Source organism: Agrobacterium sp. 33MFTa1.1 (assembly GCF_004328495.1).
Lineage (GTDB): Bacteria > Pseudomonadota > Alphaproteobacteria > Rhizobiales > Rhizobiaceae > Agrobacterium > Agrobacterium pusense.
This window is the reverse complement of the sequence record NZ_CP036358.1, coordinates 115,343-227,968: the sequence shown is the minus strand read 5'-3', so window position 1 is coordinate 227,968 and position 112,626 is coordinate 115,343. Positions and strand designations below refer to the sequence as shown.

Here is a 112,626-nt window from a genome sequence, read left to right as displayed (position 1 = left end):
ACGTCGGTTATGCCTTTGCTTTCGGCCTTCCGAAGCGCATCCTTGTATGCCTGCTCTGCAATGCCGACACCGCCATTTCTGGAGATCGTGTCGGCAAACTGTTCGGCCATCATGCTCTTCCAGATTTCGCCGGCATTACCTTTGCCGTAAACTTCCTCGCTGTCTTTCGGCAGCATGTTGGCTACGAAGGTCTGGAGGACAGAGGCCTCATATTTGCGATATGTTTCAGGAATTTCGGTGCGAGCCGCGCGAATATTCGTATTGCCAAGGCCCGCCTTCGAGGAGGCGCCATCCAGCATATCCACCGCGGCGCCAAAGCCCTTGCCGGCATCTGCAAGGCTGGTTGCGGCAAAAGCCGCCTTATTGGCCTTGAGTTTCTCCTGGGCAACCTGGACTTCCTGGGGGTCCGCAGCACGCACCACATCCATCACCAGATCACTTATAACCGATATCGCCACGTCCCGATCTCCCGAGCTGACGAACGCGCGGCACGAACCGGCACGTTCACCCAATCAAGAAACATCGCTTTAGGCGTCCTCAAAAAAACGCCCGCGATGCAACAATGGAGCAGACTATGAATCGCCAACCTTGCTGGAGGCTGGTGTCCGGGAAGCATTCGTAATTTCTAACAAATCATAGATTGCATTGTCGTCGGCCTCACGATCCTCGAGATCACGGGCCAGGTGCATCCTGTCCTCCAGCCTGTCGGCCTTGGTTTTTTCTTTGAGCACCCTATTTTCCTGCAATTGCTGCACGCCGGAGAGCTGACGGTCCTTGACGACCAGACGGCCGTAACGATCCGAATAGTGCCTCGAGAATGTCTGATGCACCGGCTCCATCGAACTCATGGCTTCCAGCACGCTGTCCATCGATTGCGCCACTTCGCTTCGCGTGCGGGTGGTGTCGGCCAGTTCGACCTCGGCCATTTTTTCCATGTGGCGCTGGACCGTGACCAGACGCTTGAGTTTCTCCGACCGCTTGTCTGAGGCCACCGCGTTTCTCCCGATCAAAAGCCGATGAAGACCGGGCCGAAGCCATCCACGAACTGGCGGATGAGGGCCGCGACCGACAGATAGAGCATGAAGATGCCACCGGCGAGAACAAAGGGCGTCGATATGAAGTAGACGGGGATTTGCGGTGCAAGCTTGTTGATGAGGCCGACTGCGACGTTGAACATCAGACCGTAGATCACGAAAGGGCTAGCAAGCCGAAGCATGATCGAAAACGACGCCCTCAGCGTGTCAGTCAGTGTAATCAGCATCTTCTGGCCGCTGATGAGCGCGCCGACCGGCGTGGCGGTATAGGAATCCACAAGGGCCTTGAGGACGATGTGGTGAAAATCCAGCATGAACAGTACCAGCAGTCCGCCGAAGGTGATGAAGTTGGATATCTGGTTTTCCTGGGCGTCTTCGATGACATCGGCGCCGCCGGGCGCACTGAGGCCGACCGATGCGCCGATAAGGGCGCCGGTGAACTGAAAACCAAGCGTGTAAAAGCGCGCGATCAGCCCGTACATCGCACCGATCGCGATCTCCGTCGCGATGAGGCCGACGACAGTGCCCTGATTCGCGCCGGAAATTTTCGGATAGATCGTATCCCACAACACCGGCAACAGGGCCATGGACACAGCCACACACAGCAACATGCGAATCTGCGGCGAAATGCGCGAGCTGGAAAAGCCCGGCATGGTCATGAAACAGGCGCCGATACGGCAGATGGCAAGGAACAACGCGATAATGGTTCCCTGCGGGTCGGTTATCATGAAATGGCGCCCAGGATCTTGATCTCCAGCCCCTTGGCAAGTTCCACATGCGAGAGAACCGGCAGGGTTGCGAAGAGTCGCTCGATAATCATGCGCACATAGGACCGCGTTTCCGGTGAGGTTACAAGCACAAAGGGCAGGCCGCGATCCATGAATTCACGGATAACTTTCGACGCCTGTTCGGAAAACTCCTCAAGATGGCGGGGATCGATATCGAATTCGACGATTTCGCCCTTCTGGTCGCGCTTCAGCGCCTGATGGAAGACCATGTCCCACTTGTTACCGAGACGCAGGACGCGAAGCACGCCATTATCGGCCAGATCACCGCAGAGCTGCTGCGACATGCGCACCCGCACATGTTCGACGATCTGTTCCGTCTTGCGCACATGCGGCGCAAGTTCGGCGACGGCTTCGAGAATGAGATGCAGGTTGCGGATCGACACACGTTCGGCAAGCAGCAATTTCAGCACGGCCTGCAGGCCGGAATAGGACATGTGCGACGAACAAATCTCGTCGGCGAGCTTCTTGTATTCGGGATCCAGCCTGTCGATGAGTATCTTGACGTCCTTGTAGGACAGAAGCTGCGGCAGATTGTTGCGAATGACTTCGCTCAGATGCGTCAGTACAACGGAGACGTTATCGATCGGATGGAAGCCTTCGCGCTTGAGATCCTCGGTGAAGGTTTCGAGGATCGATACCGCCGGCATGCCGAAAGCGGGTTCGCGGATTTCGTCGCCCGGGATGCTCGGCTTGCGCCCTGCCCCTGTCACGACGAGAACATCTCCGACGCGCAGATTGCTCGATGCGATGGTCGTGCCGTGAACGCGGATCTGATAGGCCTTCTCCGGGATCATGATGTCGTCGGAAACCTTGATCTCCGGCACGACGAAACCATATTGCGTTGCGAATTTCTTGCGCATCTTGCCGACGCGGAAAGCCAGTTCCTGATGCGCGCCGAGAAGGCGGGTCGAAACCTGTTTGCCGAGCGCCAGTTCGATCTCGGCGGTTTTCAGAACCTGCTTGACCGAGTCTTTTTCCGCCTCTGTCGTCTGGAGAATCTTGCTCTCCTCCTCCTGGCGACGAAGCGCGCTTTCGGCTTCAGCCTGGCGCGGAATATACCAGCTGCCGAACGCCATGATGCCACCGAGGAACATGAAAGGCAGGAAGGGCAGGCCCGGAATAATGGCAAGCAGGCCCATCAACATGGCAGAAACCATCAATGCGCGCGGATAACCGCTGAGCTGATTGACGACCGCCTGATCCGTGGACCCCGCCGTGCCGCCACGCGACACGAGGAGGCCGGCTGCCAGCGATACGATGAGGGCCGGAATCTGCGAGACGATACCGTCACCGACGGAAAGCTTGACGAAAACATCGGCCGCTTCGCCGATCGGCATGCCGTGCCGGAAATAACCGATGATGATGCCGCCGAAAATGTTGATGGCGGTGATGATGAGGCCCGCAATCGCATCGCCGCGGACGAATTTCGAGGCGCCGTCCATCGAGCCGAAGAAAGAGCTTTCCTCTTCCAGCTCGCGGCGGCGGCGCTGCGCCTCCTTCTCATCGATGATGCCGGCGGACAAGTCCGCATCGATCGACATCTGCTTGCCGGGAATGGCGTCGAGGGTAAAGCGTGCGCCGACTTCAGCGATACGCGTCGCACCCTTGGTGATGACAATGAAGTTGACGGTGATCAGGATCAGGAAGACGATCAGACCGATAACGAAATCGCCTGACATGACGAGACTGGAGAAGCCGGCGATTACACCGCCTGCCGCCGTCGGACCCTCATTGCCGTGTGAGAGGATGACGCGCGTCGTCGCAATGTTCAGCGACAGGCGGATCATGGTCGCGATCAGCAGCACCGTCGGGAATGACGAGAAATCCAGCGGCCGTTGTATCCAGAGCGCCACCATGAGAATGAGGACCGAAAGCGCGATGGAAAACGCCAGGCCGATATCCACCAGAACGACCGGAATGGGCAGGAACAGAACGCAGAGGATCGCCACGATGCCCAGTGCGAAGCCGATGTCACGCGTGCTCGGACTGACCTTGGGCAAGGAAATGACTGGTGGTTGCGCCATAAAATTCGTCCTGTCTCTTCATGAGAAGGGCGACGGAAAAGCCGCCGCACGGTTCCGCGGCATCGTTTCGCGAAATCGCTCACGCAATTCGGCCCGATGCTTCAACCTATCCCTAGCCGCCGAAGCTTGCGCGAGGATGGCATCCTGGCCGGATCGATATCAGAAGCCCGATTGCACGCGTGAAAAGACGAGATTGGAAAAAAGCGCTATCTGCGCGCCCACAAAGGGGGCGGCGACGCCGAGGACAATCATGATCGTGACGATCTTGGGAACAAATGTCAGCGTCATTTCCTGAACCTGCGTCAGGGCCTGAATGAAGGCGATGGCGACACCGACGATCATGGCGGCGAGAACCGCAGGACCGGCCGCGACGAGAACCGTCCACACTGCCGCCTGCATGATATCAAGCGCATCGGCCTCGTTCATCGTCGCATCCCTCGTTCCAGAAAGGCGGCATTATACCGCCTTATCAATATCAGGAACCAGCTGGCGTATCCGAATCGGTTCCGCTATCAGATTTATCCGTGATCGGACCGTTGGAGAAGGTCACACCGGCCTGCAGCAGCACCTTGTCACCAGCTTCGGTGATGGCAACGACGCCGTCTGAATAGACTTCGACTTCCTTCACCACGCCCGTGACGGTATCGTCGGCGCTCTTTACCGTCTTGCCGACCAGATCCGACGCACGGGTCAGTGCTTCGGCCTGCAGCATGCTCTTCAGATGGGTGTTCGTCTTGATGGTCTGCTCGACCTGCGAAAAGCTTGCAAGCTGCGACATCTGCTGACCAGCATCCATCGGGCTGGTCGGATCCTGGTTCTTCATCTGGGCGATGAGGAGCTTCAGGAAGCTGTCATAGTTCAGCGAGGCCGCGTTCTTGTCGTTGCTGCTCGCCCCGGCATTCGCCCAGGGGTTTGCCGCCGCCGCATTGACTGCATCTACCGCCATGGTGCGATCTCCTTGCGAATCTGTTCGATCGTTGCAGGGGTCATTTCCTGATTGTTGAGGATTTTCTCCTCGATCGGGTAAAGGCCGCGGATGGCCTTCAGCGCTTCGAAAGCCTTGCCGGAGGCAACCAGCCCGTCGATGCGCTTGAGCTCCGCCAGGACCTCGTCATGCTGGAAGCAATTCAAGAGCATGCTCACGGACTTGCGGAACATGTTGGTGGACTGTTCGCGCCCCTCCGGATTGATGAGAATCATCTGCGCGATGAAATAAAGCTGTCTCAGCGGGGTGGTAGCCTGGTCGGGCTGCAATACGTGGTTCTCGAGCAGGAACGTGACATCGTTCAGGAATTCCAGCGCCACCTTGCGATCCACACGCAGAACTGCGCCGTTGATGAAAATCTTTTCGCCCGACTTCAGCGAAATTCGAAGTGTACTTTTCATTTCAGTCCATCCCTGATGATGGTTGTCACGTCAATTATGCCCTGGAAATTCGTCGACTGACGTTTCCGGATCAGTTCGCACTCTTTCAGTATCCAGATCGCGATCGAAATCAGATTGGCCCTCAGTTCCATGGCCAGTTGATTATCCGGCTGCTTGAGATCCTCAATGAAGCGGATCCAGACCCGTCGAGTGTAAAAAAGCGCTTCGATCGTGTGCCGCTGAGAAGAGGAGTCCTTCGCCTCCGCAAGCAATTCGATCGATTTGGTCAACGCCTGTCGCTCGCGGTCTTTCGCGTTGGCGACACCATCCTCCATGATTTCGGCGTAGGAAAACTGGTACATTCATGTATCCTTTATCTGCCGCCACCCCTGTTCATCAGAGGTAGTTCACCAGACTCATTTTTTGCAGACGCGACGTGAGGCTGTATGCGATCTCAATCTGCTGCTGCAGCAGATCGAGACGGGTCTTCGCCTCGTAGGTATCGATCCCCTCGATATCCAACAGATGTGTTTCGATGATCTTCTTCTGGGCAGCCAGAGAGTCATTCGACTTTTTGACGCGCTCCTGCGAAAGGCCAAGACTGCTTGCCTGCTGGTTCAGCCCACTGATCGCCTTGCCGATAGTCGTCACCGACTGGGTGGCGACCGCCTCGCGGACCGTGCTCGAAACATTGTCCTTGAGGAAGGTCATCGCCGTGATTGCCGTCATCGCGAAGTAACGCATGCCCTGCGAATTACTGTTGGTTGACGTTTCGACCACCTCGTTCTGGCTGATCCGGCTCGTCATGTTGGTATCGCTGGCGTTGGAACCGAACCTCGTCCAGAAATCGACATTCTGTCCCACAGCGAGACTGCTGTGCGGCGGGTTGGTTACAGTCGTCGTACCGTTGAATACGCCTTCCATATGCGTCATGAAGGCGTTGACCTGATCTTTGGACAGGTCCGAGATACTCCCCACGGCCGGCGTCTGTGTCGCCATGAAATGGTTCAGTTCGGCGTCATAGGCGGCTTTCAACGGCGAACCGTCGGCGGAATAGTCCTGGACCGGCTTCACATCCGTATTCGTACCGGAAAACAGATACTCACCATCCACGGCCGTGTTGGCAAAGCTGGTGAAATTGTTGAAGGCGATCGTGATTTTCTGGTTGACGGTGGCAAGCGTGGGCTGCTCGCTGCTCGTATTCGGCACCAGAACATTGAGGATTTCCTGGGCGGCCTTTGCCATGCCGTCCAACGCGGTCTGCGACGATTCAAGACGCTGTGTGGCAAAGGAGTTGACCGTGACGAGCGAGGAAATCCGCTCCACGTCCCTGTTGAGATCGAGGCTGCGGGCCGTATTGGCACCCAGCGTCACACCAATATCCGCGTGCTTGCCCGTGGTCAGCTCGGTATTGAGATTCGTCATCTCAAGCTGAGCCTTGAGGATGGTGCTGCGCATGCTGTTCTGCATCGCCAGCGATGAAATGAATGACGTTTTCATCCTTTACCTCACCATGTCCATCAAGGACTTGAGCATTTCATCAACGGTCGTCACCAGTTTCGTGGCCGCCTTGTAAGACTGCTCGATATCCATGAGCAGCGACAGCTCCTCGTCCAGGCTAACCGCCGTATTGTTCGAATAGGATGTCGCAGAGCGCTCATAAAGCGCGCTTTTCGCTTCGTTTGCCGAAGTCGCACCGGACCGTTCCTGTTCGAGCCAACCCATCGAGTTGGTGCCGTATTTCAGGATGCTGGTATTCGTATCGATACGTGTCGACGCGGCGAAATTCATGGGCGCGTCGAATGCGGTCACATAGCTGTCGATCAGAGCGGAAAACCCGGTTCCGCCCGTAGCTGCGGGATTGACTATATAAGCGGTACCGTTGATGCCGCCGTCGCGCAACAATTCCGGATTGCCACCTTGCGAAATAATTAACGCGGAGTTGACGGTAATGGTCGCAGCGAGCCCCGGGACGACGACGCCGGCGGGAGGAATCTCGCTCGTTGCGGTTGCCGTCGACCAGGTGAAAAGGCCGGGTTTCGCCGTCAGGGGCGTCGCAGGCGGCGCCGGCTGGGTAATCGGCTTTTCCGCAAACATCGTGATCAGGCCGCGCGCGATTTCGTCGAGCTGGCTCTGCATGGTCGGCGCAAGTTCATCGCGAATCTGCATCAAACCCTGAAGCGATCCTTCCGCCGTCGTGTTGCTGCCGCTGCCGGCCTTGAGCGCCACACCGTCCACATAAATCGCGTTGCCGGTGGTCGTCGCGTCGTAGCCCGGCTGCGCCTTGAAGGTTACCGGACGCGGTACGATCTCGAACAGCGTGGCGCCGTCGGTCGTGTAAAGCGCGACGTCATTATTCGGGCGGTTGACGACATTGATGCCGATGATGGACGAGATGTCCTTCAGCAAGGTCTCGCGCTGATCGAGTGCGTCACTCGGATCGCCGCCGATCGCCGTCTGCGCCTTGACCTCGTTATTGGCTTCCTCGAATTTCGCGAGCAGGCCGTTCAGCTTGTCGACCTGAAGGGAGATTTCTTTGTCGGCACGCAGACGCATCGCCTGCAATTCGGCAGACGCCTTGTTCAATGAGCTGGCGACATCCGCGGCGGAAGTCACGGCCGTCGCGGCAAGAGCAGCATTGCTCGGCTTGGCGGCATAGCCGCTAAGGCTCTTGAGCAGTTCCTTCATGTAGGTGGACGGCGCGCTCTCGTAGTCGTTGCCGCCGAAAATGCTCTTCATCTCCTCGAGACCGGTCAGAACAGTGTTCTGCCCGGTGGCCAGCGAGGCGCTGGAAATCGTCTGCCTGAGAAGACTTTCATTCTGGGCACGGCCATTGGAGACGATACTCGCTCCGGCCATGGTCGTGCCGAGAATGGCGGTTCGCTTGACGTAGTTCGCATTGCCGACATTGGCAATGTTTTTCGAGGTAACGTCCGTCTGCTTACCTGTATTATTGAAAATCGACTGCGCAGTATTCATTGCTGACGTGAGCGACATTCATCTGTCCCCGTAGGAATTACTATCTCTTCAGATTGATCAGGACGTCCATCAAATCCGATCCAGTCTGGAAGACCTTCGAATTCGCGGTATAGATGCGCTGGGATTCAATCATGTCGGTGAGTTCGCTGGCGATATCGACGTTCGAGCCTTCCAGCGCGCCCTTCTGGACGTAACCAAAGCTGCCCGATTGCGGGAAGCCGATGGTAACGACACCGGACTCGTTGCTCGGAAGATAAACGTTGCCGTTCTGCGGGCTCAGGTTGTCGACGCTCGGCACGGTGGCCAGCGCCAGCTGGTAAATGTTGCGGCGGCCGCCATCCTGGTAAACTGCCGTCACTACGCCATCCTTGCCGATTTCGACATCCTTGATCTGGCTCGGACCGTTACCGTTCAGGATCGCCGTGCCGGGCGTGAACTTCGACGAAAACTGGGTCATGTCGGACAGGTCGATGTTGATCGCCTGCGCCACGCCGCTGTTGTTGTCGTCGATGGTGATGGATTTGGGAGACGTAGTCGTCAGCTTGTTGGTCGCAGGATCGAAGGTCAGCGTGACGCTTTCCTGCACAAGGGATGCCGGCGCAGTCGCCGTATAGGGGAAGCCACCATTGGTCGACTGATCCTGACGGTAGACCGCCACTTCCCAGGTGTTGTCACCGGTCTTGGTGTAATAGAAGTCGTAGAGTACCTTCGCGCCGCCGCTATCGAATGCGGTCAGCGAAGTCTTGTTGCCGAACTTCGCCGTTGCGGAGTTGGTGCTGGGGAGCGACGCCGCCGCTACGGCCGTATCGTCACGATTGAGGTTGGCCGGGAAGCTGCCCTGCGTGGAGGGCGATGCCGTCAGGCCGAAATTGTTGACGTTAATGGCTTCAAGACCTGTGAAGCCGTTAACGACGGCAGCCGGCGGGTTGGAACCGTAGGGGTAACCCATCAGCTGGAAGCCAGCGGCGTTTTCCAGATAGCCTTCCGAGTTTTTCACGAAAGAGCCGGCACGGGTGAGATAAGGCGTGCCTGCACCATCCTGGACAACGAAGAAACCGTTGCCCTGAATGGCAAGGTCAGTACCCGAGGTGGTGTAGGAGAGGTTGCCCTGCTCCGAAATGCTGTAGCGAACGTTGGACTGCACACCGCCGGAAGCGTAGCTGCCCGACGAGGAGGGCAGAACGAGCGACGAGAACGACGTCGATGCACGCTTGTAACCGGTGGTGCTTGCGTTGGCGATGTTGTCGCCAACGGTGCCCAGCTTGTTCGCCTGTGCATTCATGCCGGACACGCCGGTTCGCATAGTGCCGAAAATACTCATTCAAAAACCCTCGTGGTCATCTTTCAAGGAGAAGGTAAAGCGTTTGGCTTGCGTGAAGCTGTCTGAAATACCGCGTTTGAAAAAGACCACGCGGGTCAATGAAAATCATTGCCAATCAATGCTGTAGCCGAGGAACCGCTTGGAATCGACCGGGTCGTAGCCAAGTTTCTTGCGCAGCTTCTTGCGCAGCTTGCTGATGTGGCTTTCGACGACGTTTTCTTCGACGTCATCATCGAAGATGCCGTAGATGGCATTGAAAATCTGCGCCTTGGAAACGCGGCGTCCGCGATTGGCGATCAAATATTCAAGAATGCGGCGCTCGCGGCGCGGCAGGGGAAATACCTCGCCGCCCACTTCCGGGTCGCGTCCATCGGAGAAGACCCGGATCGGACCGGCGTCGGTGAAATTCGAAATGACCTGCAGCCGGCGGCGAATAGCCGCCGCACGTGCGAGGATTTCCCGAGGGTGAACGGGCTTGCGCACGACATCATCGACGCCGCTGTCGAACAGCGCGAGTGTCGCTTCCAGCGAGGGCTGGTCGCTCACCGCGATGACAGGCGCCGTCGTGCGATCCCTGATCGCCTTTGGCAAGGAGAAGCTCCGGTCGCCCTGGCCGATCAGGAAGGCTTCCACAGCCGCAAGATCGCTTTCCGCCGCCGTCGAGACCCATTCCCCGAATTCGACCGGATCGAACCCGGTCGAGGGAATGCCCTCACGCCCAAATAGAGATGTATAGCCGTCTTTAACGAGCTCGCGCTCATCAACCACTACGATCATTCGTCCGCCTCCGAATCAGTGTGGTGTTTTCCAATGAGGCATTGGTACGAATCGGGGGATTCAGCGACAACTGTAGGAAATCATCGATAGTTATTAATAATTGATTAACCATTTTGTGCCGATTTGATCTATATATAGTGGGTATTAACCATATATGGCACAAAATTTTTGTGTAAAGATTTCCGAAATCGCTAAAAAACGCTTGAAACGCCTTTTTTCGGGCTTTGTCTCGCCACATTTCCGATAACGAGTCCCAACCCCTGATAAAGCAATTTCAGGTTGTTATCCTTCGCAGAAATTTTTAGCGTTGGGCGTCCATTTCCCGTAGCCCGTCGCCACCAGATTGGCGATGACCCGGCAGACATATTTCTTCTGGGCCGGGTCATTATTGGGCCCTGCGTGATAGCGGGCAACCGCCATCGTCCAAGTCTCGTGTCTGTTGTGGAGGTTACGCAGGAACATGGCGGCATATTCGACATTGCGACGCGGATCGAACATTTCGCGCGCAGATGTGAAATTTTCGCCGTGGAAATAATGATTTATCTGCATGCATCCAAGGTCGATCAGCTTGGCGCCATTGCGTTTGGCAGCCTCAAAAGTCATCAAGGCCTCTTCGGTAGAGGCCGCAAATACCGGTTTTCCTTCGATATTCATGGCGTTGGGGTCGAGCCGCCCCTTGCGGCCAGTCTCCGTCAGGCCCACTGAATAGAGAATTCCCTCCGGCACGCCGTATTTGCGCGCCGCAGACTGGATCTCTCTTTCACACACGCCTGACGTTGCCGAGGCCGATGCGTTTTCAGAGATAGACGCCATTGTCAGCAGAAGTGCGGGCAGAGCCAAGAGCGCCGTCCATGCCTTCATTATGCACCCCCAAATTATCGCCATTGCCTTGCCGGCCGCCTCGTGCACCGGACTCGTCACGGTTGCGGCCCGCAGCCGCCTGCTGGCCCTGCTGCTGCGCCTGCTGATTTTGCTGATTGTTGGCTTGTGTGCCCGTTTGGTCACTCTTATCGGAAGATGCGATGCTGATCGTGATGTTATCGACCGTCAGACCCTGCGCCTTGAGGCCATCAAGGATGCTCTTGCTGTCCTCCTGGAGCTTTTTATAGGCCGCGACGCTCTCCACAGTCATGTGCACGGCGAGTTCGTCACCGGCAAGACGCAGTGACATCGTCACCGATCCAAGCTCGATCGGCGTCATATGCAGCTTCAGCGTATGCACGACCTTGCCGGTGCTGCTCTGGGCGGCTGCGTTGGACAGCGCCGAACCGGGCTGCATGGCGCTGACCCATTCCGGATCATTGGCGATCAGGCCGGTCAGAGCCGAGGCATTGGAGGAGGGCGCCAGACCGATGAAGCGCCGGGAATCGAGAACCGTTACGGTATCGGCCGCCTTGCCGCTGCTTTCCCGCGTGTCGAACTCCACGCGGCCTTCGCGCTGAACCGTGCTCATATCGAGAGCGCGGGCTGCACCCGAACGCGGAGACGCGAAGCGGAATGATGAGGCATCGCCTTCGTTTTCCGAAGCCGAACCCGCCGCATCATTGGCAGCTGCAACCCCAGTCGGCATGTCCTTGGCCGGATGTTCAGCCTTGCTGCGGACAGGTTCAGCCCTGTCGGACTTGACCGTGTCGGTCTTGCCGGCAATTGCCTGCGCAATTTCTTCCAGCGGCGTCTTGGCCGTGGCCATTGCCCCGGCGCTGGCCGTAACCAGCTGCAGTTCGGCGAGCTTCGGATCGAGAGTATCCGTTATCCCCTCGGCATCCTTATCCGCCTCATCTTTGAGCTTCTTGCCAGGCTTGCCGTCCCCCAATTGTGCCCGCGAGGATTTGACCGCGTTCTGGAACTCGGCAGCTGTGTCGTGAACTCGACCGTCCCCGGCATGCTCGTTGACGATGACATTCAGGAAGGCTGCAGGCCGTTTGACCGGAACGTCCATCTTTTCCCCCTCGCCGTCGGCCTGTCCGTGCTGTTGCCCGGCTGAACCAGAATCGTCTGACCGCGAATGCGGCGCCTGCGGCGGTCGCTCGTCACGAACAGTGGAAAGGGCATCGCCAAAGCTGCCGCCTCTCGCCTCGTCACGTGCGGCAGCACTGCCTGCGCGCGGATCGGACGGTGGCGCATTCGTTAGCGCATTGATGGTTGCGTCGATCATGGTGCCCCCTCGCCTTTCTTCAACAGGCTGTCGATTTCATCGAGCTTGCTGCGGCCGCTTGTCACGAGCTGCCGGACATTCTCACCGCCATCGTCGGCCTTGTGGGTTTCAACCCGCCATATGCTTTTTTCCCCGCCAGCCACCGCATCATTTTTGGCTGCGTTCTGTCTAGCGCCCTGCGCCGCCGCGTCGACATCAGCACCTGATAGCGAGGGAGGACGAACCACCTGTTCGGCGATCGCCCTTGCGGCATCTCTGAGGGCCCTGTCCCGGTCCGAAAGCTGCGTTTCGGGAATTTGTCCGATCGTCTCGATCGCGCTCACCACATCGGGTGTTCCAATGTTGGAAAGGCTTTCGTAGAGATTGGCCTGCGCTTCCGGTTGATCAGGCGCGGCGGACGACAGCGTCTTCGCTTTAAGCGCCGCCATGCGGGCCAGCGAATCCTTGCCGCTGATCGCCGCAAGACGCGAAAGACGCAGATAGGCTTCCTTCTGCCTTTCCGCATCCATCATCGCGAAGGTCTCCACTATCGCGTCTTCGCCGAGGGAATCAGAGCGTTTGACCACCAGCGAGACCAGAAGATCCGCAAACTGACTTGCATAGGGCGAATGCAGGAACCGCCGCGCGTAACGCTGTGCGTATTCGACGCCGCGTTTTGCATCGCCGTCTTCAACCGCAATGGCGAGCGAGCGGCGCAATGCCGCCTCCTCAACGATTGTCCCGGGCGCTTCAAGCCGGGCAATGTCGTAAAAGCCGAGCGCGGCCAGAGGATCGCGCGGGATCGTCACATTGCCACCGATCAGAGCGAGATAGGCGCCTATCCGGGTGCCGCGATATTCAGGCACCATTGCCGCGATGCTCTGCGCCACCAGCGTCCCTTTGCCCGACAGATACTTGCGCAGGATATCGGCGACGCGGCTGTCGAAATTGCCGTCCACATCGCGCGCGACCAGCAATTCAAGCGTGGCGGGATTGCCGCCGCTCATCGCATAAATCAGCGCCGCATCGACATTGCGTGGATCCTTGAAGATCGCCGAAGGCGCGCTTTTCAGCCGCTCATCTATGGTCTGGAGCAGGAACCGCTGCATTTCCGTTGCCGAATGGTCTCCCTTGGCAACCGAATCCTGCACGAATTGCAGGGAGCGCAGCATGGAATAGGGCATGAGATTGTCTTGCGACTGCGAAAACGCCTTGAATGGTCCGGCACCGAGACCACAAAGCGTCGCCGCAAGAAGAAGCCAGCGTTTCGAGGTTTTCGTCACACTCACCCCCGATCAGCCTCAAGCAGGATTTCGATACGGCGGTTGGCATCCGCCAGGGGATCTGCCGGGACCTGCAATCTGCGGTCCGCAAACCCAGAAACCTGCTTCACCCGCTCTTCCGACAGGCCGCCGCGCACCAGCATGTAATAGGCACTGTGCGCGCGGTCCATGGAGAGCCGCCAATTGTCGTTGGCCTCGCCCTTGAACTGCCGCCCATCCGTATGGCCGCGGATTACCACGCTGCCACCGCGCTCCTGAAGCAGTTTGCCGATCTTTTCCATGGCGAGAACCATTTCGCGCCGGGGAACGGCCGATCCGATATTGAACATCGGTGTTTCCGTCTGGTCGGAAATGGTCAGCAGCAATCCGCCTTCCGCAGGCGTCACGACCAGCCCTTCCGAGAGCCTGCCGGTTATGCCGGATATCTGTTTCTCGATTTCTTCGCGCAGCGTATCGGCCTTTTCCCATTCAGCATCGCTCGCTTTTTGCTGAACATCCTTCGCCTCTTGCTGCTGCTCGGGCCTGGGCCGTACAAGCGCTGCCTGCTCGGCGGCATCCGGCCGTTGCTGCGGTACAACCGCGGCGACGTCCATGGGCCTGCCGTCTTGCGCCTTGTCTTCCGGCGCCTGAGACGATTTAACCGCAACGGCCTGAGCGCTGTCGGCAGCATTCTCCTGCTTGTTTTCGGCGGCCTGCTGCTCAACCGGTTTTTGTTGCTGATCGGCGCGGGTGATTTTCACCTGTTGCGTCCAGAAATCAGGATCGAAGGGATCGCGATAGGCCTCGCCGCCGCTTGCGCCGGTTGCAGGGCCGGAATCGGCAGCACCGCCCTCGCCCTTGGCGCTGACATTGGCCTGCTGACCGACCTGCTGGGCGATTTCCGCCAGCACGGAATAGGGATTTTCGAAAAAGTCCGCTTCGGAGAAATTCGACTGTTCACCTGTCTGGGACGTCAGGTCTTCGCCCGTCGCCGCGGCGGATCCCTTGGTCACTTTCTCTGCCTGAATGTTGGACTGGTCCTTTTTCTGGACGCCCTCTTCCTTGTCCACGGGCTTTTCCAGCCCCTTGGACGAGGGTTTCTCATCGGACAGTTTTATCGGATTGAAATAGCTCGCGACCGAGGCCTTGGTTTCCTCATTGGCGGCATTGACCAGCCACATGACGAGGAAGAACGCCATCATCGCCGTCATGAAGTCGGCATAGGCGATCTTCCACGCACCACCATGCGCACCATCGTGGCCACCTTTATGGCGCTTGACGATGATGATCTCGTTTTTGCCGTGGTGATGGTTTTCGCCTTCACTCATTTCATCACCTTGCGAAGACTGGAGGCCCAGGCGGACATGCGCGTCACGAAGACGCTCTCACCCAGCTCGACTGAAAGATCGATATCGGCGGTCTCGGTAAACTTCATCGTCTCTTCTTCAAAGCCGGGCTGGGTCTTCAACCGCTCGAACAAATCCTTCGGACCTTTCACGACAAGCGTGACGGCGTCACCATCCGGCATGGAAGCGCGCACCACATCCGCCAGCGCCGAGACTGCTTTAAGCGACAGTTCTTCCGTCAAAACCGGAGCAAGGATTGCGGCGGTCTGTTCGCTGAGGGTGGCGGCAATCGCATCAATGCCCTCTCGCAGCCCGCGCGACAGAAAGACCGCGATTTCCTCGAGATAGGCGGATCGCAGCGCCTCCAGCTCAGCCGAATGGGCGGCCAGCAGCTCGTCGCGTTCCGCCTGCATCTTTTCGGTGATTTCGCGTGTCGCATCCTCATGGCCACGGGCGTAAGCGGCCTGCCTTTCACTCTCCACGTCGACGGATTCGAATTCATCGAAACCGGATGCAGCGTCGGCAAATGGCGAAACGCCATCGGTATCCGCCAGGGGATCGCCGAAGGCCAGTCCTGCCGGCTGAGCGTCACCGAAGTCCTTCAGATATCTTGCGATGGAGGTGGTCATGCACGCCCCCGGCAAAACAGGGGACGAGACATGTTTCGCTGCCTGCGATCTGGAACGTTCTGTCGCATTTCCGGGCGGAAAACCGGAGTCCGCTTTTCCTGGAAATGCTCTAAGCCGTTTGGCGGCACCACCGTCATCCTTGCTACCCTGCCCGTCTCTTCCATGATTGCCGGAGGACCGCGCCATGCGATCCGCCCCATATTGCCCCGACGTTAGGTGTTCAAACTTGTGCGAGGATGAAGGCGGAACTGTTCAGCACGTCTGCGCCACGTTTCCGCGCATGCCCATGCGAGGAAGCTCCATTACTTGAAGAGCTGGAGAATATTTTCCGCGTTGGCGTTGGCGATGGAGAGTGACTGGATACCGAGCTGCTGCTGTGTCTGGAGCGCCTTCAGCTTGGTCGATTCCTCGTTCATGTCAGCATCGACAAGACGACCGATGCCCTTATCGATCACGTCCATCAGGCTCGACACGAAGTTCTCCTGCATGTCGATACGGCTCTGCAGCGAGCCCAGGCTGGACGCCGCGCTGGTCATCGCTTCGAGCTGACCGTCGACAAAGGACATCATCGCATCCAGCGCGTCGGCTTCGGTATATTGCTCTCCCGTCATCGTTCCCATTTTCTGGGCGAGATCGGTGAGCTTGTTGATGTCGAGCGTGGAGACGGAGATTCCGAGTTTACGAGTGTCAGGGTCAATTGCCGCAGTGACATCGTAATACCAGTTGGTGCTCGGCGATGTCGTGGTCGCGACGGGGGTCGTGCTGTCGGTCGCCGGAGCGCCCGCCGCTGCCGGGTCGGTGGAGGTGAGCTTTACCCACACACCATCACCGATCTTCAAATAACCCTCCGTATTGGCGGCATTGGTATAGATGCCGGTCGCCTTGACGGAAAAACCTGCCAGTGCCGCCACTTCGCTATCTTTCAGCGTCGGAACGACATAATCCTTGTCGGTGACGGTGGGAGCGGCGGGTGCCGAGGGCGTATCGGTCGTGCGCATCGTCACGATCGTCTCGTTCTTGCGCAGGAATCGCGCTTCGGTGTCGAGAATGCCGAACTTGCCGCCGCTCAGATCGAAAAGCACCGTGCTCGAATCGAGTGAATAATCGACCGTCGTCACCCCGACTGCGCCTGCGGCGGTGCGGGTAAATGAAGCGACGATCTTCTTGATGACCGGCTCTTCCGCGGGCGGCGTCTTGCCGTCGCCGATCTTCGCCTGGAGCCAGTTTTCGCCGGAGAAAGACGCCGATTCGGAGATGCTCTTCAGCTGATCCTGAAGCTGCTTGATTTCTTCCTGGATCTTCGTGCGGTTGCTGCCCACACCATAAGCGGCAACCAGCTTCGCCTTCAGCGATTTGACCGTCTCAATAGCACTTTCCACGGCTTCGAAGGCGGTGTCGACCTTGGCGGCGCCGAGACCAAGTGCGTCCTGAACGGCCGAAAGCGCCGCATTGTCCGAGCGCATGGTCGTGGAGATAGACCAATAGGCCGCGTTATCCGCTGCCGTCTCGACGCGGTAACCGGAGGAGACGCGCGCCTGCGTGGTCTCGAGGTTCTTGTCGATCATGCGCAAGGTTTGCAGCGCGGCCATTGCCGCCGCATTGGTCATAATGCTGGTCATGGGTTCCACCCAATTCAAAATGTAAGAAATAATCCGGCGCTGCGCCGGAAACGAGCAGAGGCATCATGCGCATCGGCGGTGGTTGAAATGATCCACCGCGACCTGCCGTTCGTTAACAAATCGTTAATTCGATAGGTACCAAACAACAACGCTGATTTGCAAGGCGTTCCTCGCTTTCCCATAACGGTTTTGCGCGCGGTGGCAGGCTTCGGGCAAGGTCGGGTGAAAAAGCGATCAGGCAAAACCGTCGCGACCGCCGTTTCGGCAGTCGCAACCGGTCATCGGCTGGATATTCGGCGGATGGTTCAGGCCGCTTCGCCCTGGTGGGTCGAAACGAATCGGGCGGCCATCAGGCTATGGCGGAGGAACTCGGTGTTTTCGTCCGGATTTTCCGAAGGGTTCTGAAACGACACATGATTGATTTCGACCGCCGCATGTTCATTGGCCAAGATCAATTGTGCATAGACCGTGGCGCCGATCGGTTTGATTTCGAGATCGAGAACGATCTCCGGCGCGCCTTCCCATTCGAGTTTATATTCACCGCCGGCGCCGAAATTGATCGTACCGGGATGATAATAAAGCTCCGCAGCCGATGACACGAGATCGGCAATGCTGCCGTAGCACTCGAATCTGAGCAGCGAAATCAGGTCGGCCGGGTCTAGCAATCGTAGTTCTGTAGCGATCGGGTTGATCGCCTCTGCGACGATCATTTCCCGCTGTTCAGAATAGGCGGATTTTTTCATTGGTCTTATTGAACCCGTATTTTCGATGACTTCATGGCGTAAACCCGATGAACAAGCTCAGCCACAGCCTTGTAAAAGGCTGGTGGAATCACACTATCGATCGAGACTTGCGCAAACATGGAGCGCGCAAGCGGCGGGTCCTCAAAAACGGGGATATTATTTTCTTCCGCAATCTCGCGGATTTTCAATGCGATAAGGTCCTGGCCCTTGGCAACGACAACAGGCGCGTCGCTTTCTTCACGCACGTAACGCAACGCCACCGCAAAGTGTGTCGGGTTGGCAATGACGAGGGTCGCGCGAGGCACGTTGTTGATCATACGGCGGCGGGCACGGTCGCGGGCAATCGATCGCTGACGGGATTTGACAACCGGGTCGCCCTGCGACTGCTTGTACTCTTCCTTCACCTCATGCTTCGTCATTTTCAGCTGGGTGAACCAGTGATGGCGCGTCCATAAAACGTCCACGGCGGCGAGCAATGCGGTCGAAAGCAGGATTACGATCATCATCTTTTTGACGATCTCGACGACCCGGACAAAAATAACCTGCGGATCGGAAAACATCAGATCGATGAGGCTGTAGAACTCGCCGCGCAGAGCGAAGAACATGATGGTCGAGACGATCATGATCTTGAAAACGGACTTTCCGAATTCCACGAAACCCTGCTTGCTATAGATGCGCGTGAAACCCTTGGCGGGCGATACGCGGGACCATTGCGGGCGCACCCGTTCCAGCACCGGCGACGGCAGGTTCTGGAAAAACGAAGAGGCGAGGCCGAAGACGATGAACATGATCATGGCCGGCATGAGCAGATAGGCCATGGACGTGCCGAGGAAGTACAAAAGCGACAGGGCGTCTGGCCTGGTGCTCAGGTCCCATTGTTCGGGCTGGCCGAACAGGTCCTTCAGCGTCTCGCCGATGCGGCTGGCACCGTCGGGCAGAAAGAAAACGAGATAACAGTAAAAGGCCAGTGACGACGCGAAGATCGGCACTTCACGGGAAAAGGGCAGATTGCCCTTTTCCGCCGCATCACGGAGTTTTTTCTCCGTTGGGGCTTCTGTTTTACTGTCCTTGTCCTGATCGTCTGCCAAGGCACGTTCCCGGGATAAAAAAAGGCCCGCCGATCCCGGCAGGCCGTCGTCCCGAAACTAGCGCCGGGGGCTGGCCACCGCAATGGCCGCCTGCAGCAGATGGGCCGGTTATCAACCGGCTTCCACTCAGGCCGCAGCCGATTGTTCTTCCGCGGCAGCGTCCTTCAGCTGGATCTGGCCGGAATTGGCCAGCCGGATCGCCTCCTGCGCAACGGCACGGCGGGCAATCGCCACTTCGCGGGTGTTGATCGAGGCCTGCGGCACCGCAAGGTCCGATTCGATCATGCGGCGCTGGCGCGGGCTGATGCTGGAAAGCACACATTCCTTGATTTCCATCGTGGCGCCGCGCAGCGCCATCGTCAGAACATCGGCAGACACATCGTTCAGCAGCATGACGCGGCTGCGCTGCGGCATGAACATGAGGTCGTCGAAGAGGAAGATCTTCGGCTTGACCTTGTTTGCGGCTTCCTTGCTGAGCGTCTCGAGCGAGCTGAGCAACGTATCGACCTGCGGCTTGTCCAGTTCGTTCATCAGGTCGGCAACCTTCGTGGAACCGCCGGCATTGCGCTCGGCTTCGATTTCGTTGATGAGGTTGACCACACGCTTCTCGATGATCTGGGCAGCCGTCGGGCTCACCTCCTTCATGTTCACCGTGCGGTTCATGATATCGGCGCGCTGCTCTTCCGGAATGGTCAAAAGAACCTTGGCACCGAAGGACGAGGGCAGCATGGAGAGAATATAGGCGATGGTCTGCGGATGTTCGCGCAGCAGGAACTTGCCGACGAATTCCGGCTCTGCTTCCTGCAGGCGGTCCCAGATCGATGCTTCATAGGCCTGAAACGCTGCGCGGCGGCCGAGAAGGCTGTCCACTTCTTCAGGGGTCAGGCCTTCTTCGAGAATGCTCTCGATTGCCTTGGCATTGTCCATCAGACCCGTTCCTTCGGTGAACAGGTCCTCGAACTCGGCCACGATCTGCGCAAGTTCATCGGGAGGAATGACGCGAAGGGTCTGGGCCGAGGAAATGATCATCTGCAATTCGTGCTGCGTGAAAAACTTCAGCAGCTTGCCGGCGACGCCCTTGCCCATGGCAAGAAGCACCGCGGCCGCCTTGTCGGCCTGAGACAACGGCTTGCCCGCAATTGGGTTACCGAAATCTTCAAAGTCCATCATGGTCTTTCCTCTCCGTCCCCACAGGGATCAGGCTTTCTTCGTACTCAGTACTTCAATCAATTTTACGCCGAAGCGCGTATCGTCGTCTTCCAGAACCGTTATTTCACCGCGCGCAATACGGCGGCCATTCACCATGATCTCGACCGGCTCGCCGATCTTGCGGTCGAGTGCGATCGTCGCGCCCTCCTCCAGGCTCATCAGCCCCGAGACGAGCATTCGGCTGGTGCCGAGAACGATCTGGACATCGATCGGGATATCCATGATCAGGTCGATGTTTTCGGACAGGCCGCTGCCCAGCGGTGCCTTTACGCCCACAACCTGCGGGGCGGCGGCAAAATCGTCCATCGCAAAATCGGCCGCTCCGCCACCGAAGGCGGAAAGGTCGGTATCCGTAGAAACCTCGTCCGTATTTCCGAAATCGCCGAAGTCGCCAAAATCGGAGAGCGAGCCTTCCGCATCCGTCTTGAGGACGCCACGCAGATCGCCGATAGCCTGGTCGAGGTCGCCGCCGTCTTCAAACGACGGCAACGCCGCATCATCGGTCACAGGTGTTTTCTTCGTAGCCATGCGCTGATTATTCCCTTTGAAACTTGCGTCAGCCTGCCCAAACCCAAAAAGGTCGGGCAGGATTTTAACCCATCAAATGTCGTAAGATCTCGTCGTCCGTGCTGACATTGTTCTTGACCCGAACCATGTAGCGGTCGCCTGACTTGCCGAATTCGCAATTATAGAGCTTGGAACCGTTAGCACTGACCTCAACGCCGATATCGTCCTGGTTGAGGGCCTGAAACGGAATGACATCGCCGGCCACCAGCTTCGAAATCGTACGGAGTGTCAGCGTTTCGAGCTTGATGCGGGCCTCAAGCGTGACCTGCGATCTCTTCACCTGTTCCGAGATCATCTCCATCCACTCTTCCTGCTTCTTCAGCGCCTGCGCTGAAGCCTTGGGAGCGACGATGGATGTCTTGAGCAACGGACGCTGCGGTATGATCAGCGAGAATTCCGACGACACTTTGCCAATGTCGATTTTCATGCGGATGTTAACGCCGTAGAGGCCCGCAATCATCTCGTCGAAGGCACTTTTGCCATTGGAATTGAACGGCGGCTCGATAGCCGCTTCAAAACCGCCCGGCGCATTGACTCCGGAACGGAGCACGCCGCCGATACGTCCAAGGACCATGGCAGCCAGATCGAGCTCGATATGGGAAAGACTGCGCTCATCGGGTTCGCCGATGCTGTCCGGTGCTGCACCGAGCATGCGCTCCATGAGCGCGATGACGAAGCCATTGCCGACCGTCATCATGAAGTTCGGGCACCAGTTGCGCAGGGAACAATCGGCCACCGCGACATTCTGCCCGACATTGGCGATCAGGTCGGTCATGAGCCCCGATTCGGAGCCGATATATTCGACGTCTATCGCAATGCCGGTCTCGCTGTGAAAAATATCCGGCAGGAATTCGCTGTAGAGGTGGCCGATATCGGAACCGATCTTCGCGATCGTCCTGCGGTCGGAGAGCCCGCCGGTGAGTTTCGCGAGCAAGGCGGTGTCGATGGCGGGAGCTTTTTGCGCTGCAGCTTTTGCCATGGTCATGCCGCCTTGTTCTCGCCGCCGGGATTCATCATCTCCTGCTCGACGGCGTCGATGGACGGCCGCTCGTAGTTGGAGATGGTCTTGCGGCCATATTCAAGCGCGACCTGCGGCACCGAACCGTTCATGTAGGCGATCAGCGTCTGCTTGACGATGATGTAGAGGCGATGCTGCTTGGTGCGGACGATCTTGACCTGCGAGGCGAGCGGATTGCAGATCGAATAGGACAGGATGATACCGAGCATGGTGCCGACCAGCGCGGCGCCGATGAGGCCGCCCAGCACTTCAGGCGATTCATTGATCTTGCCCATCGCCTTGATGACGCCGAGAACCGCTGCGACGATACCGATGGCAGGGAAGGAATCGCCCATGGTAGTGATCGCGTGGTAAGGCTTCAGCTTGTCGTGGAGGATGGTCTCGATTTCTTCATCCATCAGCGCCTCGATTTCGTGGCTGCGGGCATTGCCGATGATGATGAGGCGGACATAGTCACAAATGAACGAGGTCAGTTCCTTGTTCTTCAGAACCGATGGCGCGCTCTGGAAGATCGAGGATTCCTCGGGATTGTCGATATGGGCCTCGATCTCGTTGCGCGATTTCGTGCGCAGGTCTCGCATCAGCGAATAAAGCACGCCGAGCACGTCGAGATAGTTGCGCTCCTTCGGAACCGAGTGCTTGAAGGCCTCGCCGAGCGCCTTGCCCGAATCCTTCACGACCTTCATCGGGTTCGCCATGATGAAGCCGCCGAGACCGGCGCCGCCGATGATCATCAATTCGAACGGCTGAATCAGCACGTCCAGATGACCGCCCATCGCCATGTAGCCGCCGATGATGCAGCCGAAGGTGATTATAAGTCCAATTACAATATTCATTGATCGACCACGCCCGAACAGTGTTCCATGCCGCCATGTCTAAAAAATGTGGCTTGCGTGAACCTGTCCGCAAAGCCTCTCCGCGCTTCAGCCTCCAGCCAGTTTCGCACAAGCAAGCCGCGGCACTATGCCGGCAAAGGCGGACGTGCGCCTTGAGATCGGGATCAAACGAGAGCGGCGGTTCAGTGACTTCCACCTACACCAGCTACAGACTGATCACTCAGGATATCGGCAAGTCGCTTGAGCGGGTGTCGAAGCAGCCGGACGTGGCGCGTGAGACCGAATATTACCGCGCAAAGATCGGCGACGTGAAATCCATAGACGATTTCATGGCGGATACCCGCCTTTACAATTACGCGCTCAAGGCGCACGGGCTCGAGGACATGGCCTATGCGAAAGCCTTCATCCGCAAGGTCCTGACAGAAGGCGCGACCGACAAGAATGCCTTCGCCAACAAGCTTTCTGACAGCCGTTATGCGGATTTCGCGAAATCGCTGAATTTCGCGGATCTGGGTGCGGCGGCGACTTCGGTCGATGCAGCCCAGTCGGGCGTCATTACCAAATACACCCGGCAGACGCTGGAACAGGAAGCGGGCGACGACAATAACGGTGTTCGTCTCGCCCTTTATTTCGAGCGCAAGGCGCCGACGATCAAATCCGGCCTCGACTTTCTGGCCGACGATGCGCTCGCGCAGGTGTTTCGCACGGCCTACAACCTGCCCGACGAATTCGCCGGGGCAGATGTCGAGAAACAGGCCGCCCTCATCGAAAAAACGATAGATGTCAAGGACCTGCAGGATCCTGAAAAGGTCGGCAAGCTGCTCGAGCGTTTCACCATCATGTGGGAAATGCAAAACCCCTCGACGACCTACGATCCCCTCGCCGTCTTCGGCTCCTCCAGCGGCTACGGTATCTCCGCCGACCTGCTGATATCCATCAACTCCCTGAAACTCGGAGGCAAATGATATGCAATCCGGACTATACGTCGCCCTGTCCTCGCAGATCGCGCTGGAGCGCCGTCTCACCACCATTTCCGACAATATGGCGAATGTGAACACCGTCGGCTTCCGCGGTTCCGAAGTGAAATTCGACGAAATGGTCGCCAAGAACCATAATGACATGAATGCCAAGATCGCCTTCGTGTCCCAGGGCAACGACTATCTCTCCACGCGCCAGGGCGCTTTCGAGCAGACCGGCAATTCCTTCGATTTCGCCATCAAGGGCGATGCCTGGTTCTCGCTGGATACGCCCGACGGTCAGATTCTGACCCGTGACGGCCGCTTCACCATGCGGCCTGACGGCGCGCTCATTTCCTCCAGCGGTTACCCGGTTCTCGACGCCGGCGGCGGCCCGATCCAGCTCAATCCGAATGGCGGCCCGATTACCGTGGGTCTTGACGGAGCCATCAGGCAGAACGAAAACATCGTCGCCACGCTTGGCATCTTCCAGGCGGATTTTTCGCAAGGTTTCCTGCGCCACCCCAATAGCGGCGTGAAGCCCGTGGCTCAGCCGGTCCCCGTCGTCAACAATCACGAGGTCGGCGTCGTTCAGGGTTATCTCGAACAGTCGAACGTCAACGGGATTTCCCAGATGACGCAGCTCATCCAGGTCAACCGTGCCTTCGAAAGCATCTCCTCTCTTATGCGCGATACCGAATCGACCTTCGGTGAGGGCATCAAGACGCTTGGTGGCGCGCGCTGAGGAACTGACCAATGACAATGCCGGTATCCATGCTTTCGGCTGAAGCCATTTCACCGAAGCTCGCCCAACTGGCCGGCCTTGCCGGACATTATGCCGATCCGGAATTTTCGGTGGCGCCGGGCGGCCACGTTCGCACCATCGCAGCCGGGCACTATACCGTGTCCGGCCTGTCCCGGCATGTGCGGCTCGGCGAGTTTGTTGCCCATCGCAGCCCGACCGGCATCCATCTCGGCGAAGTGGTGCGCGTTGAGCCGGATATCTGCTACGTGTGCCCTATCGAGCCGGGCGAACCGATCGGCATTCACGATACCGTCATCCGCAAGGGCGCCTTCCGTGTCGCGCCTGATGATAGCTGGTGCGGACGCACCATCAATGCGCTTGGTGAACCTATCGACGGCCAGGGACCGCTTGCCGCGGGCATTGAACGCCGTTCGATTTCCAACAATGCGCCACCCTCAATGACCCGCAAGAGGGTGGAGACCCCGTTCAAGACCGGGGTGCGGGCAATCGATATTTTTTCGCCGCTGTGTCTCGGCCAGCGCCTTGGCATTTTCGCCGGCTCGGGCGTCGGCAAATCCACGCTGCTGTCCATGCTTGCAAAGGCTGACGCCTTCGACAAGGTGGTGATTGCACTGGTCGGCGAGCGCGGACGTGAAGTGCGCGAATTCATCGAAGACACGATGGGCGAGAACATGAGCAAGTCCATCGCCGTTGTCGCGACGAGCGATGAAAGCCCGATGCTGCGCAAGATGGCGCCACTTTCCGCCGTCACCATTGCAGAGCATTTCCGGGATCAGGGCGACAATGTCCTCCTCATCATTGACAGCGTGACGCGATTTGCCCATGCGATCCGCGAAGTGGCCGTTGCTTCGGGTGAACCGCCGGTGGCACGCGGTTACCCCGCCTCCGTCTTCACCGAGCTGCCGCGTCTTCTCGAGCGGGCGGGACCGGGCGCCGAAGGCACCGGCACCATCACCGCCATCGTTTCCATTCTGGTGGATGGAGACAATCATAACGATCCGATCGCCGATTCGACCCGCGGTATTCTCGATGGTCACATTGTGCTCGACCGCAGCCTTGCAGAAGAAGGCCGCTACCCGCCGATCAATCCGCTCGCCTCGATCTCGCGTCTCGCCAAGAAAGCATGGACGCCGGATCAGGAAAAGCTGGTGTCACGCCTCAAGGCGCTGGTGCATCGCTTCGAGGAAACGCGGGATCTTCGCCTCATCGGCGGTTACCGGCCGGGCACCGACCCAGACCTCGACATGGCGGTGAAGCAGGTTCCGATCATCTATGAAACGCTGAAACAGCTGCCGAACGAACCGGCGGCACAGGATGCCTATGCTGACCTTGCGACCGCATTGCGCGGCGGCGCGCAGAACGGCCAGCCGCAGGTAACCCCGAGAATGAGAGGCTGACCGTGAAGAAAAAGCGGAATAACGATAGCTACGATGAAGGCGTGCTGCCCAAGCCCGTTTTCTTCACACCCGACCGTATTCTGGCATGGACAGGCATCACGCTTGCCGCTGCAGCGGCCTTCTTCCCCTGGTACGTGTTCTTCAACGAGGAAAAATTCGGCATGAAGGTGGCTGGCGGCGACCGCACCCGCGATCTGCCCCATACCGGCCCGCGGGAAGTCTTCAGTGTTTCTCCGATGGCGATGACCAATCGCAACAAGGAAGACACCCCACCGCCGGCCGAACTGCCCGACATGCTGACGACGGCGACCGTGAACGCAGGCGGCAAGGAAAAACAGAACAATCTCGCAGCCGGGGTCGAGGACCAGCCCTTTCCCGGCCAGACCGCCTTCCGTCTGCTGCATGTCTCCAACGGCCGCGCCCTGATCGAAGACGGTTCGGGCATGTATATGGTGAGGGTCGGCTCAACCCTGCCTGATAATGCGCTGCTGACGAAGATCGAGCAACGCAACGGCGAGTGGTTGATAGAGACATCCTCTGGAAAAACCTATCACCCCGAAAAATAAAAGAATTTTCTTCCGATCAAAAGGCGCGCGGCATCTGCTGGCGCGCCTTTTTTCTTTGTGCAGGCCGCGCATCCATGCGCCTTTTCCCGTCGTCGCACCCCTTCGTCTTCTCCGCAAGTCTGACGCAAGATTAGCCCCGTAGGTTCGGGGCATACGAGATGGAGAAGTCTATGCAACCGATTCAACTGTTCGAACTGGCATCCCGCCAAGCGGAATGGCTGAGCGTGCGGCAGGAAGTCGTGGCGACCAACATCGCCAACGCCAACACACCCAAGTTCCACGCCAAGGATGTCAGCCCATTCGAAGCGGTCATGCAGGCCACCAGCCAGCAGGTCGGCATGGCGAGGACCAACCCTGCCCACTTCGGCGAGAGCACACTCAGCGACAATATCGCGGTGCGCGACAACCCGGTCAACAACGAGATCGGCATGCAGGAATCGGGCAATTCGGTCGCGCTTGCGGAAGAAATGACCAAGACCGGCGAGATCAAGCGGCAGTACGAGCTGAATGCCAATCTCGTCAAATCCTTCCATCGCATGATGCTGATGACGGTTAAGAGGTAAGCCATGGATCCCTTGAGTGCGGCGAGCAAGATCGCCGGCAGCGGCCTGGAAGTGCAGTCCACCCGACTGCGCATCGTGTCTGAAAACATCGCCAATGCCAGATCGACGGGTGACACACCAGGCGCGGACCCCTATCGCCGCAAGACAGTCACCTTCGGTTCGGAACTCGACCGTGTCAGCGGCGTCGAGCGCGTGACGGTGAAAAAGCTCGGCGTCGATCGCGGCGACTTCATCAACGAATACGACCCCGGCAATCCGGCAGCCGACGCAAACGGCATGGTAAAGATGCCGAACGTCAACATCCTGATCGAAATGGCAGACATGCGCGAAGCAAACCGCAGCTACGACGCCAATCTTCAGGTCATCCGCCAGACACGCGACCTCGTCGCCTCCACCATCGACCTTCTGAAGGCATCGCAATGATCGACGGCATCAAACAACTCGGCTCTCTCTCGCTGACGCGCGGCGCCGGCAGTGTTTCCTCGCTCACCGACAATATTTTCGGCAGCGAGCAGACGACACCAGCGCAGCAGACCGGTCAGAGCTTCGCAAGCGTTCTCGGCAATGTTTCCGTTGACGCGATGAACAACCTCAAGAAAGCCGAAGTCGCTTCTTTTGAAGGCATTCAGGGCAAGGCGAATACGCGTGAAGTCGTCGATGCCATGCTTTCAGCCGAGCAGTCGCTGCAAACCGCCATCGCGCTCCGAGACAAGATCGTGTCGGCCTATCTCGACATTACCAAGATGCAGATCTAGCCCAGCAGGAATATTGACATGAGAGCTCTTGCCATCGCTGCCACCGGTATGGACGCCCAGCAGACCAATCTGGAAGTCATCGCCAACAACATCGCCAACATCAACACCACCGGTTACAAGCGCGCGCGGGCGGAGTTCACCGATCTTCTCTATCAGACTGAGCGCATGCAGGGTGTGCCAAACCGCGCCAACCAGGCGATCGTGCCCGAGGGCGCCAATATTGGCCTCGGCGTGCAGACCTCGGCCGTGCGCAACATCCACACCCAGGGCAATCTGATCGAGACCGGCAACAAGCTCGACGTCGCGATCATCGGTCAGGGTTGGTTCCAGATCGAGGCGGCCGATGGTTCGACGCTCTACAGCCGCGCCGGCGCCTTTAACAAGAACGCCGATGGTAATCTCGTGACGGTGGATGGCTATAACGTCATTCCGAATATCAATATCCCGACCGACGCGCAGGACATCACCGTTACCCGCACGGGTCAGGTGACGGCCCGTATCGGCAACGCCGCCGACTTCACCGAGCTTGGCCAGCTGACCATCGCCAACTTCGCCAACGAAGCTGGCCTGAAGCCGCTCGGCGACAACCTCTTCGCCCAGACACCGGCTTCCGGCGACGCCGTCATCGGCGTGCCCGACGATCCGAGCTACGGCTACATCAAGCAATCCTACCTCGAAGGCTCTAACGTCGACGCCGTCAAGGAAATCACCGACCTCATCACGGCGCAGCGCGCCTATGAGATGAATTCCAAGGTCATCACCACCGCTGACGAAATGGCTTCGATTGTCAGCAAGAACCTGAAGTAAGAACGGAAAGGCAGGCGAACATGAGGTTTGGCCGGAAAAATAACAGCTGCAAAAGGGCGCTCGCCCGTATGTGCCTGGCGTCTGCCTTTTCAATCGGCGCTTTCGCGCCTGCCTTCTCCCAGGCGCCAATGGCGCTGGTTCCCGTGCGTACCATCTATCCGGGCGAGACGATCACGTCCGAACAGGTGAAGCCGGTGGAGGTGACCAATCCCAATATTTCCGCGGGTTACGCGAGCGACATCAGCGAAGTGGAAGGCATGATCTCCAAGCAGACCCTGCTTCCCGGCCGCACGATCCCCGTTGCCGCCCTGCGCGAACCCTCGCTCGTCACGCGCGGCACCAGCGTCAAGCTCGTCTTCACCATCGGCAATATGACGCTGATGGCTTCGGGAACACCGATGACTGATGGCTCGCTCGGCGAAGTCGTAAGGGTACGCAACATCGATTCCGGCGTCATCGTCAACGGCACGGTCATGAAGGACGGAACCATTCAGGTGATGGCGAAATGAGAGTGCTTCGTATCCTGGCCGCGGCCATCCTGTTTTCGGCCCAGCCCTTCCTTTCCGTTCCGGCAGCCCATGCGGATACGTCCCGCATCAAGGATATCGCATCGCTGCAGGCAGGACGTGACAACCAGCTCATCGGTTACGGTCTCGTGGTCGGCCTGCAGGGCACGGGCGACAGCCTGCGTTCTTCGCCGTTTACCGAGCAATCCATGCGCGCGATGTTGCAGAATCTCGGCATCACCACGCAGGGCGGCCAATCGAATGCCAAGAACATCGCCGCCGTAATGGTGACGGCCAATCTGCCACCCTTTGCGAGCCCCGGCAGCCGCGTCGACGTGACGGTGAGCTCGCTCGGCGATGCCTCTTCGCTGCGCGGCGGCAACCTCATCATGACGTCGCTGTCCGGCGCCGACGGGCAGATTTACGCGGTCGCGCAGGGGGCACTGATCGTCAACGGCTTTTCGGCGCAGGGCGATGCGGCAACGCTGACCCAGGGTGTCACCACGTCGGCGCGCGTGCCAAACGGCGCGATCATCGAACGGGAGCTGCCGTCGAAGTTCAAGGATTCGGTCAATCTGGTCCTTCAGCTGCGCAACCCCGACTTTTCGACGGCCGTGCGCGTCGCAGACGTCGTCAACGCCTTTGCCCGCGCCCGCTATGGCGATCCGATCGCCGAACCGCGCGATTCGCAGGAAATCGCGGTGCAAAAGCCTCGCGTCGCGGATCTCACCCGGCTGATGGCGGAAATCGAAAACCTGACCGTCGAGACGGATACCCCGGCCAAGGTCGTCATCAACGAACGCACCGGCACGATCGTCATCGGTGCGGATGTGCGGATTTCGCGCGTCGCCGTCAGCTACGGCACGCTGACCGTCCAAGTGACCGAATCACCGCAGGTCATTCAGCCGGCACCCTTCTCGCGTGGCCAAACGGCGGTGCAGCCGCAGACGGATATCATGGCCATGCAGGAAGGCAGCAAGGTCGCCATCGTCGAAGGGCCTGACCTTCGCACGCTGGTTGCCGGTCTCAACAGCATCGGGCTCAAGGCGGATGGTATCATCGCCATCCTGCAAGGCATCAAATCCGCCGGCGCCCTTCAGGCGGAGCTTGTGCTGCAATGATGGAACGTCAGACCAAAAATCCGCTTTCGAATGGCCTCGTCCGCTTCGCGGCGGTCGCGTCGCTGCTGTTCCTGCTGCCGGCCGCCGGCGCGGAGAGCCAGCAGAACGTGGTTTCAGAACTCAGCACGCAGGATGAAATCCAGAAATTCTGCACCAACATTGCCGATGCGGCCCGGGATCAGCGTTACCTGATGCAGAAGCAGGAGCTCGAGAAGCTCCAGTCCGACGTGAACGAGCGCATTTCCGTGCTGGAAAACCGCAAGGCTGAATATGAAGACTGGCTGGCGCGCCGCGAACATTTCCTCAACCAGGCCAAAAGCAACCTCGTCGACATCTACAAGACGATGAAGGCGGATGCCGCCGCACCGCAGCTTGAGAAGATGCATGTGGAGATTGCTGCCGCCATCATCATGCAGCTGCCGCCGCGTCAATCCGGCCTCATCCTCAGCGAGATGGACGCGCAGAAAGCTGCCACCGTCGCCGGCATCATGTCGCAGGCAATCGACAAAAACACTTCGAAGGATCCTTCATGAGCACGCGTCGTCTTCCGGCCCTCCTCCTGCCGCTCGCTCTCCTGGCAGGCTGCCAGAACAACCAGACCCTGAAGGAAATCGGTAACGCACCGGCGATGAGCCCGATCGGTAGCGGTCTGCAATTCAGCCAGACACCGCAGATGGGCATGTATCCCAAGCAGCCGAAACACATGGCAAGCGGCTATTCACTGTGGAGCGACAGCCAGGGCGCACTTTTCAAAGACCTGCGCGCGCTGAACATCGGCGACATCCTGACCGTCAACATCCAGATCAACGACAAGGCCGATTTCGACAACGAAACCGAGCGTAACCGCACCAATTCCAGCGGCTTGAACTGGAAGGCAAAAGCCCAGATCCTTGGCTGGACGCCGGACGCGGATTCCAACATCAAATACGGCTCCGACACCGATACCCAGGCCAAGGGCAAGACAAAGCGGTCTGAAAAGCTGACGCTGCTCGTGGCCGCCGTCGTGACGGGTATTCTCGAAAACGGCAACCTCATCATCAGCGGCTCGCAGGAAGTGCGCGTGAACCATGAAATCCGCATCCTCAACGTCGGCGGCATCGTGCGGCCGCAGGATGTGGATGCTCAGAACATGATCTCCTACGAGCGGATTGCCGAAGCGCGCATCTCCTACGGCGGTCGCGGCCGTCTGACGGAAGTGCAGCAGCCTCCGGTCGGGCAGCAGGTCGTCGACCTGTTCTCGCCGCTCTGACGCCGCACACGGGGAACGGACTGATCCATGGAAAACGAACAGGCAGAGGGCAAGAAGAAATCCTCCCCTCTGATCATGACCATCGCAGGTGTTGTGATCCTCACCCTACTCGGCGTGGGCGGAGGCTGGCTCGTCGGCGGCATGATCGCACCGAAGATTGCCGCAACCGAGGCCCATGCCACCGCTGCGTCCGGTGGTCATGGCGAGAAGAAGGAAGAGGGTGTCGAGAAAATAGCGGCCGAACCGAACGGTATCGTCCAGCTCGATCCCATCACCACCAATCTCGCCTACCCCTCGACGAACTGGGTGCGGCTGGAGGTGGCGCTGATGTTCAAGGGGCCGGTGGAAGTCGGACTGGCCGAGGATATCCATCAGGATATCATGGCCTATGTCCGCACCGTTTCCCTTCAGCAGCTGGAAGGGCCGCGCGGCTTTCAATATCTTAAGGATGACATTCAGGAACGAGTTGACCTGCGCTCTCAAGGGCGCGTATCCAAGGTCATGTTCCGGACCTTTGTCATCGAATGATTCGATTTCTTGTAACCATCGCCGTCCTCCTCGCTTTGCCGGGCCTTGCCAATGCCCAGCAATTTCCGTCCGATCTGTTCAACACGCAGATAGACGGGTCTGTCGCGGCATGGATCATCCGCACCTTCGGGCTTTTGACGGTTCTTTCCGTCGCGCCCGGCATCCTGATCATGGTCACGAGCTTTCCGCGCTTCGTGATCGCTTTCTCTATCCTGCGCTCCGGCATGGGGCTCGCTTCCACGCCGTCGAACATGATCCTTCTGTCGATGGCGATGTTCATGACCTTCTACGTCATGTCGCCCACCTTCGACAAAGCATGGACCGATGGCGTGCAACCGCTGTTGCAGAACCAGATCAACGAGCAGCAGGCCGTGCAGCGCATCGCCGAGCCCTTTCGCACCTTCATGAACGCCAATACGCGTGACAAGGATCTGAAGCTGTTCGTGGATATTGCCCGCGAACGCGGCCAGGAAGTGATGACCGACAACGTCGTCGATTATCGAGTGCTGGTTCCGGCCTTCATGCTGTCGGAAATCCGGCGCGGTTTCGAGATCGGTTTCCTTATCATCCTGCCGTTCCTGGTCATTGATCTGATCGTCGCCACCATCACCATGGCCATGGGCATGATGATGCTGCCACCGACTTCCATCTCCCTGCCCTTCAAGATCCTGTTTTTCGTGCTGATCGACGGCTGGAACCTGCTTGTCGGCAGCCTCGTCAGATCGTTCAACTGACGGCGCCTGTGCCGAAATAAACTTCGTTAATCCTGTTTATTAACCCCGCTGCCCCACGGCAGCGGGGTTTTCGCGTTTTAAGGTTTTGGTTACCAATTTTGCTAGGGGTCGGATAACTATAATTTTAAATTAAAAACTTACCAATTAGATATACCTATCGGTAACCATAAGTATCTTCAAGCACTTATTAACGCTCAAATTAATAATTGCGCAAGCTTTGACTGCGAAATTTGCCTCACACACAGCGGGTTTGGTTTCCAGAAGGAACTAATTCTGAACCGAGTGGCATGAAGCCGAAACGTTGTGACCGGTAATACACAGTCCGGAATGTCCCCAACTCCAGTATCTCGTAAACACAAGGGACAAATACTATGGCAAGCATTCTCACTAACGCCTCCTCTATGGCTGCACTCCAGACCCTGCGCTCTATCGGCCAGAACATGGAAACGACGCAGAGCCGCATCTCGACCGGCCAGAAGGTAAGCTCCGCCGCCGACAACGCTGCTTACTGGTCCATCGCAACGACCATGCGTTCGGACAATTCCGCCCTTTCCACCGTTTCCGACGCTCTCGGCATTGGCGCCGCCAAGGTCGACACTGCCTATGCGGGCATGGAAGCGACCATCAAGGTCGTTCAGGAAATCAAGGACAAGCTCATCCTTGCCCAGGACCCGACCGCCGACAAGAAAAAGATTCAGAAGGAAATCGGCCAGCTCCAGAAGCAGCTGACCTCCATCGCCGACTCCGCAACCTTCAACGGCGAGAACTGGCTGAAGACCAAGGCGTCCAACGATGGCGCAGCGTTCGTTGCCGGCACCGACGACGCGGCTATTGCAAACCTGAAGAAGCAGGTTGTCGCATCCTTCACCCGTGACTCTGCCGGTACCGTCAAGGTTCAGCGTATTGACCTGCAGCTCAGCGGTACAAACGTTCTCATTGACACTGGCCATACATCGGACGGCAAAATCACCGGCGGCATTCTCGACTCTGCTGCAAAAGCTGATGTCACAAAGAGCTCGATCATGACGCTCGATATTTCCACGCTGGCTGGATACAAGGTCGACACGACAGGTCTCGTGGACGCTGACGCGACGGACAACGACGTGCTTGACGCTCTCATCAGCCACGTCGACAAGCAGCTTGAAACCCTCAATAGCGCCGCTGCTGATCTGGGTTCGGTCTCCAACCGCATCTCGATGCAGGAAGACTTCGTCTCCAAGCTGACGTCGACCATGGAAAAGGGTATCGGCCGCCTGGTCGACGCCGACATGAACGAAGAGTCCACCCGCCTCAAGGCTCTGCAGACACAGCAGCAGCTGGCAATTCAGGCTCTGTCGATCGCCAACAGCGACTCGCAGAACATCCTGTCGCTCTTCCGCTAATCGGACAGAGATAATGAGAAGCGAGCCGCGCCCGAAAGGGCGCGGTTTCACGTTTATGGCATGGCCCGGCGATTGAAAGATTTCATTTACCATCCCTGCTCTCAAAGCATTTACCACGATTTGAGCGAAGAGCCGGGTAAATTCCGAAATTAGGAAATTGGAAAGCAACGGCTGTCAGGTTTCTCACACGGACCAGCGGATAGCCGTAGACCGGAATGATATAAGCGCAGGATTACAAGCGGGGGCTGACCATCTTGTAACCGCGTAAAATGGCAGGCGCGAAGGAGGCTGACCCGAGCGTTTTCTGTTGATAAAAGCCGCATCCGGAAACGGATGCGGCTTTATTGTTTTTTAAGCATTCTCGTCTACACACGCGCACGCGCAAAGATTGCAAAATAAAATCTCAGCATGTCAGTTTTTTCATGTCCCTTAGGTCTTCGTTAACCATATGGCCGTTAGCTAGTGCCATCGAAACGGTGAGCTAACCATTAAAAATCAGCCGGTTAGCAGGCATGATGCTGTGCGCCGTTCCCGGTGAGACCGGAATGTCCCTTCTTTAATCAGCCATTCAAGGGGCAATTTATTATGACGAGCATTCTTACTAACATTGCAGCCATGTCTGCTCTCCAGACTCTGCGCACCATCGGCCAGAACATGGAAATGACGCAGGATCGCGTGTCCTCTGGTCTCCGCGTCGGCGAAGCTTCCGATAACGCCGCCTACTGGTCGATCGCGACCACGATGCGGTCCGACAATGGCGCTCTTTCCGCCGTGCAGGATGCCCTCGGCCTCGGCGCCGCAAAGGTCGATACCGCCTATTCCGGTATGGAATCCTCCATCGACGTCGTCAAGGAAATCAAAAACAAGCTGGTTGCCGCCCGCGAGCCCGGCGTCGACAAGGCAAAGATCCAGGAAGAAATCACCCAGCTGCAGGACCAGCTGAAGTCGATCGCTAGCTCCTCGTCCTTCTCCGGTGAAAACTGGCTGCAGGCGAAAATCAGCGATGGCGCTGGCAATCTGACGGACGTCACGAAACAGGTCGTCGGCTCCTTCATCCGTGATGCCGGCGGCAATGTTTCCGTCAAGACGATCAATGTCGCCCTTACCAACGAAACGGTCCTGTTCGACACGTCTTCGGGCGCTGCCGAAACCAAAACGGGCATTCTAGATTCATTCGCCTATTATTCCTCGACCGGTTCCTACAAGACCTTCAACATAGAGACCACCACAGGTGGCGTGAAGACAACAAATGTAGTCGCGGCAAAAGTATTCAGCGAAGAGCAGATCAAGGCCTTTACACGTCAGGCCGCCGCCACGCCCATCACCATGGTGGAAACCAACGGCCTCTATACCGTCGCAGGCGGTACGACCACAGGCATCGACAATGGCCTCTATGCCAAAATCGGGGAAGACCAGTTTGTCAAGGTAACCCTCACAGACCCTGCCGCGAACAACACTACCCCGGGTACGACGAAGGAACTTGGCAAGAATACAGCCGCCGCATCCTATTACCTCGCGACGGAAACGACTGGTACAACCGAGGGGGGGCAACTCGCCACACAGCTGACCTACTCGCTGACGTCACTCGACATCACCAAGGACCTGAAGGGTTCATTCACCAACGCTGATGGCACCGCGCTGTCGGAAAACCAGTATCTCGACGCCATGATTTCCTTCGTGGACAAACAGTACCAGAGCATGACGTCCGCCGCTGCCGACCTCGGCTCGGTCAAGATGCGCATCGAACTGCAGGAAAACTTCGTCAACAAACTGACCGACTCGCTCGACAGCGGTATTGGCCGCCTGGTCGACGCCGAGATGAACGAAGAATCGACCCGCCTCAAGGCTCTTCAGACCCAGCAGCAGCTTGCTGTTCAGGCCCTGTCGATTGCCAACAACGACTCGCAGAGCATTCTCTCGCTCTTCCGCTAATCACAAGCGACATCATTCACATCGGAAAGCCGCGCCTCGGGCGCGGCCTTTTTCGTTATGGTTAAGAAAAATTATGGTTCCTTAATTTTTTTCCTTTGCAGGTTTAGGCTTTGTTAACCATTCGACGCCTAAAACCTAGTCATCGAAACGATTGGTTAACCAAGACGAAAAAGAGGTTAACAGGCATCAAGCCGCTCGATCGTTCCCGGTGACAACCCGGAATGTCCCTTCTCATTTCAGCCAATCAAGGGGCAAATCATTATGACTAGCATTTTGACGAACGTCGCGGCCATGGCCGCCCTACAAACCCTTCGCGCCATCGGCAGCAACATGGAAGAAACGCAATCTCGTGTTTCCTCCGGCATGCGCGTCAAAACCGCATCCGACAATGCCGCATACTGGTCTATCGCAACCACCATGCGTTCCGACAATGGCGCCCTCTCAGCCGTTCAGGACGCCCTCGGCCTCGGCGCAGCCAAGGTCGACACCGCCTACTCCGCCATGGAAACCACCGTCGATGTCGTCAAGGAAATCAGCAAGAAGCTGGTTGCCGCCCGCGAAGCCGGCGTTGACAAGGCCAAGATCCAGGAAGAGATCCGCCAGCTTCAGGACCAGCTGAGAAGCATTGGCGAATCCGCCTCCTTCTCCGGTGAAAATTGGCTGAAGGGCAAGATCAGCGACGCCTCCGGCAACCTGACACCCGTCACCAAGCAGATCGTCGGCTCCTTCATCCGGGACGGCGCGGGCAACGTCGCTGTCAAGACCATCAATATCCAGATCGACAACAAGACGGCACTTTTCGACACGACGACCGGCGCAACGAAAAACGGCATTCTCGACAGCGCTGCCTATTACTCCGACACCGGCGTTCTGCGCGATTTCGAGATCACGACGACGACCGCTGCGGGTGTTTCGACGACCATTCCCTATACCGCGAAAGTGTTCACCGAGACACAAATGAAGGCTTTCGCACCTGCAGGTACCACCACGGTGTCGCCGGAGAACCCGACGACCGGACTTGTCACCGTTGCCTCCGCAACTTCGACAAATGACAACGGCACCTACTTCAAAATCGGCGAAAATGCTGCGGGTGAAGCCCTGTATGTGAAGGCAAATAATACCGCACCGACGCCCAACACAGTGACAGCCATCGGCATCGGCGGCTCGCTCAGCAATAATATCTATCTCGAAACCGGCACCAACGCACAGATGGCGCAGAAACTCGATTACTCGCTGATCGATCTCGACATCACCGAGGACCTCGGCGGGCTGACGGGCGCCAACGCCCAGCCGCTGACGGAGAATGACGGCCTTGATAACATGATCCAGTTCGTCAACACGCAGCTGGAATCGCTTATCAGCGCCAGCGCCGATCTCGGGTCGATCAAGATGCGCCTCGACCTGCAGGAAGACTTTGTCTCCAAGCTGACCGACTCCATCGACAAGGGCATCGGCCGCCTCGTTGATGCGGATATGAACGAGGAATCGACCAAGCTCAAGGCGCTCCAGACACAGCAGCAGCTGGCCATCCAGTCGCTCTCCATCGCCAATACCAGCTCCGAAAATATCCTGTCGCTCTTCCGCCAGTAAGCGGCGCCCGTTGGCTACGGGCGGTTTCGTCCCGCGCTGGCAGCAACAGAATATTCGGATACGGAGACCGCGCTTCGCAGAAGCGCGTTTTCCCGTTTGCAGAGACGCTATTCGGACTGTGTGGCAGAACATGCAGATTGGTCGCGTAAAACAGATGCGGCAATGGCCGGCGCGGAAATGTCTGATTAGATGGGAAAATGGCACTGCTAGAGAGATTTGAACTCTCGGCCTCTCCCTTACCAAGGGGGCTTATGCTCATGCTGTAAGCCCTATATCCGTAAGGTTTTCAACATCCATATTTTCGGTTTCCCCGGATTTTCCCCAAGGGAGCGCATTGATACTGTCTGAGTGCGTCTCGACATTCGTATGTGCATAGCGCATGACCATTGCGAGCGTCTTCCAGCCTCCAAGCTCTTGGAGCTTGGTAAGGTCACGGTTGGCCTGATAGTGCCAAGTCGCCCATGTATGGCGGCACACGTGTGGCGTGATGTTCGTCACAAAGCGTGGTTTGTCGTCCTTGCCTGGAACAGTCCAGCCAAGCCCTGCACGTTTGCAGGCGGTTTTGAAGGCGCTGCTGATACGAGTTCCTGCCGACGTGTCTGCATCCTTGTCCGGGTCGGGATGTTCATACGGAACGCATTTGTGAGTAAGGAACACCGCTCCCACACGACGATTAGACTTACGTAGCTCCATTATAACGCGAGGGTGCAGCGGAACGCTGCGAGGTTTCCCGTTCTTCGTTTTCGGGAACGTTACCTGCTTCATGTCCAGATTGACATTGGACCAGTCCAACCAGACGGCTTCGCCTGCCCGTGCGCCTGTGTAGATCATAAAGACAACGAGCGGACGAAGATGAGGTGCGCAAGCGTCAATGAGCTTGTCGGCCTCTTTCGGTGACATCCATGTCACCTTACCTTCGGGCTGCTTCGGGCGCTTCAAGTTTGGAACCGTACACCATTGATTGCCTGCGGCGTGCCGCAAGATCGCAGACATGGGCGTGTAGACCTGCCGGTTGCGGGTGGCATTGCTTGCCTTTGGCAAGAGCTTCTTCGCAGCAAGGTCAATCTCGTGTTGTCCGATGTTTCGGAGCGGCGTGGTTCCGAAGTGATCTGCAAGTGGCTTCAGGAACCGTGTCTCGCCATCGCCATGTTCGATGTAGTCCAGCGCCGCCTCGGCAAAAGTGACAGTTGCTTTTTTGCCATAAACACTCTCGTCTAAGAGTTCTTTTTCCCTTTGGATACGGATTGCTTCGGCGGCTTCTTTGTCAGAAGTTCCTGTAGTTTCTTCGATGCTTTGGCCCCTGACAGTACCACGCATGATCCAGTTGGGGCTTTTGGGGCGCCGGACGAGTTTGAGGGGCATGGAAGGGCCTCGTAGAGCTTATCGGTATCTTCGATAGAGAACATGATCGTACGGCCCATTTTTCTGCCGACACCATGTTCCTTGGCGATCTTGAGAAGGGTCGCCTGGGAGACTGGAAAAGTTCCGTCTGCCACAAGCTGTTTAGCCGTTCGGTACTTCGGAGCCTTGATGATGATGTTAACGGGCATGGGCCAGTTCCTCGCCTGTGGCCCGATCCAGAGAGAGGGACAAGCTTGCGCCGTGGAAGGCCTTCTCAGTGACGGTAGCAATTGCCATCATCGATACTCCTAGAACTAAAAGGACGATGGATCAGGTCGGAAACAGAGGGGTGTCGACGGGGATGCCGGACGGATTGGCGAGCTTTTCAAAGCCGCTGCCGGTTTTCTCGCCCTCGCGGACGGCTGATAGGACGGCTACCAATTCCTTGTTAATGCTGCGGTGATTGCGGATGCTGCGGGTTTCCAACCATTCCTTCAGGTCGGCGGGTAGACGGACAGGGTAGGCACTGGGTCTCTTCGTCATGGCATGTACTCCTTGGCTTTGTGACCAAGTGATATCATTTGGGATCTATTGTCAACGGCATTCAGTCCAAATAATCTCAGATGGACGCAAGAGGCTTTTATGACTGAAGAAAATCGAACGCTGGACGATAAGTTCGCGCTTCGCCTGCCGAAGACGCTGAAAGCGCAAATCGCGAAACAAGCGAAGCTGAACAACCGTTCCACCAATGCGGAGATGGTTGCTCGCCTAGAGGCGTCATTGGTGCCTGATTTCACCAAGCCAGCCGGTTGGGAGATTGTCGAGCTACGGGAGGAAATAATCGCCCTCAAGGCCCGCGTTGTGGCGCTTGAGAAGAGGCCGTAGGGAAGCGATGTATTCTGACGATACGCTGAAAGAGATGGCCCAGAACAAGCGGAAATGGTCATCGGCTGCGAACGATCTCTTCCTCCGGTTTATAGATCGCAATTACAAGACCGATGCGGCGTCAGAGTATGCACGGCATGGGTTTTCTCGGCGTGTTCAAGCATTGGTGCATTTGACTGATCGCGTCTTTTCGATCATCCCGCCGAACTCGCAAAAATCGCCGTCGAAGGAAGTCCGCCACGATGCCGAAGCCTTCGTTCAATCGTTCCTTGTCAACGTCTACGGCGCGATAGACAACATGGCGCGGATTTGGTGCGTGGAAACGGACCTGCGGAATTTGAAGGGTGTTCCGATTGCGGATGGCATGATCGGATTTGGGCCGAAGAACATTCGGGTGCGGGAAAGCGTACCGGACGATCTGCGTGACTATCTGGTGAAATGTGACCCGTGGTTCGGGTATCTCGAGAACTACAGACACGCGGTGGCGCATCGCATCCCCGTTTATATTCCCCCTGCCGCGCTGAATGACAAGGATGCTGAAGAGTATCGTCGCATCGAGGATGAAATTGGCAAAGCCATACGGGAACGCGATTTTGAACTCTGGGGCGAATTGATGGCGAAGCAGCGGGCGCTCGGCACCTTTAAGCCTGTGATGATGCACTCTTACGGTGAGAATGCCCGCCCGGTAACGGTCCACGCCCAGATGATTTGCGACACGGCGACGGTCGTGGAGATAGGGGAGCATTTACTGAAGGTGCTACCCACCGGAAAATGTGCGACATAAAATTGCAACTAATTGCACACGTCCACAAATACCAAGAAATTCAAAGGGGCAATCGTCATGACTGACGATGTAATGACGCGGGAAGAAACTATGGCTTTCGTTTCCGAGATGATGGCGGCAACATTTCGGGGAGAAGAGCCGCCGAAGCCCTCCCGGTTCAACAAGGTGTATTTTCGCCCTGAATACTTGGAAGACGCCATGGACATGATGACGCGGTTGATATCGGAAAAATTCGAGGCGATGCCGGAGACGGTTTCTGACGATTTCGAGGTTCAGGAAGTCGTCCGCCAAAAAACGGACGAAATGGTTTCTGGCATCGTGTTGATGGTGCGTCAGGCCTAGACAGTCTGACGAGACGCCCTTAGCTATTTCGGCCCCACGCCCCGGAAATGTCTCCCGCCAGTTTGGCGTGCTTCTGGCCTTCCGTGTGCCTGAGGCCGTCCGGTCGCTGAAGAACGGCATCACTGCGGCTTCCGACTTGTTGGGCGGACCGGGCGACCTTTTTCGGGTTACCGGAACAGCCCTCCATGCTGATCGCTACGGGAGGCGCCTAGCTGCTGGAATTGCTGAAGGCGTTCCAGCTGGCAAGCTCGCCCATGGCGAAGGCTGGGGCTTTCCGCTGTTGCCAGACACCAATGTCGGTCGATACCCGGCTAGGAGACATTGAAGCTCACCTCGCCAAGGTCGAAAAGTGACCGGCGAATTCATGACAATGAGGCACCGAATGCTTACTTCAATGTACCTATGTTCTGGATCAAAATTTTATAGCTGAAGCTGTGGCGCAACGGTTGCCGTGGATTGCCGGAGGTTGATAAGCGCTGTCGTCCGGATTAAGGCCGATTGATGCCGAGAAGATCGTTAACGATAGTCTATGATGGCAGCGCTATCTAGGCCGTTGGCCGGCACCAGCTTATAGGGGCGCTCTTCCACGACCTTAACCATATCATCTTCAACAGTCAGTTCGAACATTGCTACACGCTCACCTGCTATGAACTGAGCAGAGATCGCACGTGCGCGCTTTCCTGGGAATTTCTGAGCACACCACGTAAGATCTTGTTTCGTCTGAACGACGGAAATCTGATCGGTGCCACCTTTGGCCTGGACCGGGATGGAGTAATGGCAGCCGAGTCAATCAATGCCCATATAAAGTTCATCGATTTCGATTTGCCCTATGCCCTGACTGTTGTTCGCAAATGGTTTTGAAGCGAGTAGGTTGTGAGGCTGAGGAAGATATCAATTAAACGATTATATCGAACGATAGCGAGAAGGGTTAAACACCCGCTGAAATAAATGGCTGAAAACAACTGGCTTCTCACTGTCTCGCGACATCATTTTCCCTGATGAACGAATCGTTTTGTGGTTCGCACATCGTGAGGTCAAAAGAAGACATTTGGGAAGCTGTTAACTGACGAAGATGAAACTGTCGCACCGAGCTGGCGGTGCGAGGCGGCCATTAGTAGCCCCCGTGGCCGTGGTCATTGGAGGCGGTACAGACCCCTGACTTCACAGCGGCATTTTTAGCCCCTGATACTTGATATTCCCGCAGCGGAGATCAATCCTTGCCCACCGCGTCGAGGCAGTCGGACCATTCATTACCTACAAGCTGGCAGGCTCGTAGCGTCCATTCACTTCTTGTCTTGAATGTGCGTTCGCTTGTGAAGGCGGTGATCATCTTGCCTTCCGGGCTGATGTAGCGAACTTTGCGGGTCCAACCGAACCTGTCCACCTCTTCGACCTCAATCGTTTTGTCGAAGGCGCTACAGCCCCTGATCTGGGCGACCAGTTCCGAGCGCCCGGTCTCCACCAACTGGCGTGCATTATCCACGTCGGTCGGGAACGTGCAAAGAAAGCCGGTCCCCATGTTGAATAAGTTGAACTTCCCCTTCGGCGTGTAGCTAGGAGCCTCGTATGATTTCATGGACAAGCTAACCGCCGCCACCCAGGTCTCGGGTACGCGATTTGCGCTGTAGAGTTGCACTTCCATATATTCGCGCATCTCCTTGGGCGACCGGCCCGACGCCATGACGCTGATCCTCTGGTACTCGCACATACCGTCTGCCTCGCGCACCGCTTCCTTCAAGGTCTCTTCCGTGACGCCCTTGCTGTCCAGCACAGCGGTCGATGCCTCTGCCCAGCAGGTCTGATAGATGTCCATGTCGTCGGCCTGCGCAGCGCCAATCGTTGCGGCTGTCGCCAGCAGGGTCACGGCTAATGTTTTCATCGTAGTCGCCTCGCGCATGGTTTAGTCGGTTTCCCTGCAATAAATCGTACAACTATCCGAGTTTACATTTTCTTTCGTATTAAGATCGGTTTGCAGCTTTCAACCCGTATTTCACTACGGGTCATGGACACGAAGACGAGGTTGGGCCTTCGGCTCAAGGCAATCCGTAAAGAGAAGAAGCTGACCCAGGACGAACTGGCCGCACGGATGGGGCGTTCGGTCGATGCCTTGTCCAACCTTGAGCGCGGCAGAAGCCTGCCAAACTTCACCACCATCGAACTGCTATGTCAGGCACTCGACATCCCTCTCAAAAGTCTGTTCGATTTTGAGGAAACCACCCTGCCCAGACGAAAAGCGCAGCTTCTCGAAGAGCTCCAGTCAATTGCTCGGGGCCTGTCCGATGCTGATCTGGAACTGGCGATTGAGCAGATCAGGGCACTCAGTCGGCGTGGCAAGTGAATGTACTACAGTACTCGGGCGACAGCATTGTCGGCGAACAGGTCCGCGTCTCTGAGGTAACGCGTAAGATTGGCCTAGGATCGGTGGCCAGTCACCTGTCGGATTTTGTGGGTGGATGCCTCAGCTTACGCCGCGGAGGTCGCAAAGCCCGCTCGCAGCGAATGGCTAGAATACAGCGCGGGATCATATCCTGCTGCCGCGATACGGGTCTTGACGACATAGCTCATTCGCCAACTACTGAGATTTCCGTGTTTGTCGGTGTAGACGAAGATCGGCCCTTCCCGGCGCTCGACCAGTTTCAGCCACTCCTTCAAGGCAGCCGCCGGGCAATGCCGGGTTCGACCGAACGGGACCGCAATAGTGCGTCCTGCGCTTCCTGATCGGTTTTCGAGCGGCGGATGGTAAGGAGCATCCCCTTGACGACGAACTCGACATCAGCGACATCAAGAGCCGCAAGCTCTGACCGGCGCATGGCGGTGGCGAAGCCGAGGAGTAGCAGCGCCCGGTCCCGGACATCCTTCGGTCGGTTACCGAGCTTGTCGACCATTGCGACCAGATCATCGCGCAACAGCGCCTCTGCTTGTCGCTGTGCGACACAGAATGTCCGGCGGATGGCGCGCATCGTGGATGCGATCAACTCGGACTTTACCGGATCACGAGCGCCGATGGCACGGTGGCCTTGGAGATCGCGGCGACATGCCGCCGCAATGTGGCGACCGCGTAGATACCGGCCTTCTCGGCGAAGTATTCGGCAACATCGTGTGGGAAGAAGGGATTTGTCGTCCGGACGCGGTATAAGACGCCAAATCCGAGGCATAGGCGCGTTTGGTGCTCGCGGGGATGGATGAGGATACGAAATCGCGAACGGTCGTGGAGAACTCTTGGAGAGGCTGGTCGGCAAATTGCAATTAATTGCACAAAGTTCATCGTTGGGCCAAGCTGTGCAATTAATTGCAATTTTATCGCCGCCCGCCTTTCCATCGGATGAACCCACCATCTCGGATTTTACGGAACGGTCGATTTCGCCGTCCCGGTCTTCTCCATCATGACATGTCACGTGGCTGCTACCGCCGTAAGTGTCTGACCGAGCTGCGACATTATCTTTTGAGAAGGCGGAAACGAAATGGACGAATTTCATTTGCCCACTCCCAGCTTCCGTGTCTGCAAACGATAAGCCACGGCGAGACGTTCGGCGCGGGTACGGAAGAGATCGCCACCGTCTCCCCACTTCGACAACAATCGATCTTCCGTGTCCTCGTGGGGCTCGATCTTGCCATCCCGTTGGATATGAGCGACGTGCGCACCGTGATGCTCGGCGAGGCGCCGGGCAACGAGCAGGCAGCGGTGGCATTCGAGAGGTTCATGCTCCGAGCACAAGAGCGCTGGGCGGCTGCGAGCTGCAATCTCCAGCACTATGGCAATTCCGTCGAGGAAAGAAGCTGCCGTGGCCATCGTCTCATAGTCGGCGGCACCATTGGCTGGACGCCCCCCGAGTTGGTCGCCCAGATGCAGGTAGGAAACGCCGATGGAATTCAGTCGATAGCGCAGCTCCGCCTTGTTGAAGTGATGCAAGCGAGATCGAGGGTTGGAACGGACATCCAGCACTACGCCGACGTCGGGAGCCTCGATCAACGACCGGAAATGCTCCCATGAGTGCGAAGAATGGCCAATGCTGAAGACGGTATTCTGCAAGTTTATTGCCTCCTTGTGTGGATAATTCTGGCACAAGGAGACTTTTGAATACATAGAAAAACCAGTTACTTATGAGATTATATGTGGTCCTTGAACTTATTCTCGGATTGCTCCTTCGCCTCTTGGCAGGCGACCCATGCGGGATCATACTCCGCCAACATCACTTTCTGGTCGGGAAGGAGATTGCGGTAAATCACATGGTGGCGGAAATTTTTCCAACGGCTGAGAAAACCGCGCCTGTAGCTCTCGAGCGTCATCCCGCCTGCACATTTCCCGTCAGGTTCCAAAAAGTCTTCGTACATCGGGAGCATAGGTTCAGTGCCACTCTCGCGCTCCGATTGGTAATAATGAGCATTACGGTAAAATTCGATCTCCGCCGCCGAGGTGAGGTGCTTTTCGCTCCGAGAGAGCAGTGCCAGCTGGGCTGGCGAATAAAGTCCGGCGGGAAACTTAGGCGTCAGGGCAACAGGGCCAGTCACTTCTTTTGCTTTTTGAGCCTGCGGCGCGGAGACGATGCGCTTGCCCTCTATGATCTCATCGTCGGTCCAGCCCTCGTGTCTCCGTTTACGGATTGCGCCCGCTGATACACTCTGAAGTTTGGACAGGCGGGAGGTGGTGTAAACATCTCCGGTTCGAGAATAGTAAAAAGTTAGGGTGTCCGATTTGTTGTTGTTCTGAGTATGACGGTCTGCCCAGCGAACCTTCCCCGGCGCATACTCTGGATCATCATTGTCGATCCGGTCGAGTGTCATGCCCTTGCCGGGCATTGGACGGACATACAGCAGGAAATCTCGGAATACTTTGAAGGAGGGGTGAACGACCTTCCCGTTTTTAGCTCGCTCCAACATGTTCCTATGCGCGGTTGCCTCTGCTTTGAAGCGTCCGCGAAGCACCATGGCTCTGGCAGATTTGATGAACTCGACTGTATCGTCGCCGCCGCCATGGAGGCCGTCACTGGGGATTTTCTCAGGAGTGTGGCCGGACTGGCCCACCTTACTCATGAGGCCGACTTGGACGGTGTTGAATGGCTCTGAACCCGGCAGCTTTCCGGGCTTCTTCGTGTTTTTCTCAGGTCGCGTGACTTGAGAAAATTTCGCTTCGGCTGGTGTTGCTTTATGCTGCTTCGACTGTTTAGGCATGATCTCTCTTCCTCTGAAGGGCGGAGTTCAATGCCGGAGAAGAGCATGCTATAGATGTGATGCTCATCCGACGCTGGACTGTTGGGAGTGTTTCAACTGGCCTCGGTGGGAGCGAACCACCGGGGCCTGACTTTTTGAACCAAGGCGGATCATGCCCCTTTCGGTGATTGTGGACGGCGATACGAGAACTTGGTCCCCGGATTTTCCCCGTATTTGCTGGGGAAATGCGGGGAATTATCGCAGTTTGTTCCTTGGGGAAAAGGGATTGCGCGACCGAAAAATCGGCGATTTTCTCTGATTTTTTAAGGAGATGAATGGTGCTGCTAGAGAGATTTGAACTCTCGGCCTCTCCCTTACCAAGGGAGTGCTCTACCCCTGAGCTATAGCAGCATCCGGTGCCGAAGCGATCGCTTCAGCATCAAGCGTGGCGGCCTATTGCCACAGGTTTTTGACGAGCGCAAGTCGCAAAACGATATTCTTCATCAAGCGGCGCAAAAAAGCGCCCCCCCTGTTGAAAACAGCATTTTTCAGATATTGCTGAATCTATGACCGAACATCACGACAAACAGGTGAAGACAGCGCTCTGCGGGGACTTTTCCGCGGGCGCATCCGACGCGGCGGCCAGCGGCAAGCCGCAGGCGGGGCCCGGCGAAAAGGCGCGCCAGCGCGAGGCGGAACGGAAGGCGCGTGCCGCGAAGAAACTTCGCGAAAATCTTTTGAAGCGCAAACAACAGGTTCGCGCGCGCCGTGCCGGCGACGCAGACGACACCATTGGCCTGCCTGCCGCAAAAACGGACGAATCATCCTCATAGAGAATTCACAGCATAAAATTGAAACGCCGCGGAAATTCGTCTAAGGACGCGCCTTTCCGCAAGGCACGATAAAGAAAGGCGGGCACAGGCCCGTAGGGACGCATGGATCGCATCAGAATTACGGGTGGCAACAAGCTCAACGGCATCATCCCCATCTCCGGCGCCAAAAACGCCGCCTTGCCGCTGATGATCGCATCGCTGCTGACCAGCGATACACTGACGCTCGAAAACGTTCCGCATCTGGCTGACGTGGAGCAGCTGATCCGTATCCTCGGCAATCATGGCGTGGATATTTCCGTGAATGGCCGCCGCGAAAGCCAGGGCGAAGCTTATTCCCGTACCGTGCATTTCACCTGCCGCACCATTGTCGATACCACCGCTCCGTACGAGCTGGTCTCCAAGATGCGTGCAAGCTTCTGGGTCATCGGCCCGCTTCTGGCGCGTGAGGGCCGCGCCCGCGTCTCCCTGCCTGGCGGCTGCGCCATCGGCACGCGTCCCGTTGACCTGTTCATCGAGGGCCTGCAGGCGCTCGGCGCGACGATGGAGATCGATGGCGGCTACATCAATGCCTCGGCCCCCAAGGGCGGCCTCATCGGCGCGGTCTATACCTTCCCCAAAGTTTCGGTTGGCGCGACGCATGTGATGCTGATGGCTGCAAGCCTTGCCCGCGGCACAACCGTCATCCACAACGCCGCCCGCGAGCCCGAGGTTGTCGATCTGGCGCACTGCCTGATCGCAATGGGCGCGAAGATCGAAGGCGCCGGCACCTCCACCATCACCATCGAAGGCGTTACCTCGCTTTCCGGCGCGCGCCACCGGGTTTTGCCCGATCGTATTGAAACCGGCACCTATGCCATGGCAGTGGCCATGACCGGCGGTGATGTGGTGCTGGAAGGGACGCGCGCATCGCTGCTCGACAATGCACTTGATACGCTCCGGCTCGCAGGCGCCACGATCAGCGAGACGGAAACCGGCCTGCGCGTGGTGCGCAACGGCAACGGCATTCAGCCGGTCGATGTCGTCACTGAACCGTTCCCCGGCTTCCCGACAGACCTGCAGGCGCAGTTCATGGCGCTGATGACCCGTTCCCAAGGCGTTTCCCACATTACCGAAACGATCTTCGAAAACCGCTTCATGCATGTGCAGGAGCTTGCCCGGCTCGGTGCGAAGATTTCGCTTTCCGGTCAGATGGCCCGCATCGAAGGCGTTTCCCGCCTCAAGGGTGCGCCTGTGATGGCGACCGATCTGCGCGCTTCCGTGTCGCTGGTCATTGCCGGCCTCGTGGCCGAGGGCGAGACCATGGTGTCGCGCGTCTATCATCTAGACCGCGGCTTCGAACGCCTCGAGGAAAAGCTCACCCGCTGCGGCGCGTTGGTCGAGCGCGTCAGCGATTGATCCATTCATCGCCGCTCATCCGTTTTCTACCCGTTGCACAGCGGGCCGGGACTGCCTATTTCCATTGTAAGTCATGGAAATAGCGGTCCTCACCGCACAAGAAGGAAGAAAAAGATGAGCGGCCTGAAATTGCTCGCGCTGGATACTGAAGATCTCTCCGTCATCTCGACCCATATGCAGGACAGTGTCTTCAAGCTGAAGGATGTTGCCTTCGAGCCGAAACACGGCCAGTTCACCTTTTCCGCCAACCGTTTCGTCTGGGAAAGCGCCGATAAAAAGCACCTGCCACCGGAACGCTGCCGCACAGTTGTTTTCCTGAAGCGTGTCTCCGCCGTTCGTTCGCAGTCCATCAACCTGGCCGACAGGGAGCAGGTTCTTTCGCTTCTGGCGATACGTTTCACACCGAATGGCGAAGGCCCGGATGGCCTTGTGGAACTGGCCCTTTCCGGCGGCGGCACCATCGCGCTTGATGTCGAATGCATCGAGGCGCAGTTGACTGATGTGAGCGGTGCGTGGGAAACCGCCACCAAACCGCATCATCCCGACAGCGAATAAGCTTTCCGGACTGTCGTGACGGTTGCCTTTCCGTCCCGTTTCGATTTATGCCACATACCAGAGCTGCAATCGTTCTGCGGTAAGTCGTGCACCCCGTGGGGACAATGAAAGGGTAATGGCGTGGCAATCTGGCTGGAGCAGGCATCGGCTGATTTCGAACAGAAATTCGCTGCCTTCCTGACAACCAAGAGAGAAGTTTCCGAAGACGTCAATGCGACCGTTCGCGACATCATCAATGATGTCCGACATCGCGGCGATGCGGCCCTCGCCCATTACTCCCGGAAATTCGACGGCATCGATTTTGCCGCGGTGCCGATGCGGGTAACGACTGATGAAATCGATGCGGCGATTGCCGCCGTCGACACGAGCGTGATCGAAGCGCTTGAACTCGCAGCCCGGCGTATCGAAAAACACCATGCGCGACAGATGCCGAAGGACGATATTTACGAGGACGATATCGGCGTCGGCCTCGGCTCGCGCTGGACCGCAATCGAGGCCGTGGGCCTTTATGTGCCCGGCGGCACGGCCAGCTATCCAAGCTCAGTGCTGATGAATGCCGTGCCCGCCAAGGTTGCCGGTGTGGAGCGCATCGTCATGGTCGTGCCCGCGAATGGCGGCGCGGTCAATCCGGCCGTTCTGGCTGCCGCGCGTATTGCGGGCGTCGAGGAAATCTATCGCATCGGTGGCGCGCAGGCCGTGGCGGCACTGGCTTATGGCACTGAAACCATCGCGCCGGTCGCCAAGATCGTCGGCCCGGGCAATGCTTATGTGGCGGCCGCCAAGCGTCAGGTCTTCGGCACTGTCGGCATCGACATGATCGCCGGCCCTTCCGAAGTGCTTGTTATCGCCGACAGGGATAACGACCCCGACTGGCTTGCTGCCGATCTTCTGGCACAGGCGGAGCATGATCGTGGTGCACAATCCATCCTGATCACCGATGATGCCGAGCTCGGCAAGGCGGTGGAAGCAGCCGTCGAGCGGCAGCTGAAGCGTCTCTCGCGTTCCGAAACAGCAGCGGCGAGCTGGGCGGATTTCGGCGCGATCATTCTGGTCGAAAAGCTCACCGATGCCATTCCGTTGGCCAATCGGATCGCCGCCGAACACCTGGAACTTGCCATCGATGACCCGGATGCGCTAATGGCCCACATCCGCAATGCCGGGGCGATTTTTGTCGGGCGCCATACCCCCGAAGTGATCGGCGATTATGTGGGCGGTTCCAACCATGTTCTGCCGACGGCGCGCTCGGCCCGTTTTTCCTCAGGCCTTTCGGTGCTGGATTTCGTCAAGCGCACGTCCATCCTGCGCCTTGGTCCCGAGCAGCTGCGCCAGCTTGCGCCGGCAGCCATCACCCTTGCCCGTTCCGAGGGGCTGGACGCGCATGCGCGCTCCGTCTCCATCCGCCTCAACCCGGAAAGTTAAACGATGGCGTCAGGCGACTTCCGGCTCTGCGACGTGGTACTGGACGACAGCATCGGCCGGTCCACGCCCGACGTGGAGCATGAACGCGCCGTCGCTATTTTCGACCTGATCGAAGAAAATACCTTTGAGCCTGCCGGACATGACGGCGGGCCGTACCGGCTTTATATATCGCTCGTCGATTCCAAACTGGTTTTCTCCATCAAGACCGAGGACGACAGGGATGTCTCCACCCATATCCTGTCGCTGACGCCGTTCCGCCGCATCATCAAGGATTATTTCCTGATCTGCGAAAGCTATTACGAGGCGATCCGCTCTTCCACGCCGAGCCAGATCGAGGCGATCGACATGGGCCGGCGCGGCATCCACAATGACGGGTCGCAGACGCTGATGGACCGGCTGTCCGGCAAGATAAAGGTGGATTTCGACACGGCGCGCCGGCTCTTCACCCTTGTCTGTGTGCTTTATTGGCGGGGTTAGAGATGAGCGATCCTGCCGCAGCGCCAAACGAGGGACGAGCACCGAAATCGGTCCTGTTCATGTGCGGCATGAATTCCATCCGCTCCCCCATGGCCGAGGTGATCGCCAAACGATTGGTCGCGCCCGGCATCTACATCCAGTCGGCAGGTGTGCGGGCGGGCGAGCGCGACCCCTTCGTGGATGCGGTGCTGGAGGAGCTGGGTTTTTCGCTCGGCAAGCACAAACCGCGTACTTTGGACGAGATCGAGGATGATTTTTTCGATCTGATCATTACATTAACACCAGAAGCTCATCACGCCGCACTGGAACTGACGCGCTCGAACTCTCTCGATGTGGTCTATTGGCCCACCATGGATCCGACGGTGGTCACTGGCACGCGGGAGCAAATACTCGACGCCTATCGTGAGGTGCGGGACCATCTTGCAAAACTGATTACCGAACGCCTGCCGAAGCGGCAACAGCCGGTGGCGGATACGCTTTCAAAAGACTGAAAACTGCCTCGGCCTGTTAAAATCGATCGCGATTTTCAAGCCGATGCTTTAGAGGTTCACAAATGTGCCGGGATTGTGTAGTTTCCGCGCAATTTTCCCGGACAGGACACGGTCCGGCACTATCAACAGGAAGAAAACCCTTACATGACAAAAGAAGAAGTCCTTGAATTCCCGGGCATCGTAACCGAATTGCTGCCGAACGCAACATTCCGCGTGAAGCTTGAGAACGACCATGAAATCATCGCCCATACGGCGGGCCGCATGCGCAAGAACCGCATCCGCGTTCTCGCAGGCGACAAGGTTCTGGTCGAAATGACGCCTTACGACCTGACCAAGGGCCGCATCACCTATCGCTTCAAGTAATCCGTTTCCGCATCCTACGCCCGGCAGCGCAATGACGAATTCAAAACAAAAGCTCGTTCTCGCTTCTGGATCGCCGCGGCGTCTGGAGCTGCTGCATCAGATCGGCATCGAGCCGGCTCGCCTGATGCCGATGGATATTGACGAGACGCCCGTCAAGCTCGAGCATCCGCGAACGCTCTGCCGCCGTCTTTCCTTGCAGAAAGCGGAAGCGGCACAGGCGGCGCTGAAAAACGAGCAGGCCTGGAAGGACGCCTATGTCCTGGGGTCCGACACGGTCGTTGCTGTCGGTCGACGTATCGTGGGCAAGGCGGAATATACGGAAGAGGCTTCAGCGGCGCTGCATCTTCTTTCCGGGCGCAGCCATTGGGTCTATACCGGCATCTGCCTCGTAACCCCGGGCGGCAAGATCCGGCAGAAGGTGGCGGAGACCAAGGTACGCTTCAAACGCCTGTCGACCCGTGAGATCGATGCCTATATCGCTTCCGGGCAATGGCGCGGCAAAGCGGGCGCTTATGGCATTCAGGGCATCGCCGGTGCGTTCGTGCAGAAATTGACGGGCTCTTACACCAATGTCGTCGGTCTGCCGCTCTATGAGACCATGTCGCTTCTTGCCGGTGAAGGGTTCGAGGTGACGTCTGGCTGGCTGGAGGGATAGGCTGTGGCAAAATCCTCCACCGAAGGCGCTGGAAACGTTACGCCGCTCCGCAAATCCCAACCGTGCCCGGAATGCGGCCGACCATCGACACGGGAAGACTACCCGTTCTGCTCGGATCGCTGCCGCTCGCTCGATCTCGCCCGCTGGCTGAACGGTTCCTACGCCATTCCCGTAGCGGATGATGAGAGCAGCGCCGGCGGACGGGATGGTGACAAGAATTCCTCCGACTGAGGACATCCGCCGGACATTCCGGCGGAACCAGATATTTTAGAACTTTTACTCGCAATTGATATTCGCCGGACCGCCAATGGTCCGATAATTCGCTCCAAACCGGCTGATGCCTATAACAGACAGCCAACAAGGTCCCATGATGGACGCAGGCCCGCAAAAGAGAGTCAGTCTCCGCGCGCTGCTTGTTGCGGTGCTCGTCGTCTGTTTCGCCATATCGGCCACGGTTCTGCTCGCCAATGACAAAAAGCACCTGAGAAGCCTGCTCACCTATCTCAATCTGGCGCCCGCTCCTCTTTCCGCCGTACCATCTGCCAGGGCAAAACCCGTCAAACGGCAGAAGCTTGCCGCGAGAACCATTTATCTGCCACCTCACCTGCTGAAATTCGAGCGCAATGGCGCCAGAGCGTCTTTCGCCCGCGATTTCATCATCTCCGGCAAAGACCTTTGCGACCGGTTCACGGCCGAAGGCTTCACCAGCCCGCGAGGCTGGCACCCTAGTCCGGTGAATAACCGCAGCTTCGAATGTATGGCCGATCTGGGCGAGGCAACGACGGCGGACCCGGCTGGCGCGGCATCGCTTTTCCTGGAAATCCGCGGCGAGGTTTCCGGGGAAATCCGGTCCGTCAGGCTGAAGGCAGTTGCACCGCAGACATCGGCCGGACGCGCTGTCAACGCGAAGCTTGCGGCAGCACTTGCCATGATTATCGAGCAGACCCGTTGGAGAGATATTGGCTCGGTGCTTGAACCGGCGCAGAAGATGCAACAGTATCAGGCGCGACACTTCGGCATTTCGGCTTCCGTGAAGCCGGAACCCACCGCGCCGCACCGCGTGAATGTGATTTTGCTCGCGACCGAAACTTCGGCCGGACTGAAGCTGACACGCGGCTTCTTCGATCGTGATCGATGGCTTCGCCCCGCCAGCGCGTCAGACCGCCCGACTGACTATCGTTCCGTCAAGAAAAACAGGGCAAGGTGATGCGCAGCCGGTTCATCCTATCGCCGCCAGTTTACGCCGTATTGGAGGAATCATCTCGTTTTTCTGGGCCTGGCGCTTGGCCTCCCATTGCAACGCGGTGCGGACGATGGTCGAAAGATCGTTGAAGCGCGGACGCCAACCAAATTCTGACTGGATCCGTCCCGAATCCGCCACCATGGTGGCGATGTCGCCGGCCCGGCGCGGACAGTGGATGACCGGAAAATCATGTCCGGATTCCCGCTGCACGGCATGCAGGACGTCAAGCACCGAATAACCGACGCCATAACCGCAATTGAGCGTTCTTGTGCCGCCGCCGGCGCGCAAATGGGCCATGGCCAGCATGTGCGCTTCGATGAGGTCGCTGACATGGATATAGTCGCGAACGCCGGTGCCATCGGCCGTCGGATAATCCGTCCCGTAAACCTCCACGTGATCCCGGCGCCCGGTTGCAGCTTCGCATGCCACCTTTATGAGATTAGCGACGCCTGTTGGCGAAGGTCCGGCGCGACCCTGGGGGTCGGCTCCGGCCACATTGAAGTAACGCAACGCCACGTAGTTGAAGTCATGTGCGCGCACGACATCGCGCAGCATGATTTCAGAAGCGAGTTTCGACAGACCGTAGGGATTTTCGGGGCTGAGGACCGCCGTTTCCGGCACCGGGCCTTCGAAAGGCTGGTTTCCATACACAGCGGCTGTGGAGGAGAAGATGAAATTGCGGATATCATTCCGCACCGCGGCAGCGACAAGCGCGCGGGTGGTGCCGGTGTTGTTTTCGTAATATTCGAGCGGCCGGCTGATGGATTCGGGAACGCTGACGGAGCCGGCGAAATGGAAAATGGTCTCGATCTGATTTTCTTCGAAAATCTGGTCGAGCAACGCGGGATCCGCCGCATCGCCGAGATAAAAACGCGCCGCTGGCGCGACGGCCCAGCGCGATCCGGTCGAAAGCCGATCGACAACGACGACTTCTTCCCCGGCATCGAGCAAAGCCCACACCATGTGGCTTCCTATATAACCGGCCCCACCCGTGACCAGAACAGCCATGACACTACTTCCCTGTTTGCTTTTCTTGAGCTCATCAAAGCCAATAATTCTTCATCATTGATTACTTGCACAGCGAATACCCAACCAATCCTCCGCCTCTGTGAAAAGGTGGCTTACGATTGGTTAGTGCGATGCAAGGCATTTTATTTATTGTATGAAAATGTTCTCATAGACGGAACGAGGGCGCATTAGCACAAAAAAACCCGCACGTCGATGGCTACGCCGTGGGGTTGTAATTTTCGCGCTTCGGCGTGATGCCCAAAGGCGCGCCGGACAGAGTCGTGCCGATGCTATGTAGGCGCCGTGAAAGGGCAGAGATGCCCGCGAGCGAGGCTTACCGACTAAGGATGTAAGAGGCCAGCCTGTCGGCCGCGTCTTCTATCTGCCTGGGGTTGCGCAGGAAGCAGGCGCGGAGGAACAATTCTCCCCCCGGGCCGAAAGCAGTTCCGGGCGCAAGGCCGACGCCGGTCTTATCGACGATATCAATCGCGGTTGCGCGGCTGTCCGTCACTCCATCGATCTTGAGGAAGGCATAAAGAGCGCCATCCGGTTTCAGAGTTTCGACGCGGTTCGTTGCAATCAAGGCGTCACAGAGAATATCGCGTGAGGTCAAAGCGCGCTCGTAATTCTCGCGAATGAAACCATCGCCCTTGTCGAGGGCCGCGACCGCGCCGCGCTGCATGAATTGCGCCACGCCTGACGTGGAATATTGGATAAGGTTTTCGATCACCTGGCCGATGACTGGCGGAGCGACAAGCCAGCCGACCCGCCAGCCGGTCATCGACCAGTTTTTCGAGAAGGAATTGGCGAAGACGATCTTGTCGTCCGGCTCCATCACATCGAGGAAGGACGGCGCGTGGCTGCCGGAATAATGATAAAGCGCATAAATCTCGTCGGCGACGATCCAAAGATCATGTTTGCGGGCAAGCGCCAGAACATCACGGAGATTGTCTGCCGTCGCTGTCCATCCAGTCGGGTTGGAAGGCGTATTGATGAAAAGCGCCTTGGTCTTGCGGGTAATCGCGCTTTCCAGCCTGTCGATATCGAGATCCCAGCGGCCATCACGAAAATCGATGCCGACCGGAACCGCCTTCGCCCCTGCCACACCGATGGCGGCAACGATATTGGGCCATGTGGGTGAAAGATACACCATCTCGTCGCCCGGTGACGTCAATGCCTGAACGGCAAGCACAATCGCCTGCATACCTGAACCGGTCGCATAAAAATGCTCCGGCGGCAGCGATGCCGCGAAATGGCGTTCGTAATAACGGCTCAGCGCCTGGCGCAGTTCTGGAATACCGCGCTGCCAGGTATAGAAGGTCTCGCCATTGTTCAGACCATCGATGGCGGCCTGATTGATGAAGTCGGGGCTTGGCAGATCGCCTTCGCCAACCCACAGCGGCAGGAGGTTGTCCCGCCCCCGGGCGTAATTCACGACTTCGACAATACCGCTCTCGGGAGCCGCCAGAGAGCGTGCACTCAGACTGTTCAAAATGGACATTAAAGACACTCCGTTTGGTGCCTTCTTATCGCATCGCACCCGCCATGTGCATGATAATCCGTGAGGCGGCCATGGATTTTCTTTATGGATCATCCCGGCAGGAGATCGCCGGCCGCATGGGCCGGCGGTTAAACCAGATTTATCTGGCTCAGCGCGTCTTCAGCAGATCGCGAATTTCGGTAAGCAGCCTCACGTCCTCCGGCGGCGGGGCAGCTGCCGGCTTTTCCTCGACCTTCTTGCGTTCGACGGAATCGCGAAGCTTATTGACGCCCTTCACCATCAAGAAAATGATCCAGGCGAGGATGAGGAAGTTGATGAGAACGGTCAGAAAGTTACCGTAAGCGAAAACGGCGCCCTGCTCGCGGGCTGCGGCGAGCGAGGTGGCATTGACGTTAGAGCTCAGTGGCAGGAAGTAGTTCGAGAAGTCGAACCCGCCGAAGATTGCGCCGACGATAGGCATGATAAGATCGTTGACGACGGAGTCGACGATCTTGCTGAAAGCGGCACCGATAATAACACCCACGGCAAGGTCCATGACATTGCCGCGGGCAATGAAGGTTTTAAATTCGTTAAGCATTCAGATTGTCCCTCTCGTGCTTTGCGAGCTGAAGCTATGTGACTGTCCCTACACCTTCAACCATACAGATTCCCTTACACTTTTGGAATTCGTCAAGATTGCATTTATCGGGTTTTTTGCGCGCTGATCTTGAACTTTATGATCAGACCGCGCTCATTCTCAATGGCGCGGATTTCGCCTATGCTTGATATCAGGAAACTCTTGCATGGGAGGATGCGTGCTTCCTGGGTGGATCATATTCGGTTCGGCTTTCGCCTATATCCTGCTGCTGTTTGCTGTTGCGAGCTACGGGGACAGGAAGAGCCGTAAGAGAAACGCGCCGAAAAAGGGGCGTCCGTTCGTCTATGCGCTCAGCCTTGCGATCTATTGCACCTCCTGGACCTATTTTGGTGGTGTTGGGCTTGCAGCCGACAAGGGACTGGAATTTCTTGGCATCTATACCGGGCCTATCCTTGCCTTCACCCTTGGCATGCCAATCATCCGACGCATCGTTGAGCTTGCCAAAACGGAAAAACTGACCTCGGTTGCAGACTTCATTGCCGCCCGTTATGGCAAGAATTCCACCGTGGCGATGATTGTCGCCATCATCGCGCTCGTCGGCGCCATTCCCTATATCGCGCTGCAGCTGAAAGCGGTTTCCAGCTCGGTGGCGACGATGGTCGACCCCGGTGATTACGGCATCGGCAGCGGCAACCTCTACTTCCTCGATCTGCCGCTTGTTGTCACCATTGTCATGGCGGGCTTCGCCGTCATGTTCGGCACCCGCCACACGGATGCAACCGAACATCAGGACGGGCTCATACTGGCGATCTCGATGGAATCGCTGGTCAAGCTCGTCGCCATGTGCACCGTCGGCTTCTATGTGCTCTTCGTGCTCTTCGATGGTCCCGCGCATCTATGGCAGCTCGCCTCCGCCAATGAACAGGCGATGCAGGCCATCTCCTATCACACGCCCGTCAGCCGCTGGATCGTCATGACCCTGCTTTCCGGCTTCGCCATCATCCTGCTGCCGCGTCAGTTCCATGTCACAGTCGTGGAAAACCGGACGCCGGAAGAGTTGCGCATGGCGGGGTTCCTGCTACCGCTCTATCTCATCGCCATCAACATCTTCGTACTGCCGATCGCTCTTGCCGGCATTCTGACGCTCGGCGCCAATGGCGACGCCGATCTCTACGTGCTGCAATTGCCGCTCAACCATCAGATGCCGGTCGTGTCCCTGATCACCTTCATCGGCGGTTTTTCGGCCGCGACCGCGATGGTGATCGTCGCGTCGGTCGCGCTGTCGATCATGATTTCCAATGACATTGTCATGCCGATCTTCCTGCGACAGAAGCTGTTGAATCGCTCACCGCACCGGGACAACTTCGCCAAGACCCTGCTCAACATCCGCAGAACGGCGATCTTTGCCGTTATGCTGCTGGGTTATGGTTATTATCGCGCCGCCGACAGCGCCACGGGTCTTGCCTCCATCGGCCTGCTGGCCTTCGCTGCAATTGCCCAGATGGCCCCTGCCCTTTTCGGCGGCCTCTTCTGGCGGCGGGCCAATGCGCGCGGCGCAATCGCGGGGTTGAGTTCCGGCTTCTTCGTCTGGGCCTATCTGCTTTTCCTGCCGAGCTTCGGCGGGCCTGACAATTCCGAGGTTGCGGCGAATATTCTCGGCTTCCTGTTTTCCGGCAGCACCGTGTTCAACGGGCCTGAAGCCGATCCATTCGTGAATGCAGTCATTCTCAGTCTTCTCGTCAACAGCATGGCGTTTGTACTCGGCTCGCTTTCGCGCAATCCAAGACCGGTAGAACGCATTCAGTCCGGCATCTTCGTCAAGCGTCATTCAAAATCGCAATTCGCCACCCGCGGCTGGAAAACCCGTGTCAGCGTCGGCGATCTGAAAAGCGCGATCGCCCGCTATCTCGGCGAAGAGCGCATGCTCCGTTCATTGGCCACCTATGAAAAAACGGCCGGCAGAAAGCTGAATGACGACCAGCCGGCGGACATGGCGCTGATCCACTTCTCCGAACAGTTACTCGGCAGCGCCATCGGCTCTTCCTCCGCCCGCTTGGTGCTCTCGATCATTCTGCAGAAGGCGGAAGACACCAGCGCAGACACGGCGTGGCTGCTCGACCAGGCAAGCGAAGCGCTGCAGTATAATCAGGACATGTTGCAGACGGCGCTGGCGCAGATGGACCAGGGTATCGCCGTTTTCGATAGCTCCCAGCAACTGACGATCTGGAACCGGCGCTTTCGCACTCTTCTGGACCTGCCCGAGCAGTTCGGCCAGGTGGGCGTACCACTAACCGACATCGTCTCCATGCTGCAGGAACGAGGCGACATGCCGGCCGGTGATACGGAACAGTTGATCACCAGCTTTCTGACCATGGACCTGCCATTCCCTCTGGTGCTGGCGGGCGGCGAACGCATCATCGAGGTGCGCTCCAACACGATGCCGGACAAGGGCATTGTCGCAACCTTCACCGACATTACCCAGAGGGTGGCAAGCGATCAGGCGCTGAAACAGGCGAATGAAACGCTGGAACAGCGTGTAGTGGAGCGGACCGCCGAACTGACCCGCGTCAACCGCGCGCTGGCTGAGGCGAGAGCGGCAGCCGACGAGGCGAACATCGGCAAGACGCGGTTTTTCGCCGCCGCCGGCCACGATATTCTCCAGCCATTGAATGCCGCCCGTCTCTACTCATCCTCGCTGGTCGAACGGCTCGGAGAATCGGGAGAAAGCGAACTCGTGCAGAATATCGACTCAGCGCTGGAATCGGTCGAGACCATCCTTGGCGCGGTGCTCGATATTTCCCGTCTGGACACCGGCTCGATGAAGGCGCGCATGACATCCGTTCCGCTGAACGACTTGCTGAAGCGGATCGAGACCGATTTTGCGCCGATGGCGCAGGAGAAGAACCTCGACCTCGTGGTCATGCCGACTTCGCTGACGGTACGGTCTGATCCCAACCTCCTGCGGCGTCTAATACAGAACCTGGTTTCCAACGCCATCAAATACACGTTGAAGGGCAAAGTGGTTGTCGGCGCGCGCCGCCGGGGCGGCGAAGTGGTCATTCAGGTGACGGACTCCGGCATCGGCATACCCGCCTCCAAGTTCCGCACGGTCTTCAAAGAATTCGCCCGGCTGGACGAAGGTGCAAAAACGGCCTCGGGGCTCGGCCTTGGTCTTTCCATCGTCGACCGGTTGTCGCGCATGCTGCACCATCCGGTTCAATTGATTTCCACGCCGGGCAAGGGCACGACCTTCCGTATTCACCTCACGCGTGAGGAAGATCGTGTCGCACCCGCGAAGTCGGGCGGCCTCATCGCCAATCCTGCTGCCAGCGATCGCCTCCAGGGCGTGCGGGTGCTGTGCATCGACAACGAGCCGAAAATCCTTGAGGGCATGACGCTGTTGCTGACGGGATGGGGCTGCGACGTTTTACCAGCGGGATCCGTGGCGGCGCTGGAAGAACCATTTCTTTCTCTGACCGCAGCACCCGACGTCATCGTCGCTGATTATCATCTTGATGATGGCGATGGCATCAGCGCCATCCGCCTCATCAGGACATTTTATGGCAAAACGATCCCGGCTCTGCTGGTAACGGCAGATCGTAGCCCGGAAGTGCGCAGCGATGCCGAAAAATACGGAATTGCCGTCCAGCACAAGCCGGTGAAACCGGCGGCGCTGCGCGCCTATATCAACCAGATATCCAGTACCGTGCGGGCAGCGGCCGAGTAAAAACTCCCGGACCTTGCGATCCGGGAGCGGTATCTATCTTCAAAAACCGGCGTATCAGGCCGCTTGATTGTACCGGTCTCGGCCTGTCGCCGAGCCCTGCTCCATCTGGAACCGCTGCACGAGTTCGAGGAGCGCCTTGACTTCACCGGACAGTATCATGCTGGCCGCGCTTGACTGTTCGGCAAGCGCTGCGTTCTGCTGGGTCATCTGGTCCATCTGGTTGACGGAACTGTTGACGTTGTGAAGTGCGGAAGACTGATCCTGCGTTGCCGTCGCAATGGTTTCGACATGCTGGCTGACGGTAACGATCTGCTGGCTGATGGCGGAAAGAACCGTGCCCGCCTCCTGCACCAGCTTCGACCCGGAACTGACCTCATGCGTCGATTGATTGATGAGTTGCTTGATCTCGCGGGCTGCGTCGGCGGAGCGCTGGGCAAGCTCGCGCACTTCCTGCGCCACGACGGCGAAGCCCTTGCCGGCCTCACCAGCACGTGCGGCCTCGATACCGGCATTGAGCGCCAGAAGGTTGGTCTGAAAAGCAATGTCGTCGATGACCTCGATGATCTGTTCGATCTTGCGCGAGGCGTCTTCGATGCGGCCCATGGCGTCGACGGCATTGCTGACGACCGAACCGGAGCTGTCGGCGCTCTGCTTGGTAATGCGAACGGCCTCATTGGCCTCGCGCGCCCTTTCAGCCGATGACTTGACGGTAGCGGTGATTTCCTCGACAGCGGCAGCGGTCTCCTCCAGCGAGGCGGCCTGGTTTTCGGTCCGCTTCGACAGATCGACCGAAGATTGCTCGATTTCGATACCGCTGTGCTGAATGACGAGCGTGCGCTCCCGGATCTGACCCAGCGCATCCCGCAGGTTGAGCAGGGAACTGTTGAAGTCCGTGCGCAGCCGGTCGAGGCGACCCGAGAAGGGCGTATCAATCGTACGGCTGAGATCGCCACGCGATAGCCTGCCGAGACCGGACGCAATCTCGTCGACCGCGAATTCGATCTGGCCGTCCAGCTCCCGTTTCTCGGCGTCATTGCGGTAACGTTCGGACTCGGCCGCAGCACGTTCCTCGGCGCTCTTGCCCTCAATCGCCAGTTTCTCAAGTGCATTTTCGCGGAAAATCACCAAAGCGCGTGCAATGTTGCCAAACTCATTGGTGTTGGTGGCATAGGGGATCGGTGTATCGAGATTGCCGTCCGAAAGGGACTTCACTGCATCGGTCAGCTTGCCCAGGGGCTGAAGCGTACGCTTGATGACGAAATAGGCGAGCAAGCCGACGCCAAGCATGGCGAGCCCGCCACAGATCAGCATCATGTCGCGCAGGCTGTATATCTGCGCATCGTAGACATCCATGGGAACACCCACGAACAGAATGCCGACGGTTGCGCCGGTTTTGTTCGTAACGGGCATATAACCCGTCATGTAGCTGGTGCCGAACAGCGTCGCGGTGCCGAAATAGGATTCACCCTTGGAGACTTTTTCGAAAGCGGGATGATCGGTCGCAAGCTTGGTTCCTGCTGCTCTCTCGCCCTTTTCGTTCTTCAGATTGGTGGTCATGCGAATGAATTCGCCGCCTCTGGCTTCAAAAACAGTGGAGATGCCACCGTTTCCGGCTGCGGTGCGGTCGACGAGATCATTATCGCGCATCGTTCCGATGCTGGCGCGGCCCACGCTCTTGAGGTCGCCATCCACCAATTCGAGGGCAACACCGCCAACTTTCAGTTCGTAAAGGATCGCCATGCTGCGCATTGCGCTGTGCGTATCACGCAGCGCGGTGGTGATGATATTGTCCTTCAAGCGAATGTAAGTCGAAAAACCAACCGCCGCCACGCTGAGCGCGATCAGGCCGATCGTCAAAGCCACGACCTTGCCAGCAACGGACTTAAAGAGCCGGTTGTGCATGAAACAGTTCCCCAAAGCCAAACTTATAAAAGTTCTAATGGGCAACTGTTAAAAAAACGCGAAGTGCCGGCGAAGGGGGCGGTAGACCCGCCCGCCGTTAATGGATGTAGCCGAGCCGGATGGCTTTCGCGATCGCCTGGATACGGTTGACGGAATCAAGCTTGATCGTCGCCGAACCGAGATAGGCGTTGACGGTGTGGACCGACAGCCCGAGCTTGACCGCGATTTCTTCGCTGATACGGCCATCGCCCGCCAGTTGCAGGCAGGCGATTTCCCTCTCGCTCAACGCTTCCGAGGGCGCCGCCTTGCGCTCGTCCAGCGCCAGCATATCGACCATGATCTCGCAGCACTTGATGTGCTGCTCGATCACCACTTCATTGTCGAGAACGAGATTGGTGCCGCAAAAGACGATATAGCCGTTACCGATGGTGCCGAGGCGCACCGGTAGCGCCAGACCCGCATAGGGCAACGTATCGTTCTCGATCCGGCGCAGAAGCGCAGGCACGTCGGGGAGATCGGCAAAACCGCCGGCATTCTTGTTGCGCCAGATGACCGGCAGAAGCGACGTCTCGATGTGATCGAGAAGAATATCGCCGACAGCGCGAATGAACTGCGTGCTCTGCTCCGCGGCATTCATGCCCCAGTTTTCCAGCTCGCAGGTCAGCTTCTTCTTGTTGGGGAAACCGGAAGCGGCCGCCTTCGTCACCACGAAATTGCGCGCGCCGACCAGCTTCTGCATGGCGACAAGCTTCGGAAACAGATCCGACCGGCTCGTCACGACAGGGCTGCGGTAAAACATGCCCGTTTGACCAGTACCCTCATTGTCTTTCGTCTGTACCATCCGTCCGACCATCATACGAGGTTGTTGCGCACGGCGTAGGCAATTGCCTCCGAGCGGGTTTTTGTCGCAGTTTTACGCATCACGCTTGTGATGTAATTATTGATCGTATTGCGTGAAATGCCAAGGATCATCGCAATTTCGTCACTCGTCTTGCCTTCCGCGATCCAGAAAAGGCACTCCAGCTCGCGCTCGGTGAGGTCGATATCGCGCACGGCTTTTGCCTCGCTGGCAATGCCGAAACTGACGCAATAGCCCGTCAGAAGCGCGATTTCACGCAGGCGTTCCGGCGACGGAACCGCTTCCTCGGGGAACAGCAGCAGGAGAGAAAGGCGAATGCGCCCCACGCAGAAAGACAGCGCGGAATACTGCCGGTCTATGCCATAGGGAACCGAAACGTCCTCTGGAAGCAAGAGCAGCCGCGGCTGCAGAAGCGAAAGGCATTTTTCCATTTCGCTCGAACGGTTCTGGCTATTGGCAAGCTCGACGCCCAACCGGCGCACCAGATCGAAAGGCCAATCGGATGTGACGATGAATTTAAGCCCGGTTTCTTCGAGAAGGTCATCCCGCGCCAGCAGGTAATGCGAGGCGCCAGCGTAAGTCACGAGCAAATCAAGCGCGCCTGCAACGTTACCGGCAGCAGCCGTGGCTGCGACGTTCTTGGCAAGCTGATCACGCGGCAGGGGCTTACCCATGCCCTCCATAGGCTTGGCAGACAGCCTGCGGATATCAACATCGACTTTCAATCGCCTACGCCCTCTTGCTCCCAGTGGGAGATTATACCTCGGGATGGAATCATTCCATTCGAGAAGCTTACCAAAATGGGACGGCAAGCCCCCGGAGACCGAATCATTTCATTTTATGGAACGGACTGGGATTTGCCATTACCTGACACCAGCCTTTCCACGTATTTCACCGTTCGTCTATTGCTAAAAAAACATACTGAAAAGCTGTTCAATCCATAAACGGCATTCTCAGCCAATTCCCAGCAAACTGTATCGTTGCTGAATTTTTTGTAAACACTGTCCTAAAACGAGATTGCCACGATGCGTCCGCCAAGGATAGCGAAAAGCCCAAAAACGGAAAAAAGGCCGGGTAAAACTCCGGCCTTTTCGATATTACGCTGCTTTTTCCACTGCCCATTTGCGCAGAATCTTGGCGGCTCTTTCCTCGCTGATTTCCACCATGCGGGAGAGCCTGCGTTCGGGCCCTTCGCGTACCCGGCGGTTGAAGGTGCCTTCGCCATCGCCGCCCGCCAGAAGATCGTCGGTGCTGTCGAAGCCGAAATCCGCCCCGAACCCTTCCATGAGACCGCCCGCGCCCGCATCCATGCCTGGAGAGAAGTCCGGCAGTTCGAGACCGGCGGCTTCCTGGCTGAGCTGGCCTGCGGCCGCGCCGTTGCCGGTAACCGTGCGGACCAGCGGGCGTACACCGAGCCAGACGACAAGGAAGGCGACGGCGACAAAGGCGAGGGAATTGATAATGCCAGCGGAATTGCGGCTCAGCACTTCCATGACACCCGGTCCGCTGGCGGCCTCGTCAAGCAATTGGGTTTCGAGGAAATCCATTGCAGTCAGGGTGACCATATCGCCACGGTCGGACGAAATGCCGGCGGCGGAGGTGACGATCTTCTGCATTTCGGCGAGGTAGGCGTCGATCTTGGCCTGATCGGCGGGTTCACCGACCATCTTTGCGATACGCCCCTTGTTGACGACCACCGCGACGGAAATCTTTTCGACCGTATAGCCGTTCTTCACCGTGGCGACCGTCTTGGAGTTGATCTCGTAGTTGGTCTGTTCTTCTTTCTTCGCCGATTCGTCCGACGATTGCGGCGTGCTGCCGCCGCCCTGAGGTGCGGCCTGCGGAACATTCTGCTCCACGGTCGCGGCCGTGTCGGGCTGCGTTTCCTGCGACTTCTGGTCTTCTTTGACGGTCCGCACCGACCGTTCGACACGCGATTCCGGATCGTAGACGGTTTCCTGAATCTGGCGGCTGTCGGTATTGAGCTGCGCCGTCACGCTCGAGCGGAAATTGTCCATGCCGAGGAAGGGCGCCAGCGCCTTGTCGATATTGGTCTCGATTTCCTGCTGAACGTTCTGCGCCAGCGTCAGCGAACGGTTCATGGCGGCATTGGTGACGTCGTCACCGGACGCCAGAAGCTGGCCCGTGGAATCGAGCAGGGTCACATCATCGACTTCAAGGCCGGGAACGGCCGATGCAACGAGGTGACGAATGGAAGCGGAGGCCTTGCGGCCGGCGGAGGCGCTCGCACGGATCATGACAGATGCGGTGGGCTTCTGTTCGCCGCGGCGGAAATTGCCGACGTCGGGCATGACGATATGCACGCGTGCGGCTGCGATGCCATCGATCTGCTGGATGGAGCGGCCGATCTCACCCTCAAGAGCGCGAACGCGCGTCACTTCCTGCATGAAGGAGGTCAGGCCGAGAGAACCGACATTGTCGAAAAGTTCATAACCGGCATTGGCGCTGTCGGGCAGGCCACGTTCAGCCAGAAGCAGCCGGGCCTTGCTGGTAAGCCCGACCGGGACCTGAAGGCTGGAACCATCGGTCCCCACCTGAAAGTCCAGACCCGACTCGGCGAGCGCAATGCTGATCTTGTTGAGGTCGCTCTTTTCAAGCCCCACATAAAGGGTCTCGTAAGCGGGACGGTTCACATAAAGCGCTGCAGCGAGGATAATGGCCATGGACACAACGCCCACGCCGCCCAACATCAGCAGCCGCGTCTGCCCCAGCGCCGCGACATTCTTCAAGACCTGAGGGATTTGATTTAACAGATTCATTCTGTTCCGCACCGTCATTCATAGAGTCCGAGACCTTTTGGCCCCGTGATGACAATAGGGTGCGAAGCTTGCGCGAGCGTTGCCTTTCTCCGCATTCTGCGAAGAGGCAGGCGCCGCTGGAAACAGCGCTAGAAGAGGTCGAAGTCGCCGGAGGCCTTGTCGAGCGGCTGGGAATGGCCGTGGCGGAAGGCCGCGCCGAGCGCCTTCTGCATTTCAGCAAGCTTGACGAGGCTGAGCGCGGTGGAGACATCCACGATCCAGTCGCCCGGGATGGAGCCGGTGATGGTGTCTATGAACTCGGCCAGGCCACGCGTCTTCTGGACCGCAAGGTCGATGCCCTGCAGCAGCTTGACGCCTTCGCTCGACAATTGGCCGCTGGTCACCTCAAGCAATTGCGGCTCGATGCGCTCGATGAGATAGGCGACATCGTGCAGTTCCGATACCACACGCATCAGAACATCCGGCAGGGCTTCTTCGAACGGAGTGGTGGCGGTGTGCTCTGCAAGCTGCATTGGTAACTCCGTACTAGAAAAATTCGATATCGTTGGCGACGGGTTTGGGCGCCGGCACCGGACGCGTTTCCATGGCCACCGTCTTCTGTGTTTCCGCGCCGCTGAGCGGATGCTGGCGGGCGCGGCCCGAGACCGGCCAGAATTCGATCTTGCGGCCATGTTCCCCGCCCGTGGAGGAGCTTATGACTGGAATGCCTTCATCCTTGAGAAACTTCATGGCGAATATGGCATTCTGCTCACCGACATTGGAGAAGCTGGCGATCGTCTTCGCGCCGCCGAAAATCTTGGCCTCCAGCCGGTCACGACGGGCGCCCTGCTTCAGCAGGCCGTTGATCAGAAGTTCCATGAGATGCACGCCATAACGCGTCGCATCTCCGCCGGTCACGCTACCGGTTCCCGGCAGCAGGAAGTGGTTCATTCCTCCAACGCCGGAAACGGGGTCTCTCAGACAGGCAGCCACGCACGAACCGAGTATCGTCGTCAGCACCACATCGGGATCGCTGACGACCTTATACTCGCCCTGAATGATATGTACGCGCTTGGCTGCAGCTTCAATCATTTCAGCGATCCGAAAACCGCTTCGATGGCAGCACGCATCTTGTCGATGGTGAAGGGCTTGGCCAGCACGTTGTTGGCGCCGAGCTGGGCAGCCTTCTGCACCAGCGCGCGGTCGCCCTGCGCGGTGAGAATGATGAAGGCGGCCTTCTTGGTGGTCGGATTGGCCCGCACGGCGTGCAGGAAACCGAGGCCATCCATCTTCGGCATGTTGAAATCGGAGATGACGAGATGATGGGGCTGCTGCTCCATGATCTTCATTCCCTGCTCGCCGTCACCTGCGGCGGTGATCTGCTTGAAGCCGAGCTGTGTCAGCGCATCGCTGAGGAGCAGCCGGCTGGTCACCTGATCGTCAACGATCAGAACTTTGATCTTTTCTGCGAGAGACATTAGTCAGCACCTTCTTTGCGGGCAGTGGTTAGTTTGAGGATTTCTTCGCCGATGGAGCCCAGCGGCAATTGCTGTTCAACCGCGCCTAACTCGTAGGCCACACGGGGCATGCCATAGACGACACAGGTTTTTTCGTTCTGGCCGACGGTACGCGCACCGGCATGGCGCATTTTCAGAAGTCCGGCGGCACCATCGCGCCCCATGCCGGTCAGGATGACGCCGACGGCGTTGCGTCCGGCAAGTTCGGCTACAGAGTCGAACAACACATCGACGGAGGGCCGATGGCCGTTGACGGGATCGCGCTCCACGAGCCGGCAGCAGGGCGCCGAACGATTGGCGATCTGCAGGTGACGCTCGCCGCCCGGCGCGAGGTAGATCTTGCCGGTCTGCAGGCGGGCGCCATCCGTCGCCTCTTCCACCACGGGAGCGCAGATGCGGTTCAGCCGTTCTGCGAAGCTCTTCGTGAAGGTGGGCGGCATATGCTGGGTAATTACGGTCGGCGGGCAATTGGCCGGGAATTTCTGCAGCACCGCGATCAACGCTTCGACACCCCCCGTGGACGAACCGATGGCCACGACCTTGCGCCCCGCACGATATTCGCTGACCGGAACCGGCTGCGGCGCGGCTGCGGCTTCCGGCCGCGCCGCACGGTAAGCAGCGTGTTGGGAGCGCGCGGCAGCCTTCACCTTGTCAGCCAGATCGCCGAAGGGGCGCGCATCGCCTGGTGCCGGCTTGCCGACACAGTCGAAGGCGCCGATTTCGAGTGCCGCGAGCGATGCGTCCGCCCCGCGATGTGTCAGCGACGAGACCATGATGACCGGCATGGGCCGCAGGCGCATGATCTTTTCGAGAAACTCCAGCCCGTTCATTTCCGGCATCTCGATGTCGAGTGTCACGACATCGGGATTGAGCTGCTTGATGGCGGCACGCGCTTCCATGGCGTTGCCGGCCTGCCCGACGACCTCGACCTCCGGATCGGCCTTGAGAACAGCCGAAATCAGGCCGCGCATGGTCGGACTATCATCGACGACGAGTACCCGTGCGAGTGCGCTCATGCCTTCCTCCCCGAAGCGTGACCGATGTAGCGATAGGTGGTGATACCCGTATTATCGAACAGGTTCTTGGCGTCACCGGAGACACGTTCGGAATGACCGATATAAAGATGACCACCTTCCGGCAGCAGGCCTGCAAAACGCGACCAGATGCGCATCTGCGTCGGCTCGTCGAAATAGATGACGACGTTGCGGCAGAAGATGACGTCGAAATTGCCCTTGAAGGGCCATTGCGTCATCAGGTTCAATTCATTGAAGGTGATGAGGCGCTTGACCTTGTCGTCGATCTGGAACTTGCGGCGGCCGCCAGCATCCACTTCCGTGAACCATTGCTTGCGCATGGCGGGAGACACGGTTTCGAGCGCATTATCGTCATAGACCCCGGCACGGGCCTGCGCCAATATCTTGGGGTCGATATCCGTGGCCAGGATTTTGAAGTCGTAATCGGCTGCATTCGGAAACATGGCGAGCACGGTGAGCGCTATGGAATAGGGCTCCTGTCCGTCGGAGCAAGCGGCGGACCAGATGCGAACACGCCCGCCGCTCTTAGCCCTTGCAATGAGGCCAGGAAGAACCTCGTCACGCAAATGTTCGAAATGATGGTTTTCGCGGAAGAAGCGGGTGAAATTCGTGGTCAGGTGCGACAGCATTTCGCGCCGCGCCTGCGCGCCATCTGGAGATGACACCAGAACACAATATTCACGAAAGCCCGAAAGGCCGAGATTGCGGATGTGTTTCGACAGGCGGGAGTAAACCAGCGACGCCTTGGTGTCGTTGAGATAGATGCCCGCATCGGCATAGATCATCGCCGCGATTTCCGAGAGGTCACGTCTCGTCAGCGGGTATTCACCGCTGGCAAGAACGTCATCCGGAGACTGGCGCTGGTCGTTGAAATTAAGTGCTGCCATGAATGATCCGCTTTCAACCCGCCGCCGCGAGCGACATTTCCTGCTTCAAGGGCTGTCCGCGCGAGGCGCTGACGATGGCATCGACATCCAGAATGAGAGCGACGCGCCCGTCGCCGAGAATCGTTGCGGCGGCAATGCCCGGAACATGGGTATAGTTGGCCTCCAACGACTTGATGACAACCTGGCGCTGACCCTGGATCGCATCGACCATCAGGGCACGCTGGCCGCCGCCTTCCGATTCCACCAAAAGAGCAACGCCTTCGACCGGATCGGCCTGGGTCGGGCGGAAATTCAGCACGCGGCCGACATCCACCAGCGGGCAGAAGGAGTTGCGGATGGAGATCAGCCGCTGGTTCGCACCGAAGGAGTGAATGTTCTTCGCTTCCGGCTGCAGGGTTTCCACGATCGCGGTCAACGGCACCACCAGCGTCTGGCCGGCAACCGTCACCACCATGCCGTCGAGAACGGCAAGCGTCAGCGGCAGGCTCATGGTGAAGGTGGAGCCTTGGCCGGGGCGCGAGGAGATGTTGATGCGACCGCCGAGCGCCTGAATGGAGCGCTTGACCACGTCCATGCCCACACCGCGGCCGGAAATGTCGGAAATCTTGTCGGCGGTCGAGAAGCCGGGGGCGAAGATGAGATTGTCGATCTCTTCATCCGTCAGGTTCGCATCGGCAGCGATGAGATCGTTGTCGATCGCCTTCTGGCGCACGCGCTCGCGATTGATGCCGGCACCGTCGTCCTGAAGCTCGATAAGGATGCGGCCGGAGCGGTGTTTGGCCGAAAGCTTGATAGTGCCTTCCGGGTTCTTTCCAGCGGCTTCGCGCCTTTCGGGCGTTTCGATGCCATGATCAACGGCATTGCGGATCATATGCGTCAGCGGTTCGGCCAGCTTGTCGATGACCGTCTTGTCGACTTCGGTGTTCTCACCTTCGGTGACAAGACGGATCTGCTTGCCGATCATGTCGGCGACTTCGCGAACGATACGCGACATGCGCTGGAACACCGGTTTTACCGGCTGCGCACGGATCGCCATGACGCTGTCCTGGATTTCGCGCGTCAGCTGCTGCAGCTCGTCGAGACCCATATTGACGGCTGACGTACCGCTCGCATCGTTTTCGATGACGCTCTGCGACAGCATCGCCTGATTGATGACGAGCTCGCCGACGAGATTGATCAGGCGATCGACACGGTCGAGATCGACGCGGATGGTCTGGCCGGCACTTGCATTGGCAGCGGCATTGGCGTTTGCCTGCGCTGCGGCAGGTGCTGCCGCAGCTTCACGCTTTTCGATGGCGGCATTGACGCTCTGGGCGATCTGCGTCGTTGCGACGGCCGTTTCGACAGCTGCCGCAACATAAGACGCTTCCGCCGTGGCGACTTCAACAACGGGCTGCTCTTCCGCGCCGCTATCAAGCGCCGAAAGGTCGAACGGCACGGGGATCATCGGGAGTTCTTCCTCGTCGGCAGCGGCCTCCGAAAGAACTGGCGTGATTTCGAGATCGCAATCCCATTCGGCAAATTCGAAGACGCTGCGGATACCTTCTTCACCCTTGTCGGTCGTGATCGAAACCGTCCAGGAGAGATAGGATGCTTCAGGATCGAGTTTGTCGAGCGAAGGCAGCTCGGACATGTCGCAATTGATGCTCATCTCCCCAATGCGGGAAAGATCGCGCAGCAGAAGTGCCGCCTCGTTGCCCTTTGAATAAAGCGATGCATGCGGCTTGAAGGTGATCTGGAAGGATGGCGCTTCCATCAGCGGCGTGGTTTCGTCGGCAAAGTCCGTGAAGGAGAAGGGGATCGGCTCGAAGCCGCTCTCATCCGTCGGTTTGGCCTTCACGGGTTCCGGCGCCTTTACTGCGACGGGAGCGGGCGCGGATGCCGGAACGGCTTCGCCGTTTGCCAGCGCCTCCAGTTCCTTCACGAGGCCACGGGTGCGGCTTTCATCGACGCTGCCACCGTCTCTTGCGGCATTGGTGAGGTCTGCCAGCACGTCGGCAGAGCGCAGCATGACTTTGAGAACATCCTGCGTCGGTTCCAGCTTATTGGAACGCACGCAGTCGAGGGTCGTTTCAAAGACGTGCGCAAAGGCCACGAGATCATCGAGACCGAAGGCACCTGCCCCGCCCTTGATAGAATGAACGGCACGGAAAACGGCGTTGACGGTTTCCGGATCACGGTCGCCGTCATTCAATTTAAGAAGCCCCGATTCCAGTTCGGCGAGCTGCTCCTCGCATTCCTGGAAAAAGATTTCCTTGATTTCGTTCATATCCATCGTGAAATGTCCCGTATCAGGCGGTTACGCGCTCAATGGCATCGATGAGTTTGGCAGGGTCGAACGGCTTGACGATCCAGCCCGTCGCACCGGCCTGGCGGGCGCGGTTCTTCTTCTCTGCATCGCTTTCGGTCGTCAGAACGAGGATAGGGATCGCCCGGTACTTTTCGTTGCGACGAACACCCTCTATGAAACCGAAACCGTCGAGACGGGGCATGTTGATGTCAGTCACGATGACGTCGGGGTTGCTCTGCTCGAGCACTTCGAGGCCCTCGACGCCGTCTTCGGCCTGAATGGTTTCGAAACCGGCATTGTTGAGCGTGACCAGGAGCATGTTCCTGATCGTCCGGGAATCATCCACGGTAAGAACTTTTTTCTTCACTTTTGCATCTCCTTCAGGAGCAAATGATCGATATCGACGCCTATCAGTTTCATGGTCTTGTCGAATGCATCGGACACGCTGGCAAAGCCGAAGCGTTTGCCGTCCTCTTCCCAGGATTTGGCGCCGGCCATGAGGACCTGCGCACAAAGGGCGCCGATACGTTCCACCTCTGACGCATCCACCGACAGCGGTGCTCCCCGCAACGTCATCAGCTTGCCGTGCAGGGCCGATGCTTCGTTGAGGTCCAGCACCGGTGACAGTTTCAGCGTCGCCTCAGCTGCTTTTCTGGCTGCCATTACATGACTCCCTGACGTCTGAATTGTTGGTAATCCTGGCGGTAATCCGTGCGGCTATCCTCACGGGCCATAAATGATGATTGCTGCCGATCCGCACCGGTGGCGGCAGCGAAATGTTCCTGGCGGGCAATACGAAATTCGCGCACGGTGCGGCCGAGTTCCAGAATGACGGTTTGAAGCGTGTCGGCCTCGGAGGCGCTCGCGCTGATATCGACGGCATTGCGGTCCGCCTGCCGTTGCTGCCCGCCAATATCGGCGGCAACAGACTGCAGTTCGCCGGCCTGCTCGGCCGTAAGCCGCGAGACTTCAGCGATCATCTCGTTGATGCCCGAGACCTGCCGGACGACGCCGCCGATCGCGTCCTGTGTGCGGTTGACCATGCGGACGCCGCCCTCGACCTGGGTCTTCGTGGTTCCGACAAGGCTCTTGATCTCCCTTGCGGCATCTGCAGACCGCTGGGCGAGCGCCCGGACTTCCTGCGCGACGACAGCGAACCCACGACCGCTTTCACCCGCACGCGCCGCCTCGATGCCGGCATTGAGCGCGAGAAGGTTGGTCTGAAAAGCGATCTCGTCAATCGTGCCGATGATCCTGCCGATCTGTTCGGCGGATTGTTCGATGTCCGACATGGCGTCGATCGCCTCGCCGATCGCACGGCCGCTTTCGACCGCCGCGTCGCGGGCGCTCGAAACCGCCTTTTCCGTCGCCGCAATGCGAGCGCCGTTTTCGGCAACGTTCCCGATCAGTGCCTGAATCGCATGCGAGGTTTCGGCAAGGGCTTCGGCCTGCTGGCGTGAACGCTCGGCAATGGAACGGCCGATATCGGCAAAACGTCCGCTCAAGGCCTCGGCCTCGCCGACGCTGTTATGGGCCGCCGTCAACGACGCGCCTATGGTTTCAAGGGCCGTGTTGAATGTTGTCGCGACATCCCGATAGGCGTCTGGAACGTCACCGTCTATCCGTGCGTGCAAATCGCCTGCCGCAAAAGCTTTCAACGCGACGCCGAAGAGGTTTGCCGCTTCAGCCCGGTCATTGTCGCGTTGTTCCTGAAGTTCGCGGCCATGACGCAGGCGTAGTTCATTAAAGCGCAGCGAGACCGCTATCTCGGTATCGACCATCACAAGGCGGACGACATTCTTTACCGCTTCGGCGAGCTCACGGCTCTTCTTGCGGCTACCCGGCAGGATGGATCGGGGTGCGTGTTCCGCCACCAGTCCACCAACGAGGTGCTCCAGAACGACAGCGTGGCTGGCGATTTGCCAGCGCGGATCGAGACCCATGCGGCTGGCATTGTCGGAAAGCACCTTCACCCGCTCGGCATAGAGCGCATCGAAACGTGCATCCGTCAAAACGCTCCAGTGCGACGATTGCAGATCGTGCAGGCGTTCGAGCTGGTTTTCGCTGTCGAAGGACGGGGAACAGTCCGGCATGGACTGGAAACGGGTCATCACATCGCGCAGGCCGGCCTTGACGTAAGGCTCCAGCATGCCGCGATAGCTGCGCAGGAAGTCGGATTGCGTCTCATCGAGGCCGGCAAAACGCAACCGCCCCGCCAGGCTTCCGCCTGCCGATCTGCGCGCTTGATCTGATGGCAAGTCCTGCCCCAACCGACGTCCCCAACAACATGACGGCCGGTGAAACCCGGCCAATTTGCCAAGGTTCAGAACGCCAGCACCCTGAGGGGATTTTTGAACGAACACACCCATCGCGGACGATGCGGCATCGACGCTTGCCAGACCTTCTTGAACCAAGAAACGAAATACCGGATCGGCACCGGTACGGCAGTGCGGCGTCATGCCTGGAAGGGGAGAGACCCCATTCCGCCGTGGAAATACCACCAATCTTTATGGTTAATTCCTTGCTTGAAAGTTAAGAAACGCGGCGTTGCGGGTCAAACGGTAAAATTTGTAAAGTCTTTTAACGGCCCCTGCCCCGACTTTGCCGCAAATGAGCAAAAACAAAAAGGAATCGAGCGCTTCGGGCGGTTTTTCCGGCCTGTGTGCTGGACAAGCGCGGGTGGCTTCCCCTAAAACAAATCAACGGGATATTCGCGCAGCGGTGATGCTTTAAAGAGACGTTTTCGATCAAGGAGATGCCAACTTGCAATGGATGGAGAAAGGCCGCAGTTCGAGGCGCCATCCGCAAGTGCTGATCGGTCTCGTGGTCGCCAGCCTTCTTCTCATGATCGGCTTCCAGGCGCCTTCGGGTATCAAGCCGCTTTCCAAGACCAGCCGCCTCGAACGCATGCAGACCGTCGATCTTGGCCGCTCCCTTTCGCTTCGCGACAAGGATTGCGACAACGGCGGTGATTTCGGTTGCCGGTCAGGCAATGCGGCCCCGGGTATTGGTCAGGACGCGTTTTCCTTAACCGCCGTCAGTGTTGACCTTGACGCAAAGACGCGGCTCGTTGCTGTTGCCGTCGCGCCACAAGCGTCCCGAGACTTTGCCAGCGTGGTACCACGCGCGCCTCCGCATCTTATGTACTAGTCATTCCGGCGGTCATCATCATTGGATTCATTGGAATCCTGAGGGATTGGAGTCGTCGGAAATCCGCCGCAAGCTCCCATTCCAGAGAGAAAACCGCCGCCGCATATGACACTTGCAACCATTCTTCCTTTTATTGTCGCATTGCCCTTCGTCGGCGCACTCCTGACGGCGTTCATGCCGCGCGAGGGTGCTGCTGCAGCTCCCGCTTCCGTTGCGGGGGCAGTTGCCCTTTTCGGGCTGGTCAGCAGTATTTTCCTTTATACCAGCGTCAGCGGGGGCGCCGTTCTTAAATACGATGTGGAATGGCTGCCGCAGCTCGGTTTGAACTTCACACTGCGGCTCGACGGATTTGCCTGGATCTTCTCGATGCTGATTACCGGCATCGGCCTGCTGGTGGTGCTTTACGCCCGCTACTACATGTCGACTGAAGACCCCATACCGCGCTTCTTCGCCTTTCTTCTCGCCTTCATGGGTTCGATGCTCGGCGTCGTCCTATCCGGCAACGTCATTCTGCTGTCCATCTTCTGGGAAATGACGAGCATCTTCTCATTCCTTCTGATCGGCTACTGGCACCAGAATGCCGGCGCCCGCGACGGCGCTCGCATGGCGCTGACAGTGACGGGGATTGGTGGCTTCAGCTTGCTGGCGGGTCTGCTGATCCTCGGTCACATGGCCGGCAGCTACGATCTCGACAGGATCATCGAGGCAGGCGCCGCCATTCGCGCGCATCCGCTTTATGTGCCTGCGCTCATTCTTATTCTCGGCGGCGCTCTGACGAAGAGCGCGCAGTTTCCCTTTCACTTCTGGCTGCCCAATGCCATGGCGGCACCAACACCCGTTTCCGCCTATCTCCACTCGGCTACCATGGTGAAAGCGGGTGTTTTCCTGCTTGCAAGGTTCTGGCCGGTGCTTGCGGGCACGCCGGAATGGTTCTGGCTGGTCGGCGCGGCCGGCGTCATAACTCTGCTGCTCGGTGCCTATTTCGCCATGTTCCAGCAGGATCTGAAGGGATTGCTGGCCTATTCCACCATCAGCCATCTCGGGCTCATCACCACGCTGTTAAGCCTTGGCAGCCCGCTCGCTGCGGTGGCGGCCATCTTTCACATGGTCAACCATGCCACCTTCAAGGCCTCGCTCTTCATGGCGGCCGGCATCATCGACCATGAGACCGGAACACGTGACATGCGGCGGCTGAGCGGGCTCTATACCTATATGCCGGCAACGGCGACACTCGCCATGGCGGCAAGTGCGGCCATGGCCGGGGTTCCTCTGTTCAATGGGTTCCTCTCCAAGGAAATGTTCTTTGCCGAGGCCGTCGAAACCCATGCCGACTCGCTTCTCGACCGGGCGCTGCCCTATGTGGCAACATTATCCGGCGCATTTGCCGTCGCCTACTCGCTGCGCTTCATTCACACGGTGTTCTTTGGCCCCAAGCCAGTCGATCTGCCAAACCCCAATCCGCACGAGCCGCCGCGCTGGATGCGGTTTCCGATCGAATTCCTCGTCTTCGCCTGCCTGATCGTCGGCATCGTTCCGAGCCTTTCCATCGGCCCGTTCCTGCATACGGCCGTGCTTTCCGTTCTCGGCGCACAGACACCCGTGTACAGCCTGTCGATCTGGCACGGTTTCAATCTGCCGCTGATCATGAGTATCGCGGCGCTGATCGGCGGGGTAACGATCTACGTCCTGCTCGGCGGTTATTTCTCGCGCTGCGATGACGGTCCGCCGATCTTCCGGCATTTGCGGGGTCAGCGCATCTTCGAGCGCATTCTCGTCACCGTGTCCTGGAAGTGGGCGCGGTGGCTGGAAAGCACGCTCGGCACCCGGCGCCTGCAGCCGCAGCTGAGGCTTCTTATCCTCGTGGCGCTTCTTGCCGGTTTCTCGCCGCTCTTCCTTTCGGAATTCTCCCTGTCGCTGCCGCGGGTAACAACCTTCGATCCGATCTTCGCCATTCTGTGGCTGATCGGTATGATTGCGGCCATGGGTGCTGCCTGGCAGGCGAAATATCATCGCCTCGCAGCCCTTGTCATGCTCGGCGTTTCGGGGCTCGTCACCTGCCTCACCTTCATCTGGCTTTCCGCACCGGATCTGGCGATTACCCAGCTTTTGGTGGAAATCGTCACCACCGTTCTCATCCTGCTCGGCCTCAGGTGGTTGCCGAAACGCTTCGAAAAAGTGGACAGCAGCGACGAGTTGCCGGCGCAGCTTCGCCGTGCCCGCGATTTCCTGCTGGCCGCCGCCAGCGGCATTGGAATGTCCGTCATCGCCTATGCGGTGATGACGCTGCCAGTGCCGAATGCCATTGCGACCTATTTCCTTGAACGCGCTTACAGCGAAGGCGGCGGCACCAATGTGGTCAACGTCATCCTGGTCGATTTCCGTGGCTTCGACACCTTCGGCGAAATCGCGGTTCTGGCCATCGTGGCGCTCACCGTCTTCGCGCTGCTTCGCCGTTTCCGTCCCGCCCATGAAAGCATCGGACTTCCGGAACAGCAGCAGATGCAGAACGCCTTCGATGCGGAGCGCCCGGATCGCAGCAAGGGCGATACCGTTCGCGACTATCTCTACGTGCCATCCATCGTGATGCAGTGGATGTTCCCCGTCATCATCACCTTTTCCATTTTCCTCTTCATGCGCGGCCACGATATGCCGGGCGGCGGTTTTGCGGCCGGTATCACCATGGCGATCGCCTTCCTTCTGCAATATCTCGCCGGCGGGGCGCGCTGGGCCGAGGACCGCATACGCATCCTGCCGCTGCGCTGGATGGGCTTTGGCCTCTTGATGGCGGCGGCGACGGGTATCGGCTCGTGGTACTTCGGCTACCCGTTCCTGACCTCTTATTTCCAGTATACGGAGATACCCTATATCGGCAAAATGCCGACGGCTTCCGCCCTGCTGTTCGATCTCGGCGTCTTTTCGCTGGTCGTCGGCTCCACCGTTCTTATTTTGATAGCACTGGCACACCAATCGTTGCGCAACTACCGCGTTCGCACGCCTGACGCCGCAAAAGCGGAGGACGTGTAATGGAACTCATTCTTTCAATCGGCATCGGCATCATGACTGGCTCCGGCGTATGGCTCATCCTGCGCCCGCGCACCTATCAGGTCATCGTCGGGCTTTCGCTTTTGTCCTATGCCGTGAACCTGTTCATCTTCGGCGTCGGCGGCATCAAGACCAACGCACCCCCGGTGCTGGTGAACGGCGTCGACAGTTCGACGCTTGCCGACCCGGTGCCGCAGGCGCTGGTGCTGACCGCAATCGTGATCGGCTTTGCCACGACAGCGCTTTTCCTCGTCGTGCTGCTCGCAGCGCGCGGCCTCACCGGCACTGACCATGTGGACGGGAGGGAGTCGAAATGATGTCGTTCCCCTTCCACATCGTCATCGCACCCATCCTGCTGCCGCTCATTACCGCCGCGCTGCTGCTGTTCTTTGACGAGCGCCAGCGTGTGGCCAAAGCCGCGATCAGCTTCACCTCCACGGTGCTGCTGCTGGTGGTTGCGATTCTGCTGTTTCGCGAGGTGAACTCAACCGTTAATACCGAGATCGCTGCTGTGGTTTCGAGCGGCGTCTATCTGCTCGGCAACTGGCCGGCACCCTTCGGCATCGTGCTCGTCGCCGACCGCCTGTCGGGCCTGATGGTCCTGTTGACCGCATTGCTCGCCATTCCCTCGCTCATCTATTCGATGGCGAAATGGCACAAGGCGGGCGCCCATTTCCATTCGCTGTTCCAGATGATGCTGATGGGCGTCAACGGCGCGTTCCTGACCGGCGACCTCTTCAACCTCTTCGTATTCTTCGAAGTGATGCTGGCGGCATCTTACGGGCTGCTGCTGCATGGCTCCGGCCAGCAACGCGTCAAGGCGGGGCTGCACTATATCGCCATCAACCTCGTTGCCGCCTTGTTTTTCCTGATTGGCGTCAGTCTGATCTATGGCGTGACGGGCACGCTGAACATGGGTGATCTCGCCCACCGGATCGAGGGGCTGAACCCCGACCAGCGCATGCTGCTGGAAACCGGCTCGGCCATCCTCGGCATCGCGTTTCTGGTCAAGGCCGGCATGTGGCCGCTGAATTTCTGGCTGCCCTCCGCCTATGGTGCGGCATCTGCACCGGTCGGCGGGCTATTCGCGATCATGAGCAAGGTCGGCATTTATGTCATTGCCCGCCTGTCCTTCCTGCTGTTCGGGCAGACGGCCGGGGAATCGGCCGGTTTCGGCCACGATGCGCTGCTGGTCGGCGGCATCGCCACCATCATCTTCGGTGCCATCGGGGTTCTGGCGTCGCAGGCGCTGGGACGGCTTGCCGGCTTTTCGGTTCTGGTCTCATCTGGAACGCTGCTTGCAGCCATGGGTACCGGCAATCCCACGGTGGCGGCCGGCGCACTTTATTACCTTGTCAGCTCCACCCTCACCATCAGTGCCTTCTTCATGCTCATCGAACTTGTCGAGCGCGGGCAGGATGCGGGCGCAAACGTTCTTGCCGTAACCATGGAGGCTTATGGCGAAGGCGAGGAAGAAGACGAGGAAGAGGAAATCGGCGTGACCATGCCTGCCACCATGGCCGTGCTGGGCGCATGCTTTGCCGCCTGCGGCATCCTGCTCGCCGGCCTGCCGCCGCTTTCCGGCTTCATTGCCAAATTCTCGATGCTATCGGCCATTCTCAATCCGTCCGGTCTCGGCGCCAATGACAGCATCTCCACCCTGTCATGGTGGATCGTCTTCCTGATCGTCTTTTCCGGCTTCGCTTCACTGATCTCGATGACCCGTGCCGGCATCCGCACTTTCTGGGCCTCCATCGAAGGTACCGTGCCGCGCGTGCTCGTCATCGAAATCGCACCCATCATGCTGCTTCTCGGCCTGACACTCGCCATGACCGTTCAGGCGGGGCCGGTGATGCGTTACATGCAGGAAACAGCGCGCATCCTCGATCTGCCCGCGAGCTATATCCAGGGCGTCATTTCCGCGCCACGGGCGGGCGGCAATCCGGAGGCAGAGCCATGATGAACCGTGTCCTGCCCTACCCGCTACTGACCGTTTCCCTGATCTTCTTCTGGATGACGATCAACAGTTTCTCGCCGGGGCATCTGCTGCTCGGAACTGCGGTGGCGCTCATCGCTTCCTGGGCGATGGCGTCGCTGAGGCCGGCAAAACCCCGCATTCGCAACTGGCATCGGCTGGTGCAGCTGATCCTTATCGTGCTTTACGATATCGTCAGGTCCAATCTCTCGGTTGCGAAGATCATTCTGTTCAGGCGCGAAAGGGACCGCAAATCGGGTTTTCTGGCCGTGCCTCTCGATATACGCGATCCCATGGCGCTGGCCGTTCTAGCGACAATCCTCACCTCGACGCCGGGAAGCGCCTGGCTTGAATATAATTCCAGTCAGGGCACGCTCCTGCTCCACGTCCTCGACGACGTGGACGAGGCCGCGTGGATAAGCCTCATCAAGAACCGATATGAAAAACTGCTGATGGAGATATTCGAATGAGTTCGATTATCCTTTTCTGGTCCTTTTCGCTGGCGCAGCTGATGCTGGCCATTGCCATGACGATTTCGGTCTATCGCATCGCCATTGGCCCGCGCGCGCAGGACCGGGTGCTCGGCATGGACACGCTCTATGTCAACGCCATGCTGCTGCTGCTGACCTTCGGCCTACGCACCGGCAACGACATCTATTTCGAGGCATCGCTGCTGATCGCCATCCTGGGCTTCGTGTCCACCGTCGCCCTTTCCAAATTCCTGATGCGCGGGGAGGTCATAGAATGAGCAACGCCGCCGAATTTCCGCTCTGGGCCGCCATCGCCGTGGCTTTCTTCGTCCTCCTCGGCGCCTCCCTGACGCTGATCGGCACTATCGGCTTTGCCAAGCTCAACAGCTTTTATGAACGCCTGCATGCGCCCACACTCGGCACCAGCTGGGGGACCGGCGGCATCGTCATGGCCTCCATCATCTATTTCTCCGTCTCCGGCGGCCGCTTCGCTTTCCACGAAATCTTCATCGGCATTTTCATGACGGTGACGACGCCGGTTTCCCTGATGCTTCTCGGCCGCGCTGCACTTTATCGGGACCGGGCGGAGCAGAATTCAGATAACCGGGAGCATTTATAATTGCTTAGGTGCGCGTTGAAGCAGTGACTTTACGAAAAGTCAGGGAAATCCTCCTGCTTCGAACGGTCTTTACCCCGTTCACAATATCCGATTTGCGAGCCGGAATTTCGTGAGTCCAATGATAACGCCCGGAGCCCATGAGCAGGACACCTGAGCGGGGCTGAAGCACAACGCCACATGTGCCGGATCCGCGCAAATCGCGGAAAACCATCTCGCAAGCGGATAGAAGGCTTATCGACACGATTGTATCGTCGAAACAGGGGACACAATCGACATGCGCGCTGATCCCCTGCCCTGGAAAATATTCGTTCGCGATAACCTGATCAGGCAAGCTCTCGCAGTGGCCGTCCCTCACTAATCTTCTGGCGAATACGCCCAGCCATGGCGGCAAAGGCCCGAGATAGGCATCCGGCGCAACTGCGCGGGCTTTATAGTCATACCGATAACCGAAATGCTGCACACGACGCTTCAGTTCCGTGCTCCACCCCCCGGAATCCAATATGGTTGCGGTGGCAGCTTCCTCTTGCGGCGAAAGGAAGTCACCGAAATATATGACCCGGGCGGTAAAGAAGATGGAATTACAGTATGATCCATTTGCGGGCTGTTCTCCCTTTACGATGAAAAACGTGTGTTGCAAACTCGTCATTCTCATCTAGCGCAGAGGTGCCGTCATCTTTCGTTTTATGTGTGCGTATCCCGGATAGTCGGAAAACTGAAACGGGTACGCAACCGGTCTAGCAAAACCACTGCGTTCAGCAGCCCGATCCATATCAAAGGCTCCATCGTAGTGAGAACTGTTTACGACAGTAATTGCAACTTTGCCGGAGCTCAAAAGATGGGCTGCGGCACTCCCAAGAAAACGGCGATCAATTTTGTTGTCACGAGCATCTCACGCCAAACGGTCACCGGAATGGCAAATCGCCAAGCTGGGCAAAAAATCCATTAAGCAAAGGTTAAGAATCTGCCAAACATCTGATATTTCTGGGATAATGTTAGCGGATGAAATACACTCACCCAAAAAACATATTTACGAGGATTTTCGCCTACCCGCCCACGAGGCAAATGTTTATTGCCATTATGGCTATCGTTGAATCTCACAAGATTAGGTCGGATCGGTCCGAACACGCACCTATATAAATTTATCAGTCTGGAGATTTAATGGTGCCCGGAGGCGGATTTGAACCACCGACACGCGGATTTTCAATCCGCTGCTCTACCAACTGAGCTATCCGGGCACTTCAGGTCCTTGAAGAACCTCCGCTTTTCGCGGTCGGGGTCGTTTGCGCCCCGAAAGTGAGCGGGGTTATAACATCTTGTTCGAACATGGCAAGCGCCCTTCCGAAGTTTTTTGACAGTTTTTTCACGGCGCCTGTGGATGGCTGGAAAGAGCGCAGGGCGAAGGCCGGTTCACGCAGGAAAACTCATTGTATGGCCTCCTGATGCCAGAGCGCATTTGCCCGCGTCATGTTTGCGAGGGACCTATCCTGGCCGGTGGCGGGCGCAGCATGGCAGGTGGGGCTATACCCCTTCGCGGCGCCGTGCTGCGAAACCAAGCGCGAAAGGCACCACGGCTACCAGCGCCGCCATGACGGGCGAAGACGCAAAGATGCGGCTTGCAAGTGAGGTGACGGCTACGGAGCGCACGACCGTCATCAGGCGGGAATTCTCGCGGTCGCGCTCATGGTGGGGCTGTGCGGGCCTGTGGCGGGACATCTCGGCCGCCTCAAGCCGCCTGACATCACGCCGGATCTTTTCGACCTGTTGGCGAAGCTCGTCCAGTTCGGCACGCAGCGCCGGGTCGACGGTATTGGCGGCAGGTGTCCTCCTGGCTGCGGTTTTTTCCACCGCCTCTTCGGCGGCCACAGCTTCCGCCTCTTCGTCCAGTTCGGCCAACTCGTCGTCCAGGTCTGATGGCTTATCGAAACCGTGGGATCGCAGTGGTGCTTTCATCGCTGTCTCCTGAGGCGTGCTGAATTGCGGCGGCGGGCGCTTTTGCCCGGTCAGACTTTCCAACGCCTCAGCCCGGCAAAGGATGCATGGAAAGCGGGTAGACAGGCATAATAAAACAGGCCCCGAAGGGCCTGTTCAATCATCTCACTGGAGCCTCAGGCCGCCTTCGCGGCGCTGGCATAGGGATCGAAGCGACCGTAGAAGGTCTCGCCCTTGGCGGCCATCTCCTTCAGCAGCGGCGTTGGCTGGAAGCGCGTTCCGTATGTCTCGCTGAGCTTTTCGGCGAGCGCGACGAAGCTCTTCACGCCCATGCCGTCAATGTAGGACAGCGCGCCTCCGGTATAGGGCGCGAAGCCGAAACCGAGGATGGAACCGACATCCGCCTCACGCGGATCGGTGACGATGCCCTCTTCAACCGTGCGGGCGGCTTCCAGCGCCACGGTGACGAGGAAGCGCTGCTTCAGCACCTCCATATCCACGTCTTCAGGCTTCTGCTGCGGATAGAGGTCCTTCAGGCCAGGCCAGAGGGACTTCTTGGCGGGCTTTGGCGGGTAGTCGTAAAAGCCCTTGGCGTTCTTACGGCCAAAGCGGCCCTCGCCTTCCACCAGCTTCTTCACCAGCTCCATATGGCGCGGATCGACCGCCTTTTCGCCGAGATCGGCGACGGTGGCTTTCAGGATCTTGTAGGAAAGATCGATGGCCACTTCGTCGTTCAACGCCAAGGGGCCGACCGGCAAGCCGGCGAATTTCGCTGCATTTTCGATCATCGCGGGCGGCACGCCTTCGATCAGCATGTCGTAGCTTTCGGCCATGTAACGCAGCACGCAGCGATTGACGAAGAAGCCGCGGGTGTCGTTGACGACGATCGGGGTCTTCTTGATCTTGGCCACATAATCCAGCGCGACGGCGAGCGCCTTGTCGCCGGTTTCCTTGCCGAGGATCACTTCCGTCAGCATCATCTTCTCGACCGGCGAGAAGAAGTGGATGCCGATGAAATCGGTCGGACGCCTGGAGTTCTTTGCCAGCCCCGTGATTGGCAAGGTGGACGTGTTGGAGGCAAAGATTGCGCCTTCGGGCAAAACGGCTTCCACGGCTTCGATGACGGCTTTCTTCACGTCGCGGTCTTCAAAGACGGCTTCGATGACGAGATCCGCATCAGATAATGCAGTGTAATCCGCCGTTGGGGTGACGAGATCGAGCAGGGCCTTGCCTTCATCCTGCGTCAGCCTGCCCTTGCCGATGGCGGCCTTGACGCTTTCCTCGCAATGGCCCTTGCCCTTGTCTGCGGCTTCCTGATCGCGATCCACCAGCGTGACGGGAATACCCGCTGCGGCGGTGACGTAAGCGACGGCCGCCCCCATGAAGCCCGCGCCGACGACGCCGACCTTTTTGAACTCCGTCTTGGGCTGGCCGGCCGGACGGCGCGCGCCCTTGCCCAGCTCCTGCATGGAAATGAACAGCGAGCGGATCATGCCGAAGGCTTCCTTCGAGCGAAGGATTTCGGTGAAATAACGCTGCTCCACCTTCAGCGCCGTATCGAAAGGCAATTGCAGCCCTTCATAAACGCATTTGAGGATGGCGAGTGCGGCCGGATAATTGCCGGCACTTTCGCGGCGGAGGATCGCCGGAGCGGCGGGCCACAGCTGGGCAGCCGCAGGCGTCCAGATGCCGCCGCCGGGGGCCTTGAAGCCCTTCTCATCCCAGGGTGCTACCGGCTTCAGGCCGTCCTTGATCATCTGCTTTGCAGTTGCGACCAGCTGATCCGGCTCGACTACCTGGTGCACCAGCCCCATGGCCTTGGCGCGTGCGCCGGTCAGCGACTGGCCTGTCGTCATCATCTGCAAGGCAGATTGTGCATCGGTCAGGCGCGAGACGCGCTGGGTGCCGCCAGCGCCCGGGAAGATGCCGACCTTGACTTCCGGCAGTGCGATCTTGAGGTTCTTGGCGCTGGAGGCCACGCGGCCGTGGCAGGCGAGTGACAGTTCGAAAGCGCCCCCCATGCAGGTGCCGTTGATGGCGGAGACCCAGGGCTTGCCGTTGGTCTCGATCTTGCGGAACAGGCCGGTCATGCGGCCCACCAGCTCGAACAGCTTTGCTGCCGCCTGATCCGGGTTCTTCGTCTTCTCGTCATTGTAGAAGGAGAACATCGACTTGATCATCGACAGATCGGCGCCGCCGGAAAAGGTGCTTTTGCCCGACGTGAAGACGACGCCCTTGACGGCGCTATCGGCGACGGTGGCGTCGAGAATGGCGTTCAGCTCGTCCATCACCTCTGACGTGAAGACGTTCATGGACTTTTCCGGCATGTCCCAGGTGACGAGGGCAATGCCGTCTGCGTCCGTCTCGATGGTGAAATTGGTGTAAGTGCTCATTTGGGATTCCTCTTCCCTGAATCGTAATGGCCGCTTCGCTTTCCTCGTCATCCTCGGGCTTGACCCGAGGATCCAAGCACCGGGATAGATCCTCGGGTCAAGCCCGAGGATGACGGAAGCGGGCCGTAGCCGCTGCCTTAAACCCGCTCGATGACGGTTGCTGTACCCATGCCTGCACCGATGCAAAGCGTCACGAGCGCGGTGTTCAGATCGCGCCGTTCCAGCTCATCCAGCACCGTCCCGAGGATCATCGCGCCGGTTGCACCCAGCGGATGACCCATGGCGATTGCGCCGCCATTGACGTTCATCCGGTCGTGATCGATGTCGAAAGCCTGCATGTAGCGCAGGACCACAGCGGCGAAGGCTTCGTTGAGTTCGAAGAGATCGATATCGGCAAGCGACATGCCGGTCTTTTTCAGCAGCTTTTCGGTTACGTCAACCGGGCCGGTCAGCATCAGCGCCGGGTCGGAGCCGATATTGGCGAAAGCCTTGATACGGGCACGCGGCTTCACGCCCATTGCCTCGCCGCCCGCTTTCGAACCAACCAGCACGGCGGCGGCACCATCAACGATGCCGGATGAGTTGCCGGCGTGATGGACGTAGTTAATCCGCTCCACTTCCGGATGCGCCATGATGCCGACAGCTTCGAACCCGCCCATTTCGCCGGGCATCTGGAAGGACGGGTTGAGCGAAGCCAGCGCCTGCATATCGGTGCCGGGGCGCATGTGCTCGTCGCGGTCAAGGATCGTCAGGCCGTTCTGGTCCTTCACCGGAATGACCGATTTGTTGAAATAGCCCTTTTCCCAGGCATGCGCGGCGCGCTTCTGGCTTTCGACGGCATAGGCATCGACATCGTCACGGGAAAAACCGTATTTCGTGGCGATCAGATCGGCCGACACGCCCTGCGGCATGAAGAAGGCCGGAAAGTTGACCGAGGGGTCCATGTACCAGGCGCCGCCCGACATGCCCATACCGACGCGCGACATGCTTTCGACACCGCCGGCGATGACGATATCGTCCGAACCGGCCTTGACCTTGCCGGCTGCGAAGTTGATGGCATCGAGACCGGAGGCGCAGAAGCGCGAGATCTGCATACCCGGCGCCTTGTTGGAGTAACCGGCCTCGAAGGCGGCGGCCTTGGGGATGACGGCGCCGGCATCCATGACAGGATCGACACAGCCCATGATGATGTCATCGACAGCGGAAGTGTCGAGCCCGTTGCGGTCGCGGATGGCTTCCAGCGTCTTGGCGGCAAGGCGAACGGACGGCACCTCATGCAGGCTGCCATCCTTCTTGCCGCGTCCGCGCGGGGTGCGGACATGGTCGTAGATAAATACGTCGGTCATAACTCTCTCCCTGTGGCGTCAGAAACGCCAGATGTCTCAGAATGCTTCCGCGGCCAGTTCCATCATGGTGTCCGCACCGGTTTCGATGCGGGCCTTGCGCAGCGCCGTTTCCGGCATGATGCGCTCCATGTAAAACTTCGCCGTGACAAGCTTGGTCTTGAGGTAATCCTCATCCGAGGCGCTGCCTGCCGCAAGCGCTTCGCTGGCGGCTTTCGCCATGCGCGCCTGCATGTAACCCAGCACCACGATGCCGAAGAGATGCATGTAGTCGGTCGAGCCGGCACCGGCATTGTCGGGCTTTGCCATGGCGTTCTGCATGAACCACATGGTTGCGGCCTGAAGGTCGTTCAAGCCCTTCTTCAAACCCTTGGTGTAGAGGCTGAGCTTTTCGTTGCCGCGGTTCTCCTCGCAGAAATCGCCAATTTCCTTGAACAGCGCCATGACGGCGCGGCCGCCATTCATGCCGAGCTTGCGGCCGACCAGATCGAGCGCCTGGATACCGTTCGCACCCTCATAGATCATGGTGATGCGCGCATCGCGGACATATTGGCTCATACCATGTTCTTCGATGTAGCCGTGACCGCCAAAGACCTGCTGCGCCATCACGGCGTGGTCGAAGCCCTTGTCCGTCAAAACGCCCTTGAGGATCGGCGTGACGAGACCGAGCAGGTCGTCTGCCGCCTGCCGCTCCTTCTCATCGGTCGAGCGGTGGGCGATGTCCGATTGCAGCGCTGTCCACAAAAGGAAAGCGCGGCCAGCCTCGTTATAGGCCTTGATGGTCATCAGCGTGCGGCGGATATCCGGGTGCACGATGATCGGATCGGCCTTCTTGTCCGGGAATTTCGCGCCGGAAAGCGAACGGCCCTGAATACGCTCACGGGCATATTCCACCGCATTCTGATAGGCGATTTCGCCCACGGAAAGCCCCTGCAGGCCGACGCCGAGGCGCGCCTCGTTCATCATCACGAACATGGCCGAAAGGCCCTTGTTTTCCGCACCAAGCAGATAACCCGTCGCATCATCGTAATTCATGACGCAGGTGGCGTTGCCGTGAATACCCATCTTGTGCTCGATCGCACCACAGGTGACGCCGTTGCGCTCGCCGGGCGTGCCGTCTTGCCTGACCAGGAATTTCGGCACGATGAAAAGCGAAATACCCTTCGTGCCTTCAGGTGCGCCCTCGATGCGGGCGAGCACCAGATGGACGATATTATCGGTCATGGAATGTTCACCAGCCGAGATGAAGATCTTCTGGCCGGAAATCTTGTAAGTGCCATCTCCCTGCGGCACCGCCTTGGTGCGCAGGAGACCGAGATCGGTGCCGCAATGGGGTTCGGTAAGGTTCATGGTGCCGGACCAGATACCTTGGACCATTTTCGGCAGATAGGTCTGCTTCTGCTCCGGAGTACCGTGAACGAGAACGGCGGCAATCGCGCCCTGCGTCAGGCCGGGATACATCATCAGCGACAGGTTGGCGGAAGACATATATTCGCCGATCGCCGCATGCAGCGTATAGGGCAGGCCCTGCCCGCCAAATTCCTGGGGAACGGCAAGGCCGATCCAGCCGCCTTCGCAATAGGCGTCATAGGCTTCCTTGAAACCATCGGGCACGGAGACAGAACCGTCATCGGCGCGCTCGCAACCCTGCTGGTCACCGGAAAGATTGAGTGGGAAAAGCCGTTCCTCGGCAAGCTTTGCCGCTTCGCCGGTGATTGCCTCGATCATGTCGGGCGTCGCATCCTCGAAGCCGGGCAGGTTGTTATACCGCTCCAGGCCGAGAACGTCATTCAGGATAAAAAGCGTGTCCTTAACTGGGGCCTTGTAAACAGGCATTACCGATGTTCCTCCGCATCGTGGGCGCCGGAGATAATCCGGCAGATATCGAGTGACAATATTTGACGTGCGCGTAAACGTCAAATAAATTCCATGGGGTTATCGCTCTCCCTTTTTGCGCAATTTCCCTCCGCACCGCCCCGGGGCTCGGCCTGCATCGCAAAAGTTAAAAAATTCCGACCTTGGTTAACCACTTCTTTACCACGTTTCGTGAATTCTCCCGATGGAGGTAACTGCTTCGTTCATCGGCGCATTTTCCTCCACGGGGGCAAATACCGGCTCTAGAATTGCTGCATGTTGCGGCGACGGCGTGTCCAAACAGGCAACGTCGCGACAGATAACCGGGCACGGCGGGCGGAAGCGAAGCGAGCGAAAAGATGAACGGATTGCGATCGAAAACCCAACAGCCAAGCGACAGGTCGTCTCTTGATGCTCTCAATCGCACCATTGAAGGCCTTGAAGCCCGCATCGAAGGGTTGATGAGCCAGAAGTTTCCTCGCGACCAGCGGGCCGCTGGCGCCATGCCGGAAACGAAGAGCGAAACCTATGCCGCAGCACGCGAGCCACGCACAAGCGTGACGCCACCGCAACTTGATCCCGTCAACGAAATACGCCAGCGCCAGCGTCTGCTGGAGACCAGCTTCCAGCGCCCGCAGGAACCTGCCGCCCGCCCGGAACGCACGATCACACGGCCGCTCGCGCCGGAATATCGGCAGAGGGAGCCCCAGCCGGCTCCTCAGGCCGCACCACGCGCACGCGCCATCCCGCCCTATCAGGAGCCACGCAATGACGCGGCCCTGCAGGAAATCGCGCAGGCACTCGTCAACCTCCGCCACGAATTGAAGCACGATATTGCCGAGGGCGTTGCGCGGGAAGCGCAGGGACTGCGCGCGGAAATCCGCAATATTCGCGCCGCGGCGGAAGACCAGCAATTCATCGGCGATCTGCGCGATGACATCGCACGGCTTGCCGGAAGCATCGACCAGCTCGGCAATCTGGCATCTCCGGATGTCTATGCGCTGCGCAACGAATTCGAGGACCTACGCCTCACCATTGACCAGCTGGCGCGCGAAGACAGCGTCCATCGGATCGAAAGCCGCTGGAACACTGTGGAAGACACGCTGCGTGGTTTCGATGCCGGCGCCCTTCAGGATGAAATCGTCTCCCTCGCCTATCGTCTCGATGACATCAAGACGCAGCTCGGCGGCATGAGCAACAATCCGGCCGTTCGCGTGCTCGAGGAGAAGCTGATCGCGATCGCCAGCGCGGTCGAGCAGCTCGGCAAGCACATGCAGCCGAATGAAGCGGTCTTCAGCGAACAGTTTTCCGGTCTCGATCAGCGGCTGGACGAAATCAGCCGCGCCATTGCGGCGACCGGCACACGCCCCAATGCGCAGGCAACCGACAATGCGCTCGCCCAGCGACTGGAAAACCGCCTGAACGGCCTCGCCGAACAGCTCGGTGATATCAACCGCCTCGCCGCTGCAAAACCGGAACCCTCCGTTGATCTTACCGCGCGCCTTGAAGCGCTGGCCGGCAAGATCGATGAGCTGAGCACCGCGCGCGATGCAGCGCAACTGCATGAGCGACTGGACCAGCTTTCACTGCTTCTGGAACGGTCGCAGCGCCCTTCGCAACAGGCGGAGCTGACGTCTTTCCTCAGCGACATTTCCCGCAAGATCGATGCGCTCGACCACGGCACCGTCAATGAGGGTCTGGCCGAACGGCTCGACACGCTCTCTCGGCAGATCGAGGAGCTCGATTATGGCTATAGCCAGCCGCAGCTGGCATCGGGCCTCAGTGAAAGCGCCTTTTCGCGCCTGGAAGAGCGGCTTGGCACTATCGCCGCGCGACTGGATGAGACCGCCCATGCCGCCCCCGCTGACAGCCATGCGCTGGCGAGCCTTGAAAACCAGATCGCCCATCTCTCGACGCTGATCAGCCAGCCGGTTCAGATGCAGGCCGCAGGCATGTCGCCTGAACTCGATGCGCGCATGGCGGCGATCGAAGACTATATGGCTTCGAACGACGAATATATCATCGAAGCGGCCCGGCAGGCAGCCGAGGCCGTTCTCGACGCCTATACCCGCAACAACCTCTCGGCCGGCGCGAACATCGCCGACATGTCGATGCTGACCGACCTTGCGGCCGATTTGCGCAACCTTGAAGCGCTGAGCCGCAACACCGAAGAGCGCACGCACCGCACCTTCGAAGCACTGCACGAAACGCTGGTGCAGATTGCCGGCCGCCTGGATAATCTCGACAACGGACCGTCCTACCGCGAAGAGCTCACCCGTCACGTTGCACAGCAGGCTGTTGCCGCAGGCCGCGACGACGTCGCGATGCCGGCCGCCATATTCCCGGAAGAGGGCTATATAGCCGAAGAGCAGGCCATTCTCGAGGATGTCAGCGACAATGACGCGACCGCCATCGTGCCGCCCGCTGCCGCCAAGCCCGCAAAAGCAGAGAAAACGAGCCTGCTCGCCGGGCTGACGAAGCGCTTCAAAACAAGCACGGCGAAGCCCGCAAAGACCAAGGAAGAACCCGTATCGGCCTCTTCCGCCCGCACCCAGGTTGAGCCTGCCCCGTCGCTTGATCCGATCGACGTTCTGCCGGCCGGTCAGGAGAACGAACTCCTGGAGCCCGGTTCGGGCGCGCCTGATATCAAGAAAATCCTGGAACGCGTGCGCGCCAGCCAGGTGGCCGCCACCGGCAAGGCCGTGGACGCGGAAGGACGGACGGACTTTATCGCCGCCGCCCGCCGTGCCGCGCAGGCCGCCGCGATGGAAACAGCGCCGGAAAAGCTTGAAACCGGCAAAAAGAAAAGAAAGACCGAAACTTCGGCTCTTTCGCGTTATCGCCGGCCGCTGCTGCTCGGTATCGGCGCGATCCTTCTGGCGATGATGGCCATGCCCCTCGTCAAGACACTGATCAGCGGCACGGAAGCGCCGGCGCCGGTGATTGAACAGAAGATGGACAATGCACCGGTTTCCGCCCTTCCCGAAACCGGCGACAAGGCCGTCACCATACCGTCTGACCTCGCGATCGAATCCGAGCAGGCAGCCCCGGCCGATAGCATCGAGAACTCCGCTCCGGCACAGAATACCATTGACCACCGGACCATTGGCGGTGCGCCGCTACCCGCGGAGCCGCCGGTCGCCGATGTTCCCGCCGTGGATCCCGCAAAATCCGGCACCGTCGCGCAGGCGGAACCGCCGAAACCGGCTGAGGCCGTCGTCACGGCCGCTCCCGCCGACGGCGCCATCGTCGTTCCCGCCGGGATAGAGCCCGCATCGCTTGCTGAAGCCGCCGCCAAGGGCGACACGCAGGCGCTTTTCGAAATCGCAGCCCGCTACACCGACGGTCGCGGCGTTGCCGCCGACCGTGCCGAAGCCGCGAAGTGGTACAAGCTGGCTGCCGATCGCGGTCTTGCGCCCGCGCAATATCGTCTCGCCAATCTCTACGAGAAGGCGAACGGCGTCGAACGCAACCTTCCGGAAGCCAAGCGCTATTACACGCTGGCCGCCGAACAGGGCAATGCGGGGGCCATGCACAATCTCGCCGTCCTGCTCGCTTCCGACGCGGCTGGCCAGCCGGATTTTGCTGCCGCCGCGCAGTGGTTCATCAAGGCCTCCGAACTCGGCGTCCGCGACAGCCAGTTCAACCTCGCCATTCTTTATGCCCGCGGCAGCGGCGTGAAACAGGATATCGAGGAATCCTACAAGTGGTTCGCCATTGCCGCCAAGGATGGCGATGCCGATGCCGCCCAAAAGCGCGACGAAGTGGCGGGGGCCTTGAACCCGCAGCAGCTCCAGAGCGCCAAGGCCAAGGTGGAGGCGTGGAAGGTCAAGCCGCTTTCGGAAGATGCCAACAGCGTCAACCCGCCGGAAGAGTGGGCTGGCAAGGAAGGCGTGAAAACCGCCTCCGTGGACATGGAAAAGGCGATCCGCAACATTCAGGCGATCCTCAACAAGAACGGCTTCGATGCCGGGCAGCCGGACGGCAAGCTCGGCAAGAACACCGTGACGGCCATCAAGGACTTTCAGAAATCCGTGGGCCAGACCCCGGACGGGCGCATTACCAACGAACTGGTGACAGCGCTTCTCGCCCGCAATAAATAATGGTTCTGAAACCCAAAAAGCGGCCCCCGGCCGCTTTTTTGCAACGCCTGACAGGAATGTGGGCGGCTGCCTTCGCCAGACCTCTATCTTTCCAAATTATCAACGTATTTACCGTTGAATGTTGACAGGTTAGGCCCTCGCGGGCATGACGGATGAAGGCTGGGCATGCCCGGTCTTTTCAGACAGAAAGTGTAAATCGCGGCAAGGCCCCCTCACCGGACAAGCCATGCCGCCCGGAACCATTTGCCCGAGGTCCGAGCCGTGACTGTCTATCTGCCGATCGCAGAACTGTCGGTGAATATTTTCATCATTCTCGGCATGGGCGCGGCCGTCGGTTTTTTGTCCGGCATGTTCGGTGTGGGCGGTGGCTTTCTGATCACCCCGCTGCTGATTTTCTACAATATTCCCCCAGTCGTGGCCGTGGCGACGGGCGCCAACCAGGTGGTGGCCTCCTCCGTTTCAGGCTCGATCACCCATTTCCGGCGTGGAACCCTCGACGTCAAGCTCGGCAGCGTTCTGCTCGTCGGCGGCCTCCTGGGGGCGACGGTCGGCGTGTGGATATTCTCCTTCCTGCGCAGCATCGGCCAGCTCGATCTCATCGTTTCGCTGCTCTACGTCATCCTGCTCGGCACCGTAGGCGGGTTGATGCTGAAGGAAAGCATTTCGGCACTTCGCCGCGCCGCCCGCAACGAAACGGTGACGCTGCGCCGGCCGGGACACCACAACTGGGTACACCGCCTGCCGCTGAAAATGCGGTTCAAGAAATCGAAGATCTATCTCAGCATCATTCCAGTCGTCACGCTCGGTTTCGGCATCGGCATACTCACCTCCATCATGGGTGTGGGCGGCGGTTTCATCATGGTGCCGGCGATGATCTATCTGTTACGCATTCCCACCAGTGTGGTTGTCGGCACCTCACTGTTCCAGATCATTTTCGTCACCGCATACACGACCGTCGTACAGGCAGCGACCAACTACTCCGTCGATGTGGTGCTGGCCTTCATCCTGATGGTGGCTGGCGTCATCGGCGCGCAATATGGTGTACGCGTCGGCCAGAAACTGCGCGGCGAACAGCTGCGTGCGCTGCTGGCGCTTCTTGTCCTCGCCGTCGCCCTTCGCCTTGCGGTATCGCTGGTGGTGCGGCCGGAAGACCTGTTTTCGGTCGCCGTTGGGGGGTTAGGTTATTGACCCGCCATTTGTTGCTTGCCGCCCTTGCCCTGCTCTCCTGTCTTGCCTTCGGGCAAACTGCTTCCGCCCAGACGCCGCCGCTTGCGCTGCCGCCGGGTCCGCAGCAGCGCCCCCTGCAGGAAAACATCGAAATCGGCGCTTCGACGACGGAAATTCCGATAGCCTCGGATTTTCGCGGGGCGGATTTCACCCTCTTCGGCGCACTCAACAATACCGACCAGCTGCTACTGGCCATCGGGCAATATGATATCGTGGTGACTCTGGAAGGGCCGAGCGACTACATGACCGTGCGCAAGAAGGAGCGTGTGGCAGGCATCTGGATCAATACCAGCGCCATCACCTTTACGCCGCTGCCGGAATCCTACTCCATGGCCAGCACCCGCAATATCAGCGATGTCGCCTCCCCCGGAACGCTGCGCGCCATGGGGCTCGGCGTCGACCATCTGTCGCTCAAAAGCGCTGTCTTTTCGGGCGTGCCCGACAATGTCTTCGATTTTCAGGAGGCCTATCGTCGGCTCAAGCTTTCGAGCGGCATCTACCGCAATGATACGACCGGGGTGCGGCTGGAACGCACGGGCCTGTTTTGGGCGACCTTGCGCCTGCCCGCCAACGTGCCGAACGGGGTGCACACGGCGCGCGCCTATCTCTTCAAGAGCGGCAAATTCATCGCCCAGCGCGAATTAAAACTGCGCGTCGTCAAGACCGGCATGGAACAGGCGATCACCGATGCCGCGCACCAGACGCCGCTTGCTTACGGCGCGCTTTGCGTTCTGCTCGCCGTCGTCACCGGCTGGGGCGCCAGCATCATCTTCCGCAAGGACTGAGCGTTTTCAATCGCGCAAAAGAGAGCGTCTGCCACCCGCACGGGCAAAGATAGCATTCGCTTCCTTCCGGGGTTTGCTGTAAAATTCAAGGCGTTACAAACGCACGCAGCTGATGGCGGCAAGTGCGGTTGTAACGGGGATGAAAAGGAGAAATGTCATGTTCAAGCACATTCTCATTCCCACCGATGGCTCGCCGCTGGCGCAGATCGCAATCGACCAAGGGTTCGCTCTCGCCAAGGAGGCAGGCGCAAAGGTGACCGTGGTGACGGTATCGGAACCCTTTCATGTGATTGCCAGCGATGTCGAGGACATTGCCGCCATTGCCGAAGAGGAATTCCACCGTTGCGAAGAGGCGGAGCATCTGCTTCGCGATACGCAGGCGCATGCCACCGCCATGGGGCTGGATTGCGAGGCCCTGCTGGCGCGGGCGGGGCGGCCGGACGAGGCGATCATTGAAATAGCCGACAAGACCGGCTGCGACCTCATCGCCATGGCCTCGCACCGGCGCAGGAGTTTCGTCGAGATGCTGCTCGGCAGTGTCACCGCCAAGGTGCTGAAGAATTCGAAGATACCGGTATTGGTCTACCGCCAATAGGCTGCGCTAAAATCTCAGCCGAGCAGACTGGAAAACCGCACCGAGTAGATGCGATCTCTCCCCATCAGATGCGCGACGAGAGCGGCATGATCGAACAGGCCGCGCATTGCCTTGTGGCGCAAATCCAGCCCGCCGCTCAACACCCCGAATGCCGGCATCAACAGACGCGAACCATCGGTGGCGAAACAAGGCCGCCGCACCGTCTTCTCGCGGCGTCGCACAGTGGCGGAGGGGTGCAGGTGACCGGCGATTTCACCGGCCGCATCGCCCGGCTTAGGCTCGTGGCGGAAAACGAGATTGCCGTAAAACATCTCATCCACCGAAGAACCCGGCAGATCGACCGTGCCATCGGGGTCGTGGTTGCCGTTGATCCATATCCATTCGCGACCGCGGGCCATCTCGCGGATCAGTTCGCGCAACGGCAGCGGCAGGTGCTGGGAGCCGACGCGATCATGAAAATTGTCGCCGAGGCTGACGACGATCTTCGGATCGTAGCGGCTGACGAGGGAAGACAGTATCTTGAGGGTGGCGATGGTGTCATAGGGCGGCAGCATGCGTCCACGCCTTGCAAAAGCCGCACCCTTTTCCAGATGCAGGTCGGAAACGACGAGCAGCGACAGGTCGGGCAGGTAGAGCCCACCCAAAGGGTCGCACCAGGCGGAAACGCCGTTGATGGCGGTCTCGCTGCCCAGGCATTCGAAGCCGTTGGAAAACCTGTCGCTCAATGTCAGCCGGCTCAGCACTTTTATCGTTGTTCCTTCAATGCATACTTCAGCACATGGGCATATCTCAGGACATGGCCTCGGCGATCAGCTCATCAGCGGCTTCCGCCAGCACATCGTCCATCGCTTCGCCCGCCACCGTCTCCCGGCCGATTTCCAGCATGACCGGAACGGCGAGGGGTGAAACGTGCTCCAGCGCGCGATGCGTGGTGTGTCCCTTGATTCGCTTCAGCATATCGCCAAGACGGCCAATATCCAAAAGTCCTGCTGCGGCATCGCGTCGCGTCGCTTCCAGCAGGATATGATCCGGCTCATGGCTGCGAAGAACGTCATAAATAAGATCGGCGGAGACCGTGACCTGCCGTCCGGTCTTTTCCTTGCCCGGATGGCGGCGCTCAATGAGGCCGGAAATGATGGCGCAGTTGCGGAAGGTACGTTTCAGCATGAAGGATTCGTCCAGCCATGCTTCCAGATCGTCGCCAAGCATGTCCTCATCGAGAAGGTCGGCCAGCGACAGGCGGCGGGATTTCAGCCGCATGCCGATATCCTCCATGGCCCAGATGGCCAGCGAATAATCGGTGGCGACAAAACCCATCGGTTTTGCTCCGGCCCGTTCCAGCCGTCTCGTCAGAAGCATACCGAGTGTCTGATGCGCCAGCCGTCCCTCGAAGGGATACATGACCATGAAGAAGCGCTTACGGAAGGGGAAGGTCTCCACCAGTAGCTCGTCGCGCTTGGGAATGACCGACTTCTCCTTCTGGATTGCCAGCCAGTCGCGAACCTGATCCGGCAGGGCATGCCACCGTGTCGGGTCTGCCAGCATGGAGCGCACTTGATCTGCCAGGTAGGTGGAAAGCGGAAATTTGCCACCGGCATAGGAGGGTATCTTCGGATCCATGGAAAAGGCCTGTGAGACCAGGCATTCATTCTCCCTGATGCCCTCGAACCGCAGCACCTTGCCGGCAAAGAGAAAAGTATCGCCCTGCACCAGCTGCTCTAGGAAATATTCCTCGACCTTGCCGAGCGACATGCCACCGCGACCGACCGTGCCCTTGGCATTGCGCTTGACCATGCGGACATTGAGTTCCGCCGCCTCGACGATGGTGCCGAGGTTGAGGCGATATTGCTGCGCTACCGCCGGATTGGACACGCGCCAGCGACCGTCCTTCATCTGGCGGATGCGGGCATAACGTTCATAGGTGCGCAGCGCGTAGCCGCCGGTGGCAGTAAAACCCACCACCCGATCGAAGGTGGCACGCGGCAGGTCGGCATAGGGCGAGGCGCTGGTGACTTCGCGATAAAGTTCATCCGCATCGAAAGGCTCGGCACAGGCCATGCCGAGTACGTGCTGGGCGAGAACATCAAGCGCGCCTTCGGCGATCGGCGGCGTATCCTGCGCGCCGATATAGTTGGCATCCAGCGCTGCCCGGCATTCCATCACCTCGAAGCGGTTGGCGGGAACGAGGATCGCCTTTGATGGCTCATCCATGCGGTGGTTGGCACGGCCGATACGCTGAGCGAGGCGGCTAGCGCCCTTCGGCGCGCCGACATGCACGACAAGGTCAACGTCACCCCAGTCTATGCCGAGATCGAGGGTGGAGGTGGCAACAACGGCACGTAACCTGTTTTCCGCCATGGCCGCTTCCACCCTGCGGCGCTGCCCGGCATCCAGCGAGCCGTGATGCAGTGCGATCGGCAAATTGTCGTCATTGATCGTCCAGAGCTCCTGAAAGACCCTTTCCGCCTGCGAGCGTGTGTTGACAAACACCAGCGTCGTCTGATGTTGCTTCAACGCTTCGTATAAGTCCTTTCCGGCATAACGCGCTGAATGGCCGGACCATGGGATGCGTTCTTCCGTGTGCAAGATGGAAATATCCGGCTTTGCACCGCCTTCGACGGTTATCAAGCCGGCGGGCGGCTTCCCCTGCCCCTGCGGTGCAAGATAACGGCGCAAATCCATCGGCTCCGCCACCGTGGCCGAAAGGCCGATGAAACGGACATCGGGCGCATGCCGGCGCACGCGGGCGAGCGCCAGCGACAGCAGATGGCCGCGTTTGGAGGTGACGAGCGAATGCAGCTCATCCAGCACCACATATTTCAGGTCGCGGAAAAAGCGCTCGGCCTCCTTGTTGGCGAGCAGCAGCGAGACCTGTTCCGGTGTGGTCAGCAGGATATCCGGCGGGCGCACCTTCTGGCGCTGGCGTTTCGCCTGGGGTGTATCGCCGGTGCGGGTTTCGATGACAATCGGCAGACCCATTTCGGAAACGGGCTTGGTGAGATTACGCTCGATATCGACTGCAAGCGCCTTCAGCGGTGAGATGTAGAGGGTGTGCACGCCGACAAAGCCGGAGCCAGGCGGTATCTTGCCCCGCTCTGTCAGATCGGTGAGCGAGGCCATGAAGCCGCCCAACGTCTTGCCAGCACCGGTGGGCGCGATCAGCAACATGTTCTCGCCGCCCCGTGCCCGCGCCATAAGCTCCAGCTGATGGGCGCGCGGAGACCACCCTTTTTCGACAAACCATTTCTGGAATGAAAGGGGCAAGGTGCCGACATCTATGCCGGAAATGGGGGACTCGGTGTGTTTCACGCCTTTAACGTAGTGAAAAACCTGAGAAAAAGAAGGGCGGAACAGGGCCGCTTGACAGGAAAACATAATCATGGATAAATAATGTCCATGATAGCGCAGCAACAGGACATGGAAAAGACCGATGAAACTCGGGGACGGCGTTGAACAGGCCATTCACAGCGTGGGAATGCTGGCGGGACTTTCCGAAGGCGGCGTGTTGTCCGCGGCCGCGCTCGCGGAATTCCACGGCGTTTCCACCAGCTATCTTCTGAAGCACCTGCAATCATTGTCCAGCGCGGGAATAGTTGCCACGGTGCCGGGGCCGAAGGGCGGCTATCGTCTGGCGCGACCGACTGACAAGATCACCCTGCTGGACATCGTTCTGGCCGTTGAAGGGCCGCAGCCGGCTTTCCGTTGCGCGGAAATCCGGCAACGCGGACCAAACCCATTGCCGGGCCGGTATTTCACCAAGCCCTGTGGTATCAATGCAGCGATGTTGAAGGCAGAGAAGGTCTATAGGGCCGAACTCGCCAAAACCACCATTGCCGATATTCTGGGCGATCTTGCCGCCACTGACGATGGTGGAATTGCTGCGCGTGGCTGTGCCTTCCTGGAGTTGAACGAGCGCAAGACAGCAGCGCGCTGAGACTGGAAAACAGGCTCCGAAGAAAAACCGATCTACGCTGGAGGGCTTCGTCGCTTTCCGGACTGATGACGCATGACTTCAAACTGACCCAACCAACGGAGAGACCCATGAAAACCCGTATCAACTACGCCAAAGCATCCCCCGAAGCCTTCAGGGCCGTCATGGCGCTTGAAAATTACGTTCAGGGCAGCGGACTTGAACGCCGTTTCGTTCACCTCATCAAGCTGCGTGCCTCGATCATCAATGGCTGCGCCTTCTGCGTGGATATGCATGTAAAGGAAAGCCGCCATGACGGGCTTTCCGAACAATGGATCAACCTGATGAGCGTGTGGCGGGAATCTCCCGTTTATACACAGCAGGAACGCGCATTGCTCGGCTGGGTGGATGCGGTGACGAAGATTGCTGAGACCGGGGCTCCGGACGATGCCTTCGAAGCGCTGAAAGCACATTTCTCCGATGAGGAAATCGCGAAGATTACGGTGGCCATCGGCGCCATCAACACCTGGAACCGTATTGCCGTCGGTTTCCGCTCGCAGCATCCGGTTGATGCGGCTGCGAAGGCGGCCTGACCTCGCAAACCCGCGACCGGCGGCCGCTACATGGCAATGTAGCGGTCGTTCCTGTGATTGATAGCAAGCGTGAGGTTCATAACCAGTGCTCCGAGAACGGAGCAGATAATGACAAAAGGTGTGGCAACGAAGAATGAGCAGGCCAGCACCATGCCGTCAAAGGCGAGCTGCACGAGGCCGGCGCGCCAGCCGAAACGATCCTGCAGATAAAGCGCCAGAATGCCGAAACCGCCGAGGCTGGTGCGATGACGAAACAGCGCCAGCATGCCCGCCGCAACCGTCAATCCGCCGAAAAGTGCTGCGGCAACCGGATTGATGCTCTGAAAGGCGAAAAAGCCGGGCATATATTCCGACAGCAGCGCTGTCAGAGCGATGGCGCAGAAGGTCTTGACCGTGAAGGCGAGGCCGAGGCGGCGGAAGGCGAGATAATAAAACGGCAGATTGACGAGGAAGAAGACCGTACCGAAGCTGAGGTCGGTGCCGTAATGCACGAGGAACGCCAGACCAACCGTGCCACCCGTCAAAAGACCCGCTGCGGAAAACAGCGTGACGCCGAGCGATACCAGCATGCTGCCCGCAAGAACGCCCTGCGCGTCTTCCAGCAGCGAATGACGATCCGGCGCGGAGGCCCAAAGATTAAGACGCCTTCGCGCGCTCGTATCGTCCATGCCTTGTCCCCTGAATACCAAGCCCTGCCGAGCTATTGCGCTGAAGTGCGGGAGATTTCAACCACCGTCGCTCAGCGCACGACGATATATCTGTCCGAACGGTGATTGATGGCCAGAAACATGTTGAGGACAAAGGCGCCGACGATCGAATAGACAACCGTGACCGGATCGATGACGAGGAAAGCACAGAGCATGACGAAGGCATCGAAGGCGAGCTGGATCAGGCCGGCGCGGATGCCAAAGCGATCCTGAATATAGATGGCCAGAATGCCGATGCCGCCAAGGCTGGCGCGGTGGCGATAAAGCGCCAGCAATCCGTAACCCAGCAGCAGACCACCGAGCAGCGCCGCCCACAGCGGATTGATGCTGTCGATCACCATCCAGCGCGCTTCCACTTCCGTCAGCACCGAAACAAGGCCGATGGCGATGAATGTCTTGAAGGAAAAGGCAAGGCCGAGCCGACGGAAGGATAGGTAATAGAATGGCAGATTGACGAGGAAGAACAGCAGCCCGAAGCTGATGCCGAAGGCATAATGCAGGAGAAAGGCGACACCGGCGGTCCCGCCCGTCAAAAGGCCGACCTTGTTCAGCAGATAAAAGCCGAGCGCCGAGACAATGGCGCCGGTGACGATGCCCTGCACGTCTTCCACCGGCGCGTGTCTGGCCGGATCGGAACTCCACATGCCGTAAACGCTTCTCGTTCTCAAGCTTTGCCCTCGGTTTCTTCATATTTTGCACTGCAAAACGAACCCGATCAAGATGGATACGTAAGGAAGGCTGACCTATCGAGAAAATGGAAAGAAATGAGATGTTCAGACCTTGGCGCGGGCAAGAAAAAGAATGCCGGAAAGAGGTTTTCCGGCATCCTTGCGAATGGTGGTCTTGCGAATTTCCATGAGATCAAAACCCGCCCGTTCCAGAAGACCGCTGACATAGGCTTTCGAATGGGCGTAACGAAGGGATTCCCGCAGAACGAAACCATCCTCCCCTGCCGCATCCTCCACCGAAAAGGCAAAGAAGCCGGAGGGCGCCAACAGGGCGGAAACGAGGTGCATGACGGCTTCGAGACTGCCGAGATACATCATCACATCGGCGGCGGCGACGAGATTGGCGCGCTTCGGCGCCAGGGTCGTGGTGAAGAGCCCCGAAGTTTCAGCTTCGAGGGAAAGATCGGCCTGGCCGAGGTGATCGTAGAGATCTTTTTCCTCCGCCTTGGCAAGCATGTTCTGTGAAATATCGAAACCTTCCAGCCGCTTTGCGAAGGCTCTGATTTCAACGCCGAGGAGTCCCGTGCCGCAGCCGATGTCGACGACAGTGTCGAACACCCCGCCATCCGCCGCCTTCTCGATCAGTTCCGCCAGTTTCTGCGGCACGCTGTAATCGAGCTTTTCGACCAGCGAAGTTTCGAAACGGTCGGCATAATCGTCGAACAGCCCTTCCACATAACGGCTCGGCGGCTGTTCCGGTGTTTCTGCGGCGCCGAGAACCGCAAGCTTCAGTTCGGCTGCAAACAGCCCTTCCTCATCCATCTCGGCGACCTTTTCGTAAGCCGCCACGGCCTTTTCCGTTTCCCCCGCCTTTTCGTGATATTCCCCGAAGCGAAACCAGCCCGCCGTCCACCGTGGCGCTAGTTCCAGCGCCTGTTCCATGAGTTCGGCGGCGGCGGGATAATCACCGCCCTCCGCCAACATGCGGGCATAGTCCGCCCGGCGGTCGGCAATGACGTCACCGGAAGAAAACTGGTTTGGGGCCATTCAAGATTCCTGAGAAGATGCGCGCTGTCATTTATCAAGCCATAAAAAAACTCAAGTCCTATTTCATGGCGCACTCGTGGAATTGGCTGATATGCGCGATATAGTGCGCAAAAACTTGCATCGATGTGGTCCGTTTCATATGTCAGGACAAAACAGGAGACTTGCTGATGGCCGGTGAGGTCAACAAATTGCTGGGCGACACAGTGGCCCGAACAGTGGTGAAGCTGCTCGTGGTTTCACTGCTCGTCGGCTTTCTGATGGCGATCTTCGGCTTGACGCCGTGGAACATCATTTACGGCGCGCGCGACTTCGTCGTCGACCTGTGGCGCAGCGGTTTCCATGCGCTGGGGGCGATCGGCGACTATCTGATCCTGGGCGCCACGATCGTCATTCCCGTCTTCATCATCCTGCGCCTTCTGAGCTATCGCCGCTGACATGACCGACACTTCTCTCCAGACGCTTACACGGCGCGGTTTCGTGCTGCTTTCCGCCGGTTCGGTTCTTTCCGCCTGCGTTTCCGTTCCAACCAACAAGGGCGTACCTTCAGGCACCCGTGATGAGACCGCAGCGGCGCTTCCAATGGTCAACGACCTGCGACGCTCGAAAGGACTTTCGCCGCTTTCCATCAATGGTGCAGCCAGCAGCGCCGCCGCCTATCAGGCCGGACGCATGGTCAAGGCGCAGAAGATGGCGCATCTGATTGGACTGACCGACAGTTTCCTGATCCGAATGAAGGAGGGGAATGTGCCGCTTCCTGCGGCGGAGAATGTGGCCGCCGGTCAGGATAGCGTGGAGCGGGTGGTGAAGGCCTGGATCGGCTCCAAACACCACCTCGAAAACATGCTTGGGCCTTATAACGGCCTCGGCGTGGCGGTCGCCTACGATGCCACCAGCCGCAACCGGCCCTATTGGGCGATGGTGCTCTGCGCCTGAGGTAAAGGGCGGGAAACCACCCTCGTCCCTCGTTCCTGTGCTTGTTACAGGAATCCAGCCGACGCGCGCCTGCGCGGCGGCGAGAGTGTTTTCAGCCCAAGTTCTTGGGCTGGCTGGATCCCTGTGACAAGCACAGGGATGAGGAGGGAGAGCCCCTGAGGAAGCGCTGCCTCGACCTTTCAGGCTCGCTGTCAGCCCAGCTTACGATCCGCCCAGCGGTCAACCGCGCTGTCGCGCAGATCACGGATCGATTCCACGCCCTCACGGGCAACCAGCTTCGACAGGCCCTTAACGATGGCAGATGGCAGACCGGGGCCTTCATAGACCATGCAGGAGTACAGCTGTACCAGATCCGCACCTGCCCTTACCTTTTCCAAAGCCGTTTCCGGGGACGAAACGCCGCCGACACCGATGATCGGCAAATTGACGCCGACGCGACGGCGCACCTTGGCCAGAACCGTGGTGGAGAGCTCGAAGAGAGGCTTGCCGGAAAGGCCACCCGCCTCACCCTTGTGCGGGCTGGCTCGCAGGCCGTCGCGTGAGAGGGTGGTATTGGAAACGATCAGGCCGTCCAGATCATGGGCAAGCGCTTCTTCAGCAACGTCGTCCAGTCCCTCTTCGGTCAGATCGGGCGCGATCTTGAGGAAGACGGGGATGCGTCTGCCGAAACGTTCAGCTTCCGCCCTGCGGCGTTCCAGCACAGCCGAGAGAAGGGCGGCAAGGCTTTCGCGCGCCTGCAGGTCGCGGAGACCGGGTGTGTTGGGGGACGAAATATTGACGGTGAAATAGGATGCGACCGAATAAAACGCCTCGATGCCCTGCACATAATCGGCGATACGGTCTTCACTGTCCTTGTTGGCGCCGATATTGACGCCGACAATGCCACGCAGATGCGCCTGCTTCAGACGCTCCAGCGCAGCGGCATGGCCTTCATTGTTGAAACCGAGGCGATTAATGACGCCCTCATCTTCCACAAGGCGAAAGATACGCGGCTTCGGGTTGCCAGCCTGCGCCCGCGGCGTGACGGTGCCGATTTCAGTGAAGCCGAAACCGAGCTTCAGAAGCGGTCCCGGTACTTCCGCATTCTTGTCGTAACCCGCCGCCATGCCGAGCGGATTGGGGAAGACGAGGCCCGCCACGGTCTGCTGCAGTCGCGGATCGTGCGGCACCATGCAGGTGGGCAGGAAGCCGCTTTTCAGGGCCGCAATGGACAGCCCATGGGCCTTTTCCGGATCGACCAGGAACAGGCCCTTGCGGCCGATCGAGGAAAATAATCCGCTCATCACAAAATCTCCGGAAACTGGTGCTGGCCGTCGTGATCGAGTGCAAGCGGCGTCTCCCAGAGCACGGCGGTCAAGGGAAGAGGCCCATAAAGGTGAGGGAAAAGATCGCCGCCTCTTGAGGGTTCATAGACCAGCTTGTCGCCGAGGGCCGCGCCGTCGACTGCAATCAGCAGCAGATCGGCCTGGCCGGAAAAATGCCGCGCGGCTGTTTCCGCCACCTGCCTGGCCGTGGAAAAATGGATGAAGCCATCGGTCAGGTCGATGGCGGCGCCGTCGAAGACACCCTTTGCCCTGGCCTCGTTCCACAACGTCTCCGGCACGATTTTATAGATGATCGCGGGCGTTTCCTGCATGCGCTCTCCATGGCTTTCCAACCATCGCGGTTTGCCGTAAAGCTAGGGGATTGTCCACAGTTTCCACGGTATTTTTATTGCTGAAAGCCTGAAAGACCGCCTGTCCACAAGCTTTTCCTTGTAAAGAGGAACCGATTGGCGCAACCTTTGGCGGAGGAGCCGGGCGTGTTTCGACCACCGGCAAAGGGAGTGAGTCAATAACTGGAAAAGAACCGCATAATGCCCTTGGGAGGGGGCCAGAATGTCGGAACTTGTCATTATCATTGCAGATGATCATCCACTTTTTCGCGGTGCCCTGAAACAGGCCGTATCCGGCCTCGACGGACACCAGACCATCATTGAAGCCGGTGATTTCGAGGCTGCCAGACGCGCAGCCGCAGCCCGTAACGATGCGGATCTGATGCTGCTTGACCTTGCCATGCCAGGGGTCAGCGGGTTTTCGGGCCTCATGGCGCTGCGCGCAGAGTTTTCCAGCCTGCCGATCGTCATCGTATCGGCGACGGATGACGCGACGACCGTCCGCCGCTCAATCGAACTCGGCGCTTCCGGTTTCATTTCAAAATCCTCCGGCATCGATGACATCCGTGATGGCATCCGCGCGGTTCTGGAAGGCGACCTGTGGGTACCGGCCGGCCATCACGGCGAAAAGGAGCACGATCCGGATGTCGCCGATCTCATCGGCAGGCTGCGAACGCTGACGCCGCAGCAGAGCCGTGTTCTCGGCATGCTGGCAGAAGGCCTGCTGAACAAGCAGATCGCCTATGAGCTCAATGTCTCGGAGGCGACGATCAAGGCACATGTCTCCGCGATCCTGTTGAAGCTCAAGGTGGACAGCCGCACGCAGGCGGTCATCCAGCTCGCCAAGATCAACACATCGGCTCTTGTGGCGTAAGCAAGGATTTTATTCCTTTCCTTACTTTACTCCGGACCGGATATGGTCTAGATTTCGAGGTGTTAACGACAGGAGCTTTTCCGCTATCGGCTCCGTTTGCGGGCTTTCTACCATGCTTTCACATGAGACGATCTGGAGCGCCATCGATACGCTTGCCGAACGCCATCAGCTGACGCCTTCGGCATTGGCGAAGCGTGCCGGTCTCGACCCTACTTCATTCAATAAGTCGAAGCGTTTCGGGCCGGACGGCCGCAAACGCTGGCCCTCGACGGAGTCCGTTTCCAAGGTGCTCGAAGCGACGGGAGCGAGCGTGGATCAGTTTTTCGGTTATGCTTTCGGAAAGGCGCAGACGCGACCTGCCGGTGCGGAAAGTGCCATCCCCCTGCTCGGTTTCGCTCAGGCCGGTTCCGGCGGTTTTTTTGACGACGGCGGCTTTCCGGCAGGTCAGGGCTGGGACGTGGTTGAGTTTCCCTCGTCTCCCGAACGCAAACAGGGAGTCTACGCGCTGGAAGTGCAGGGAGAGAGCATGATGCCGCTTTACCGCGACGGCGACATCCTCATCGTGGAGCCTGGCGCGCAGGTACGGCGCGGCGACCGCGTGGTGTTGAAGAGCCGTGACGGTGAAGTGATGGCCAAGGTGCTGGCGCGGCAAAGCCCCAAGAGCATCGAACTTCTTTCGCTCAATCCTGAGCATCCCAATCGGAGCTTCGAGATGGCCGATGTGGAATGGATCGCCCGCATCATATGGGCCAGCCAGTAGGCCGATAGCCTACACGTCATAATCGCTTTCACCGCGACGGCTAAAAGCGCGCAGCACTGTGCCGTGCCTTAGAGGCCGAGTGCCGTCACCGCCGCGTCAACCGTCATGACTTTTGCGCCACCGGATGCCGCCTTACGCACGAAACCCTGAAACCTGTCTTCCGGGCAACCGTAAAAGCTTGGCGCAGACGACACATCATGGGTAAAAATGACGAGCCAGCCGCCGTTTTGCAGGACGTCGTCAAGCCAGCGATCAGCGGCATCGAGATAGTTCGGATCGGGCCGCAATTCGACGGCAGCAAGATTATGCGGATCGATGCTGCCGCGGTTGATGCCGGGCATGATCCCGCGGGCAGTCCTGAACCTGCGTCGCAGCATGGGCTGCATGAGTGGCGAAGCCATGCCGAAGGGGGTGGAGAAATTCCGCCTGTGGCCGTTCTCGTCGAACGAGGCCAGCACCTTTTCATTACGATCGAGATCCTCTTCCAGCCCTCGCCGTGAAAAGCTTGAGAGTTTGCGATGGGAATAGGTATGGCAGGCGAGCTCATGACCGGCCGTAGCCAGTTCCGAACAGCCCCTAGCGGAAATCATGTCCTGCGGTTCGTCATGCCTGTCGATGAAGACCCCGGAAATATAAAAGGTCCCGCGAACATTCTCGTTTTCCAGAATGCGGGCACCGCTGGTCCAGGCGCTCGCCGGAACATCGTCGAATGTGAAGGAGACAATCGGTTCGGATGTCTCGATCCGCGCCGTCGGTCCAGGGAAATACCGCACCAGCCGGTTATTAACCCGGTCTGCGATCGTTCCGATTTTCTGCGTCATACTAGCCCCCCGGCCCGCCGTGCAAATTACTGTCCCTGTTCCAGTATGTCGTAAGCCTGATGTCTCAAACAATAGATCGCAATAAGAAGAGAAGACCAGATAGGCCCGGTTCCGGTAAAGAAATTACTCTCAAGACAGGAAGAAAGCAGCGCATATACCCAAATTCGCCCAAAAAGCCGCGTCAGGCCGGGATCCGTGCCTCTGTCCACCGCTGTTCGGAAATCATTTGCGGGGATGATCACGAGCCATATGAGAGTGAGGACGAAGGCGGGCAGTCCGCCATTCAAAAGGCTCTCGACATAGCCATTATGCGCGTGAAAGGCCGTGACCGCCCAAGTCTCGGAGATATCGGCCTGTGACAGAAGCCGGTCGCTTGTCCAGAAGGCCTGGAATCCCTGTCCGAAGATCGGCGATTGCGCAAAGGTGTCGAAAGACAGGCGCCATATATCCGTCCGTCCGGTGAACGTGGAATCGATGCCCAGGCTTTCGACGAGGCTCTGTATGCTCGGGAAATAGGTGGAGCCGATTGCAACGATATTGAGAAACGCCAGAAGGCCACCGATCATCAGCAATGTCCGCCCGGCATGCCGCTCCATGACCCAGACCAGGGCGATGGTGACGGGCAAAAGCATCGCTGCAGTTTTCCCGTTGGTCTTCCAGAGAAAAAAGCCGGCCAGCAGCGTGATCGCTATTCCGCCCAGCGTGGACCAGGCATTGCGCAGATAAAGGCCCACCATGAAAAGAATGATCATTGCCGGCGCGGCGGCGTTCTTATGATTGAATATTCCGCGCCAATCGCCTGCAAGCGCCTTCTCATCGAGATCGTAAGGCTGATGGATTGCGCGCGAGCTCAGGAAGATAACCCCGAGATAACAAAGCGCCAGCAGGAGAATGGCGAAAACGGCCATCATCCGGTCGAATTGCCGCCTGTCGCGCGGCATGACGACCAGCACGCTGGTGATAAAACACAGGAGCGCCGTGAAAATCAGGCGCTGCAACGACGTGCCGGGCTCCGCACCAAGGACCGAACAAAGCGCGAGCCAGGAAAAGAGCAGCAGGATTGGCAAGCGGGGCCTCAGCAAAAGCCCCGTCAGACGATGGCGCAGTGCGAAGACACCGAGGATCAGCGCGATCACCAGACCGGTCAGCTGATTGGCGGCGGCGCGCGGCACGGGCGGCGCCGCAAGATTTTCAAAGGGCGCGACCGAAATCCAGATGTAAAGCATCGTGGCGACAAAAAAAATCGCGTCGCGACGGCCGCCCGACAGGGACATGGCACTGCTGTTTTCCGCAGAAATGGACCGCGTATCAGCAAAACGCGGCATGGTAGCCTGCTTCGGGAACGGAAAATCGGATCATGGACCTGCCCTGCAACGAACAACGAAACCCTTCTGAACCGGGCGATGTCCTAATAACCATAAACAGTCATTATCATCATTATTGTGTAATTGCTTTAACCCTCTCTTACCTCAACAGGGCTAAGACAGGAGAAACTGTCATTCATTCAGGTCGTCGGTGTCGAATACCGCCCGGTTGCCGCCCTTTCAGTTCGTAAGACTTTAAAAGGGACAGTCCTTTTGAATTCGCCCGGCAATGCCGGAAAAAACGGAGAATGAGGTGTCGTTGAACACGCCGCGGCTCGGCCATCTTGTCAGACTTGGATTGGCCTATATGGCATCCGGAGGCGCGCTGCTGATGTCCAGCGCCGCCCAGCTCTTGACCTTCGCGCTGCTAGCCCGCCATCTGGGTGTCGAACAATTCGCGCTTTACGCTTCGATCACGGCCGTGACCAATCTGGGCGTTCAGATTTGCGGTATCGGCTCACAGGAATCGCTCATTCGTCGCGTGGCGCAGGATCGCGGCATGTTCCCCGTCATGCTTGGCCACAGTTATCTCCTCAGCGCGGCGACGGGTGTGGTCCTGACGCTCATCGGCATGGTGACGATCCCGGTGTTTTTCCCGACGTCGGAAACGTTGCTGCACACGCTGATCACCACTTTCCTGATCCTGTTCACCAACCTCGTTCTCCTGAAGGTTATTTCGCTTTCCACGCAAAGCTTCATCGCCCATTCCGACTTTGCCTCGGCCAACAAGCTGGAGGTGATGTTTGCCGTCGCCCGCACCATTGCCGCCGTGGTTGCCTGCCTCGTCTTCAAGGTGGAAACGGTCGAGGCCTGGGCACTCTGGAACCTCGCCGCCCACACGATTGCAGCCGTGATTTCCGTCAAGGCAATAGGCAGGCTCGGCCGACCGGTCTTTCGGATCGTTCGGGAGGAAATTCGCATCGGCATCCTGTTTTCCACCCAGTTCCTGTTCAAGGCGGTACGCGGCAATGCCGATATTCTCGTCCTTGGAGCCATCGCCAGTGCGGAGGTACTGGGCAGCTATTCCATCGCCCGGCGGATTCTCGACAGCTCCTATCTTTCCGTCGAGGCTCTGAACCGGCTCATCTATCCCGGATCGGCCTCTGCAGCGCTGCAGGGTATCAGCAAAACCATCGAACGCGCCTATAATGTGCTGAAAGCGGCGCTGTTTATCGCGACCGGCAGTGCGCTGGCAATCTTCATCATCGCGCCCTTCCTGCCGCTTTTATTTGGCGACGAATATGTTTCGCTTCCCACCATCACCCGTGTGCTTTGCTGGGTCGTACTGCCGATGGCGGTGGCCGCTACCGCGCTGGAAGCGTTGGGGGCCTCCGGGCGCCAGGATATCCGCGCCAAGATATGGAACAGCGGCAATCTCATAGGCTCCGTCGTCGTTGCCTTCTTCACCTGGTCTTTCAGCATTTCGGGAACGATCGGCAGCTATTTCATCGTCGAAACCGCCATAGCGGCAGCTGTGTGGGTGGCGCTTCTACGGCTGCGGCGGAGCGAAGAGGCTTTCGCTGCGGTCAAATAGAGCCCGCCTCATTCAGTTGAATCGAGTCGGTCCGGGTCTCTCCTAATAGAGCCCGTAGGGAAAATAACGACGATAGATCTCTTCGAGCCGGCCGTTGCGGGAAAGAGCGGCAAGCGCCTGATCGAAGGCCGGCACCAGCACATTATCCGGATCGACCGTCATGATGGAAAGGCCCTCGCCGAGGAACCTGTCCGACATATAAGGCCCCCCAAAAAGAGCGCAGCAGTCTTCGGATGCGCTTCCTGAAACCCAGAACGGCAAGCGCAGGGCATCGGCAAAGATGGCGTCGACCTTACCGGCCTTCAGAGCACCGTACATGGGTTCGTAGCCGTCAAAACCCTCAACCGCCGCCTTGGGAAAAAATGCCTTGAGCATCTGTTCGTGCCGGGAACCGGTCACCACGCCCACTTTCTTGCCGGACAGTGCGTCGGCGCCGGAGCCGGCAAATTTCGTCGCCTTGTTGACAGCCAGCCGGGCCGGCAACAGAAGATAGGGGCGCGAAAAGGTGAAGCTCTTGCGCAGCTCGGCCGTGACGGCGAGACCGGAAATCACCGCTTCGCCCTCTCCCATCTCCAGAGCCGCCTCCAGCTCGTCAAAGGGTAAGGCCTGTACCTGACATTTGCTCTCCACCTTGAGCTGCGCGCACACCTCGCGAACGAGATCGACATGGAAACCCGCAAGCCGGCCTTCCTGATCGGTAAAATTGAAGGGCGGAAAATCCACCGACATCAAAAACCTGATGCGGGGGACGGAGGAAAGGTCGCCACCGGGAAACCGCTCCTGAGCGTCGAAAAGCACTGGCATGCGGTTCCCGTCCGACAGGCCCTCCGCATGAAGCTTTTCGAAAATACCGACAACTTGCAAAGCGAACACTAAAGTAAAAACAAGAATTATATTTCGCGTTACAATCGTCATTCTCATCTATACTATCCGCAGCAGGAAGTGGGGCGTTACCATGACGGTGGCGGCAGTGCATGGATTATTTGCGACACTATACACGAGAATCGTTTCGCACGACGCCTGCCGGGCGAAAAATTGCATTTTCCCGCATAGGCGACAATCCACCCCAGACGGTTCCTGATCGGGGTGAAGCCGGACACATGCGCTTCCTTCGGGCGCTGGGATTTGGCAAGCCGTATATCAGCGCGTGCGAACGGCTGGCGCTGGAAAACGGCTCGACGCTGGAAGCGGAACTGCTGGCCGGCGGCCTTGTCGCGACGGATGCCTATTTTGGCGCTTTCGCGAGGTTTTTGCGGTTACCCTTTGTCGCGGAGATCGATCCGGACCGGGTCGCAGATGTCCATCGTCTCGATACACAGCTAGCCGAGCCGCGCTTGCTACGGCTGACGCCTGCGAACGGTAAACCAGCACTTCTGATCGTGCCCGAGCTGGCGCGGATGAAATTACTGAAAAGCCTGCTGGATCGACATCCGCATCTTCTGGACGAGCTCGTGGTGACGACGCCGCATGCCATGCGCGATGCGATCTGGAAGGCGGGTGAAACACGCCGCTGTCGTGAGGCTCGCCAGCAACTCTTCAACACCGCGCCGCAGTACTCTGCAAGGATCACGCTTCAAGGTCATCAGGGCTTTTATAGCGGTATCGTCGTCACCCTGCTTACGCTCTCGCTGCTGTTTCACACACAGACGGCCATGGCCGTCATCCACGTCGCCCTGACGATGCTTTATTTCTTCACACTGCTGTTCAGGCTGTTTGTGCTGATGCAGACTTCAGGAGAGAAAGACACGACGACCGCAGCTGCGCTCGAACCCGACGGAAATCTGCCGGTCTATACCATTCTGGTGGCGCTCTATCGTGAGGACGCCATCGTCAGCCAGCTCATCGGCGCGCTGGAGCGGCTCGACTGGCCGAAATCCCGACTGGATATCAAGCTCGTCTGCGAGGCAGATGACGGGGCCACAATCGACGCCATCCTTAGATTAAATCCCGGACAGCATATTGAGATCGTGAGAGTGCCGCCTTCCCTGCCGAGGACCAAGCCCAAGGCGCTTACCTATGCGCTCTCCGGCGCGCGTGGGGCGTTCGTTGCCATCTATGACGCGGAAGATCGGCCACATCCGCTGCAATTGCGTGAAGCCTATGCGACCTTCCGCCATCAGCCGGAGAACGTGGCCTGCCTGCAGGCGCCGCTTATCATCAGCAATGCGCGCTCTTCCTGGATCAGTGCCTGTTTCGCCCTGGAATATGCCGGTCTGTTCCGTTCAATGTTGCCCGTGCTTGCGGCGCACCGGCTACCGCTGCCGCTTGGCGGCACGTCCAATCATTTCCGCACCGCCGTATTGCGTCGCGTCGGCGCCTGGGATCCTTACAATGTGACTGAGGATGCCGATATTGGCCTCAGGCTGCACCAACTCGGCTATCGATGCGGCGTCATATACCGTCAGACGCTGGAGGACGCGCCCACCGCGCTTCCCGTGTGGCTCAACCAGCGGGCGCGCTGGTACAAGGGTTGGCTGCAGAGCTGGCTGGTGATGACCCGCGCGCCTGTTGCGACGGCGCGCCGCATGGGATGGCTCTCCTATATCGTCTTCCAACTGTTGATCGGCGGCATGCTGGTGTCGTCGATGGCTCATCCCCTGCTCTTCATTTCCGTGGCGTGGATGGCCACGGCTATCGGGGACAGCGGTGCAGACATGCTGTTTTCGTGGCAGGGCGTTCTGTTTCTTACCGAT

The 112,626-nt window shown here is 58.6% G+C and carries 114 protein-coding genes and 2 tRNA genes (2 of these 116 only partly in view); 52 read left to right on the top strand and 64 right to left on the bottom strand.

The annotated features are described in order from the left end of the window. The 24 genes from EYD00_RS01145 to motA all read right to left on the bottom strand — a co-directional run. On the bottom strand, positions 1-458 hold the 5' portion of the coding sequence (locus EYD00_RS01145; RefSeq protein ID WP_004440031.1) for a rod-binding protein. 100 nt of this gene lie to the left of the window's left edge; only the first 458 of its 558 coding nucleotides appear in the window; its start codon is at positions 456-458; its stop codon lies beyond the left edge, outside the window. Between the two features lie 114 nt (positions 459-572). Continuing rightward, a complete protein-coding gene (locus EYD00_RS01140; protein ID WP_004440029.1) occupies positions 573-992 on the bottom strand; it encodes a hypothetical protein in 420 nt (139 codons plus the stop codon). A gap of 14 nt (positions 993-1,006) precedes the next feature. Next, on the bottom strand, positions 1,007-1,762 hold the full coding sequence (fliR, locus tag EYD00_RS01135; RefSeq protein ID WP_004440028.1) for a flagellar biosynthetic protein FliR: 756 nt from the start codon (positions 1,760-1,762) through the stop codon (positions 1,007-1,009). After that, positions 1,759-3,846 carry a flagellar biosynthesis protein FlhA gene (gene flhA, locus EYD00_RS01130; protein ID WP_004440025.1) on the bottom strand — a complete coding sequence of 696 codons (2,088 nt, stop codon included), beginning with the start codon at positions 3,844-3,846 and terminating at the stop codon, positions 1,759-1,761. The genes fliR and flhA overlap by 4 nt, the downstream gene beginning before the upstream one ends. Before the next feature lie 159 nt (positions 3,847-4,005). Continuing rightward, on the bottom strand, positions 4,006-4,272 hold the full coding sequence (locus tag EYD00_RS01125; RefSeq protein WP_003515115.1) for a flagellar biosynthetic protein FliQ: 267 nt from the start codon (positions 4,270-4,272) through the stop codon (positions 4,006-4,008). Between the two features lie 49 nt (positions 4,273-4,321). Beyond that, positions 4,322-4,792 carry a flagellar hook assembly protein FlgD gene (gene flgD, locus EYD00_RS01120; protein ID WP_004440022.1) on the bottom strand — a complete coding sequence of 157 codons (471 nt, stop codon included), beginning with the start codon at positions 4,790-4,792 and terminating at the stop codon, positions 4,322-4,324. Further along, complete coding sequence (gene flbT, locus EYD00_RS01115) at positions 4,783-5,232, bottom strand: flagellar biosynthesis repressor FlbT (RefSeq protein WP_004432543.1); 450 nt, start codon at positions 5,230-5,232, stop codon at positions 4,783-4,785. The genes flgD and flbT overlap by 10 nt, the downstream gene beginning before the upstream one ends. Then, positions 5,229-5,573 (bottom strand): flagellar biosynthesis regulator FlaF, encoded by a 345-nt coding sequence (flaF, locus tag EYD00_RS01110; protein ID WP_004440020.1) that lies wholly within the window; start codon positions 5,571-5,573, stop codon positions 5,229-5,231. The genes flbT and flaF overlap by 4 nt, the downstream gene beginning before the upstream one ends. Positions 5,574-5,607: 34 nt before the next feature. Further along, positions 5,608-6,711, bottom strand: a complete 1,104-nt coding sequence (locus EYD00_RS01105) for a flagellar hook-associated family protein (protein WP_004440018.1) — start codon at positions 6,709-6,711, stop codon at positions 5,608-5,610. 3 nt (positions 6,712-6,714) lie between these two features. Continuing rightward, positions 6,715-8,208 carry a flagellar hook-associated protein FlgK gene (gene flgK, locus EYD00_RS01100; RefSeq protein WP_034496022.1) on the bottom strand — a complete coding sequence of 498 codons (1,494 nt, stop codon included), beginning with the start codon at positions 8,206-8,208 and terminating at the stop codon, positions 6,715-6,717. Positions 8,209-8,230: 22 nt separating this feature from the next. Continuing rightward, a complete protein-coding gene (locus EYD00_RS01095; RefSeq protein WP_004440014.1) occupies positions 8,231-9,511 on the bottom strand; it encodes a flagellar hook protein FlgE in 1,281 nt (426 codons plus the stop codon). A 105-nt stretch (positions 9,512-9,616) separates the two neighbouring features. Next, positions 9,617-10,288, bottom strand: a complete 672-nt coding sequence (locus EYD00_RS01090) for a response regulator transcription factor (protein WP_006698188.1) — start codon at positions 10,286-10,288, stop codon at positions 9,617-9,619. 282 nt (positions 10,289-10,570) lie between these two features. Further along, on the bottom strand, positions 10,571-11,101 hold the full coding sequence (locus tag EYD00_RS01085; RefSeq protein ID WP_374709461.1) for a lytic transglycosylase domain-containing protein: 531 nt from the start codon (positions 11,099-11,101) through the stop codon (positions 10,571-10,573). Then, positions 11,085-12,443, bottom strand: coding sequence for a flagellar hook-length control protein FliK (gene fliK / locus EYD00_RS01080; RefSeq protein WP_034496025.1), 1,359 nt, complete (start codon positions 12,441-12,443; stop codon positions 11,085-11,087). Before fliK ends, EYD00_RS01085 begins: the two co-directional genes overlap by 17 nt. Continuing rightward, complete coding sequence (gene motC, locus EYD00_RS01075; protein WP_034496027.1) at positions 12,440-13,711, bottom strand: chemotaxis protein MotC; 1,272 nt, start codon at positions 13,709-13,711, stop codon at positions 12,440-12,442. Before motC ends, fliK begins: the two co-directional genes overlap by 4 nt. Continuing rightward, positions 13,708-15,012 (bottom strand): MotB family protein, encoded by a 1,305-nt coding sequence (locus tag EYD00_RS01070; RefSeq protein WP_034496029.1) that lies wholly within the window; start codon positions 15,010-15,012, stop codon positions 13,708-13,710. The genes motC and EYD00_RS01070 overlap by 4 nt, the downstream gene beginning before the upstream one ends. Next, positions 15,009-15,659 (bottom strand): hypothetical protein, encoded by a 651-nt coding sequence (locus tag EYD00_RS01065; RefSeq protein WP_034496032.1) that lies wholly within the window; start codon positions 15,657-15,659, stop codon positions 15,009-15,011. The genes EYD00_RS01070 and EYD00_RS01065 overlap by 4 nt, the downstream gene beginning before the upstream one ends. Before the next feature lie 302 nt (positions 15,660-15,961). Beyond that, on the bottom strand, positions 15,962-17,278 hold the full coding sequence (locus tag EYD00_RS01060; protein ID WP_034496035.1) for a flagellin N-terminal helical domain-containing protein: 1,317 nt from the start codon (positions 17,276-17,278) through the stop codon (positions 15,962-15,964). Positions 17,279-17,583: 305 nt separating this feature from the next. After that, positions 17,584-18,021, bottom strand: coding sequence for a BspJ family T4SS effector nucleomodulin (locus EYD00_RS01050; RefSeq protein WP_004439999.1), 438 nt, complete (start codon positions 18,019-18,021; stop codon positions 17,584-17,586). A 5-nt stretch (positions 18,022-18,026) separates the two neighbouring features. After that, entirely contained in the window at positions 18,027-19,109 is a 1,083-nt protein-coding gene (gene flhB, locus EYD00_RS01045) for a flagellar biosynthesis protein FlhB (RefSeq protein WP_004439997.1), read from the bottom strand. Between the two features lie 126 nt (positions 19,110-19,235). Continuing rightward, complete coding sequence (fliG, locus tag EYD00_RS01040) at positions 19,236-20,279, bottom strand: flagellar motor switch protein FliG (RefSeq protein WP_004439994.1); 1,044 nt, start codon at positions 20,277-20,279, stop codon at positions 19,236-19,238. Between the two features lie 27 nt (positions 20,280-20,306). Beyond that, on the bottom strand, positions 20,307-20,846 hold the full coding sequence (gene fliN / locus EYD00_RS01035; RefSeq protein ID WP_004439989.1) for a flagellar motor switch protein FliN: 540 nt from the start codon (positions 20,844-20,846) through the stop codon (positions 20,307-20,309). A gap of 64 nt (positions 20,847-20,910) precedes the next feature. Beyond that, entirely contained in the window at positions 20,911-21,870 is a 960-nt protein-coding gene (locus EYD00_RS01030) for a FliM/FliN family flagellar motor switch protein (RefSeq protein WP_022555618.1), read from the bottom strand. Next, positions 21,867-22,739, bottom strand: a complete 873-nt coding sequence (gene motA, locus EYD00_RS01025; protein ID WP_004439982.1) for a flagellar motor stator protein MotA — start codon at positions 22,737-22,739, stop codon at positions 21,867-21,869. The genes EYD00_RS01030 and motA overlap by 4 nt, the downstream gene beginning before the upstream one ends. Before the next feature lie 185 nt (positions 22,740-22,924). Between motA and EYD00_RS01020 the strand changes: the two genes are divergently transcribed. The 17 genes from EYD00_RS01020 to EYD00_RS00935 all read left to right on the top strand — a co-directional run bounded on the left by EYD00_RS01020 (position 22,925) and on the right by EYD00_RS00935 (position 37,591). Beyond that, positions 22,925-23,704: a DUF1217 domain-containing protein gene (locus tag EYD00_RS01020; RefSeq protein ID WP_034496037.1), complete on the top strand. Its 780-nt coding sequence runs from the start codon at positions 22,925-22,927 to the stop codon at positions 23,702-23,704. 1 nt (position 23,705) lies between these two features. Further along, a complete protein-coding gene (flgF, locus tag EYD00_RS01015; protein WP_004439975.1) occupies positions 23,706-24,440 on the top strand; it encodes a flagellar basal-body rod protein FlgF in 735 nt (244 codons plus the stop codon). A gap of 11 nt (positions 24,441-24,451) precedes the next feature. Next, entirely contained in the window at positions 24,452-25,858 is a 1,407-nt protein-coding gene (gene fliI, locus EYD00_RS01010; RefSeq protein ID WP_006698198.1) for a flagellar protein export ATPase FliI, read from the top strand. Between the two features lie 41 nt (positions 25,859-25,899). Then, positions 25,900-26,424, top strand: coding sequence for a hypothetical protein (locus tag EYD00_RS01005; RefSeq protein ID WP_373969202.1), 525 nt, complete (start codon positions 25,900-25,902; stop codon positions 26,422-26,424). Positions 26,425-26,594: 170 nt separating this feature from the next. Further along, positions 26,595-26,987: a flagellar basal body rod protein FlgB gene (flgB, locus tag EYD00_RS01000; protein WP_004439967.1), complete on the top strand. Its 393-nt coding sequence runs from the start codon at positions 26,595-26,597 to the stop codon at positions 26,985-26,987. A gap of 3 nt (positions 26,988-26,990) precedes the next feature. Next, complete coding sequence (gene flgC / locus EYD00_RS00995) at positions 26,991-27,410, top strand: flagellar basal body rod protein FlgC (RefSeq protein WP_004439964.1); 420 nt, start codon at positions 26,991-26,993, stop codon at positions 27,408-27,410. After that, positions 27,407-27,742 (top strand): flagellar hook-basal body complex protein FliE, encoded by a 336-nt coding sequence (fliE, locus tag EYD00_RS00990; protein ID WP_006698199.1) that lies wholly within the window; start codon positions 27,407-27,409, stop codon positions 27,740-27,742. The genes flgC and fliE overlap by 4 nt, the downstream gene beginning before the upstream one ends. An 18-nt stretch (positions 27,743-27,760) precedes the next feature. Beyond that, positions 27,761-28,549 (top strand): flagellar basal-body rod protein FlgG, encoded by a 789-nt coding sequence (flgG, locus tag EYD00_RS00985; protein WP_003503427.1) that lies wholly within the window; start codon positions 27,761-27,763, stop codon positions 28,547-28,549. Positions 28,550-28,569: 20 nt separating this feature from the next. Next, positions 28,570-29,058 carry a flagellar basal body P-ring formation chaperone FlgA gene (flgA, locus tag EYD00_RS00980; RefSeq protein ID WP_004439958.1) on the top strand — a complete coding sequence of 163 codons (489 nt, stop codon included), beginning with the start codon at positions 28,570-28,572 and terminating at the stop codon, positions 29,056-29,058. Further along, positions 29,055-30,176 (top strand): flagellar basal body P-ring protein FlgI, encoded by a 1,122-nt coding sequence (locus EYD00_RS00975; RefSeq protein ID WP_022555612.1) that lies wholly within the window; start codon positions 29,055-29,057, stop codon positions 30,174-30,176. The genes flgA and EYD00_RS00975 overlap by 4 nt, the downstream gene beginning before the upstream one ends. Further along, the gene (locus EYD00_RS00970; RefSeq protein WP_004439951.1) at positions 30,173-30,709 is read left to right on the top strand and encodes a MotE family protein; all 537 of its coding nucleotides are present in this window, start codon (positions 30,173-30,175) and stop codon (positions 30,707-30,709) included. The genes EYD00_RS00975 and EYD00_RS00970 overlap by 4 nt, the downstream gene beginning before the upstream one ends. Next, positions 30,706-31,425, top strand: coding sequence for a flagellar basal body L-ring protein FlgH (flgH, locus tag EYD00_RS00965; RefSeq protein WP_004439948.1), 720 nt, complete (start codon positions 30,706-30,708; stop codon positions 31,423-31,425). Before EYD00_RS00970 ends, flgH begins: the two co-directional genes overlap by 4 nt. Positions 31,426-31,452: 27 nt before the next feature. Next, the gene (locus EYD00_RS00960; protein ID WP_034496041.1) at positions 31,453-31,953 is read left to right on the top strand and encodes a flagellar basal body-associated FliL family protein; all 501 of its coding nucleotides are present in this window, start codon (positions 31,453-31,455) and stop codon (positions 31,951-31,953) included. Then, positions 31,950-32,687 carry a flagellar type III secretion system pore protein FliP gene (gene fliP / locus EYD00_RS00955; RefSeq protein ID WP_004439940.1) on the top strand — a complete coding sequence of 246 codons (738 nt, stop codon included), beginning with the start codon at positions 31,950-31,952 and terminating at the stop codon, positions 32,685-32,687. Before EYD00_RS00960 ends, fliP begins: the two co-directional genes overlap by 4 nt. Before the next feature lie 371 nt (positions 32,688-33,058). Next, positions 33,059-34,069 (top strand): flagellin N-terminal helical domain-containing protein, encoded by a 1,011-nt coding sequence (locus EYD00_RS00950; RefSeq protein ID WP_034496042.1) that lies wholly within the window; start codon positions 33,059-33,061, stop codon positions 34,067-34,069. Positions 34,070-34,654: 585 nt separating this feature from the next. Continuing rightward, positions 34,655-36,001: a flagellin N-terminal helical domain-containing protein gene (locus EYD00_RS00940; RefSeq protein ID WP_034496043.1), complete on the top strand. Its 1,347-nt coding sequence runs from the start codon at positions 34,655-34,657 to the stop codon at positions 35,999-36,001. Between the two features lie 261 nt (positions 36,002-36,262). Beyond that, the gene (locus EYD00_RS00935) at positions 36,263-37,591 is read left to right on the top strand and encodes a flagellin N-terminal helical domain-containing protein (RefSeq protein WP_034496045.1); all 1,329 of its coding nucleotides are present in this window, start codon (positions 36,263-36,265) and stop codon (positions 37,589-37,591) included. A 255-nt stretch (positions 37,592-37,846) separates the two neighbouring features. Here the strand turns inward: EYD00_RS00935 and EYD00_RS00930 are convergent, their stop codons facing one another. Together EYD00_RS00930 and EYD00_RS00925 are read right to left on the bottom strand one after the other, a co-directional pair. Then, positions 37,847-38,953: a tyrosine-type recombinase/integrase gene (locus EYD00_RS00930; RefSeq protein WP_034496047.1), complete on the bottom strand. Its 1,107-nt coding sequence runs from the start codon at positions 38,951-38,953 to the stop codon at positions 37,847-37,849. Between the two features lie 309 nt (positions 38,954-39,262). Continuing rightward, on the bottom strand, positions 39,263-39,475 hold the full coding sequence (locus EYD00_RS00925; protein ID WP_081859359.1) for an Arc family DNA-binding protein: 213 nt from the start codon (positions 39,473-39,475) through the stop codon (positions 39,263-39,265). A gap of 99 nt (positions 39,476-39,574) precedes the next feature. Here EYD00_RS00925 and EYD00_RS00920 point away from each other — a divergent pair, with 99 nt between their 5' ends. The 3 genes from EYD00_RS00920 (at position 39,575) to EYD00_RS00910 (ending at position 40,943) form a co-directional block, all read left to right on the top strand. Beyond that, on the top strand, positions 39,575-39,817 hold the full coding sequence (locus EYD00_RS00920; RefSeq protein ID WP_034496048.1) for an Arc family DNA-binding protein: 243 nt from the start codon (positions 39,575-39,577) through the stop codon (positions 39,815-39,817). 7 nt (positions 39,818-39,824) lie between these two features. Further along, entirely contained in the window at positions 39,825-40,601 is a 777-nt protein-coding gene (locus EYD00_RS00915) for a hypothetical protein (RefSeq protein WP_034496050.1), read from the top strand. 72 nt (positions 40,602-40,673) lie between these two features. Further along, positions 40,674-40,943, top strand: coding sequence for a hypothetical protein (locus EYD00_RS00910; protein WP_131258773.1), 270 nt, complete (start codon positions 40,674-40,676; stop codon positions 40,941-40,943). A 1,210-nt stretch (positions 40,944-42,153) separates the two neighbouring features. Here EYD00_RS00910 and EYD00_RS00900 read toward each other — a convergent pair. After that, positions 42,154-42,822 (bottom strand): hypothetical protein, encoded by a 669-nt coding sequence (locus tag EYD00_RS00900; RefSeq protein WP_131258770.1) that lies wholly within the window; start codon positions 42,820-42,822, stop codon positions 42,154-42,156. A gap of 123 nt (positions 42,823-42,945) precedes the next feature. On the opposite strand from EYD00_RS00900, the gene EYD00_RS00895 reads away from it, so the two are divergent. After that, positions 42,946-43,281, top strand: coding sequence for a helix-turn-helix domain-containing protein (locus tag EYD00_RS00895; protein ID WP_034496064.1), 336 nt, complete (start codon positions 42,946-42,948; stop codon positions 43,279-43,281). 125 nt (positions 43,282-43,406) lie between these two features. Here EYD00_RS00895 and EYD00_RS26085 read toward each other — a convergent pair whose 3' ends face one another. The 5 genes from EYD00_RS26085 to EYD00_RS00875 form a co-directional block, all read right to left on the bottom strand. Then, a complete protein-coding gene (locus tag EYD00_RS26085) occupies positions 43,407-43,595 on the bottom strand; it encodes a site-specific integrase (RefSeq protein WP_198523827.1) in 189 nt (62 codons plus the stop codon). After that, the gene (locus EYD00_RS26080) at positions 43,592-43,918 is read right to left on the bottom strand and encodes a tyrosine-type recombinase/integrase (protein WP_198523826.1); all 327 of its coding nucleotides are present in this window, start codon (positions 43,916-43,918) and stop codon (positions 43,592-43,594) included. The genes EYD00_RS26085 and EYD00_RS26080 overlap by 4 nt, the downstream gene beginning before the upstream one ends. Before the next feature lie 497 nt (positions 43,919-44,415). After that, a complete protein-coding gene (locus EYD00_RS00885; protein WP_157814252.1) occupies positions 44,416-44,973 on the bottom strand; it encodes a DUF488 domain-containing protein in 558 nt (185 codons plus the stop codon). A 77-nt stretch (positions 44,974-45,050) separates the two neighbouring features. Further along, positions 45,051-46,112 (bottom strand): hypothetical protein, encoded by a 1,062-nt coding sequence (locus EYD00_RS00880; RefSeq protein WP_034496068.1) that lies wholly within the window; start codon positions 46,110-46,112, stop codon positions 45,051-45,053. A 315-nt stretch (positions 46,113-46,427) separates the two neighbouring features. Further along, positions 46,428-46,502: transfer RNA gene (locus EYD00_RS00875), tRNA-Thr, on the bottom strand. A gap of 155 nt (positions 46,503-46,657) precedes the next feature. Here EYD00_RS00875 and EYD00_RS00870 point away from each other — a divergent pair. From EYD00_RS00870 to EYD00_RS00825, 10 genes are all read left to right on the top strand, one after another. Continuing rightward, positions 46,658-46,924: a hypothetical protein gene (locus EYD00_RS00870; protein ID WP_004439927.1), complete on the top strand. Its 267-nt coding sequence runs from the start codon at positions 46,658-46,660 to the stop codon at positions 46,922-46,924. 102 nt (positions 46,925-47,026) lie between these two features. After that, positions 47,027-48,319, top strand: a complete 1,293-nt coding sequence (murA, locus tag EYD00_RS00865; protein ID WP_004439925.1) for a UDP-N-acetylglucosamine 1-carboxyvinyltransferase — start codon at positions 47,027-47,029, stop codon at positions 48,317-48,319. Between the two features lie 114 nt (positions 48,320-48,433). Further along, entirely contained in the window at positions 48,434-48,874 is a 441-nt protein-coding gene (locus EYD00_RS00860) for a DUF2948 family protein (RefSeq protein WP_004439923.1), read from the top strand. A gap of 120 nt (positions 48,875-48,994) precedes the next feature. Further along, positions 48,995-50,293 (top strand): histidinol dehydrogenase, encoded by a 1,299-nt coding sequence (gene hisD, locus EYD00_RS00855; RefSeq protein WP_004439919.1) that lies wholly within the window; start codon positions 48,995-48,997, stop codon positions 50,291-50,293. 3 nt (positions 50,294-50,296) lie between these two features. Continuing rightward, positions 50,297-50,770, top strand: a complete 474-nt coding sequence (locus EYD00_RS00850; RefSeq protein ID WP_004439916.1) for a UPF0262 family protein — start codon at positions 50,297-50,299, stop codon at positions 50,768-50,770. Positions 50,771-50,772: 2 nt separating this feature from the next. Further along, positions 50,773-51,261, top strand: coding sequence for an arsenate-mycothiol transferase ArsC (locus EYD00_RS00845; RefSeq protein ID WP_004439913.1), 489 nt, complete (start codon positions 50,773-50,775; stop codon positions 51,259-51,261). Positions 51,262-51,405: 144 nt separating this feature from the next. Further along, positions 51,406-51,624 (top strand): translation initiation factor IF-1, encoded by a 219-nt coding sequence (gene infA / locus EYD00_RS00840; protein WP_003503453.1) that lies wholly within the window; start codon positions 51,406-51,408, stop codon positions 51,622-51,624. Positions 51,625-51,655: 31 nt separating this feature from the next. Beyond that, entirely contained in the window at positions 51,656-52,279 is a 624-nt protein-coding gene (locus tag EYD00_RS00835; RefSeq protein ID WP_004439909.1) for a Maf-like protein, read from the top strand. Positions 52,280-52,282: 3 nt separating this feature from the next. Further along, positions 52,283-52,510 carry a DNA gyrase inhibitor YacG gene (gene yacG / locus EYD00_RS00830; RefSeq protein ID WP_004439907.1) on the top strand — a complete coding sequence of 76 codons (228 nt, stop codon included), beginning with the start codon at positions 52,283-52,285 and terminating at the stop codon, positions 52,508-52,510. Between the two features lie 139 nt (positions 52,511-52,649). Continuing rightward, complete coding sequence (locus tag EYD00_RS00825) at positions 52,650-53,486, top strand: DUF6030 family protein (protein ID WP_004439904.1); 837 nt, start codon at positions 52,650-52,652, stop codon at positions 53,484-53,486. Positions 53,487-53,498: 12 nt separating this feature from the next. On the opposite strand, the gene galE is transcribed toward EYD00_RS00825, so the two are convergent. The 3 genes from galE to mscL all read right to left on the bottom strand — a co-directional run bounded on the left by galE (position 53,499) and on the right by mscL (position 56,608). Continuing rightward, positions 53,499-54,530 carry a UDP-glucose 4-epimerase GalE gene (gene galE, locus EYD00_RS00820; protein ID WP_004439901.1) on the bottom strand — a complete coding sequence of 344 codons (1,032 nt, stop codon included), beginning with the start codon at positions 54,528-54,530 and terminating at the stop codon, positions 53,499-53,501. Between the two features lie 334 nt (positions 54,531-54,864). Next, the gene (locus tag EYD00_RS00815; protein ID WP_004439899.1) at positions 54,865-56,031 is read right to left on the bottom strand and encodes a pyridoxal phosphate-dependent aminotransferase; all 1,167 of its coding nucleotides are present in this window, start codon (positions 56,029-56,031) and stop codon (positions 54,865-54,867) included. A 148-nt stretch (positions 56,032-56,179) separates the two neighbouring features. Continuing rightward, positions 56,180-56,608: a large conductance mechanosensitive channel protein MscL gene (mscL, locus tag EYD00_RS00810; RefSeq protein ID WP_004439896.1), complete on the bottom strand. Its 429-nt coding sequence runs from the start codon at positions 56,606-56,608 to the stop codon at positions 56,180-56,182. 217 nt (positions 56,609-56,825) lie between these two features. On the opposite strand from mscL, the gene EYD00_RS00805 reads away from it, so the two are divergent. After that, complete coding sequence (locus EYD00_RS00805) at positions 56,826-60,335, top strand: PAS domain-containing hybrid sensor histidine kinase/response regulator (protein ID WP_034496313.1); 3,510 nt, start codon at positions 56,826-56,828, stop codon at positions 60,333-60,335. A gap of 54 nt (positions 60,336-60,389) precedes the next feature. Here the strand turns inward: EYD00_RS00805 and EYD00_RS00800 are convergent, their stop codons facing one another. The 13 genes from EYD00_RS00800 to EYD00_RS00740 all read right to left on the bottom strand — a co-directional run bounded on the left by EYD00_RS00800 (position 60,390) and on the right by EYD00_RS00740 (position 73,841). Next, complete coding sequence (locus tag EYD00_RS00800) at positions 60,390-62,237, bottom strand: methyl-accepting chemotaxis protein (RefSeq protein WP_004439890.1); 1,848 nt, start codon at positions 62,235-62,237, stop codon at positions 60,390-60,392. A 97-nt stretch (positions 62,238-62,334) separates the two neighbouring features. Further along, on the bottom strand, positions 62,335-63,036 hold the full coding sequence (visR, locus tag EYD00_RS00795; protein ID WP_034496317.1) for a transcriptional regulator VisR: 702 nt from the start codon (positions 63,034-63,036) through the stop codon (positions 62,335-62,337). Between the two features lie 53 nt (positions 63,037-63,089). Then, entirely contained in the window at positions 63,090-63,821 is a 732-nt protein-coding gene (visN, locus tag EYD00_RS00790; RefSeq protein ID WP_004439885.1) for a transcriptional regulator VisN, read from the bottom strand. Between the two features lie 372 nt (positions 63,822-64,193). After that, positions 64,194-65,876: a flagellar basal-body MS-ring/collar protein FliF gene (fliF, locus tag EYD00_RS00785; RefSeq protein WP_004439882.1), complete on the bottom strand. Its 1,683-nt coding sequence runs from the start codon at positions 65,874-65,876 to the stop codon at positions 64,194-64,196. 128 nt (positions 65,877-66,004) lie between these two features. Next, positions 66,005-66,388, bottom strand: coding sequence for a chemotaxis protein CheT (cheT, locus tag EYD00_RS00780; RefSeq protein ID WP_004439880.1), 384 nt, complete (start codon positions 66,386-66,388; stop codon positions 66,005-66,007). A gap of 13 nt (positions 66,389-66,401) precedes the next feature. Further along, entirely contained in the window at positions 66,402-66,947 is a 546-nt protein-coding gene (gene cheD, locus EYD00_RS00775) for a chemoreceptor glutamine deamidase CheD (protein WP_004439878.1), read from the bottom strand. Continuing rightward, positions 66,944-67,333 (bottom strand): chemotaxis response regulator CheY2, encoded by a 390-nt coding sequence (gene cheY2 / locus EYD00_RS00770; RefSeq protein ID WP_003503467.1) that lies wholly within the window; start codon positions 67,331-67,333, stop codon positions 66,944-66,946. The genes cheD and cheY2 overlap by 4 nt, the downstream gene beginning before the upstream one ends. Next, positions 67,333-68,388 (bottom strand): protein-glutamate O-methylesterase CheB, encoded by a 1,056-nt coding sequence (gene cheB, locus EYD00_RS00765; RefSeq protein ID WP_004439876.1) that lies wholly within the window; start codon positions 68,386-68,388, stop codon positions 67,333-67,335. The genes cheY2 and cheB overlap by 1 nt, the downstream gene beginning before the upstream one ends. Then, positions 68,385-69,293 (bottom strand): protein-glutamate O-methyltransferase CheR, encoded by a 909-nt coding sequence (gene cheR, locus EYD00_RS00760; RefSeq protein ID WP_004439874.1) that lies wholly within the window; start codon positions 69,291-69,293, stop codon positions 68,385-68,387. Before cheR ends, cheB begins: the two co-directional genes overlap by 4 nt. A 13-nt stretch (positions 69,294-69,306) precedes the next feature. Then, positions 69,307-71,568 carry a chemotaxis protein CheA gene (locus EYD00_RS00755; RefSeq protein ID WP_004439872.1) on the bottom strand — a complete coding sequence of 754 codons (2,262 nt, stop codon included), beginning with the start codon at positions 71,566-71,568 and terminating at the stop codon, positions 69,307-69,309. Positions 71,569-71,584: 16 nt separating this feature from the next. Beyond that, positions 71,585-71,950: a chemotaxis response regulator CheY1 gene (gene cheY1 / locus EYD00_RS00750; protein WP_004439870.1), complete on the bottom strand. Its 366-nt coding sequence runs from the start codon at positions 71,948-71,950 to the stop codon at positions 71,585-71,587. Continuing rightward, a complete protein-coding gene (locus EYD00_RS00745; RefSeq protein ID WP_004439868.1) occupies positions 71,947-72,246 on the bottom strand; it encodes an STAS domain-containing protein in 300 nt (99 codons plus the stop codon). Before EYD00_RS00745 ends, cheY1 begins: the two co-directional genes overlap by 4 nt. Next, the gene (locus tag EYD00_RS00740; RefSeq protein ID WP_234942492.1) at positions 72,246-73,841 is read right to left on the bottom strand and encodes a globin-coupled sensor protein; all 1,596 of its coding nucleotides are present in this window, start codon (positions 73,839-73,841) and stop codon (positions 72,246-72,248) included. Before EYD00_RS00740 ends, EYD00_RS00745 begins: the two co-directional genes overlap by 1 nt. A 39-nt stretch (positions 73,842-73,880) precedes the next feature. On the opposite strand from EYD00_RS00740, the gene EYD00_RS25810 reads away from it, so the two are divergent. From EYD00_RS25810 to mnhG, 8 genes are all read left to right on the top strand, one after another. Then, positions 73,881-74,276, top strand: coding sequence for a hypothetical protein (locus EYD00_RS25810; RefSeq protein WP_161794457.1), 396 nt, complete (start codon positions 73,881-73,883; stop codon positions 74,274-74,276). Between the two features lie 79 nt (positions 74,277-74,355). Next, a complete protein-coding gene (locus EYD00_RS00735) occupies positions 74,356-74,733 on the top strand; it encodes a hypothetical protein (protein WP_034496075.1) in 378 nt (125 codons plus the stop codon). A gap of 105 nt (positions 74,734-74,838) precedes the next feature. Beyond that, on the top strand, positions 74,839-77,757 hold the full coding sequence (locus EYD00_RS00730; protein WP_004439862.1) for a monovalent cation/H+ antiporter subunit A: 2,919 nt from the start codon (positions 74,839-74,841) through the stop codon (positions 77,755-77,757). After that, a complete protein-coding gene (locus tag EYD00_RS00725; RefSeq protein WP_003514993.1) occupies positions 77,757-78,092 on the top strand; it encodes a Na+/H+ antiporter subunit C in 336 nt (111 codons plus the stop codon). The genes EYD00_RS00730 and EYD00_RS00725 overlap by 1 nt, the downstream gene beginning before the upstream one ends. Next, the gene (locus EYD00_RS00720; RefSeq protein ID WP_004439856.1) at positions 78,089-79,735 is read left to right on the top strand and encodes a monovalent cation/H+ antiporter subunit D; all 1,647 of its coding nucleotides are present in this window, start codon (positions 78,089-78,091) and stop codon (positions 79,733-79,735) included. The genes EYD00_RS00725 and EYD00_RS00720 overlap by 4 nt, the downstream gene beginning before the upstream one ends. Beyond that, positions 79,732-80,220, top strand: a complete 489-nt coding sequence (locus EYD00_RS00715) for a Na+/H+ antiporter subunit E (protein ID WP_004439853.1) — start codon at positions 79,732-79,734, stop codon at positions 80,218-80,220. Before EYD00_RS00720 ends, EYD00_RS00715 begins: the two co-directional genes overlap by 4 nt. Continuing rightward, positions 80,217-80,498: a K+/H+ antiporter subunit F gene (locus tag EYD00_RS00710; RefSeq protein WP_004439850.1), complete on the top strand. Its 282-nt coding sequence runs from the start codon at positions 80,217-80,219 to the stop codon at positions 80,496-80,498. The genes EYD00_RS00715 and EYD00_RS00710 overlap by 4 nt, the downstream gene beginning before the upstream one ends. Beyond that, complete coding sequence (gene mnhG, locus EYD00_RS00705) at positions 80,495-80,839, top strand: monovalent cation/H(+) antiporter subunit G (RefSeq protein WP_004439848.1); 345 nt, start codon at positions 80,495-80,497, stop codon at positions 80,837-80,839. Before EYD00_RS00710 ends, mnhG begins: the two co-directional genes overlap by 4 nt. A gap of 4 nt (positions 80,840-80,843) precedes the next feature. Here the strand turns inward: mnhG and EYD00_RS00700 are convergent, their stop codons facing one another. From EYD00_RS00700 to EYD00_RS00675, 6 genes are all read right to left on the bottom strand, one after another. Next, positions 80,844-81,485, bottom strand: coding sequence for an alpha-ketoglutarate-dependent dioxygenase AlkB (locus EYD00_RS00700; RefSeq protein WP_081859400.1), 642 nt, complete (start codon positions 81,483-81,485; stop codon positions 80,844-80,846). 513 nt (positions 81,486-81,998) lie between these two features. Beyond that, positions 81,999-82,074 (bottom strand) — tRNA-Phe (locus EYD00_RS00695). A 283-nt stretch (positions 82,075-82,357) separates the two neighbouring features. Beyond that, positions 82,358-82,789, bottom strand: coding sequence for a hypothetical protein (locus tag EYD00_RS00690; RefSeq protein WP_034496077.1), 432 nt, complete (start codon positions 82,787-82,789; stop codon positions 82,358-82,360). Between the two features lie 155 nt (positions 82,790-82,944). Next, the gene (locus EYD00_RS00685; protein WP_004439841.1) at positions 82,945-85,161 is read right to left on the bottom strand and encodes a 3-hydroxyacyl-CoA dehydrogenase NAD-binding domain-containing protein; all 2,217 of its coding nucleotides are present in this window, start codon (positions 85,159-85,161) and stop codon (positions 82,945-82,947) included. Positions 85,162-85,298: 137 nt separating this feature from the next. Then, the gene (locus EYD00_RS00680; protein ID WP_004439838.1) at positions 85,299-86,507 is read right to left on the bottom strand and encodes an acetyl-CoA C-acetyltransferase; all 1,209 of its coding nucleotides are present in this window, start codon (positions 86,505-86,507) and stop codon (positions 85,299-85,301) included. Between the two features lie 36 nt (positions 86,508-86,543). Then, entirely contained in the window at positions 86,544-88,340 is a 1,797-nt protein-coding gene (locus EYD00_RS00675; protein ID WP_004439835.1) for an acyl-CoA dehydrogenase C-terminal domain-containing protein, read from the bottom strand. A gap of 377 nt (positions 88,341-88,717) precedes the next feature. On the opposite strand from EYD00_RS00675, the gene podJ reads away from it, so the two are divergent. The 4 genes from podJ to EYD00_RS00650 all read left to right on the top strand — a co-directional run bounded on the left by podJ (position 88,718) and on the right by EYD00_RS00650 (position 95,068). Next, positions 88,718-92,461 carry a cell division protein PodJ gene (gene podJ, locus EYD00_RS00665; protein WP_004439834.1) on the top strand — a complete coding sequence of 1,248 codons (3,744 nt, stop codon included), beginning with the start codon at positions 88,718-88,720 and terminating at the stop codon, positions 92,459-92,461. A 261-nt stretch (positions 92,462-92,722) separates the two neighbouring features. After that, the gene (locus EYD00_RS00660; RefSeq protein WP_004439829.1) at positions 92,723-93,649 is read left to right on the top strand and encodes a sulfite exporter TauE/SafE family protein; all 927 of its coding nucleotides are present in this window, start codon (positions 92,723-92,725) and stop codon (positions 93,647-93,649) included. Next, a complete protein-coding gene (locus EYD00_RS00655) occupies positions 93,646-94,473 on the top strand; it encodes a TIGR02186 family protein (RefSeq protein WP_004439826.1) in 828 nt (275 codons plus the stop codon). The genes EYD00_RS00660 and EYD00_RS00655 overlap by 4 nt, the downstream gene beginning before the upstream one ends. A gap of 157 nt (positions 94,474-94,630) precedes the next feature. Continuing rightward, on the top strand, positions 94,631-95,068 hold the full coding sequence (locus EYD00_RS00650) for a universal stress protein (RefSeq protein ID WP_006697645.1): 438 nt from the start codon (positions 94,631-94,633) through the stop codon (positions 95,066-95,068). A gap of 14 nt (positions 95,069-95,082) precedes the next feature. On the opposite strand, the gene pdeM is transcribed toward EYD00_RS00650, so the two are convergent. Both pdeM and EYD00_RS00640 read right to left on the bottom strand, forming a co-directional pair. Continuing rightward, entirely contained in the window at positions 95,083-95,811 is a 729-nt protein-coding gene (gene pdeM, locus EYD00_RS00645) for a ligase-associated DNA damage response endonuclease PdeM (RefSeq protein WP_004439820.1), read from the bottom strand. Between the two features lie 46 nt (positions 95,812-95,857). Then, complete coding sequence (locus tag EYD00_RS00640; protein ID WP_004439816.1) at positions 95,858-98,449, bottom strand: ligase-associated DNA damage response DEXH box helicase; 2,592 nt, start codon at positions 98,447-98,449, stop codon at positions 95,858-95,860. Positions 98,450-98,498: 49 nt separating this feature from the next. On the opposite strand from EYD00_RS00640, the gene EYD00_RS00635 reads away from it, so the two are divergent. Then, positions 98,499-99,002, top strand: coding sequence for an RrF2 family transcriptional regulator (locus EYD00_RS00635; RefSeq protein WP_004439813.1), 504 nt, complete (start codon positions 98,499-98,501; stop codon positions 99,000-99,002). A gap of 107 nt (positions 99,003-99,109) precedes the next feature. Then, positions 99,110-99,571, top strand: coding sequence for a carboxymuconolactone decarboxylase family protein (locus EYD00_RS00630; protein WP_004439812.1), 462 nt, complete (start codon positions 99,110-99,112; stop codon positions 99,569-99,571). Positions 99,572-99,597: 26 nt separating this feature from the next. Here the strand turns inward: EYD00_RS00630 and EYD00_RS00625 are convergent, their stop codons facing one another. The 3 genes from EYD00_RS00625 to EYD00_RS00615 all read right to left on the bottom strand — a co-directional run bounded on the left by EYD00_RS00625 (position 99,598) and on the right by EYD00_RS00615 (position 101,993). Further along, the gene (locus EYD00_RS00625) at positions 99,598-100,239 is read right to left on the bottom strand and encodes a YitT family protein (RefSeq protein ID WP_004439810.1); all 642 of its coding nucleotides are present in this window, start codon (positions 100,237-100,239) and stop codon (positions 99,598-99,600) included. 71 nt (positions 100,240-100,310) lie between these two features. Then, complete coding sequence (locus tag EYD00_RS00620; RefSeq protein ID WP_006698960.1) at positions 100,311-100,922, bottom strand: YitT family protein; 612 nt, start codon at positions 100,920-100,922, stop codon at positions 100,311-100,313. A gap of 129 nt (positions 100,923-101,051) precedes the next feature. Beyond that, positions 101,052-101,993 carry a class I SAM-dependent methyltransferase gene (locus EYD00_RS00615; protein ID WP_004439808.1) on the bottom strand — a complete coding sequence of 314 codons (942 nt, stop codon included), beginning with the start codon at positions 101,991-101,993 and terminating at the stop codon, positions 101,052-101,054. A gap of 167 nt (positions 101,994-102,160) precedes the next feature. Here EYD00_RS00615 and EYD00_RS00610 point away from each other — a divergent pair, with 167 nt between their 5' ends. Beyond that, the gene (locus EYD00_RS00610) at positions 102,161-102,427 is read left to right on the top strand and encodes a DUF6460 domain-containing protein (protein WP_004439806.1); all 267 of its coding nucleotides are present in this window, start codon (positions 102,161-102,163) and stop codon (positions 102,425-102,427) included. Between the two features lies 1 nt (position 102,428). After that, positions 102,429-102,926 carry a CAP domain-containing protein gene (locus tag EYD00_RS00605; protein ID WP_004439804.1) on the top strand — a complete coding sequence of 166 codons (498 nt, stop codon included), beginning with the start codon at positions 102,429-102,431 and terminating at the stop codon, positions 102,924-102,926. Between the two features lie 191 nt (positions 102,927-103,117). On the opposite strand, the gene EYD00_RS00600 is transcribed toward EYD00_RS00605, so the two are convergent. Both EYD00_RS00600 and EYD00_RS00595 read right to left on the bottom strand, forming a co-directional pair. Next, positions 103,118-104,209: a quinone-dependent dihydroorotate dehydrogenase gene (locus EYD00_RS00600; RefSeq protein WP_004439802.1), complete on the bottom strand. Its 1,092-nt coding sequence runs from the start codon at positions 104,207-104,209 to the stop codon at positions 103,118-103,120. Next, entirely contained in the window at positions 104,209-104,562 is a 354-nt protein-coding gene (locus tag EYD00_RS00595) for a DUF952 domain-containing protein (RefSeq protein ID WP_004439797.1), read from the bottom strand. The genes EYD00_RS00600 and EYD00_RS00595 overlap by 1 nt, the downstream gene beginning before the upstream one ends. 241 nt (positions 104,563-104,803) lie before the next feature. On the opposite strand from EYD00_RS00595, the gene EYD00_RS00590 reads away from it, so the two are divergent. After that, a complete protein-coding gene (locus tag EYD00_RS00590; RefSeq protein WP_004439795.1) occupies positions 104,804-105,454 on the top strand; it encodes a response regulator in 651 nt (216 codons plus the stop codon). A 112-nt stretch (positions 105,455-105,566) separates the two neighbouring features. Next, positions 105,567-106,214 carry a S24 family peptidase gene (locus EYD00_RS00585; protein ID WP_004439793.1) on the top strand — a complete coding sequence of 216 codons (648 nt, stop codon included), beginning with the start codon at positions 105,567-105,569 and terminating at the stop codon, positions 106,212-106,214. 68 nt (positions 106,215-106,282) lie between these two features. On the opposite strand, the gene EYD00_RS00580 is transcribed toward EYD00_RS00585, so the two are convergent. Both EYD00_RS00580 and uppY read right to left on the bottom strand, forming a co-directional pair. Next, entirely contained in the window at positions 106,283-107,035 is a 753-nt protein-coding gene (locus tag EYD00_RS00580; protein ID WP_004439791.1) for a polysaccharide deacetylase family protein, read from the bottom strand. Between the two features lie 26 nt (positions 107,036-107,061). Next, a complete protein-coding gene (uppY, locus tag EYD00_RS00575) occupies positions 107,062-108,360 on the bottom strand; it encodes a Wzy-type polysaccharide biosynthesis protein UppY (protein ID WP_004439789.1) in 1,299 nt (432 codons plus the stop codon). Positions 108,361-108,628: 268 nt separating this feature from the next. Between uppY and uppX the strand changes: the two genes are divergently transcribed. After that, positions 108,629-109,933: a Wzx-type polysaccharide biosynthesis protein UppX gene (gene uppX, locus EYD00_RS00570; RefSeq protein ID WP_004439788.1), complete on the top strand. Its 1,305-nt coding sequence runs from the start codon at positions 108,629-108,631 to the stop codon at positions 109,931-109,933. Between the two features lie 42 nt (positions 109,934-109,975). On the opposite strand, the gene EYD00_RS00565 is transcribed toward uppX, so the two are convergent. Next, on the bottom strand, positions 109,976-110,737 hold the full coding sequence (locus EYD00_RS00565; protein ID WP_034496325.1) for a transporter substrate-binding domain-containing protein: 762 nt from the start codon (positions 110,735-110,737) through the stop codon (positions 109,976-109,978). A 170-nt stretch (positions 110,738-110,907) separates the two neighbouring features. On the opposite strand from EYD00_RS00565, the gene EYD00_RS00560 reads away from it, so the two are divergent. Next, a protein-coding gene (locus EYD00_RS00560) for a glycosyltransferase family 2 protein (RefSeq protein ID WP_004439783.1) crosses the window boundary here: on the top strand, positions 110,908-112,626 show its 5' portion. The gene runs 219 nt beyond the window's last position; 1,719 of the gene's 1,938 nt are visible here — the first part of the coding sequence; the start codon lies at positions 110,908-110,910; its stop codon lies off the right edge, out of view.

Excerpts from the sequence above, each read along its gene's own strand:
- fliR (WP_004440028.1), bottom strand. The coding sequence starts at position 1,762 with ATGATAACCGACCCGCAGGGAACCATTATCGCGTTGTTCCTTGCCATC.
- flhA (WP_004440025.1), bottom strand. The coding sequence starts at position 3,846 with ATGGCGCAACCACCAGTCATTTCCTTGCCCAAGGTCAGTCCGAGCACG.
- EYD00_RS01125 (WP_003515115.1), bottom strand. The coding sequence starts at position 4,272 with ATGAACGAGGCCGATGCGCTTGATATCATGCAGGCGGCAGTGTGGACG.
- flgD (WP_004440022.1), bottom strand. The coding sequence starts at position 4,792 with ATGGCGGTAGATGCAGTCAATGCGGCGGCGGCAAACCCCTGGGCGAAT.
- flbT (WP_004432543.1), bottom strand. The coding sequence starts at position 5,232 with ATGAAAAGTACACTTCGAATTTCGCTGAAGTCGGGCGAAAAGATTTTC.
- flaF (WP_004440020.1), bottom strand. The coding sequence starts at position 5,573 with ATGTACCAGTTTTCCTACGCCGAAATCATGGAGGATGGTGTCGCCAAC.
- EYD00_RS01105 (WP_004440018.1), bottom strand. The coding sequence starts at position 6,711 with ATGAAAACGTCATTCATTTCATCGCTGGCGATGCAGAACAGCATGCGC.
- flgK (WP_034496022.1), bottom strand. The coding sequence starts at position 8,208 with ATGTCGCTCACGTCAGCAATGAATACTGCGCAGTCGATTTTCAATAAT.
- EYD00_RS01095 (WP_004440014.1), bottom strand. The coding sequence starts at position 9,511 with ATGAGTATTTTCGGCACTATGCGAACCGGCGTGTCCGGCATGAATGCA.
- EYD00_RS01090 (WP_006698188.1), bottom strand. The coding sequence starts at position 10,288 with ATGATCGTAGTGGTTGATGAGCGCGAGCTCGTTAAAGACGGCTATACA.
- EYD00_RS01085 (WP_374709461.1), bottom strand. The coding sequence starts at position 11,101 with ATGGCGTCTATCTCTGAAAACGCATCGGCCTCGGCAACGTCAGGCGTG.
- fliK (WP_034496025.1), bottom strand. The coding sequence starts at position 12,443 with ATGATCGACGCAACCATCAATGCGCTAACGAATGCGCCACCGTCCGAT.
- EYD00_RS01070 (WP_034496029.1), bottom strand. The coding sequence starts at position 15,012 with ATGAGTGAAGGCGAAAACCATCACCACGGCAAAAACGAGATCATCATC.
- EYD00_RS01065 (WP_034496032.1), bottom strand. The coding sequence starts at position 15,659 with ATGACCACCTCCATCGCAAGATATCTGAAGGACTTCGGTGACGCTCAG.
- EYD00_RS01060 (WP_034496035.1), bottom strand. The coding sequence starts at position 17,278 with ATGACCAGCATTATGACCAATGCGGCGGCAATGGCCGCGCTGCAAACC.
- EYD00_RS01050 (WP_004439999.1), bottom strand. The coding sequence starts at position 18,021 with ATGAAAAAATCCGCCTATTCTGAACAGCGGGAAATGATCGTCGCAGAG.
- fliG (WP_004439994.1), bottom strand. The coding sequence starts at position 20,279 with ATGATGGACTTTGAAGATTTCGGTAACCCAATTGCGGGCAAGCCGTTG.
- fliN (WP_004439989.1), bottom strand. The coding sequence starts at position 20,846 with ATGGCTACGAAGAAAACACCTGTGACCGATGATGCGGCGTTGCCGTCG.
- EYD00_RS01030 (WP_022555618.1), bottom strand. The coding sequence starts at position 21,870 with ATGACCATGGCAAAAGCTGCAGCGCAAAAAGCTCCCGCCATCGACACC.
- motA (WP_004439982.1), bottom strand. The coding sequence starts at position 22,739 with ATGAATATTGTAATTGGACTTATAATCACCTTCGGCTGCATCATCGGC.
- flgF (WP_004439975.1), top strand. The coding sequence starts at position 23,706 with ATGCAATCCGGACTATACGTCGCCCTGTCCTCGCAGATCGCGCTGGAG.
- fliI (WP_006698198.1), top strand. The coding sequence starts at position 24,452 with ATGACAATGCCGGTATCCATGCTTTCGGCTGAAGCCATTTCACCGAAG.
- flgB (WP_004439967.1), top strand. The coding sequence starts at position 26,595 with ATGCAACCGATTCAACTGTTCGAACTGGCATCCCGCCAAGCGGAATGG.
- flgC (WP_004439964.1), top strand. The coding sequence starts at position 26,991 with ATGGATCCCTTGAGTGCGGCGAGCAAGATCGCCGGCAGCGGCCTGGAA.
- fliE (WP_006698199.1), top strand. The coding sequence starts at position 27,407 with ATGATCGACGGCATCAAACAACTCGGCTCTCTCTCGCTGACGCGCGGC.
- flgG (WP_003503427.1), top strand. The coding sequence starts at position 27,761 with ATGAGAGCTCTTGCCATCGCTGCCACCGGTATGGACGCCCAGCAGACC.
- flgA (WP_004439958.1), top strand. The coding sequence starts at position 28,570 with ATGAGGTTTGGCCGGAAAAATAACAGCTGCAAAAGGGCGCTCGCCCGT.
- EYD00_RS00975 (WP_022555612.1), top strand. The coding sequence starts at position 29,055 with ATGAGAGTGCTTCGTATCCTGGCCGCGGCCATCCTGTTTTCGGCCCAG.
- EYD00_RS00970 (WP_004439951.1), top strand. The coding sequence starts at position 30,173 with ATGATGGAACGTCAGACCAAAAATCCGCTTTCGAATGGCCTCGTCCGC.
- flgH (WP_004439948.1), top strand. The coding sequence starts at position 30,706 with ATGAGCACGCGTCGTCTTCCGGCCCTCCTCCTGCCGCTCGCTCTCCTG.
- EYD00_RS00960 (WP_034496041.1), top strand. The coding sequence starts at position 31,453 with ATGGAAAACGAACAGGCAGAGGGCAAGAAGAAATCCTCCCCTCTGATC.
- fliP (WP_004439940.1), top strand. The coding sequence starts at position 31,950 with ATGATTCGATTTCTTGTAACCATCGCCGTCCTCCTCGCTTTGCCGGGC.
- EYD00_RS00950 (WP_034496042.1), top strand. The coding sequence starts at position 33,059 with ATGGCAAGCATTCTCACTAACGCCTCCTCTATGGCTGCACTCCAGACC.
- EYD00_RS00940 (WP_034496043.1), top strand. The coding sequence starts at position 34,655 with ATGACGAGCATTCTTACTAACATTGCAGCCATGTCTGCTCTCCAGACT.
- EYD00_RS00935 (WP_034496045.1), top strand. The coding sequence starts at position 36,263 with ATGACTAGCATTTTGACGAACGTCGCGGCCATGGCCGCCCTACAAACC.
- EYD00_RS00930 (WP_034496047.1), bottom strand. The coding sequence starts at position 38,953 with ATGCCCCTCAAACTCGTCCGGCGCCCCAAAAGCCCCAACTGGATCATG.
- EYD00_RS00925 (WP_081859359.1), bottom strand. The coding sequence starts at position 39,475 with ATGACGAAGAGACCCAGTGCCTACCCTGTCCGTCTACCCGCCGACCTG.
- EYD00_RS00920 (WP_034496048.1), top strand. The coding sequence starts at position 39,575 with ATGACTGAAGAAAATCGAACGCTGGACGATAAGTTCGCGCTTCGCCTG.
- EYD00_RS00915 (WP_034496050.1), top strand. The coding sequence starts at position 39,825 with ATGTATTCTGACGATACGCTGAAAGAGATGGCCCAGAACAAGCGGAAA.
- EYD00_RS00910 (WP_131258773.1), top strand. The coding sequence starts at position 40,674 with ATGACGCGGGAAGAAACTATGGCTTTCGTTTCCGAGATGATGGCGGCA.
- EYD00_RS00900 (WP_131258770.1), bottom strand. The coding sequence starts at position 42,822 with ATGAAAACATTAGCCGTGACCCTGCTGGCGACAGCCGCAACGATTGGC.
- EYD00_RS00895 (WP_034496064.1), top strand. The coding sequence starts at position 42,946 with ATGGACACGAAGACGAGGTTGGGCCTTCGGCTCAAGGCAATCCGTAAA.
- EYD00_RS00880 (WP_034496068.1), bottom strand. The coding sequence starts at position 46,112 with ATGCCTAAACAGTCGAAGCAGCATAAAGCAACACCAGCCGAAGCGAAA.
- EYD00_RS00870 (WP_004439927.1), top strand. The coding sequence starts at position 46,658 with ATGACCGAACATCACGACAAACAGGTGAAGACAGCGCTCTGCGGGGAC.
- murA (WP_004439925.1), top strand. The coding sequence starts at position 47,027 with ATGGATCGCATCAGAATTACGGGTGGCAACAAGCTCAACGGCATCATC.
- EYD00_RS00860 (WP_004439923.1), top strand. The coding sequence starts at position 48,434 with ATGAGCGGCCTGAAATTGCTCGCGCTGGATACTGAAGATCTCTCCGTC.
- EYD00_RS00850 (WP_004439916.1), top strand. The coding sequence starts at position 50,297 with ATGGCGTCAGGCGACTTCCGGCTCTGCGACGTGGTACTGGACGACAGC.
- EYD00_RS00845 (WP_004439913.1), top strand. The coding sequence starts at position 50,773 with ATGAGCGATCCTGCCGCAGCGCCAAACGAGGGACGAGCACCGAAATCG.
- infA (WP_003503453.1), top strand. The coding sequence starts at position 51,406 with ATGACAAAAGAAGAAGTCCTTGAATTCCCGGGCATCGTAACCGAATTG.
- EYD00_RS00835 (WP_004439909.1), top strand. The coding sequence starts at position 51,656 with ATGACGAATTCAAAACAAAAGCTCGTTCTCGCTTCTGGATCGCCGCGG.
- EYD00_RS00825 (WP_004439904.1), top strand. The coding sequence starts at position 52,650 with ATGGACGCAGGCCCGCAAAAGAGAGTCAGTCTCCGCGCGCTGCTTGTT.
- galE (WP_004439901.1), bottom strand. The coding sequence starts at position 54,530 with ATGGCTGTTCTGGTCACGGGTGGGGCCGGTTATATAGGAAGCCACATG.
- EYD00_RS00815 (WP_004439899.1), bottom strand. The coding sequence starts at position 56,031 with ATGTCCATTTTGAACAGTCTGAGTGCACGCTCTCTGGCGGCTCCCGAG.
- mscL (WP_004439896.1), bottom strand. The coding sequence starts at position 56,608 with ATGCTTAACGAATTTAAAACCTTCATTGCCCGCGGCAATGTCATGGAC.
- EYD00_RS00800 (WP_004439890.1), bottom strand. The coding sequence starts at position 62,237 with ATGCACAACCGGCTCTTTAAGTCCGTTGCTGGCAAGGTCGTGGCTTTG.
- visR (WP_034496317.1), bottom strand. The coding sequence starts at position 63,036 with ATGTTTTACCGCAGCCCTGTCGTGACGAGCCGGTCGGATCTGTTTCCG.
- fliF (WP_004439882.1), bottom strand. The coding sequence starts at position 65,876 with ATGAATCTGTTAAATCAAATCCCTCAGGTCTTGAAGAATGTCGCGGCG.
- cheT (WP_004439880.1), bottom strand. The coding sequence starts at position 66,388 with ATGCAGCTTGCAGAGCACACCGCCACCACTCCGTTCGAAGAAGCCCTG.
- cheD (WP_004439878.1), bottom strand. The coding sequence starts at position 66,947 with ATGATTGAAGCTGCAGCCAAGCGCGTACATATCATTCAGGGCGAGTAT.
- cheY2 (WP_003503467.1), bottom strand. The coding sequence starts at position 67,333 with ATGTCTCTCGCAGAAAAGATCAAAGTTCTGATCGTTGACGATCAGGTG.
- cheB (WP_004439876.1), bottom strand. The coding sequence starts at position 68,388 with ATGAGCGCACTCGCACGGGTACTCGTCGTCGATGATAGTCCGACCATG.
- cheR (WP_004439874.1), bottom strand. The coding sequence starts at position 69,293 with ATGGCAGCACTTAATTTCAACGACCAGCGCCAGTCTCCGGATGACGTT.
- EYD00_RS00755 (WP_004439872.1), bottom strand. The coding sequence starts at position 71,568 with ATGGATATGAACGAAATCAAGGAAATCTTTTTCCAGGAATGCGAGGAG.
- EYD00_RS00745 (WP_004439868.1), bottom strand. The coding sequence starts at position 72,246 with ATGGCAGCCAGAAAAGCAGCTGAGGCGACGCTGAAACTGTCACCGGTG.
- EYD00_RS00735 (WP_034496075.1), top strand. The coding sequence starts at position 74,356 with ATGGAGAAAGGCCGCAGTTCGAGGCGCCATCCGCAAGTGCTGATCGGT.
- EYD00_RS00730 (WP_004439862.1), top strand. The coding sequence starts at position 74,839 with ATGACACTTGCAACCATTCTTCCTTTTATTGTCGCATTGCCCTTCGTC.
- EYD00_RS00725 (WP_003514993.1), top strand. The coding sequence starts at position 77,757 with ATGGAACTCATTCTTTCAATCGGCATCGGCATCATGACTGGCTCCGGC.
- EYD00_RS00720 (WP_004439856.1), top strand. The coding sequence starts at position 78,089 with ATGATGTCGTTCCCCTTCCACATCGTCATCGCACCCATCCTGCTGCCG.
- EYD00_RS00715 (WP_004439853.1), top strand. The coding sequence starts at position 79,732 with ATGATGAACCGTGTCCTGCCCTACCCGCTACTGACCGTTTCCCTGATC.
- EYD00_RS00710 (WP_004439850.1), top strand. The coding sequence starts at position 80,217 with ATGAGTTCGATTATCCTTTTCTGGTCCTTTTCGCTGGCGCAGCTGATG.
- mnhG (WP_004439848.1), top strand. The coding sequence starts at position 80,495 with ATGAGCAACGCCGCCGAATTTCCGCTCTGGGCCGCCATCGCCGTGGCT.
- EYD00_RS00700 (WP_081859400.1), bottom strand. The coding sequence starts at position 81,485 with ATGACGAGTTTGCAACACACGTTTTTCATCGTAAAGGGAGAACAGCCC.
- EYD00_RS00690 (WP_034496077.1), bottom strand. The coding sequence starts at position 82,789 with ATGAAAGCACCACTGCGATCCCACGGTTTCGATAAGCCATCAGACCTG.
- EYD00_RS00685 (WP_004439841.1), bottom strand. The coding sequence starts at position 85,161 with ATGAGCACTTACACCAATTTCACCATCGAGACGGACGCAGACGGCATT.
- EYD00_RS00680 (WP_004439838.1), bottom strand. The coding sequence starts at position 86,507 with ATGACCGACGTATTTATCTACGACCATGTCCGCACCCCGCGCGGACGC.
- EYD00_RS00675 (WP_004439835.1), bottom strand. The coding sequence starts at position 88,340 with ATGCCTGTTTACAAGGCCCCAGTTAAGGACACGCTTTTTATCCTGAAT.
- podJ (WP_004439834.1), top strand. The coding sequence starts at position 88,718 with ATGAACGGATTGCGATCGAAAACCCAACAGCCAAGCGACAGGTCGTCT.
- EYD00_RS00650 (WP_006697645.1), top strand. The coding sequence starts at position 94,631 with ATGTTCAAGCACATTCTCATTCCCACCGATGGCTCGCCGCTGGCGCAG.
- EYD00_RS00640 (WP_004439816.1), bottom strand. The coding sequence starts at position 98,449 with ATGATTATGTTTTCCTGTCAAGCGGCCCTGTTCCGCCCTTCTTTTTCT.
- EYD00_RS00635 (WP_004439813.1), top strand. The coding sequence starts at position 98,499 with ATGAAACTCGGGGACGGCGTTGAACAGGCCATTCACAGCGTGGGAATG.
- EYD00_RS00630 (WP_004439812.1), top strand. The coding sequence starts at position 99,110 with ATGAAAACCCGTATCAACTACGCCAAAGCATCCCCCGAAGCCTTCAGG.
- EYD00_RS00625 (WP_004439810.1), bottom strand. The coding sequence starts at position 100,239 with ATGGACGATACGAGCGCGCGAAGGCGTCTTAATCTTTGGGCCTCCGCG.
- EYD00_RS00620 (WP_006698960.1), bottom strand. The coding sequence starts at position 100,922 with ATGTGGAGTTCCGATCCGGCCAGACACGCGCCGGTGGAAGACGTGCAG.
- EYD00_RS00615 (WP_004439808.1), bottom strand. The coding sequence starts at position 101,993 with ATGGCCCCAAACCAGTTTTCTTCCGGTGACGTCATTGCCGACCGCCGG.
- EYD00_RS00610 (WP_004439806.1), top strand. The coding sequence starts at position 102,161 with ATGGCCGGTGAGGTCAACAAATTGCTGGGCGACACAGTGGCCCGAACA.
- EYD00_RS00605 (WP_004439804.1), top strand. The coding sequence starts at position 102,429 with ATGACCGACACTTCTCTCCAGACGCTTACACGGCGCGGTTTCGTGCTG.
- EYD00_RS00600 (WP_004439802.1), bottom strand. The coding sequence starts at position 104,209 with ATGAGCGGATTATTTTCCTCGATCGGCCGCAAGGGCCTGTTCCTGGTC.
- EYD00_RS00595 (WP_004439797.1), bottom strand. The coding sequence starts at position 104,562 with ATGCAGGAAACGCCCGCGATCATCTATAAAATCGTGCCGGAGACGTTG.
- EYD00_RS00590 (WP_004439795.1), top strand. The coding sequence starts at position 104,804 with ATGTCGGAACTTGTCATTATCATTGCAGATGATCATCCACTTTTTCGC.
- EYD00_RS00585 (WP_004439793.1), top strand. The coding sequence starts at position 105,567 with ATGCTTTCACATGAGACGATCTGGAGCGCCATCGATACGCTTGCCGAA.
- EYD00_RS00580 (WP_004439791.1), bottom strand. The coding sequence starts at position 107,035 with ATGACGCAGAAAATCGGAACGATCGCAGACCGGGTTAATAACCGGCTG.
- uppY (WP_004439789.1), bottom strand. The coding sequence starts at position 108,360 with ATGCCGCGTTTTGCTGATACGCGGTCCATTTCTGCGGAAAACAGCAGT.
- uppX (WP_004439788.1), top strand. The coding sequence starts at position 108,629 with ATGCCGGAAAAAACGGAGAATGAGGTGTCGTTGAACACGCCGCGGCTC.
- EYD00_RS00565 (WP_034496325.1), bottom strand. The coding sequence starts at position 110,737 with ATGCCAGTGCTTTTCGACGCTCAGGAGCGGTTTCCCGGTGGCGACCTT.